This is a genomic window from Achromobacter pestifer (genome assembly GCF_013267355.1).
Taxonomy (GTDB): domain Bacteria; phylum Pseudomonadota; class Gammaproteobacteria; order Burkholderiales; family Burkholderiaceae_B; genus Achromobacter; species Achromobacter pestifer_A.
Genome location: NZ_CP053985.1, coordinates 5858741 through 5970546, shown reverse-complemented (window position 1 = coordinate 5970546; position 111806 = coordinate 5858741). Strand labels below are relative to the sequence as shown.

The 111806-nt window shown below is 65.8% G+C and carries 108 protein-coding genes and 1 pseudogene (2 of these 109 running past the window's edge); 47 read left to right on the top strand and 62 right to left on the bottom strand.

The genetic code is table 11. The annotated features are described in order from the left end of the window. A protein-coding gene (locus tag FOC84_RS28200) for a monovalent cation/H+ antiporter subunit A (protein WP_173148091.1) crosses the window boundary here: on the bottom strand, positions 1-2682 show its 5' portion. Its footprint begins 234 nt before the window's first position; 2682 of the gene's 2916 nt are visible here — the first part of the coding sequence; its start codon is at positions 2680-2682; the stop codon falls past the left edge of the window. 560 nt (positions 2683-3242) lie between these two features. On the opposite strand from FOC84_RS28200, the gene FOC84_RS28195 reads away from it, so the two are divergent. Further along, positions 3243-4223, top strand: a complete 981-nt coding sequence (locus FOC84_RS28195; RefSeq protein WP_173150464.1) for a Bug family tripartite tricarboxylate transporter substrate binding protein — start codon at positions 3243-3245, stop codon at positions 4221-4223. Positions 4224-4686: 463 nt separating this feature from the next. Further along, positions 4687-5568, top strand: a complete 882-nt coding sequence (locus FOC84_RS28190; RefSeq protein ID WP_173148089.1) for a hypothetical protein — start codon at positions 4687-4689, stop codon at positions 5566-5568. Positions 5569-5602: 34 nt separating this feature from the next. Here the strand turns inward: FOC84_RS28190 and FOC84_RS28185 are convergent, their stop codons facing one another. From FOC84_RS28185 to FOC84_RS28135, 11 genes are all read right to left on the bottom strand, one after another. Beyond that, positions 5603-6568: a Bug family tripartite tricarboxylate transporter substrate binding protein gene (locus tag FOC84_RS28185; protein ID WP_173148087.1), complete on the bottom strand. Its 966-nt coding sequence runs from the start codon at positions 6566-6568 to the stop codon at positions 5603-5605. 40 nt (positions 6569-6608) lie between these two features. Continuing rightward, positions 6609-7751: a CaiB/BaiF CoA transferase family protein gene (locus FOC84_RS28180; protein ID WP_173148085.1), complete on the bottom strand. Its 1143-nt coding sequence runs from the start codon at positions 7749-7751 to the stop codon at positions 6609-6611. 24 nt (positions 7752-7775) lie between these two features. After that, entirely contained in the window at positions 7776-8831 is a 1056-nt protein-coding gene (locus FOC84_RS28175) for a hypothetical protein (protein ID WP_173148083.1), read from the bottom strand. Beyond that, a complete protein-coding gene (locus FOC84_RS28170) occupies positions 8824-9507 on the bottom strand; it encodes a TetR/AcrR family transcriptional regulator (protein ID WP_173148081.1) in 684 nt (227 codons plus the stop codon). Before FOC84_RS28170 ends, FOC84_RS28175 begins: the two co-directional genes overlap by 8 nt. 7 nt (positions 9508-9514) lie before the next feature. Continuing rightward, a complete protein-coding gene (locus FOC84_RS28165) occupies positions 9515-10684 on the bottom strand; it encodes an acyl-CoA dehydrogenase family protein (RefSeq protein ID WP_173148079.1) in 1170 nt (389 codons plus the stop codon). A gap of 153 nt (positions 10685-10837) precedes the next feature. Next, positions 10838-11713, bottom strand: coding sequence for a DMT family transporter (locus FOC84_RS28160; RefSeq protein WP_173148077.1), 876 nt, complete (start codon positions 11711-11713; stop codon positions 10838-10840). 377 nt (positions 11714-12090) lie between these two features. Next, positions 12091-14715, bottom strand: a complete 2625-nt coding sequence (locus tag FOC84_RS28155) for an AAA family ATPase (RefSeq protein ID WP_173148074.1) — start codon at positions 14713-14715, stop codon at positions 12091-12093. Beyond that, complete coding sequence (locus FOC84_RS28150) at positions 14712-15839, bottom strand: metallophosphoesterase family protein (protein ID WP_173148072.1); 1128 nt, start codon at positions 15837-15839, stop codon at positions 14712-14714. Before FOC84_RS28150 ends, FOC84_RS28155 begins: the two co-directional genes overlap by 4 nt. 47 nt (positions 15840-15886) lie before the next feature. Then, a complete protein-coding gene (locus tag FOC84_RS28145) occupies positions 15887-17680 on the bottom strand; it encodes an acyl-CoA dehydrogenase family protein (protein ID WP_173148070.1) in 1794 nt (597 codons plus the stop codon). Between the two features lie 72 nt (positions 17681-17752). Then, positions 17753-18979, bottom strand: coding sequence for a CaiB/BaiF CoA transferase family protein (locus FOC84_RS28140; protein WP_173148068.1), 1227 nt, complete (start codon positions 18977-18979; stop codon positions 17753-17755). A 32-nt stretch (positions 18980-19011) separates the two neighbouring features. Continuing rightward, the gene (locus tag FOC84_RS28135) at positions 19012-19980 is read right to left on the bottom strand and encodes a Bug family tripartite tricarboxylate transporter substrate binding protein (RefSeq protein WP_254241804.1); all 969 of its coding nucleotides are present in this window, start codon (positions 19978-19980) and stop codon (positions 19012-19014) included. A 195-nt stretch (positions 19981-20175) separates the two neighbouring features. Here FOC84_RS28135 and FOC84_RS28130 point away from each other — a divergent pair, with 195 nt between their 5' ends. Continuing rightward, positions 20176-21057 (top strand): LysR family transcriptional regulator, encoded by an 882-nt coding sequence (locus FOC84_RS28130; RefSeq protein WP_173148066.1) that lies wholly within the window; start codon positions 20176-20178, stop codon positions 21055-21057. A gap of 97 nt (positions 21058-21154) precedes the next feature. On the opposite strand, the gene FOC84_RS28125 is transcribed toward FOC84_RS28130, so the two are convergent. Further along, positions 21155-22456 (bottom strand): D-amino acid dehydrogenase, encoded by a 1302-nt coding sequence (locus FOC84_RS28125; RefSeq protein WP_173148064.1) that lies wholly within the window; start codon positions 22454-22456, stop codon positions 21155-21157. 135 nt (positions 22457-22591) lie between these two features. Here FOC84_RS28125 and FOC84_RS28120 point away from each other — a divergent pair, with 135 nt between their 5' ends. From FOC84_RS28120 to FOC84_RS28100, 5 genes are all read left to right on the top strand, one after another. Beyond that, on the top strand, positions 22592-23059 hold the full coding sequence (locus FOC84_RS28120) for a winged helix-turn-helix transcriptional regulator (protein WP_042793761.1): 468 nt from the start codon (positions 22592-22594) through the stop codon (positions 23057-23059). A 127-nt stretch (positions 23060-23186) separates the two neighbouring features. After that, positions 23187-23846, top strand: a complete 660-nt coding sequence (locus tag FOC84_RS28115) for a DUF502 domain-containing protein (RefSeq protein WP_173148062.1) — start codon at positions 23187-23189, stop codon at positions 23844-23846. A 33-nt stretch (positions 23847-23879) separates the two neighbouring features. Beyond that, positions 23880-24125 carry an RNA-binding S4 domain-containing protein gene (locus tag FOC84_RS28110; protein ID WP_059380049.1) on the top strand — a complete coding sequence of 82 codons (246 nt, stop codon included), beginning with the start codon at positions 23880-23882 and terminating at the stop codon, positions 24123-24125. A 33-nt stretch (positions 24126-24158) separates the two neighbouring features. Further along, entirely contained in the window at positions 24159-24734 is a 576-nt protein-coding gene (locus FOC84_RS28105) for a restriction endonuclease (protein ID WP_173148060.1), read from the top strand. Positions 24735-24747: 13 nt separating this feature from the next. Next, positions 24748-25119 carry a DUF2784 domain-containing protein gene (locus tag FOC84_RS28100; protein WP_173148057.1) on the top strand — a complete coding sequence of 124 codons (372 nt, stop codon included), beginning with the start codon at positions 24748-24750 and terminating at the stop codon, positions 25117-25119. Between the two features lie 9 nt (positions 25120-25128). On the opposite strand, the gene FOC84_RS28095 is transcribed toward FOC84_RS28100, so the two are convergent. After that, positions 25129-26256: an acyl-CoA dehydrogenase family protein gene (locus tag FOC84_RS28095; RefSeq protein ID WP_173148055.1), complete on the bottom strand. Its 1128-nt coding sequence runs from the start codon at positions 26254-26256 to the stop codon at positions 25129-25131. Between the two features lie 204 nt (positions 26257-26460). On the opposite strand from FOC84_RS28095, the gene FOC84_RS28090 reads away from it, so the two are divergent. Then, positions 26461-27543: a sensor domain-containing diguanylate cyclase gene (locus FOC84_RS28090; protein ID WP_173148053.1), complete on the top strand. Its 1083-nt coding sequence runs from the start codon at positions 26461-26463 to the stop codon at positions 27541-27543. A gap of 20 nt (positions 27544-27563) precedes the next feature. Here FOC84_RS28090 and FOC84_RS28085 read toward each other — a convergent pair whose 3' ends face one another. Genes FOC84_RS28085 through FOC84_RS28065 form a run of 5 tightly spaced genes read right to left on the bottom strand, consistent with a single transcriptional unit; the run spans position 27564 to position 32198 of the window. After that, positions 27564-28298, bottom strand: coding sequence for a transporter substrate-binding domain-containing protein (locus tag FOC84_RS28085; RefSeq protein WP_173148051.1), 735 nt, complete (start codon positions 28296-28298; stop codon positions 27564-27566). Positions 28299-28320: 22 nt separating this feature from the next. Beyond that, on the bottom strand, positions 28321-29088 hold the full coding sequence (locus tag FOC84_RS28080) for an MBL fold metallo-hydrolase (protein WP_173148049.1): 768 nt from the start codon (positions 29086-29088) through the stop codon (positions 28321-28323). A gap of 3 nt (positions 29089-29091) precedes the next feature. Further along, complete coding sequence (locus FOC84_RS28075; protein WP_173148046.1) at positions 29092-30072, bottom strand: Bug family tripartite tricarboxylate transporter substrate binding protein; 981 nt, start codon at positions 30070-30072, stop codon at positions 29092-29094. Positions 30073-30104: 32 nt separating this feature from the next. Beyond that, positions 30105-31157: an Ldh family oxidoreductase gene (locus FOC84_RS28070; RefSeq protein ID WP_173148044.1), complete on the bottom strand. Its 1053-nt coding sequence runs from the start codon at positions 31155-31157 to the stop codon at positions 30105-30107. A gap of 42 nt (positions 31158-31199) precedes the next feature. Further along, positions 31200-32198, bottom strand: a complete 999-nt coding sequence (locus FOC84_RS28065; RefSeq protein WP_173148042.1) for a Bug family tripartite tricarboxylate transporter substrate binding protein — start codon at positions 32196-32198, stop codon at positions 31200-31202. Between the two features lie 109 nt (positions 32199-32307). On the opposite strand from FOC84_RS28065, the gene FOC84_RS28060 reads away from it, so the two are divergent. Next, complete coding sequence (locus FOC84_RS28060) at positions 32308-33210, top strand: LysR family transcriptional regulator (protein WP_173148040.1); 903 nt, start codon at positions 32308-32310, stop codon at positions 33208-33210. 103 nt (positions 33211-33313) lie between these two features. Here FOC84_RS28060 and FOC84_RS28055 read toward each other — a convergent pair whose 3' ends face one another. The 6 genes from FOC84_RS28055 to FOC84_RS28030 form a co-directional block, all read right to left on the bottom strand. After that, complete coding sequence (locus FOC84_RS28055) at positions 33314-35044, bottom strand: ABC transporter substrate-binding protein (protein ID WP_173148038.1); 1731 nt, start codon at positions 35042-35044, stop codon at positions 33314-33316. A gap of 116 nt (positions 35045-35160) precedes the next feature. Beyond that, positions 35161-35469 (bottom strand): DUF2160 domain-containing protein, encoded by a 309-nt coding sequence (locus FOC84_RS28050; protein ID WP_173148036.1) that lies wholly within the window; start codon positions 35467-35469, stop codon positions 35161-35163. A gap of 28 nt (positions 35470-35497) precedes the next feature. Continuing rightward, the gene (locus tag FOC84_RS28045) at positions 35498-36310 is read right to left on the bottom strand and encodes a carbohydrate ABC transporter permease (protein ID WP_173148034.1); all 813 of its coding nucleotides are present in this window, start codon (positions 36308-36310) and stop codon (positions 35498-35500) included. Beyond that, on the bottom strand, positions 36303-37193 hold the full coding sequence (locus FOC84_RS28040) for a carbohydrate ABC transporter permease (protein WP_088140849.1): 891 nt from the start codon (positions 37191-37193) through the stop codon (positions 36303-36305). The genes FOC84_RS28045 and FOC84_RS28040 overlap by 8 nt, the downstream gene beginning before the upstream one ends. Beyond that, complete coding sequence (locus tag FOC84_RS28035) at positions 37190-38278, bottom strand: ABC transporter ATP-binding protein (protein WP_173148032.1); 1089 nt, start codon at positions 38276-38278, stop codon at positions 37190-37192. The genes FOC84_RS28040 and FOC84_RS28035 overlap by 4 nt, the downstream gene beginning before the upstream one ends. Further along, complete coding sequence (locus FOC84_RS28030) at positions 38278-39363, bottom strand: ABC transporter ATP-binding protein (protein WP_173148030.1); 1086 nt, start codon at positions 39361-39363, stop codon at positions 38278-38280. The genes FOC84_RS28035 and FOC84_RS28030 overlap by 1 nt, the downstream gene beginning before the upstream one ends. A gap of 209 nt (positions 39364-39572) precedes the next feature. Here FOC84_RS28030 and FOC84_RS28025 point away from each other — a divergent pair, with 209 nt between their 5' ends. Continuing rightward, the gene (locus FOC84_RS28025) at positions 39573-40364 is read left to right on the top strand and encodes a DeoR/GlpR family DNA-binding transcription regulator (RefSeq protein WP_254241803.1); all 792 of its coding nucleotides are present in this window, start codon (positions 39573-39575) and stop codon (positions 40362-40364) included. 5 nt (positions 40365-40369) lie between these two features. Continuing rightward, positions 40370-41968: a glycerol-3-phosphate dehydrogenase/oxidase gene (locus FOC84_RS28020; protein ID WP_173148026.1), complete on the top strand. Its 1599-nt coding sequence runs from the start codon at positions 40370-40372 to the stop codon at positions 41966-41968. 6 nt (positions 41969-41974) lie between these two features. Here the strand turns inward: FOC84_RS28020 and FOC84_RS28015 are convergent, their stop codons facing one another. The 3 genes from FOC84_RS28015 to FOC84_RS28005 all read right to left on the bottom strand — a co-directional run bounded on the left by FOC84_RS28015 (position 41975) and on the right by FOC84_RS28005 (position 44465). Next, on the bottom strand, positions 41975-42574 hold the full coding sequence (locus tag FOC84_RS28015) for an HD-GYP domain-containing protein (protein ID WP_173148024.1): 600 nt from the start codon (positions 42572-42574) through the stop codon (positions 41975-41977). A 164-nt stretch (positions 42575-42738) separates the two neighbouring features. Next, the gene (locus FOC84_RS28010) at positions 42739-43419 is read right to left on the bottom strand and encodes a type 1 glutamine amidotransferase domain-containing protein (protein ID WP_173148022.1); all 681 of its coding nucleotides are present in this window, start codon (positions 43417-43419) and stop codon (positions 42739-42741) included. Beyond that, entirely contained in the window at positions 43416-44465 is a 1050-nt protein-coding gene (locus FOC84_RS28005) for an NADP-dependent oxidoreductase (RefSeq protein WP_173148020.1), read from the bottom strand. Before FOC84_RS28005 ends, FOC84_RS28010 begins: the two co-directional genes overlap by 4 nt. Before the next feature lie 166 nt (positions 44466-44631). Between FOC84_RS28005 and FOC84_RS28000 the strand changes: the two genes are divergently transcribed. The 10 genes from FOC84_RS28000 (at position 44632) to FOC84_RS27955 (ending at position 54724) form a co-directional block, all read left to right on the top strand. Beyond that, the gene (locus FOC84_RS28000) at positions 44632-45360 is read left to right on the top strand and encodes a TetR/AcrR family transcriptional regulator (protein WP_173148018.1); all 729 of its coding nucleotides are present in this window, start codon (positions 44632-44634) and stop codon (positions 45358-45360) included. A 2-nt stretch (positions 45361-45362) separates the two neighbouring features. After that, positions 45363-46331: an HlyD family secretion protein gene (locus FOC84_RS27995; RefSeq protein WP_173148016.1), complete on the top strand. Its 969-nt coding sequence runs from the start codon at positions 45363-45365 to the stop codon at positions 46329-46331. Continuing rightward, on the top strand, positions 46328-47290 hold the full coding sequence (locus tag FOC84_RS27990; RefSeq protein ID WP_173148015.1) for an ABC transporter ATP-binding protein: 963 nt from the start codon (positions 46328-46330) through the stop codon (positions 47288-47290). Before FOC84_RS27995 ends, FOC84_RS27990 begins: the two co-directional genes overlap by 4 nt. Continuing rightward, a complete protein-coding gene (locus FOC84_RS27985; RefSeq protein ID WP_173148014.1) occupies positions 47287-48432 on the top strand; it encodes an ABC transporter permease in 1146 nt (381 codons plus the stop codon). Before FOC84_RS27990 ends, FOC84_RS27985 begins: the two co-directional genes overlap by 4 nt. A gap of 6 nt (positions 48433-48438) precedes the next feature. Then, a complete protein-coding gene (locus FOC84_RS27980) occupies positions 48439-49920 on the top strand; it encodes an efflux transporter outer membrane subunit (protein WP_254241802.1) in 1482 nt (493 codons plus the stop codon). Positions 49921-50052: 132 nt separating this feature from the next. Next, positions 50053-50772, top strand: coding sequence for a response regulator transcription factor (locus tag FOC84_RS27975; RefSeq protein ID WP_173148013.1), 720 nt, complete (start codon positions 50053-50055; stop codon positions 50770-50772). Between the two features lie 117 nt (positions 50773-50889). Next, positions 50890-51372, top strand: a complete 483-nt coding sequence (locus FOC84_RS27970) for a YbaK/prolyl-tRNA synthetase associated domain-containing protein (protein ID WP_173148012.1) — start codon at positions 50890-50892, stop codon at positions 51370-51372. Positions 51373-51398: 26 nt separating this feature from the next. After that, the gene (locus tag FOC84_RS27965) at positions 51399-53378 is read left to right on the top strand and encodes an FUSC family protein (RefSeq protein WP_254241801.1); all 1980 of its coding nucleotides are present in this window, start codon (positions 51399-51401) and stop codon (positions 53376-53378) included. Positions 53379-53381: 3 nt separating this feature from the next. Continuing rightward, positions 53382-54170: an NRDE family protein gene (locus tag FOC84_RS27960; protein WP_173148011.1), complete on the top strand. Its 789-nt coding sequence runs from the start codon at positions 53382-53384 to the stop codon at positions 54168-54170. Between the two features lie 119 nt (positions 54171-54289). Further along, complete coding sequence (locus tag FOC84_RS27955) at positions 54290-54724, top strand: carboxypeptidase-like regulatory domain-containing protein (RefSeq protein ID WP_173148010.1); 435 nt, start codon at positions 54290-54292, stop codon at positions 54722-54724. A 28-nt stretch (positions 54725-54752) separates the two neighbouring features. On the opposite strand, the gene FOC84_RS27950 is transcribed toward FOC84_RS27955, so the two are convergent. After that, a complete protein-coding gene (locus FOC84_RS27950; RefSeq protein WP_173148008.1) occupies positions 54753-55127 on the bottom strand; it encodes an MAPEG family protein in 375 nt (124 codons plus the stop codon). A 194-nt stretch (positions 55128-55321) separates the two neighbouring features. On the opposite strand from FOC84_RS27950, the gene FOC84_RS27945 reads away from it, so the two are divergent. After that, positions 55322-56125 (top strand): CPBP family intramembrane glutamic endopeptidase, encoded by an 804-nt coding sequence (locus FOC84_RS27945; protein WP_173150457.1) that lies wholly within the window; start codon positions 55322-55324, stop codon positions 56123-56125. Between the two features lie 16 nt (positions 56126-56141). Here the strand turns inward: FOC84_RS27945 and FOC84_RS27940 are convergent, their stop codons facing one another. The 4 genes from FOC84_RS27940 to FOC84_RS27925 all read right to left on the bottom strand — a co-directional run bounded on the left by FOC84_RS27940 (position 56142) and on the right by FOC84_RS27925 (position 60133). Further along, positions 56142-57194, bottom strand: coding sequence for an alkene reductase (locus FOC84_RS27940; RefSeq protein ID WP_173148006.1), 1053 nt, complete (start codon positions 57192-57194; stop codon positions 56142-56144). Between the two features lie 48 nt (positions 57195-57242). Beyond that, positions 57243-57590 (bottom strand): ArsR/SmtB family transcription factor, encoded by a 348-nt coding sequence (locus tag FOC84_RS27935; protein ID WP_088140830.1) that lies wholly within the window; start codon positions 57588-57590, stop codon positions 57243-57245. Positions 57591-57709: 119 nt separating this feature from the next. Beyond that, the gene (locus FOC84_RS27930; protein ID WP_173148004.1) at positions 57710-59119 is read right to left on the bottom strand and encodes an amidase family protein; all 1410 of its coding nucleotides are present in this window, start codon (positions 59117-59119) and stop codon (positions 57710-57712) included. Positions 59120-59146: 27 nt separating this feature from the next. Next, positions 59147-60133, bottom strand: a complete 987-nt coding sequence (locus tag FOC84_RS27925) for a Bug family tripartite tricarboxylate transporter substrate binding protein (RefSeq protein ID WP_173148002.1) — start codon at positions 60131-60133, stop codon at positions 59147-59149. A 125-nt stretch (positions 60134-60258) separates the two neighbouring features. On the opposite strand from FOC84_RS27925, the gene FOC84_RS27920 reads away from it, so the two are divergent. Further along, positions 60259-61200, top strand: a complete 942-nt coding sequence (locus FOC84_RS27920) for a LysR substrate-binding domain-containing protein (RefSeq protein ID WP_173148000.1) — start codon at positions 60259-60261, stop codon at positions 61198-61200. Here FOC84_RS27920 and FOC84_RS27915 read toward each other — a convergent pair. Both FOC84_RS27915 and arfB read right to left on the bottom strand, forming a co-directional pair. After that, entirely contained in the window at positions 61172-61855 is a 684-nt protein-coding gene (locus FOC84_RS27915) for a DUF2238 domain-containing protein (RefSeq protein ID WP_173147998.1), read from the bottom strand. The genes FOC84_RS27920 and FOC84_RS27915 overlap by 29 nt on opposite strands. 2 nt (positions 61856-61857) lie before the next feature. Beyond that, entirely contained in the window at positions 61858-62274 is a 417-nt protein-coding gene (gene arfB / locus FOC84_RS27910; RefSeq protein ID WP_173147996.1) for an alternative ribosome rescue aminoacyl-tRNA hydrolase ArfB, read from the bottom strand. Between the two features lie 93 nt (positions 62275-62367). Between arfB and queE the strand changes: the two genes are divergently transcribed. The 7 genes from queE to FOC84_RS27875 all read left to right on the top strand — a co-directional run bounded on the left by queE (position 62368) and on the right by FOC84_RS27875 (position 68785). Beyond that, the gene (gene queE, locus FOC84_RS27905; RefSeq protein WP_173147994.1) at positions 62368-63000 is read left to right on the top strand and encodes a 7-carboxy-7-deazaguanine synthase; all 633 of its coding nucleotides are present in this window, start codon (positions 62368-62370) and stop codon (positions 62998-63000) included. 28 nt (positions 63001-63028) lie between these two features. After that, entirely contained in the window at positions 63029-63472 is a 444-nt protein-coding gene (queD, locus tag FOC84_RS27900; protein WP_164793776.1) for a 6-carboxytetrahydropterin synthase QueD, read from the top strand. Between the two features lie 175 nt (positions 63473-63647). Continuing rightward, complete coding sequence (locus FOC84_RS27895) at positions 63648-64124, top strand: MarR family winged helix-turn-helix transcriptional regulator (RefSeq protein WP_173147992.1); 477 nt, start codon at positions 63648-63650, stop codon at positions 64122-64124. After that, a complete protein-coding gene (locus tag FOC84_RS27890) occupies positions 64121-66172 on the top strand; it encodes an FUSC family protein (RefSeq protein WP_173147990.1) in 2052 nt (683 codons plus the stop codon). Before FOC84_RS27895 ends, FOC84_RS27890 begins: the two co-directional genes overlap by 4 nt. Then, the gene (locus FOC84_RS27885) at positions 66169-66381 is read left to right on the top strand and encodes a DUF1656 domain-containing protein (protein ID WP_173147988.1); all 213 of its coding nucleotides are present in this window, start codon (positions 66169-66171) and stop codon (positions 66379-66381) included. Before FOC84_RS27890 ends, FOC84_RS27885 begins: the two co-directional genes overlap by 4 nt. Before the next feature lie 2 nt (positions 66382-66383). Continuing rightward, positions 66384-67298: an efflux RND transporter periplasmic adaptor subunit gene (locus FOC84_RS27880; RefSeq protein ID WP_173147985.1), complete on the top strand. Its 915-nt coding sequence runs from the start codon at positions 66384-66386 to the stop codon at positions 67296-67298. A 65-nt stretch (positions 67299-67363) separates the two neighbouring features. After that, positions 67364-68785 (top strand): efflux transporter outer membrane subunit, encoded by a 1422-nt coding sequence (locus tag FOC84_RS27875; RefSeq protein WP_173147983.1) that lies wholly within the window; start codon positions 67364-67366, stop codon positions 68783-68785. Here FOC84_RS27875 and ypfH read toward each other — a convergent pair whose 3' ends face one another. Continuing rightward, on the bottom strand, positions 68786-69490 hold the full coding sequence (gene ypfH / locus FOC84_RS27870) for an esterase (protein ID WP_173147981.1): 705 nt from the start codon (positions 69488-69490) through the stop codon (positions 68786-68788). Positions 69491-69675: 185 nt separating this feature from the next. On the opposite strand from ypfH, the gene FOC84_RS27865 reads away from it, so the two are divergent. The 4 genes from FOC84_RS27865 (at position 69676) to FOC84_RS27850 (ending at position 76763) form a co-directional block, all read left to right on the top strand. Further along, on the top strand, positions 69676-71211 hold the full coding sequence (locus FOC84_RS27865; protein ID WP_254241800.1) for an amino acid permease: 1536 nt from the start codon (positions 69676-69678) through the stop codon (positions 71209-71211). 217 nt (positions 71212-71428) lie between these two features. After that, complete coding sequence (gene imuA / locus FOC84_RS27860; protein ID WP_173147979.1) at positions 71429-72133, top strand: translesion DNA synthesis-associated protein ImuA; 705 nt, start codon at positions 71429-71431, stop codon at positions 72131-72133. Continuing rightward, complete coding sequence (locus FOC84_RS27855) at positions 72063-73532, top strand: Y-family DNA polymerase (RefSeq protein WP_173147977.1); 1470 nt, start codon at positions 72063-72065, stop codon at positions 73530-73532. Before imuA ends, FOC84_RS27855 begins: the two co-directional genes overlap by 71 nt. A 6-nt stretch (positions 73533-73538) precedes the next feature. Beyond that, on the top strand, positions 73539-76763 hold the full coding sequence (locus FOC84_RS27850) for an error-prone DNA polymerase (protein WP_173147975.1): 3225 nt from the start codon (positions 73539-73541) through the stop codon (positions 76761-76763). A 16-nt stretch (positions 76764-76779) separates the two neighbouring features. On the opposite strand, the gene FOC84_RS27845 is transcribed toward FOC84_RS27850, so the two are convergent. Continuing rightward, positions 76780-78066: an SGNH/GDSL hydrolase family protein gene (locus tag FOC84_RS27845; RefSeq protein WP_173147973.1), complete on the bottom strand. Its 1287-nt coding sequence runs from the start codon at positions 78064-78066 to the stop codon at positions 76780-76782. Positions 78067-78167: 101 nt separating this feature from the next. Here FOC84_RS27845 and FOC84_RS27840 point away from each other — a divergent pair, with 101 nt between their 5' ends. After that, positions 78168-79073 (top strand): LysR family transcriptional regulator, encoded by a 906-nt coding sequence (locus tag FOC84_RS27840; protein ID WP_173147971.1) that lies wholly within the window; start codon positions 78168-78170, stop codon positions 79071-79073. Here the strand turns inward: FOC84_RS27840 and FOC84_RS27835 are convergent. The 6 genes from FOC84_RS27835 to FOC84_RS27810 form a co-directional block, all read right to left on the bottom strand. After that, entirely contained in the window at positions 79070-80212 is a 1143-nt protein-coding gene (locus FOC84_RS27835; RefSeq protein ID WP_173147969.1) for a YgeY family selenium metabolism-linked hydrolase, read from the bottom strand. The two genes, FOC84_RS27840 and FOC84_RS27835, sit on opposite strands and share 4 nt — an antisense overlap. Positions 80213-80272: 60 nt before the next feature. Beyond that, the gene (locus FOC84_RS27830; protein WP_173147967.1) at positions 80273-81604 is read right to left on the bottom strand and encodes an MFS transporter; all 1332 of its coding nucleotides are present in this window, start codon (positions 81602-81604) and stop codon (positions 80273-80275) included. Positions 81605-81751: 147 nt separating this feature from the next. Then, entirely contained in the window at positions 81752-82705 is a 954-nt protein-coding gene (locus tag FOC84_RS27825; RefSeq protein ID WP_173147965.1) for an N-carbamoyl-D-amino-acid hydrolase, read from the bottom strand. A gap of 18 nt (positions 82706-82723) precedes the next feature. Beyond that, entirely contained in the window at positions 82724-83980 is a 1257-nt protein-coding gene (locus FOC84_RS27820) for a M20 family metallo-hydrolase (protein ID WP_173147963.1), read from the bottom strand. Further along, entirely contained in the window at positions 83977-85224 is a 1248-nt protein-coding gene (locus tag FOC84_RS27815; RefSeq protein ID WP_173147961.1) for a diaminopropionate ammonia-lyase, read from the bottom strand. Before FOC84_RS27815 ends, FOC84_RS27820 begins: the two co-directional genes overlap by 4 nt. Before the next feature lie 19 nt (positions 85225-85243). Then, a complete protein-coding gene (locus tag FOC84_RS27810) occupies positions 85244-86092 on the bottom strand; it encodes a MurR/RpiR family transcriptional regulator (protein WP_082400960.1) in 849 nt (282 codons plus the stop codon). 188 nt (positions 86093-86280) lie between these two features. Between FOC84_RS27810 and FOC84_RS27805 the strand changes: the two genes are divergently transcribed. Further along, positions 86281-86667, top strand: a complete 387-nt coding sequence (locus tag FOC84_RS27805; RefSeq protein WP_173147959.1) for an I78 family peptidase inhibitor — start codon at positions 86281-86283, stop codon at positions 86665-86667. 114 nt (positions 86668-86781) lie between these two features. Then, a complete protein-coding gene (locus FOC84_RS27800; protein WP_173147957.1) occupies positions 86782-87072 on the top strand; it encodes a hypothetical protein in 291 nt (96 codons plus the stop codon). A 159-nt stretch (positions 87073-87231) separates the two neighbouring features. Here the strand turns inward: FOC84_RS27800 and cysS are convergent, their stop codons facing one another. After that, positions 87232-88635 (bottom strand): cysteine--tRNA ligase, encoded by a 1404-nt coding sequence (gene cysS / locus FOC84_RS27795; RefSeq protein ID WP_173147956.1) that lies wholly within the window; start codon positions 88633-88635, stop codon positions 87232-87234. A 521-nt stretch (positions 88636-89156) separates the two neighbouring features. On the opposite strand from cysS, the gene FOC84_RS27790 reads away from it, so the two are divergent. Then, positions 89157-90344: a DUF262 domain-containing protein gene (locus FOC84_RS27790; RefSeq protein WP_173147953.1), complete on the top strand. Its 1188-nt coding sequence runs from the start codon at positions 89157-89159 to the stop codon at positions 90342-90344. Further along, positions 90344-91411 carry an MAE_28990/MAE_18760 family HEPN-like nuclease gene (locus tag FOC84_RS27785; protein WP_173147951.1) on the top strand — a complete coding sequence of 356 codons (1068 nt, stop codon included), beginning with the start codon at positions 90344-90346 and terminating at the stop codon, positions 91409-91411. Before FOC84_RS27790 ends, FOC84_RS27785 begins: the two co-directional genes overlap by 1 nt. Positions 91412-91660: 249 nt before the next feature. Here FOC84_RS27785 and FOC84_RS27780 read toward each other — a convergent pair whose 3' ends face one another. The 3 genes from FOC84_RS27780 to FOC84_RS27770 all read right to left on the bottom strand — a co-directional run bounded on the left by FOC84_RS27780 (position 91661) and on the right by FOC84_RS27770 (position 94104). After that, positions 91661-92287: a tyrosine-type recombinase/integrase gene (locus tag FOC84_RS27780; protein WP_173147950.1), complete on the bottom strand. Its 627-nt coding sequence runs from the start codon at positions 92285-92287 to the stop codon at positions 91661-91663. A gap of 174 nt (positions 92288-92461) precedes the next feature. Next, the gene (locus FOC84_RS27775; RefSeq protein WP_173147948.1) at positions 92462-92752 is read right to left on the bottom strand and encodes a hypothetical protein; all 291 of its coding nucleotides are present in this window, start codon (positions 92750-92752) and stop codon (positions 92462-92464) included. Between the two features lie 737 nt (positions 92753-93489). After that, positions 93490-94104, bottom strand: a complete 615-nt coding sequence (locus tag FOC84_RS27770) for a hypothetical protein (protein ID WP_173147946.1) — start codon at positions 94102-94104, stop codon at positions 93490-93492. 310 nt (positions 94105-94414) lie between these two features. Between FOC84_RS27770 and FOC84_RS27765 the strand changes: the two are divergent. Further along, positions 94415-95471 (top strand): annotated as a pseudogene (locus FOC84_RS27765) (RNA methyltransferase). 73 nt (positions 95472-95544) lie between these two features. Here the strand turns inward: FOC84_RS27765 and FOC84_RS27760 are convergent. The 4 genes from FOC84_RS27760 to FOC84_RS27745 form a co-directional block, all read right to left on the bottom strand. Then, positions 95545-96318, bottom strand: a complete 774-nt coding sequence (locus FOC84_RS27760; RefSeq protein WP_173147942.1) for a M15 family metallopeptidase — start codon at positions 96316-96318, stop codon at positions 95545-95547. Positions 96319-96531: 213 nt separating this feature from the next. Further along, positions 96532-97173 (bottom strand): ABC transporter substrate-binding protein, encoded by a 642-nt coding sequence (locus FOC84_RS27755; protein WP_173147940.1) that lies wholly within the window; start codon positions 97171-97173, stop codon positions 96532-96534. An 85-nt stretch (positions 97174-97258) separates the two neighbouring features. Then, the gene (locus FOC84_RS27750) at positions 97259-97858 is read right to left on the bottom strand and encodes a hypothetical protein (RefSeq protein WP_173147938.1); all 600 of its coding nucleotides are present in this window, start codon (positions 97856-97858) and stop codon (positions 97259-97261) included. 231 nt (positions 97859-98089) lie between these two features. Then, positions 98090-99025 (bottom strand): LysR family transcriptional regulator, encoded by a 936-nt coding sequence (locus FOC84_RS27745; RefSeq protein WP_173147936.1) that lies wholly within the window; start codon positions 99023-99025, stop codon positions 98090-98092. A 158-nt stretch (positions 99026-99183) separates the two neighbouring features. Here FOC84_RS27745 and FOC84_RS27740 point away from each other — a divergent pair, with 158 nt between their 5' ends. From FOC84_RS27740 to FOC84_RS27730, 3 genes are all read left to right on the top strand, one after another. Next, the gene (locus FOC84_RS27740; protein WP_173147934.1) at positions 99184-100104 is read left to right on the top strand and encodes an alpha/beta hydrolase; all 921 of its coding nucleotides are present in this window, start codon (positions 99184-99186) and stop codon (positions 100102-100104) included. A 101-nt stretch (positions 100105-100205) separates the two neighbouring features. Next, on the top strand, positions 100206-100841 hold the full coding sequence (locus tag FOC84_RS27735) for an SDR family oxidoreductase (protein ID WP_173147932.1): 636 nt from the start codon (positions 100206-100208) through the stop codon (positions 100839-100841). A 157-nt stretch (positions 100842-100998) separates the two neighbouring features. Next, complete coding sequence (locus FOC84_RS27730; protein WP_173147930.1) at positions 100999-101334, top strand: hypothetical protein; 336 nt, start codon at positions 100999-101001, stop codon at positions 101332-101334. A gap of 176 nt (positions 101335-101510) precedes the next feature. On the opposite strand, the gene FOC84_RS27725 is transcribed toward FOC84_RS27730, so the two are convergent. From FOC84_RS27725 to FOC84_RS27695, 8 genes are all read right to left on the bottom strand, one after another. Further along, positions 101511-101918, bottom strand: a complete 408-nt coding sequence (locus tag FOC84_RS27725; protein ID WP_173147928.1) for an SMI1/KNR4 family protein — start codon at positions 101916-101918, stop codon at positions 101511-101513. A 20-nt stretch (positions 101919-101938) separates the two neighbouring features. Next, positions 101939-102211 (bottom strand): DUF6881 domain-containing protein, encoded by a 273-nt coding sequence (locus FOC84_RS33565; RefSeq protein ID WP_367949479.1) that lies wholly within the window; start codon positions 102209-102211, stop codon positions 101939-101941. Between the two features lie 143 nt (positions 102212-102354). Continuing rightward, a complete protein-coding gene (locus FOC84_RS27720) occupies positions 102355-102807 on the bottom strand; it encodes a hypothetical protein (RefSeq protein ID WP_173147926.1) in 453 nt (150 codons plus the stop codon). A gap of 370 nt (positions 102808-103177) precedes the next feature. Then, a complete protein-coding gene (locus tag FOC84_RS27715; protein WP_173147924.1) occupies positions 103178-103477 on the bottom strand; it encodes a hypothetical protein in 300 nt (99 codons plus the stop codon). Between the two features lie 240 nt (positions 103478-103717). Beyond that, positions 103718-104557, bottom strand: coding sequence for a hypothetical protein (locus FOC84_RS27710; protein ID WP_173150453.1), 840 nt, complete (start codon positions 104555-104557; stop codon positions 103718-103720). Positions 104558-104617: 60 nt separating this feature from the next. Continuing rightward, entirely contained in the window at positions 104618-105229 is a 612-nt protein-coding gene (locus tag FOC84_RS27705) for an LON peptidase substrate-binding domain-containing protein (RefSeq protein WP_173147922.1), read from the bottom strand. Between the two features lie 9 nt (positions 105230-105238). Beyond that, on the bottom strand, positions 105239-105646 hold the full coding sequence (locus FOC84_RS27700) for a carboxymuconolactone decarboxylase family protein (protein ID WP_173147920.1): 408 nt from the start codon (positions 105644-105646) through the stop codon (positions 105239-105241). A gap of 106 nt (positions 105647-105752) precedes the next feature. Beyond that, a complete protein-coding gene (locus tag FOC84_RS27695) occupies positions 105753-106097 on the bottom strand; it encodes a GFA family protein (RefSeq protein ID WP_173147918.1) in 345 nt (114 codons plus the stop codon). 92 nt (positions 106098-106189) lie between these two features. Here FOC84_RS27695 and FOC84_RS27690 point away from each other — a divergent pair, with 92 nt between their 5' ends. Together FOC84_RS27690 and FOC84_RS27685 are read left to right on the top strand one after the other, a co-directional pair. After that, positions 106190-106618, top strand: coding sequence for a VOC family protein (locus FOC84_RS27690; protein WP_173147917.1), 429 nt, complete (start codon positions 106190-106192; stop codon positions 106616-106618). Positions 106619-106666: 48 nt separating this feature from the next. Next, positions 106667-108106 (top strand): MFS transporter, encoded by a 1440-nt coding sequence (locus FOC84_RS27685; protein ID WP_173147915.1) that lies wholly within the window; start codon positions 106667-106669, stop codon positions 108104-108106. Positions 108107-108157: 51 nt separating this feature from the next. Here the strand turns inward: FOC84_RS27685 and FOC84_RS27680 are convergent, their stop codons facing one another. Further along, complete coding sequence (locus FOC84_RS27680) at positions 108158-109348, bottom strand: M20 aminoacylase family protein (protein WP_173147913.1); 1191 nt, start codon at positions 109346-109348, stop codon at positions 108158-108160. 57 nt (positions 109349-109405) lie between these two features. Next, positions 109406-110464, bottom strand: a complete 1059-nt coding sequence (locus FOC84_RS27675; protein WP_254241799.1) for a Bug family tripartite tricarboxylate transporter substrate binding protein — start codon at positions 110462-110464, stop codon at positions 109406-109408. Positions 110465-110601: 137 nt separating this feature from the next. Here FOC84_RS27675 and FOC84_RS27670 point away from each other — a divergent pair, with 137 nt between their 5' ends. Then, positions 110602-111315, top strand: a complete 714-nt coding sequence (locus FOC84_RS27670) for a GntR family transcriptional regulator (RefSeq protein WP_173147911.1) — start codon at positions 110602-110604, stop codon at positions 111313-111315. Between the two features lie 19 nt (positions 111316-111334). Here FOC84_RS27670 and FOC84_RS27665 read toward each other — a convergent pair whose 3' ends face one another. Next, positions 111335-111806 carry the 3' portion of an IclR family transcriptional regulator gene (locus FOC84_RS27665; RefSeq protein WP_173147909.1) on the bottom strand. Its footprint extends 374 nt past the window's final position, so the window shows 472 of its 846 coding nt (coding positions 375-846); its start codon lies off the right edge, out of view; it ends in the stop codon at positions 111335-111337.

The following is a 111806-nucleotide window of genomic DNA, read 5'->3' as shown; positions in this document are numbered from 1 at the left end:
CACCGCCGCGGTGCCGGCGAACAACAGGCCCAGGCCGATCCAGTTCTGCGGATTGAGGCGGCTGCGCGACTCCACCCAGTACACGCCGCCGACCATGTATTGCAGGATGACGGCGGTGGCGAAGATCAAGCCGCCGACGAAACCGCCGCCCGGCTGGTTGTGGCCGCGCAGCAGGAAGTACACGGAAATCAGCGCGGCGGTGGGCAGCAAGAGGCGCACCAGCACGGTCGGCACCATCATCGAACCGGTGGGTACCAGCGACTTGATGTCCGGCGCGTCGGGCACGCCGCCATCCTGGTCGAGCTGCTGGCGCGGCAGGTCCGCGCTTTCGGCGGCCGGACGGAAGCGGCGCAGCAGCGCGTAGACCGTCAGCGCCACGATGCCCAGCACCGTGATTTCGCCAAAGGTATCAAAACCGCGGAAGTCCACCAGGATCACGTTGACCACATTGGTGCCGCCGCCGTCCGGCAGCGCGCGGTCGACGAAGTACGAGGAAATGGTGTCGCCTTGCGGCCGCACCAGCACCGCATAGGCCAGCGCGGCCATGCCGGTGCCCGCGGCGCCCGCCAGCAGCAAGTCGCGCAGGCGGCGCCCGCGGGCGCGCAGTGTGGCCTTCAGGCCTTCGTCCTCGTCCTGTTCGATGCGCCGCGGCAGCCAGCGCAGGCCCAGCAGCAGCAGCACCAGGGTCACAACCTCGACCGACAACTGGGTCAGCGCCAGGTCGGGCGCCGAGAACCAGACGAAGGTCAGGCAGGTGATCAGCCCCGCGCCCCCCGCCAGCGCCAGCGACGCCAGGCGGTGGTACTTGGCCTGGAAGGCGGCGGCCAGCGCGCAGCCCGCGCCCACCAGCCACAGCAGCGCGAAGGCCGGATCGATCGGGGTCATGCGGCCCGCGCCGTCCAGCCAGCCGCCCGCGCGCAGCGGCAGCCAGGCCACGAACAGCGTGCCCAGCACGATCAGCAGCATCTGCACCTGCAGGCGCGAGGACGCCAGCCAGCGCAGCAGCCAGGCCGCGGCCACGCTGGAGCCGTCCAGCAGCGCCTCGAAGCTGCGGCGGCCGTCCAGGCGGTAGATGAACGGCACCCGGCCCGGGTTGGCGCGCTGATGCGCGCGCAAGGCCAGATAGAGCAGGATGCCGGCGGTGGTCGCGACCAGGCTCATGACCAGCGGCAGGTTCACGCCGTGCCAGACGGCCAGGCTGTACTCAGGCATGTCCTGGCCCAGGATGCTCTGGGCGGCGGTCGCCAGGAACGGACCGACGGTCAGGCCGGGCACCACGCCCACCAGCAGGCAGATCGCCACCAGCAGCGCGCTGGGGAACAGCATCCAGCGCGGCGGCTCATGAGGCGCGCGCGGCAGGTCGGTGGCCGGCGGGCCAAAGAACACTTGAAGAATGAAGCGCAGCGAATAGGCCACGCTGAACGCGCCCGCGATGGTGGCCACCAGCGGCAGGCCGATCTCGGTGATGCGGTCGCCGCTGACGAAGGTGGTCTCGGCGAAGAACATTTCCTTGGACAGAAAGCCGTTGAGCAACGGCACCCCCGCCATGGACGCGGCCGCCACCATGGCCAGCGTGGCGGTGATGGGCATGGCCTTGTAGAGGCCGGACAATCGGCTCAGGTCGCGCGTGCCGGTTTCGTGATCCACGATGCCCGCCGCCATGAACAGCGAAGCCTTGAAGGTGGCGTGGTTGATCATGTGGAAGATGGCGGCCACCAGCGCCAGCGTGCTGTTCAAGCCCAGCAGCAGCGTGATCAGCCCCAGATGGCTGATGGTGGAATACGCCAGCACGCCTTTCATGTCCTGCTGGAAGATGGCGGCATAGGCGCCCAGCACCAACGTGATCAGCCCCGCCCCGCCGATGATCCAGAACCATTCGTCGGTGCCCGACAGCACCGGCCAGAAGCGCGCCAGCAGGAACACCCCCGCCTTCACCATGGTGGCCGAATGCAGGTAGGCGGATACCGGCGTGGGCGCCGCCATGGCGTTGGGCAGCCAGAAGTGGAACGGGAACTGGGCGCTCTTGGTCAGCGCGCCCAGCGCCACCAGGATCAGGACGGCCGGATACCAGGGGTCGGCGCGCACCAGGTCGCCCGCGGCCAGCACCCGGTCCAGGTCGTAGCTGCCGACGATATGGCCGAGGATGAGCACCCCGGCCAAGAGGCACAGCCCGCCCCCGCCCGTGACCGTCAGCGCCATGCGGGCGCCGCGGCGGGCGTCCAGGCGGTGATGCCAGTAGGCGATCAGCATGAAGGACGCCAGGCTGGTCATTTCCCAGAACATGACCAGCTGGATCAGGTTGCCTGACAGCACCACGCCCAGCATGGCGGCCATGAAAGCCTGGAAGAACGAGAAAAAGCGCGGCACCGGGTCTTCCGGCGACATGTAGTAGCGCGCATACAGCACCACCAGCGCGCCCATGCCGGACACGATCAGTGCGAACAGCCAGGCGTAGCCGTCCATGCGCAGGGTGAACTGCAGGCCCAGGGCGGGCGCCCAGGGCATGTCGAAGCGGACCACGCCGCCGTTGGCGACCTCGGGATAGAGGCTGATGACCAGGATCGCACAGACCAGGGCGATGAGGCCCGCCAGCCAGGCCTCGGCATTGCGGGCGTTGGATGGCAGAAGCGCGGCGCACAGGCTGCCGGCGAACGGCAGAGCGAGGATCAGGATCAGCGACATGGCGTTCCGAGAGTGTCCGGGCCCCCTCCCGCCAGCGCAAGGCAGCGAAAGACGAACAGACCGGGGATTGAAAAACGGACGGAACCCTGGCCCGGTGCGTCGCTGCACTACACGTTGCCCCGCGGGGGACATCAACCAACGCCATTGAACGGCGCAGACAGAAACAAACGCAATAGCTTTCTTGCAAGACCGGCCAAGAATCTCATACGAAAAATATCAGATTCTTGTAAGTTATGCAGAGATTTATGTGTGTACCCCGTGGATGACGACACGATAGATGCGCAATCCTTGCGCAATTGGAATATTCCGTAAGCTGTTCATGTCATTGTCAGCATTGGTTTTTTTGGTCTATTGCCGTCTTCTTCGGGCAACGGCGCCATAAAAAAATAACCCTGGGCAAGCCAGGGTCTATCCGGGTTGACCAGCGGAAATTTACTGTGTGGAATGGCGCCCACGGGGCATCCGCCACGCCAACATCCGGGCGCGGCAAGCTTCACCGACGCCGGCCCAAGAAGCCGGCCGGGTCGGAAATTCAAATAATCTGGAGAAGACTCTTGACCATGCTGTCCCAAGCCAAGGCCGTCCTGGCCGCCGCCATCGCCGGCCTCTGCCTCAGCACCGCCGCGCAGGCCGCCGACCCCTACCCCAACAAGCCCATCCGCCTGATCGTTCCCTTCGCCGCGGGCGGCACCACCGACATCGTGGCGCGCATCGTCGCCGAGGGCCTGGGCCGTGAGCTCGGCCAGGCCGTGGTGGTCGAGAACCGCGGCGGCGGCGGCGGCTCGATCGGCGCCGATGCCGTGGCGCGCTCCACGCCTGACGGCTACACCCTGGGCGTCGCCACCGTCAGCACCATGGCCACCAACCCGGCCACCAACCCCAAGAACCCGTACAACCCGTTGAAGGACTTCGTTCCCATCACCAATATGGTGAACGTCCCCAACGTGCTGACGGTGAACCCGGCGGTGCCAGCCAAGAACCTGGCCGAGTTCATCGCCCTGCTCAAGGCCAACCCCGGCAAGTACGCTTACGCGTCCTCGGGCGCGGGCGGCATCGGCCACCTGGACGGCGAACTGTTCAAGTCGCTGACCAAGACCGACATGGTGCACGTGCCCTACCGCGGTTCGGGCCCGGCGCTCAACGACGTGATCGCCGGCCAGGTCAACGCCCAGTTCGACAACCTGCCCTCGTCCATGCCCCACATCCAGGCCGGCAAGCTGCGCGCCCTGGCCGTGGCCGCGCCCAAGCGCCTGCCCGCGCTGCCGGACGTGCCGACCTTCTCCGAAGGCGGCCTGCCGGAAATGGACAACATGGCCTGGTACGGCCTGGTCGCGCCTGCCGGCACGCCGCAGGCCGTGATCGACCGCATCCATGACGCCACCGTCAAGGCGCTCAAGGATCCCAAGATCGTGCAGCGCCTGGCCGACGGCGGCTCGCTGGTGGACGGCAACACGCCCGCCGAGTACGCCGCCCAGATCAAGCGCGAGCTGGAACTGCGCCAGCGCATCGCCAAGGAACGCAACATCCAGTCGACCAACTGATCGTCCGCGGACAGCGCGCCGGCCCAGCCCGGCGCCACCCCGAAAGCCGGCCTGTTCCCCAGGCCGGCTTTTTTTGACCCCGCCTTGCGCCGCCGCCGTTCCGAGGGCCGCGCTTGACTGCAATCGCCCCAGTGGTAGCATGTGCGACCGTGCGATCCCATCTTTTCTCCCTTCCCTGCGCCGCCTGCGCGCTTTGCGCCCTGCGCTCGACCCTGTTGAGCTCGCAGGAAGTCGCCGCGCGCTCCGCCTACGCGCGCTCCAAGCCCGGCTAATCGCCCGCTTTCCCCCTTTCTGATTCTTGTACCGGCCCGCCGCCGGCTGCCTGCGCACATCCGCGCATTGCGCAGCCTTGCCGCCGGCCGGCGGACGCCCTGCCGCGTGGCCGGGCTCCGCGTCTCGTCCCGTTATCCGCACGCCGCCGCAGGCTTGCAGCCAGGCCACGCACCGACCTATTCCAAGCGCCATGCAACTCACCAAGAACTTCGTCAAAGCCAAGAACCCCTGCGCGGGCGGCTACAAATGGTTCATCCGCGACCACAACGGCCAGGGCGACTACCAGGCCGTGCTTGACGCCTTGGTCGCCGACGGGCGTGTCAGCGACGCCTGCTGGCTGCTGGACCAGTTCGGCCCCACCGACGCCGTGCTGCGGCTGGATTCGGTCGACGCCAACGCCATCGTCTTTGCCGGCACGCTGGAGGTGCGCATGGGCATCAACGTGGACAGCGTGGTGCGCGCCGGGCGCAGCATCGTCACCGGCGGCGGCATCCGCGCCGGCGAAACCATCCAGGCGGGCGAGAACATCACCGCCGGCGCCACCATCGCCAGCGGCGGCAACCTGCGCGCGGGCGGCGACGTCAGCGCCGACTGGGGCATCGAAACCGCCACGCGCCTGGATTGCGGCGGCAACGCGCGCGCCAAATGGGACATCTGCGCCGGCCAGGACCTGGCCGTGACCGGCCACCTGCATGCCGGACAGGACATCCAGACGCAGGGCGCCATCAAATGCGGCCAGGGCATCAAGGCCGGCGGCGAGGTGCGCGCCGAAAAGGGAATAGACGCGGCTTGCGGCATCCAGGCCGGAGGCTCCATCCAGTGCGGCGAGCACCTCGCTTCGGGCTGGGGCCTGATCGCCGGCGAGGACATCCGCGCCGAAGGCTCGATCCGTGCGGGTGAAGGCGTGCAGGCCGAAGGCGTGATCGAGGCTGGCGCCGGCCACGGCATCTACGCCGGCCTGAGCGTCCGGCTAGACGCCTGGGCCGCCTGCGCGCGGGTGGTGGCGCAGAGCCGGCCCGAGCAATTGGTCAGCGGACACTGGCACGGCCAGGACAGCGCCGCCTACGCATAGCGTCCGCTACGACGCGATCGGAACGGAACGGCGCCTACTCCGGCTTGATGTTGGCTTCCTGCATGCGGCGGCCCCAGGTGCCCAATTGCGCCTCCACGAACGCCTGCTGCTGCGCCTGCGTGTTCGGCGCGGCCGTCATGCCCAGGGTGGCGAACTTCTGCTGCACCTCGGGACGCGCCAGCGCCTCGTTCACCGCCTTGTTCAAGCGTTCCAGTATCGGCTGGGGTATGCCGGCGGGACCGGCCAACCCCACCCACACCACCAGGTCGAAATCCTGGTAGCCGGTCTCGGCGAACGTGGGCACATCGGGCAGGTCCGGCAGCCGGCGCTCGGTGCTGATGGCCAGCGCGCGCAGCTTGCCGCCGCGCAATAGCGGCGTCGCGACCGACAAGTCCGCCATCACGTAATCGACCTGCCCGCCTGCCAGGTCCGTGAGCGCCGGGGGCTGGCTCTTGTACGGCACGCCTTCCGCGCGCACGCCGGCGATGCGGTTGAAGGCGGCCGCGCCGACCTGTCCGCCGGGCGAGCCGTAGCCGTAGTTCAAGGACCCCGAGGCGGCCTGCTTCACGAACGAGGCCAGGTCCTTGTACGGACCATCCGCGCGCACCAGCAGCAGCATGGGCATGGTGGTCAAACGCGACACGTGGCTGAAGTCCTTCTGCGCATCGTAGGGCAGCTTCTTGAACAGCCCCGGATTGATGGAGTTCAGCGAACTGCTGGAGATCGTCAGGGTATAGCCATCGCCCGGCGAACGCACCGCGTATTCGGTGCCGATCAGGCCTTGGGCGCCAGGCTTGTTTTCGACGATCACGTTGGCATTCAGATCGCGGCGCAGTTCTTCCGCGATGATGCGGGCGCTGGTGTCGGTGGCGCTTCCTGGCGAAAAAGCCGCGACGATCTTGATGGGCTTGTCGCCGGGATAGGGTTCTGCCTGCGCCTCAACCTGCGCGGACAGGCTCAGCGCCGCGCACGCCAACAGCGCGAATCGTATCGTTTTCATGATGTTGTCTCCTGGTTTTATGGGTACTGCCTGGTTTGCCTTACCGCTCTGACGGCGGTGTTGCGGCATTCATTTCGCCCAAGCGCGGCGGGCCCCGGCGTATGGCCGCCGGCGTGCCTGACAGCTTTATCGGTATGCCCGGGCCGTGATAATCGTCGCGCCGGACCACCATCTGGCGATGTTCGGTATGGGCGGCCGCGGCCACCGATGCCATGTCCAGGATCGGCGCGGCGGGCACGTTCTGCGCCAGCAACTGCTTGCCGAACGCCTCCCCGTCCACCTGCGCGAACGCCTGGGCCAGCGCCGCGTCCACGGCCTCGCGGTTGACCACCCGTTGCCCGTTGGACTTGTAGCGCTCGTCCTGCGCCATCCCGGCAATGCCCAACTGAGCGCATAGCTTGGTGAACAGACGGTCATTGGCGACCGCGATGAACAAGGGGCAGGTCCGGGTCTGGTAGACGTTGTAGGGCACGATATTGGGATGCCCGTTGCCGCTGGGGCGCGGCGTATTGCCCGACGCCAGGTAATTGGCCAGGAACGGATGCGCCACGGACACGGCGGAATCGTAGAGGCACACGTCGGCCATCTGCCCGCGCCCGGTGCGGTGCCGCGCCTGCAGCGCCAGCAGCACGGCGATCGCTGCGTTCATGCCGGTGGTCAGGTCGACCACCGGCACGCCCAGCCGCAAGGGTTCTCCGCCTGCCTCGCCGTTGATGCTGAGCAGGCCGGCCATGGATTGCACCGCGGCGTCGTAGCCCGGCAATTCGCCCAACGGGCCGTCATCGCCGAAACCCGTGATGCGGCAATGGACCAGCCGCGGAAAGCGCTCGGTGATGGCGGCCGGTTCGGCCACGCCCCAGGTACGCAGCGTGCTGGCCTTAAAGTTCTCGATCAGCACGTCGGCGGTTTCCAGCAATTGCCAGAACGTCTCGCGTCCGGCCTCGCTGTTCAAGTCCAGCACCATGCTGCGCTTGTTGCGGTTCACGGCGCGGAAATAGGCCGAACTGCCATCCACGAACGGGGGGCCGAAGCCGCGGCATTCATCGCCTTCCGGCGATTCGATCTTGATCACGTCGGCGCCATGGTCGCCCAGCATCTGGCCGCAGAACGGCCCAGCCAGGACGCGCGACGCGTCGATGACACGCAGGCCGGCGAGCGCGCCGCCGGCATCGCTGCTATGCATAGTCTGTCTCCTTCGATTCCAGGCTCAGGCCGAGGCGCGGGCAATCAGCCAGCTGAATTCCCTGCCCTGCCCGCCCGCCTGCGTGCGCATTTGCAGCGCGAGCCGGTGGTTGTGCGCATCCAGCGCGCCTTCCAGCAAGCCGTTCCAGGCTTGCGCCAAGCAAGGATGCGCGTCGGCCACGCCGTCCATCAGGTTCCAGCCGCTTTGCGTCACGCGCACGCCTTGCGGCGTCTCGTTCAACTCGCACGGGTCGCCCTGCGCTTGCGCCAGCGCCACCATGAAACGCCCGAACTGCAGCGCCGAGCCATCCTGCACCACGCCCAGCGCGCCTGCGGTCTCGTGATAGAACTGCATGCCTATCATTCTTCCGGTCAGGCGCAGCAGGCCGCCCGCTTCCTCGGGGCCCCACAGGTTCACGGCCACGGGCAAGGCGCTACGCACGTATTCCATGGCGTAGTTGCGGCTGGCCTTGGCCAGGCGCGTGGCCGGCCAATCCGCGGTGGGCAGCGTGGGCGCGGCCGCGGCATCGAAATCGGGCGCATCCTCATTGCGGCAAAAGCGCAGGCGTTCGTGCGGCTGCAGGTCGCGGTCGTATTCGTAGTAGTAGCCTTCCAGGCCCGATTGGCCGTCGACGGCCTGCTTGGTGCACACGAAGCCCAGCCGCGGATTGTTGAGCGACACGCCGTTCTGCGCGTGCCAGCCCGCCAGCATGGCGCGCGACACCTCCGACGGTATCGCGCACAGCGCGGTGCCCGACCAGATCCAGCGCGGCGCGGAGTAGCGTATCCAGGCCTTGCGGTCGGACTCGTACATGTACTGCACCGCCACGCCGCCGATATGGTTGGACAGGTAGTGGTACTGCGCGGCCGCGACCGCGGGCGGCAGATGCGCGATGCCCAGCTTCTTCAGGCCCGCAACGAAGCGTTCGTTGCGCTGGCGGCAGAAGATCTCGTAGACCAGCTCCGCCGCGCGCGCCGTGCCGCGGCGGGTCACGGCGGACAGGACGATGCCCGTGAAAAAAGCGTGGTACCACTCGGAAACCGCGCGCCAGCCGCGTTCCTCGGATTGCGTTTCATGCATGGCGATTCACTCCGGCGGGCGCCGCCACGGAACCGGGCAGCAGGGATTGCATGGAAGCCACGGCGAAATCCGCGATGTCGCGCGCAATGGCCTCGCGATCCGCTTCGGATTCCCCGGCCCTGGGGCGGTACCACATGGTGGTCCAGTTCAAGGCGCCCAGCAGCGGCTTGACCTGCAAGGCCGGGGGACCCGGCCGGAAGTCGCCCGCCGCCACGCCTGCCTCGATCACGCTGCGGAACAGCGACTCATAGCGGTCGCGCTGCCGCACCAGCTCTTCCAGTTCGGCGCGCTGGCCCGCCGTGGTGCGCCCGGCCAGGTGCAGTTCGACCCCCTGCACCGTGACGCGCTGGTAGGGCAGATGCGCCATCATCAGATGCGTGTGGGCATGGGCCATGTTCCATAGCCGCTGGGGCGGCGACGCGGCAGCGTCCTCCGCCAGCGGCGTCACCGTGTCCAGGTTCAATTGCATGGCGCGCCGGTGCACGGCGAAGAACAGGTCGGTCTTGCTGCGGTAGTAGTAATAGACGCTGCCTTTGGTAACGCCGATCAGGTCGGCGACCGAATCGATCGTGGTGGCCGCGAATCCCATTTCGGTGAAGGCTTGCGCGGCGGCGTCCAGCAACTCCACTTGCCGCAGCGGCATCTCGTCGTAGGGAACAACAGTCTTGGTTTTCATGGCGTTCCTAGCGTTGCGCGGCGGCGCCCGCGCTTTTCTTGATGGCGCGGGCCAGGACCACGCGCTGGATTTCAGAGGTGCCTTCGTAGATTTCGGTGATGCGCTGGTCCCGGTAGCAGCGTTCCACCGCGCTGGGCTTCACATAGCCGCGTCCAGCCAGGATCTGCATCGCGTCGTCTACCACGCTGTGCGAGGTTTCGCTGGCCAGCAGTTTGGCCATCGCGCCCAGCGTGCCGATGTCCTGCCCCGCGTCGTAGGCGCGCGCGGCCTCGTAGGTCATCATCCGCGAAGACGACAGCGCGGTGGCCGCGTCGGCCAGCTTGAAGCCCACGCCCTGGTGGTCGATGATGCTGCGCCCGAAGGTCTGGCGCTGCACCGCGAAGTCCCGCGCCTCGGCATAGCTGCACAGCGCGATGCCGTTGGCCTGGGCCGCCACCACCACGCGGCCGATGCTCAGGGTCGCCAAGGCGAGCTTCAGCCCTTCCCCCAGCGTCCCGACCACGCTTTCCGCGCCGACCCAGGTGTCCAGTTTCAAGTTGGTGGTGGTGGTGCCGCGTATGCCCATCTTGTCTTCGTAGTGGTCCACCACCACGCCGGACGCGTCGCGATCGACCACGAACGCGCTGATGTTGTTGCGCGCGCCCGGCTCGCCCGTGCGGGCGAACACGATGAAATGGCGCGAATGCCCGCCATTGCCCAGCCAGCACTTTTCGCCCCGGATGCGCCACCCTTCGCCTTCGGGCACGGCCGTGGTCAACAGGGCCGCCGCATCCGAGCCCGCGCCACGCTCGCTCAGCGCGAAATTGACCGCGTGACCGTCGCGCGCCAGGCCGCCCAGCAGCACCATCTTCTGTTCGGCGGACCCTCCCAGGATGACCGGAAACGCGCCCAGCGACAGCGCCGCCAGAATGGCGGCCGTGGAAGCGCAGCCCTGCGCCACGGTTTCCACCACCGCCACCAGCGAGGTCAGCGATGCGCCCGCGCCACCGTATTCGGCCGGAATGAAAAGCCCGGAAATCCCGCTTTCCCGCAACGGCTCCAGATGCTCCACGGGATAGCGCTGGTCCCGGTCGATGGCGGCAGCGGCGGGCGCGAACGCGCGCGCGGTCAGGTCGGCGGCCTTGTCCCGCCAGGCGCTTGCTTGCGGGTCGAGCGGGGGATTCCAGATCACGGACATCGTTGTCTCCAGCAACATACTAATCAGTATTTAATAGAATGAACGTGAACATACTACTTGGTATTTTTCTACGATACCTAGGGAAAACCCATGCCCGCGAGCAGATCCCTATCTGCCCGCGGAGCATTTCCATCGACCGGCGAGCGGCCGCCCCTAGGCGGCTTTCGGCCCCGGCGCCGGACTACGCAGCACCAGCAACAACCCCAGCAGGATCCCCGCCATTCCGCCCAGGCTCAGCGCCGACAGCCGGTTGCCCAGGATCAGGTAATCCAGGGCCGCGGTGCCGGCGGGAACCAGGTAGAACAGGCTGGTGACGTTGACGAGGTTGCCGGCCTGGATCATGCGGTAGAACAGCAGGGTCGCGCCCACCGAGATCACCAAGCCCATCCAGATCAGCGGCAGGATGAAGCCCGTCACCCACTCCACGCGGATCGGCTGGAACGGCACGAACAGCAGGCACAGCGCCAGGCTGACCAGATACTGCAGCGGCATGACGTCCATGGGCGCCTGGCGCACGCGCTTCTGCAGCATCGCGCCGCTGGTCATGCAGAGCAGCGCGGCCAGCGCATAGGCCATGCCGGCCGCGGAAAAGCGCGCCATTCCTATGCTCTGGTAGACCACCATCACCAGCCCACACAGGGCGAGGACGAGGCCCGCCAGGCGCGGCAATGAATAACGCCTTTCCATCACCGCCAGCGTCAGGATGGGCTGCGCGCCCAGCAGCGTGGCCAGCACCCCCGGCGTAATGCCGTGGTCCAGCGCCAGCAGGTAGCAGATGGAATAGCCGCCAATGAGCAACAGGCCCGTGGCCGCCACCGTCAGGCGCGTGCCCGGTTGCGGCAGCCAGCGCCGCCGCCACGCGCACATCAACAGCAGCGCGGCCAGCGCCAGGATGAAACGCAGTAGCAGGAAGCCGAAGGCGGAGGCGTGGGACAGCCCCCATTTGGCGAAAATCGCGCCGCCGCTCCACAGCAGCACGAACAAGGAAGTGGAGCCATAGGAGGTCCACGCGTTTCTATCGAAAGACATGAGGTTTCTACCTGTCTGGGTATGAACAGGCTCCAGCCCCACCCGCGCGAACGGGCATGGGCATGCGCTAGACGGATGCAATACGCATCAGTACGTCGGGCGTAGCTTTTTTTTTGAAAAAGGACTGGAGTCGCGTTGCGGACGGCGTCAGCCGACGACGACCGCGCTAGGCGGGTAAGCGCCCGAGACCACGCCGCAAGGCGGCGCGACCGGCGGCGATACCACCGTGGACACGACAGGAGAAAAACCGGGGGAAACCGCGGAACGCCTGGACAACACACGCGCACGCAAACCCGCTGCGCAGGCAGCGGATGCGAAATCGGCGAGGAGCGTGTGGTCAGGCATGGGACGTAGGCTACCGGCTGCACGCGGCGCGGTCAAGCGATGCGCCGCTGCTCCACGCCCATGTCGCGCCACGCTTCGCCATGGCAGGTGAACATCAGGATCTGATGCCGCGTGGCCGCGTCGAACAGCGCACGCTTCATGAAGTCGCGCCGCGCGTCGTCCGTATGGACCAGCGCGTCGTCGAGCAGCAGCAGTGTCGGCCGCCCTGCTTCGCGCAAAAGGTCCGCGTAGGCGAAGCGGGCCAGGATGCCCAATTGCTCGCGCGTGCCGAAGCTGAGCGCGGACAGCAGGTCCTCGCCGCCAGCGCGGCGCAGCGCCGTGGGCAGCAAGGCATCGTCCAACCGCAGGTCGGCCTCGGGGAACAGCAGCGCCAGATAGTGGTTCAGCCGGCGCGCCAGCGGCGCCTGCAAGCGTTGCGTGGCCGCGGCGCGCTTGTCGGCCAGCAGCTGTTGCAAAAGCTCCAGGGCGGCAGCGCGGCGGGCGAAGTCGGCGCGCCGCCGTTCCAGGCGTTCGCAGGCTGCCTCGGCCTCGGACAGCCTTTCACCCAGCCCTTGGGCGCCCGCCTGGTCCAGCTTGCCCTGCAATTGCAGGATTTCACCGTGGCGCTTGTGCTGCGCCTCGCGTTCGATGGCGGCGGACTTCTCGTAGCGCAGCACATCCTGTTCGACCAGCTCGGGACGGTGGCCAGCCAATGCGGCCTGCGCCTCGCGCACGCGGCGCTCCAGCTCATCGTGGCTGCTGCGGACTTCGGCGAGCCTGCCCGCACGGGCCTGCCGCTGCGTTGCGCGCTCGGACGACTGGAGCTCGGCGCTGCGCGCCGCAGCCTGGTTTTCGAGCAATTGGGCGCGCGCGCCGTCGGTATCCATGGCGCGCTGCGCGGCGGCCAGCGCGGTCTCGGCCTGAGCCGAAACCGACTCGGCTTCGCGCAGGGCCTGGAGCGCCGCGGGCAGATCGCCGCCGTCCGCCTGCGGCGCGGGCGGCAGCTTGTCCAGGCGTTCCTGCAATTGCGCGCGGCGCGCCAGCGCGTCATCGCGTTGGCCGCGCAGGACGTCCATGCCCTTGGGTGCATGAATGCCCAGCGCCTTGCGCATGCCGTCCAGTTCGCGCAGCAAGGCGCCGTAGCGGGCGTAGCGCTGCTCGGCCTGCGCCAGACTCTGGACGTCCAGGCGCTGCAGCAAGGCCGCGCTGGCCGCGCCGGCCGCGTCGACTTCGCGCTTGAGCGCGGGCAGGTCCTTGCCGCCCGGTTCGATGCGCAAGCGCCCGACGCCCGGCAGCTCCAGTTCGGCGGCCGCCGTCAGCAGGACCTCGTCGGCGCCTTGCAGGATCCGGCCGTCCAGCCGCGCCTGGGCGCCGGCTTCCAACTGGTAGGACAGGCGCGTGGCGCTGGCCTGTTGTTGCAACTGCAAATTGGCCAGCTCGCGTTCGCTCTTGCGCAGCGCCTCGATGTCGGCGTCGGCGATTTCGATCCGCATGGCCTCGGCCTTGAGGGCCGAGCCCTGCTCGATCAGCGCGGTGGCTTCCTTCAACGCGCCGTCCAGGCGTTCGATCTCCGCGCTTAGCTGCGCCAGCTGATGCTCCAGGTCGCGCCGGTCGGCCACGGCCTGCACCGCGGTGACGCGCTGGCGCGCCGCATCCACGGCAGCGGCATGCGTCTGGCGCTGCTGCTGCGCGCGCGCCAGCGGTTCGCGTGCGGCCTCGACCCGGGTGCGCGCGGCGCGCGCCTCGTCGACCAGGGCCTGGAGTTCGGCCTCGTCCTGCTGGTCGCGCCGCACCTGCTCCTGCAATAGCGCCAGGGTTTGCGCAGCCTGCGTTTGTTCGCGGCGCAGGCCTTCAAATGCCTCACGCTCCTTGGTCAGGGCCGCCAGGCGCGCACGCGCTTCGGCCGCCTTGGCCTCGAAGTCCTTCCAGGGCTCGCCGGCCTGGGCGCGCTCGTGCTCGCGGCGCAGCTCGGCCAGGCGGTCCACGTCGGCGTTCAGCTGCGCCATGGCCTGCGCGCACTCGTCGCGTTCGGCGGCGGCGCGCGCCAACGCATCCTCGGCTTCTTTGTAGGCGCCCTTGGGGCGGCCGTTGCGCGCATCCAGCAGCGCGCCGCGCTCGGCGGCCACGCGCTCGTACAGGCGGTCGCCATCGCCGGAAGCCAGCTCGCCGGACAACTGCGTCAAGGCGTCGCGCAGATGCGCGCCCGCATGGCCGGCCGCTTCCTGCAGGTTCTGGCCGTCGCCCTGCTGGATCCACAACAGGCCAGGTATGCCCGCCAGATCCGGCTTGCTCTGGCCGCGTCCCGCCAATTCAAAACCCAGCAAGGCGGCCAGCGCGTTTTCGGCTTCCTCGCCATCCAGGCGCTGCGCGCCGCCGTCGATCAGCAGCTCGCAGCGGGCGCGCGACAGGAATTGCTTCTTCAGCACATAGCTATGCCCGGCATGCGTGAATTCCAGCTCCACGCTGGGCCGCGCGCCGGATTCGCCGTGCGGCGCCAGGTCGGCGACCTTGCTGGTGCTGTAGCGTTCCAGAAAAGCGGAACGAATGGCGGCGGCCACCGTGCTCTTGCCGGCTTCGTTCGGGCCCACGAACAGATTCAGGCCGTCCTCCAGTCCCTCCAGCGCCATGGGCTGGCGGAACTTGCGGAATTCTTCCAGGGCGATGCGCGAGAGCTTCATTTGGCGGCTCCCGGCGCGGCGCTTTCGCGCTGGAACCGCAGCAGCAGCCGCAAGGCCTCGCCCGCGACCGCGGTTTGATCCGGGTCCGCCTGCAGCGCCTGCAATTGCGTGGCGACTTCGCCCACGTAGCCGCTGGCGCGCAGTTCGGCCAGGTCGGCCTCGTCCGGCTCCAGCAGCAGGCCGGACAGGTCTGGCAGCAGCGCGCGCACCTGGGCCGCGGCCTGAGCAACGGCGCGTTGCAGCGCCTCCCAGGTTTCCAGGTTGACGTGCCCCTGCACCTCCAGCCGCAACACGTCCTCGGCGCGCAACTCGGCCATGCGCGCGGCCAGCGCCTGCGCGTCCGAGGGCAGGCTCAGCGTTTCCGACCAGGCCGACCAGCGGTACCTGCCCGTGGCCAGCCGCTCCACCACCGGCACGGCGCCCGGCGCTTCGATATGCACATGCAGCGCATGGCCGGGCTCATTGCCGCGAAAGCGGTCCTGCTCCGGCGTGCCGGCATACCAGGTGCGCTCATCGATGGACAGGCAGCCATGCCAGTCGCCCAGCGCCAGATAATCCAGCCGGGCGCGCGCCGCGCGATCCGCGGCGATGGGATTGGTGGCATCTATGGTGTCGGGCAGGCGGCCCGCCACGCTGCCGTGCGCCAGGCCCACGCGGATGCGGCCCGGTGCGGTTTCCAGCGCGTCGAAGGCCTGGGTCACGTCGTCATAGGTATGGCGTTGCGTCAAGGGCGCGGCCAGCACGGCGAGATTGACCGCCGCCAGATCGACCACCCCGGTGCGCAGCGGCACATGCACATTGGGCGGGATGCAGCCCAGCTGCATCGCCCGGCTCCAGACGCTGTCGGCCAGCGCCGCGTCATGGTTGCCGGCGATCATGACCCAGGGTCCGCCATAGCCCGCCATGGCGGCGAACAGGCGGCGTATCGTGCGGTCCGACACGCCCTGCGTATCGAACACGTCGCCCGCCACCAGCACGGCATCGACGCCGCGTTCGGCCGCCAACGCGGCGATGCGGGCCACGACGTCGAAGCGGGCCTCGGCCAGCATGGCGGCGTCGTCGGTTTCAAACTGGCCGTATTGTCGGCCGATCTGCCAGTCGGCGGTATGCAGGAAATGGGTCATGCGCGGAATTGTAAGAGCAAGACCCCTGCTTGCGGCACGGCGTCCCTTCAGGCGGGCGCAGCCAGCGCAGGCAGCACCTGCGCCAGCGTCAAGGGCGCCTCTTGCAGCATCAGCGTATCGCCTTGCGTCTCGCCGCCCTCGCCCGCATCGCGCAAGGGATCGGCGGGAAGCAGATAGTGGCGCAGCACGGCATCCGCCAGCAGCAGACGCCTGGCATCCACGCCGGGCTGGCAGCTTTCCCAGGCCATGAAGACCGCCGCCGACGCGTAATAGAGCGCGGACGCCGCGCGGCGCACCTGCGCCTCGTGTTTTTCCTCTGCCCCGACCGCCTGGGCCAGCCCGACTGCCCGGCGCAGGCAAGCCCGCAACGTGGCGCGCCAGGCGGCGGGTACGGCGGCCGCCTCCTCAAGCCTGGTTTCCAGCAACGCGGACAGCGCCTCGTGCGCCCGGTCCTTGCGCACGGCCCGCTGAATCGCGTCGAGCGCATTGATGTTGCTGGTGCCTTCCCAGAGCACGCCGATATGCGCGTCGCGGACCAGCCGGGCATTGACGAAGTCCTCGATGTAGCCGTTGCCGCCGCGTATCTCCATCGCGCCCGTCGCCACGGTGATGTTGTCCCGGCAGGTGCGCAGCTTGAGCAGCGGCGTCAGCAGCCGCAAACCCTGCGCGGCGGCCGAATCGCCTTCCTGGGCGCGCCGCATGATGTCCGCCGCCGCCATGACCATGGACAAGGCCGCTTCCGTCGGCGTCAGCAGTTTCAGCAGTTGGCGGCGCAGCAGCGGATAGGCCATGACATCGCGTCCGAACGCACGCCGATGGCGCGCGGCCAGCATGGCCTCGTTCAGGCAGCGCCGCATCATCGCCGCTGCGCGCACGCCGTGCGACAGGCGCGACAGGTTGACCTGCTCCATCATGTGCTTGAGCCCCTGGTCCGCCTCCCCCACCAGGTATGCCTGGGCGCCTTCCAGGCGGATTTCGCCGCTGGCCATCGAACGCGTGCCCAGCTTGTCCTTCAGCCGGACGATGCGATAGGCGTTGCGGCTGCCGTCTTCCAGGCGGCGCGGCATCGCAAACAGGGCCAAGCCGCGCGTGCCCCCGGGCGCGCCTTCGGGGCGGGCCAGCAGCAAGGCGACGTCCGCGTCGGTGTGCGAGCAGAACCATTTTTCTCCATGCAGGCGCCAGATCCCGTCAGCATGGCGGGCAACGGTTTCCAGGGCTCCCACATCGGATCCGCCGGTCTTCTCCGTCATGAATTGCGTCCCCTTCCAGAGCACGGCAGGGTCGCTGGACAGCATGCGCGGCAGCAGTCTTTCCTGCAGGGCCGGACTGCCGAATTTTCTGATCAGATGAATCGAGGTATCCGATACGCTGATCGGACACATCTGGCCGAACTCGGACTGGACGAACAGGTATTGCAGCGCGTACTTCGCCACGGGCGGCAGCGGCGCGTCGCAGCCCAGCACGCCGGCGCGATGGCTCATGGCGTGGAACTGGAAGTCCGCAAAGGCGATATGTTCCATCTCCTGATAGGCCGGGTGGTACTCGATCCAGTCTTCGTCCTCGCCCCAGCGCGTGCGCGCATGCAGCACGGGTGGATACTTGTCGGCCACGGTCGCCAAGGTATTGAGACGCCCCCCCGCCAATTGCCCCATGCGCTGGAACTGCGGCAACAGCTGCGCATGCGCGCCGGCAGGCAGGTATAGCCTCAGCAGATCCTGCAGGCCCCGATCCAGCGCGTAGAAGTCCAGGCCCGCGCAGTCGGGCGCGAGGAAGTGGGAGCTCTGCGTAGACCGCTCGGGACGCGGGCGTGCGTATTCATCGTATCTGGCTGAAAATGACATGGGCAGCTCCTGAAGGTCGTGGGCCGGCGCCGCGCCTGCAGCGGCGCGGATGCATGCGTCGGCAATGGGAAATCAGATGACGCCGGCAGCGCGCAGTTGCGTCAGCGCGGCGTCCGACAAGCCGAGACGCTGCGTCAGCACGTCCCTGGTGTGCTCGCCCAACACGGGCGGACCCGCGGCATGGTCCAGCGGCGTCGCCGAGAACCGCATGGGGCTGGCGATGCCCGGGCAGGTTCCGCCCGTCGACAAGGGCAAATCCACGCGCAGGCCGCGGTGCACGACCTGCGGGTCGGCGAACGTCTCGGAGTACGTGTTGATGGGTCCGCTGGGCACCCCCGCAAGTTCCAGACGCCGTTGCCACGCCGTGCTGGTGTCCGTCTTCATGATTTCAGCCAGCAGGGGCAGCAGCGTGTCGCGATGGGTCAGACGCCCGCTGACCTTGGCGTAGCGCGGATCCTGCGCCAGGTCCGGCCGCTGGATCTCCTGGCAATAGGCCGCGAACTGGCTGTCGTTGCCCACGGCCACGATCAAGCGTCCGTCCTGCGTATCGAACACCTGGTATGGCACCGCGTTGGCGTGCGCGTTGCCATAGCGCCTGGGCGCCTTGCCGGACACCAGGTAATTGACCGCGGGGTTGCTGCCGAACGCCAGCACGCAGTCCAGCAAGGCCATGTCTATGTGCTGCCCCTGCCCGCTGCGTTCGCGCCAGGCCAAGGCTGCGGCAATCGCCAGGCTGGCGTACATGCCGGTCGTGATGTCCGCCACCGCGACCCCCACTTTCTGCGGGCCTCCTCCCGGCAGCCCATCCGCCTCGCCCGTGACGCTCATGAGGCCGCCCATGCCCTGGAAAATGAAGTCGTAGCCCGGCCGGTGCCGGTAGGGCCCGGTCTGCCCGAATCCCGTGATCGAGCAATAGACCAGCGCGGGATTGTCGGCGCGCAGGTCTTCGTAGCCCAATCCATAGCGCGCCAGCGTGCCAACCTTGTAGTTCTCGACCAGCACATCGGAATCCGCGGCCAGGCGGCGGATGATGTCCTGGCCTTCGGCGGTGGAAATGTCCACGGTCACGGATTTCTTGCCGCGATTGGCCGACGCGTAGTAGCCGGAATCCTCGCGCGGCCGGCCCTCGGCATCGGGCATCCAGGGCGGGCCCCAACCTCGGGTGTCGTCACCCGCGCCGGGGCGCTCGATCTTGGTCACGTCGGCGCCCAGGTCGGCAAGATTCTGGGTGCACCAGGGTCCTGCCAGCACGCGGGTCAGGTCGAGTACGCGGATGTGGGAAAGCGGTTTGATGCTCATGTGTCTGGGGTCTCGATGCCGGTGCGGCGCGGTTAATCGATGCGGATGTTGGCGTCTTTGATGACCTGCCCGTAACGCGCGCTTTCCTCGCGCATGTAGGCGCTGAAGGCGTCGCCGAAGTAACCCACCGGCTCTCCTCCCGAACGCAGCAAGGCATCCCGCACGTCCGCCTGGACCATGATCTGTTCGATCGCGCCGCTCAGCGACTTGACGATGGCGGGCGGCGTGCCCGATGGCGCCAGGATTCCGACCCATGCGGACATCTTCATGTCCGGATAGCCCAGTTCCGCCGTGGTCGACAACTGCGGCAACACCGCGGAGCGCTTGTCGCTCATGACGGCCAGCGCGGTCAGCTTGCCCGCCTGGATCTGCGGCAAGCCCGTGAACGCGGGCTCGAACGTGACGGAGACTTCGCCGCCCATCACCGCCGCCTTGGCCGGCGCGCTGCCCTTGTACGGCACGTGCAGCAGATTGACCTTTGTCCTGGATCTCAGCATCTCGCCGGCCAGGTGCGCCGTCGAACCGGCGCCGTACGAGGCATAGCTGAACTCGCCCGGCTTGGCCTGGGCCAGCTGCACGAACTGTTCCAGCGTCTGCGCGGGGACCTTCGGATTGACGACGATGACGCTGGGCGTGGTGGCGACCAGCGCAATCGGCGCAAAGCTCTTGACCGCGTCATAGGGCAGTTTCGGGTACAGCCAGGGATTGATCGTCAGCGTGGTGTTGGTTGCCGCCAGCAAGGTGTAGCCATCGGGCTTGGCATTGGCCACCATCTCCGCGCCGATGATGGTGGCGGCGCCCGCCCGGTTTTCCACGATCACCGGCTGGCCCAGCCGTTCTCCGAGCTTCTGGCCGATGACGCGCGCGACCACGTCGGTCATTCCGCCCGCCGCGTACGGCACGATGAGACGGATGGGCATGCGGGGATAGTCCTGGGCTTGGGCGGCGGTGGCGGCAAGCAATGCGCTGGCGGCCAGCGCGATGAGGCTAGGGATACGCACAATAGTCTCCTTGGGGGATCGATCGCGGGTCTTTGCCCGGATTCATGGCCGCGTGTGTCCGCGGTGAAACCCATTATTGGCAGCGCGATTTTTCGCGTCCAATATATTTTTTTGTGCTATTCATACCGATGTTGGATCAATCTTTTGCGGTCTGCGCGCGCGATCCAACTCCCTCCCCTCACGCCGCGAGGCCCCATGGATCTGCGTCAACTCCGCTACTTCGTGGCCGTTGCCGAGGAGTTGCATTTCGGCAGGGCCGCCAAGCGCCTGTCCATCAGCCAGCCGCCCCTCAGCTTCAACATCCGCCAGCTGGAAACCTCGCTGGGCATGGAACTGCTGCGGCGCACCACCCGCGAAGTGGCGCTGACCGAGGCCGGCAAGGTGATCTATCGGGAAGCCTTGAAGCTGCTGGCGCTGGCGCGCGACGCCGAGGAACAGGCGCGGCGCGCGGCCAAGGGCGAAAGCGGCGCCGTGCATATCGGCTTCGTGGGTTCGTCGTTCCTGACGCGGCTGGCGTCCGATGTCCGGGCCTATGCGGTGGCGCGTCCGGAAGTCGAAGTGGTCCTGTACGAACTCAACAGCTATGAGCAGATCGACGCGCTGCAACGTGGCCAGATCGACATCGGGATCGTGCATCCCCGGGTGCTGCCGGCGGGCGTCGCGTCGCGCGTGCTGCACCGCGAAGACTTCGTCTGCCTGCTGCCGGCAACGCATCCCCTGGCCGGACTCGAGGCGATCGACGCGCAGCAGTTGCAACACGACGACTTCGTGCTGTTTCCGCGGGATTTCTCGCCCGGCTACTACGACAAGATACTGGCGCTTTGCCTGCAGGCCGGCTTCACGCCGCATATCCGGCACAAGGTGCGGAACATGCTGACGATCGCCACCTTGGTATCGCACGAGTTCGGCGTGTCCCTGGTCCCGGCCTCGCTGGGGAAAGTGCAATTGCCCAACCTGGCCTGCCGCCCGCTGACGCATGCGTCCACCCCGTCGGACCTGCGCGGCATCTGGCGCCACGACGAACGGCAGCCGGCGGTGCTGGCCATGCTGGAGCAATTGGCGGCGCCACAGGCGTGAACGCAGCGCCCATGAACACAGCGGCCCGGCCGGCATGCTGCGCCGGGCGGACCGCTGTGAGCCTGACGTTGGGCCCAGGCCAGGGAAAAGCCAGGAATCAGGCGCTCTTGCCGTCCAGCACCAGCGATTGGCTGGATGCCGCCTTGCGGTCGTAGCGCGACAGGGCCAGGCCGTCCGTGCGGATGGCCGGGCGCTGGCCCATGACCAGATCGGCCACCAGCTTGCCGGAGCCGCAAGCCATGGTCCAGCCCAGCGTGCCGTGGCCGGTGTTCAGGTACAGGTTGCCGTAGCGGGTGGCGCCGACCACGGGCGTGCCGTCCGGCGTCATGGGGCGCAGGCCGGTCCAGAATTCCGCCTGGGCCACGTGGCCGCTGCCGGGGAACAGATCGTTGACGACCAGCTCCAGCGTCTTGCGGCGGGCGTCCTTCAGGCGCAGGTCGAAGCCCGCGATCTCGGCCATGCCGCCCACGCGGATGCGCTGGTCGAAGCGCGTGACGGCGATCTTGTAGGTTTCGTCCAGGATGGTCGAGACCGGCGCGGCCGATTCGTCGGCCATGGGTATGGTGAGCGAGTAGCCCTTGAGCGGATACACCGGCAGGTCCAGGCCCAACGGGCTGAGAAAGTCGCGCGTGTAGCTGCCGAAGGCAGCGACATAACGGTCGGCGGTCAGCACTTCGTTGCCCACGCGCACGCCGGTGATCTGGCCGCCGGCAGTATTCAGGCCCGACACCGTCTGGCCAAAGCGGAATTCCACGCCCAGGGCCTTGGCCATTTCGGCCAGTCGCGTCGTGAACAGCTGGCAGTCGCCGGTCTCGTCATTGGGCAGGCGCAGGCCGCCCGACAGCTTGTGCAGCGAACGCGCCAGGGCGGGCTCGGCCGCCACCAGGCGGCTGCGGTCCAGCAGTTCGTAGGGCACGCCCACTTCTTCCAGCACGGCGATGTCGCGGCGGGCGGCTTCCAGCTGGGCCTCGGTGCGGAACAGCTGCAGCGTGCCGCGAGTGCGCTCTTCGTAGTGGATGCCGGTGGATTGCCGCAGTTCGCGCAGGCAATCGCGGCTGTACTCGGACAGGCGCAGCATGCGCTCCTTATTCACCGAGTAGCGTTCGGCCGAACAATTGGCCAGCATGGACGCCATCCATTTCAGCTGGAACAGGCTGCCGTCCAGGCGGATGGCCAGCGGCGCGTGTTTCTGGAACAGCCATTTGATGGCCTTCAACGGAATCCCGGGCGCGGCCCAGGGCGTGGAATAACCCGGCGAAACCTGCCCGGCGTTGGCGTAGCTGGTCTCCTGCGCCGCCGAGGGCTGGCGGTCCAGCACCGTGACTTTGGCGCCTAGCCGGGCCAGATAATAGGCGGTGGTGGTACCGATGACGCCGCTGCCGAGGACGATGACGTGCATGATTCTTTCCGATGATTGGTTTTGTTCAGGAATTTCGGTAGTCTATGGGCCTCTTAGTAGTGAAAAGCACTGAAGATTTTTCTTTGGCAGTGCTTTTTCCCGGCCCCCTCCTGTTTTTCGATCGCCAAAAGTGAAATGCGCGAGCTAGACCGTATCGACCTGAAAATCCTGGACATCCTGCAGCGGGAAGGCCGCATTTCCGTGACCGAACTGGCCGACCGGATCAGCCTGTCCGCCACCCCCTGCTCCGACCGCATCAAGCGCATGGAGCGCGAAGGCGTCATCACGGGTTACCATGCGCGCGTCAATCCGGCGGCGCTGGGCAAGAACCTGCTCGTCTTCCTGGAGATCAAGCTGTCGGCCAAATCCGGCGACGTCTTCGACAAGGTCAAGAAAGAGCTGCTGTATGTGCCCGAAGTCATGGAATGCCACCTGGTGTCGGGCGACTTCGACTACCTGGTCAAGGCCCGCCTGACTGAAATGAACGAATACCGCCGTCTCCTGGGCGAAATCCTCAAGCGCCTGCCCGCGTCCGCCGAATCGCGCAGCTACGTGGTCATGGAGGAGATCAAGGAGACCCTGTACCTGCCCGTGGACCGCTAGGCGCGCGCCGCCTCGGCGGATTGCACGCCGATTGTTACCGGCCGGGCCCGCGCCGGCTGCTATGCTGGCGGCCCTTCGGCGCGTGCCTTTGCCGCGTAATCCGACCCTAATTTACTTGCCTATGTCTATGAGCCGTCTCTATAAATACTTCTTCCGCGGCCTGATCACGGTCCTGCCGCTGGCCCTGACGATCTACCTGCTGTACATCTTCCTGGCCTGGACCGAAGCCGTGGCGCTGACCTTCCTGCGCCCCTTCATCGGCGGCTTCTACGTGCCGGGCATGGGCCTGGCGCTGGGCATCCTGGGTATCCTGGCCATCGGCTACCTGGTGTCCAAGGAACGCGTGCAGCGCGTGCTGGTGCTGCTGGAAATGCCGTTCACCAACCTGCCGGTGGTCAAGAGCATCTACTCGTCGCTGAAAAGCTTCGCGGACTATTTTTCGCCCAGCTCCAAGAACACCGCCCAGCAGGTCGTGGTCCTGCGCATACCGGGCCAGCAGCTGGAACTGGTCGGCCTGGTCACCCGCCGCAACATGGAAGGCCTGCCCGAAGGCTTCACGCAGGGCGAGCGGGTGGCCGTCTACCTGCCCATGGGCTACATGATCGGCGGCTACACCGTGTTCGTGCCGCAGGAATGGGTCCAGCCCATCCAGATGTCGGTCGAGGAAGCCATGCGCTCGTCCCTGATCGCCTGGATGGCGCGCGCCGAGACCAACAACAACCGTCCCGCCGCGCAAGAGCCGCCCGCCGAAACCCAGGGCGGCCCCAACGGCGGCGGCCAGGCCTGAGCACCCCGCTCTTACTTCTACAACAGACGCGACATGCCCATCATCGAATTCACGCTGGCCGAAGGCAGCCCCTACATTGAAGTGAACCAGCTGCTCAAGGCCACCGGCGTGTGCGACAGCGGCGGCGCGGGCAAGATGCTGGTGGCCGAAGGCCATGTCAGCGTGGGCGGCGTGGTCGAAAGCCGCAAGACGGCCAAGATCCGCGCCGGCCAGATCGTGACCTGCGGCGACGTGCGCATCGTCGTGCGCGGCCCCGACGCCGGCGGCCAGGACGCCTGACGCCCTCCCCACCCAGTCTCACCACGAGCCGCCATGAAATTCAAGATGTCCCAGAACTCCATCTTCGCCGTGCTGCTGCGCTCGCCCTGGTGGATGAGCGCCGGCGTGGCCGTGCTGCTGTCGGCCGCGGGCTTTGCCGCGCTGCCCCTGGAGTACGCCGCGATGGGCGTGTTCGCCGCGGTGCCGTTCGCGGTCATCGCCATCATGGCGGCCTACAAGCAATTGCGCTCGCCCTCGGGCGCGCGGGTGCAGGCCGTGGCCGAAGCCGCCGCCGGCATGTCCTGGGCGGATTTTTCCAAGACCGTCGAAGCGGGCTTTCGCCGCGACGGCTGCGAAGTCGAACGCCTGCAATTGCCCGGCGCCGATTTCGCGCTGACCAAGGACGGCCACGTCGCCCTGGTCAGCGCCAAGCGCTGGAAGGCCGCCCGCGTCGGCGTCGAACCCTTGCGCGAGCTGCAGGCGGCGCGCGAAAAACGCGGCGCGCGCGAAGCCATCTACATCGCGCTCGGCGAGGTCTCCGACAATGCGCTGCAATACGCCAAGTCGCAAGGCGTGTCGCTGATGACGGCGCCTGAACTGGCCAAGCTGCTGCGGGACCTCAAGCCCTGAGGCGGACACGGCCATGAGCTATCGACTGCTCGCCGACCTGGTGCTCATCGTGCATGGCCTCTTCGTGGCCTTCGTGGTGTTCGGCGGGCTGCTGGCGCTATGGAAGCGCTGGATCGCCTACCTGCACCTGCCGGCGCTGGCCTGGGGCGCGCTGGTGATAGGCATGGGCTGGATCTGCCCGCTGACACCGCTGGAGATTTCGCTGCGCCAGCAGGCCGGCCAGCAAGGCTATGGCGGCGGCTTCATCGAACACTATGTGCTGGCGCTGATCTACCCCGAAGGCATCACCCGCGGCACGCAGATCGTGCTGGCGGCGTTGCTGATCGTGGGCAACATCGTCGTCTACGCGCTGTGGGCGCGGCGCGGCCGGCGTCAGCCGGCCTAGCCTTTTGGTTTACAAGGCCCGGGCGATCACCAGGCGCTGGATGTCGCTGGTGCCTTCGTAGATCTGGCACACGCGCACGTCGCGATAAATGCGTTCCACCGGAAAATCCTTCAGATAGCCGTACCCGCCCAAGGTCTGGATGGCAGACGAACACACCTTTTCGGCCATCTCGGAGGCGAACAGCTTGGCCATGGACGCCTCCGTCAGCGCGGGCCTGCCGGCTTCGCGCAGCGCCGCCGCGTGCAGCACCATCTGGCGCGCCGCATGGATCTGCGTCGCCATGTCGGCCAGGCGGAACGCGACCGCCTGATGCTCCATGATGGGTTTGCCGAAGGCCTGGCGGTCGCGCGCATAGTCGCGCGCGCACTCGTAGGCCGCGCGCGCCATGCCCACGGACTGGGAAGCGATGCCGATGCGTCCGCCCTCCAGGTTGGACAGGGCGATCTTGTAGCCCTCGCCCTCCGCGCCCAGCCGGTAGGCGGCCGGGATACGCATGTCCTCGAACGCGATCTGGCAGGTGTCCGAGGCGTGCTGGCCCAGCTTGTCCTCGACCCGCAGCACCTTGTAGCCCGGCGTATCGGTGGGCACGATGAACGCCGAGATGCCGCGCTTGCCGGCCTCGGGGTCGGTCACGGCGAACACGATCACGACCTGGCCGCTGCGCCCGGACGTGATGAATTGCTTGGCGCCATTCAGGATGTAGCCGTCGCCATCGCGCCGCGCCCGCGTGTGCAGGCTGCTGGCGTCCGAACCGGCCTGCGGCTCGGTCAGCGCGAATCCGCCGATATGCTCGCCCGTTGCCAGCGGACGCAGGAACTGCTCTTTCTGCGCGTCGGTGCCGAACTTCAGGATGGGCATGCAGGCAACCGAATTGTGCACGCTCATGATGGTGGAGCAGGCGCCGTTGCCAGCCGCGATTTCCTCCAGCGCGACCGCATACGAGATATAGCCGCTGTCGTTGCCGTCCCAAGCTTCGGGCACCAGCATGCCGAAAAAGCCCAGCTGCGCCATTTCGGCAATGGCGTCGGCCGGATAGTGATGGTCGCGGTCCCAGGCCTCCGAATTGGGAGCCAGGCGCTCCTGCGCGAAGCGGCGCGCCATTTCCTGGACGCTGAGCTGTTCTTCGGTCAATAGCATGGTGGTGTCTCCTGATGCGTGGCGGCCGGACGCCGCCGGCTCTGATCTGCAAAGCCGGCCCCGCTACGCGCGGCCCGGCATGCTTGCCAGAATACACCGTGGCCGCAGGGGCCGCGGCCGGCGGCGCGCGCCTCGCCGGCTTGCATGCATAATGGCAACAGCACCGGCCCGGCCTCCCCTTGGAGCAACGGGCCGGACGTCCATATGCCCACGCTTCCCGGAGACGCCGTGCTGGATCCGATACTTGCAGAACTGTCGACCACCCTGCCAGAGGCCAAGTCCGTCGAACAGCTGACGCGCCCGCTGCTGGACATGTTGGGCGCGGTGACCGGACTGGAGTCCACCTATCTCACGGCCATCGACCTGAAGGCGGATCTCCAGCACATCCGCTACGCGCGCAACGCCGGACAACTGCAAATACCCGAAGGCCTGTCCGTGCCCTGGGACGACACGCTGTGCAAGCGCGCGCTGGACGAAGGACGCATGTGCACCAGCGATGTCTCGAACTGCTGGCCGGATTCCGACGCGGCCCGGCAACTGGGCATACAGACCTATCTGAGCGCCCCGGTGCGCACCGACGACGGCGTGCTGTTCGGCACCCTGTGCGCCGCCAGCGCCACGCGGCACCGGATCGAGCCGCAGGCGGAATCGGTGCTGAAGCTGTTCTCCAGCGTGATCGCCCGCTTCCTGGAACGCGAAATGCTGGTGGAGCAGCTGCACGCCGCCAACGTGCAACTCATGTCTTACGCGCTGACCGATACGCTGACCGGCCTGCCCAACCGCCGCGCGCTCTACGAAGCGCTGGACCGCCTGCAGGCGCGCGCCCTGCGCGAAGGCGGCAGCGTGCTGGTCGGCGTGATCGACCTGGACGGCTTCAAGGGCATCAACGACGTGTACGGCCACCAGCAAGGCGACGTGTTCCTGCAGGAAGTGTCGCGCCGCGTCTCCGCGGCCCTGCGCGGCTCGGATATGCTGGGGCGCATCGGCGGCGATGAGTTCGTGCTGATCGGGCCAGGCCCGGCCCTGGCCTCCGACAGCGGCCCGCATGGCGTGCAAGCGCCGCGCGGCGATGCCGAGGAAGCGGCCCGTTCCCTGGAAGAGCGCGCCACCGCCGCCACCGTGGGGCGCTACCAGCTTGGCGAAGAAACCGTCCCGTACGAAGGCGCCAGCGTCGGCGTGGTGGCGCTGGACCCACGCGGGCTGGACGCGGAAGCCGCCGTGCGCTTGGCCGACGCCCGCATGTATGAAGTCAAGCGCGCGCGCAAGGCGGCGCGCGTCATTCACTAGCGCAAGAAGAGCGCCCCTATTCAGGCTGCCGCGGGCGCTACCGCAGCGCCTTCAATGCCGTGGCGGCGCAGCGCGTTTGCAACGAAGCCGCTGGCCTTCATCTCTTCGACGAACCCCGACAGTACTTCCATGGCTTCGGCGCCGCGGCTCTTGGGCGCGCCCATGGCCTGGCGTATGGTCATGAAGCTGCCGGGCAACAAGCGCAAGCCCTGCAACCGCCTGGCGTCCGCCTCCAGCTGCTGCAGCACGCCCGCGGCCACGTCCGTGCCCTCGGCCAAAAAAGTATCGACCACGGTCGGCGAAGTGGGCGCGCGCGTAATGGCCGCCCGCTTCAGTTCACGGCTCAGGTACAGGTCGTACGCGCTACCCCGCCCGACGGTGACGCGGTGTCCCTCGCGGTCGACCTCGTCCAAAGCGCGTAGCGCAGACTCGTCACGCACCAGGTAAGCGCCCTGGATCAGGACATAGGCGTCGGTAAAGGCAATGCCGGCCGCGCGCAACGGGTCGATGGCAAAGAAACCGATGTCCGCATCTTCCCGCGTGACGGTTTCCACGGAAGCGCCCGCGCTATCCAGCACGACCAGGTCCAGCGGCACGCCCAGCCTTTCGGCGAAGGCACGCGCCAGATCCACGGACACGCCGGCCGACGCGCCGGCGGCGTCGCGCCCCGCCAGGATGGGATTGCCCAGGTTGATGGATGCCCGCAGCCGGCCGGTTGGCGCGAAGGCGGAAATAATCTTCGTGTTCAGATTCATAGGTTTGTGCAGGTTGGGGAAATCATGAACCATGGTGGCTGAAGCCGCCGCAGCAGAGGTCGATGCGCGTCGGTTCCAGCGTGTCGCCGAACCAGGCGTTCAGCGCCGCGCGTCGTTCGCCGACATAGGCCGGCTGCCCGTCCGTGCCGAGCTTCATGCCCAGGTCATGGCCCGGCACCAGCAGCGTCCCGGGCGTCTTGCGCCACAGCTCCCAGATGCGGGCCAGCGTGGCGCGGCTGGCGTCCATGTCGGCGGTATCGTTGACCGTGCCCGACAGCAGTTCGGCCCGGTTCTTCGCGGCATCGCCAGTGAACAGAACCGTTTGCCGGCCATCGTCGACGTAGAACAGCAAGTGGCCCGGCGTGTGTCCCGGCGACGCAATCGCGCGCAGGTACGGCAGGAATTCGTCGCCATCGCGTATGCGCCGGACGCGCTCAGACGATGCCAGTTCGCGCACGTAGAGCTCCGGCAGCGGATTGAATCCGGGTGGCTGGGCGGCCGCCCAGGCCAGCTCCAGCTCACCGATCCAGACGGTGGCGTTGGGAAACAGCGTGAAGTTGACGGCGTGATCGTAGTGGGCGTGCGTCAACACCACGTCGGTGACGTCGGCCGCGGCTACGCCGCAGCGGCTCAAGTGCTGGCCCAGCAGATGGCGCACACCGAACGCGCCCACGTCCACCAGTATGTTGCGCCCGCCCCCGCGCAACAACGTAGTGGTACTCCAGCCCAGCCCGCCATGGCACAGCGAGCGCCCTGGATAGCCTTGTATCAATACCTCGATGTGGTACATGGCTTACTCCGCCTGCACATGCGCATCCGCGATCAGCTTGCGGTAGCGCTGCAGGTCTTCCTGGATCAGGCGCGCGAATTCCTGCGGCGTGCCCGCGACGATCTCGTTGCCGCCTTCGGTCTGGAGCTTCTGGATCACGTCGGGCTCCCGGGCGGCCTTGACCACCTCTTCATGCAAGCGCGACAGGATCTTGGGATCGGTGCCAGCCGGCGCCAGCAAACCCTGGAACTGCGTGACCACGAAATCCTTGTAGCCCAGTTCTTCCATCGTCGGGATATCGGGCAGGCCTTGTGCGCGGTTCGGTCCCGACACCGCATACCCGCGCAGCTTGCCGGAGCGCAGATGCGGCGTGGCCGTCACCACCGTGTCGAACGTGAAGCTGAGCTGGCCGCCTAGCACGTCGGTCAAGGCCTGGGCATTGCCCTTATAGGGAATATGTGTGAGCTGGGTCTGCGTCATGACCGCCAGCAGTTCGCCCGCCAGGTGTCCGCCCGCCCCCACGCCCGCGGAGCCGTAGCTTGTCTGGCCCGGCTTGGCCCGCGCCGCCGCGATCAGGTCATCCACGCTGTGTATCAGCGACTGCCGCGGCACAACCAGCACGTACTGGTAGCTGGTGATCTGGCTGATCGGGGCCAGGTCGGCCACCGGATCGTAGGGCGTCTTCTTGTACAGCGAGGGGTTCACCACCAGCGGCCCGCTCGCATCCAGCAGCAAGGTGTAGCCGTCGGGCGCGGCCTTGGCGACAAAATCGGTGCCTATCATGCCGTTGGCGCCGGGCTTGTTCTCCACGACGAAGGTTGCGCCCATGCTGACCGACAGCTTTTGCGCGATTACGCGGGCGGTAATGTCCGCCGCGCCACCGGCGACGTAGGGCACGATCACGCGCACCGGCTTGCTGGGATAGTCCGAGGCCAGCGCTGCGCCAGCCGCCATCATACCCAGCACGCCCGCCATCATTGCCATGGCCATGGCTTTGTACTTCATGTCCGTCTCCAAAATACCGCTGCCCGTCCGCCTCAGGCGGGCAGGGAATCCGCATGGCGGCGCAACAACGCCAGCACGTCCGCGTCCAGTGCAATGCCCTGCTTCTTCTGGCGCGCCATCTTGGCCAGTTCGATCTCGCCGGGCTGGATCACCGGCCGCGCGGGATCGGCCGGCACGCTGCCGTGCAGGATCTGCGCAAAGTCGGCCATACGCTGGGCCAGCCACTGCGTCGAACCCAACTTGCGGGTGTCGATCAGCAGGAAAAAATGGCCGAGGTTCTGCGGCTGGTCGGGCGCATCCACCCATGACTTCACATGCGTCAGATAGGCCGCGTTCGACAGCAGCCCGGCGAACAGGTCGACCATCAGGGCCAGGCCGTAGCCCTTGTGCCCGCCGATGGGAAGCAGAAAACCGTCAAGCGCATCCTTGGGACTGGTCGTCGGCCGCCCGGCCGCGTCCGTGGCCCAGGTGTCGGGAATCTCCTGCCCGGCTTTCAGGGCGTTGCGGATCTTGGCACGCGCCACCACGCTCATCGCCATGTCCAGCAGAAAGTGCGCGCCCTCCGGATTGGGCACGGCGAAGCCGATCGGACTGTTGCCGACCCGGGCGTCGGTGCCGCCCCACGGCGCGATGGTGGTGGTGGCGTTGCTGCCGATGATGCTGGCATAGCCGGCTTGCGCCGCGATCAGGCCATAGGGCGAAATGGGGCCGAAATGGTTGCTCTGGCGGGCGAACGCCATGCCCACCCCGCACTCGCTGGCGGCCTTCATGGCGGCGCGCAGGGCGTGCATGCCGACCAGCGGCCCGACGCCGTTGTCGCCGTCGACCAGGCACAGGCCAGGCGCGGGGCGCTCGACCTGAATCCGGGCGCGCGGATTGATGCCGCCCACCTGCAAGCGCTCGCCGTACGATTCGATGCGGCTCAGGCCATGGGTGGACAGGCCGAACAAGTCCGCCAACACCAGTACCTGGACGACATCGGCGGCGTCCCGGGCAGGCAGCCCCAGGCTTTCGAACGCGCGTACGCCGAGCTGGGTCAGTTCCTCTTCGGCGATAAGAATCGGGTCTTGCTTTTGGCTACTCATGGCAGTGCATCTCGGATTGGAATGGAGCTACGTGAAAATGGATCATTCGGCGGACAGGCGGGCGCTGCGCACCACCTGCCCCCAGCGCTTCTCTTCGGCGTCGATGAAGGCGGCAAATTCGGCCGGTCCCGCGCCGGACGCCTCGCTCGCGTCGTGGGCCAGGCGTTCGCGCACGGAATCGGTCTGCAGCGCCTTGAGCGCGGCCTGGTGCAGACGCTCGATGACGGGGGCCGGCGTGCCCGCGGGCGCCAGCAGGCCGAACCACTGCGAGCTTTCAAAGCCCGGATAGCCCTGCTCCGCCACCGTGGGCACATCGGGGAGCACGGGCAGGCGCCGTTCCGACCCCACCGCCACGATGCGGATCTTGCCGGCCTGGGCGTGCGGCAACAGTCCGGGCGTGCCGGCCGCCGCGGCGTCGATGTTGCCCGCCAGCAGATCGGTCACCTGCGCGCCCGTACCCTTGTAGGGCACGTGCACCACGTCGATACCGGTTGCCGTCTTGAGCATCTCGAACGCCAGATGGCCCGCGCTGCCGTTGCCGGCCGACCCGTAGTTCAAGGCGCCCGGCCGGGCCCGCGCCAATGCCACGAACTCGGGCAGCGTCGACGCCTGGACCTTGCCGCCCACGGCAAACACCATGGGCAGCTTCGCCAGTAGCACGATGGGCGCGAAGTCGCGACGCGGGTCATACGGCAGCTTGGCCACCATGGACGGATTCACGGCCAGCGTGCCCACATGGCCCAGGATGAGGGTGTAGCCGTCGGGAGCGGCGCGCGCCGCTTCCACCGTGGCGATCATCCCCTGCCCGCCGCCCTTGTTTTCCACGATGACCTGCTTGCCCAGGTCGCGCGACATCTCCACGGCCACCGCTCGCGCCACCACGTCCGAACTGCCGCCGGGACCGTAGGGCACCAGCAGGCGGATCGGACGTTGCGGCCAGTCCCCGCTATCGGCGCGGGAGACCGGCGCCAGAAACGCCATCAAGGGCACGCAGGCCAGTGCAAGGGCGAATTGCCGGCGTAGGCAGCGGACGCGAATCATGAGGTTGTCTCCTGGTATGTGCCGCGCTCGGGGCGGCTTGGGAGACATGATGCGCAGCACGCACAATAGAGTAAAGTGCAAAAATTAGATCAATTCTTGACGAAAACGCATGAAATTCGATTTGGCCGATTTGCGCGCCTTCCTTGCGGTCGCCGACCTGGGCAGTTTCCGCGCCGCCTCTGAAGCCCTGCATCTTTCTCAATCCGCCCTGTCACGACGCGCGGACAAGCTGGAAGCTGCGCTAGGCGTGCAGTTGCTGACGCGTACCACCCGCAAGGTCGAACTGACGACCATAGGCCGCGGCTTCGTGCCGCGCGCGCGCAATGTGCTCAACGAACTGGAAAGCGCCCTGGTCGGCATACAGGACGTGGCCGAACGCCTATCCGGCCTGGTCACCATTGCTTGCGTGCCTTCCGCGGTCGCCTACTTCCTGCCCGGCGTGATCCGCAGCTACCACGAACAATACCCGCGCATACGCATCCGGATCATCGATGAATCCTCGTCGCAGATATTGACCGCGGTCGCGCGCGGCGATGCCGATTTCGGCCTGACCTACATAGGCGCGAACGACGCGGACATCGAATTCAAGCCCTTGCTCGAAGAGCCCTTCGTGGCCGCGGTCAGCCGCCAGCATCCTTTCGCAAAAAAAGATTCGGTCACCTGGGCAGACCTGGACACCCATCCCTACATCAGCCTGGCCCAGGGCAGCGGCAACCGCTTCCTGATAGATCAGGCACTTGCGCACAGCGGCGTTCGGCCCCGCCATTTCTGCGAAGTCCAGCACGTGCCGGCGCTGGTCAGCATGGTCGAGGCCGGCCTAGGCGTGGGCGTCGTGCCGCGGCTGGCCATGCCGGCTGGCGAACACGCCGACCTGGTGAGCGTGCCTCTGCGCGAGCCGGCCGTCACGCGGACCATCGGATTGATTCATAGCCGGGGCAAGGCGATCAATCCGGTTGCCAAGCTGTTCTATGACCTGCTGGCGGCGCAGGTCGGTGCGCGGCAGGATGCCTGAACGGACGCCGAATAACGATCCAGCCGACTGTTCGTGAAAGGTACACCTGGAATGAAAAAAGCGCCGCGGGAAAGCGGCGCTTTGTCCGGGAAGTGCCGCCCGCTTACCTCACCTTGCCTTGCTTCCACGCATCCAGCAGCTTCTCATAGGCGATCGTCTCGCCCTTGGGCTTTTCGTTGGCCAGCTTCTTCCACGGTGCGTGCTGGTCCGACAGCCACTTGCTGGGGTCGCTCTTGGGGTTGAGCTTGGGCGCGCACTGCGCCATCCCGGCCCGTTCCAGGCGCGCCATGACCTGGTCCATTTCATTGGCCAGGTTGTCCATGGCCGCCTGCGGGGTCTTTTCGCCCGTGACCGCGGTGGCGACGTTCTTCCACCACAGCTGCGCCAGCTTGGGATAGTCAGGCACGTTGGTGCCGGTGGGCGTCCACGCCACGCGCGCCGGGCTGCGGTAGAACTCGATCAGGCCGCCATAGTTGGCCGCGTTCTTGGTGAAGAACTCGCTGTTGATGTCGCTGTCGCGGATGAAGGTCAGCCCGGTGATGGACTTCTTCAGCGACACCGACTTGGAGGTGACGAACTGCGCGTACAGCCAGGCCGCGGCCATCTTGTCCGGGTTGGTGGACTTGAAGAAAGTCCATGAGCCCACGTCCTGGTAGCCGTTCTGCATGCCGTCCTTCCAGTACGGCCCGTAGGGCGACGGGGCCATGCGCCACTTCGGCGTGCCATCATCGTTGACGACCGGCAGGCCCTTCTTGGTCATGTCGGCGGTAAAGGCCGTGTACCAGAAGATCTGCTGGGCGATCTGGCCCTGGGCGGGTACCGGACCGGATTCCGAGAAAGTCATGCCCATGGCCTGCTGCGGCGCGTACTTCTTCATCCAGTCCACGTACTTGGTCAGGGCGTAGACGGCGGCCGGGCTGTTGGTGGCGCCGCCGCGCGAGACCGACGCGCCCACCGGCGTGCACTTGTCGTCGGCCACGCGGATGCCCCACTCGTCCACCGGCATGCCGTTGGGCAACCCCTTGTCAGCAGCGCCGGCCATGGACAGCCACGCATCGGTGAAGCGCCAGCCCAGCGACGGGTCCTTCTTGCCGTAGTCCATGTGGCCGTAGACCTTCTTGCCGTCCAGTTCCTTGACGTCGTTGGAGAAGAAGTCGGCAATGTCCTCGTAGGCGGACCAGTTGGTGGGCACGCCCAGCTCGTAGCCGTACTTGGCCTTGAATTTGTCCTTCAGGTCCTGGCGCGCGAACCAGTCGGCCCGGAACCAGTAGACGTTGGCGAACTGCTGGTCGGGCAGTTGATAGAGCTTGCCGTCGGGCGCGGTGGTGAACTTGGTGCCGATGAAATCCTTGATGTCCAGGTTGGGGTTGGTCCATTCCTTGCCGGCACCGGCCATGTAGTCGGACAACGGCAGGATGGCGCCGTAGCGGTAGTGCGTGCCGATCAGGTCGGAATCCGAAATCCAGCCGTCGTAGATGGACTTGCCGGACTGCATCGAGGTCTGCAGCTTCTCGACCACGTCGCCTTCCTGGATCAGGTCATGGTTGACCTTGATGCCGGTGATCTCGGCAAAGGCCCGGGCCAGCGTCTTGGACTCGTACTCGTGCGTGGTGATGGTTTCGGACACCACGCTGATTTCGTTCACCCCTTTGGCTTTGAGCTTGGCGGCGGCGTCGATGAACCATTTCATCTCGGCCATCTGCTGGTCCTTGGACAGCGATGAAGGCTGGAACTCCGAATCGACCCACTTCTTCGCTTCCGGTTCGCCGGCCCAGGCCGCCGAAGTCCCGATCAGGGCGATGGCGGCTGCCATGGCGTGCATGCGCAATTTCATGACCTGTCTCCTCGATAAATCTTCCCCATCGTTTGCTGCGGACCGCTGGCCGGGGAAGACGCTGGCCGATAGTCCTTACCAACCGCTTGAATACACGAGGGGTCTGGCGCCCCTCTTCAACCTTTCCTCATGACGAATGCCAGCAGCAGCATGGACGCAATGAAGCTGATCCACACCGAGGGCGGCGCGTCCAGTGAAAACCATTCCACCGCCTTCTGGCCGAATCCCAGGAACGCCAGGTTGAGCCAGGCGGCGGCCATCAGGCCGATGAAGAGGCGGTCGCCGCGGGTGGTGCGCAGGGGCAGGAAGCCCTTGCGTTCCGCCGTGGGCGATTTCAGTTCCCATACCGTCATGCCGACCAGCATCAGGACGATGCAGGAAAAGAACACGGCGACGGGAGTGGTCCATACCATCCAGCTGAACATGAGCGCGCTCTCCTGGTATCCCTTGCCTCTACACCCGGCCCATCGCGAAGCCCTTCGCGATGTAGTGCCGCACGAACCAGATGACAATGCCGCCCGGCACGATGGTCAGCACGCCCGCCGCGGCCAGCACGCCCCAGTCCATGCCGGAAGCCGACACGGTGCGGGTCATGGTGGCGACGATGGGCTTGGCGTTGACCGAGGTCAGCGTGCGCGCCAGCAGCAGCTCCACCCAGCTGAACATGAAGCAGAAGAACGCCGCCACGCCCACGCCCGATTTGATCAGCGGCAGGAAGATGGTCAGGAAAAATCGCGGGAAGGAATAGCCGTCGACATAGGCGGTCTCGTCGATCTCGCGCGGCACGCCGGACATGAAGCCCTCCAGGATCCAGACCGCCAGCGGTACGTTGAACACCAGGTGCGCCAGGGCGACGGCCAGGTGCGTGTCCATCAGGCCGAAGGAGCTGTAGAGCTGGAAGAACGGCAGCAGGAACACCGCGGGCGGCGTCATGCGGTTGGTCAGCAGCCAGAAGAACACATGCTTGTCGCCGATGAAGCGGTAGCGCGAAAAGGCGTAGGCCGCCGGCAGCGCCACGGCCAGCGAGATCACCGTGTTGATGACCACGTAGATCAGCGAATTGATGTAGCCCGAGTACCAGGCCGGGTCGGTGAAGATGGTGCGGTAGTGTTCGAAGGTGAAGTCGCGCGGCCACAGCGTCAAGGTGCTGACGATCTCGGTATTCGTCTTGAACGACATGTTCAGCATCCAGTACAGCGGCAGGATGGCGAAGATCAGGTACAGGGTCAAGAAGACGCTGCGCCAGCGGGAATTTTTCTCACGCATTTGCACGCTCCTCGTCGAAGCCGCCGGTGGTGCCGGCGCGTTGCATCCAGTTGTAGAGGATGAAGCATAAGAGCAGGATGATGAGGAAATAGATGATGGAGAACGCCGCCGCCGGCCCCAGGTCGAACTGGCCCACCGCCTTCTGCGTCAGGTACTGCGACAGGAAGGTGGTGGCGTTGCCCGGCCCGCCGCCCGTCAGCACGAAGGGCTCGGTGTAGATCATGAAGCTGTCCATGAAGCGCAGCAGCACCGCGATCATGAGCACGCCGCGCATCTTGGGCAGCTGGATATAGCGGAACACCGCCAGGCGCGAAGCGCCATCGATACGGGCGGCCTGGTAGTAGGCGTCGGGGATGGCGCGCAGGCCCGCGTAGCACAGCAGCGCCACCAGCGGCGTCCAGTGCCAGACGTCCATGACCAGCACCGTGACCCAGGCGTCGACATCGTTGCCGGTGTAGTTGTAATCCACCCCCAGCCAGGACAGCGTCGCGCCCAGCAAGCCGATGTCGGTGCGCCCGAACACCTGCCAGATGGTGCCCACCACGTTCCACGGGATCAGCAGCGACAGCGCGATGATCACCAGCACCGCGGACGCGCGCCAGCCGCTGGCCGGCATGGACAGGGCCAGCAGGATGCCCAGCGGGATCTCGATGGCCAGCACGGCCAGCGAAAAGCCGATCTGGCGGAACAGCGCGCCATGCAGCTCTTCGTCCTGCAGCACGGCGGCGTACCACTCGGTGCCGACGAAGACGCGGCGCTCGGGCGAAATGATGTCCTGCACCGAGTAGTTGACGATGGTCATCAGCGGCAGGATGGCGGAAAACGCCACGCACAGCACCACGGGCAGGACCAGGAACCAGGCCCGGTGATCGATGGGTTTCATGGGATCAGCTCCTCGTCGCGGTAAAAGCAGGTGTGCGGATTCAGCACCGACAGCCAGACCGTGCCGCCCGCGGCGGCCGGGACGATGTTGCTGCCCAGCCGGGCCCGCACCGGCGTGCCCTCGAAGTCCGCCACCAGCAGCGTGTACGTGCCCACGTCCTGCACCCGCTCCACGCGCATGGCCACGGCGCCGGGCGCGCCCGCTTCGGTGATGCGCAAGTATTCCGGCCGCACGCCCAGCTTCACGGGACCCGCGCCCTCCAGCTTTGCCGCCATCTCCGCCGGCAAGCCGACGACACGGCTCTGGCCCACTTCCAGCCCGCCGTCGCGCCATTGCGCCGGCAGGAAGTTCATGCCCGGCGAGCCGATGAAATGGCCCACGAAGGTATGCGCCGGCCGCTGGAACAGGTCGTCCGCGCTGCCGACCTGCACGGCCCGGCCGCGCGCCATCACCATGACTTCGTCGGCGAAGGTCAGCGCCTCGGTCTGATCGTGCGTCACGTAGATCAGCGTCAGCTTGAACTCGTGGTGGATTTCCTTGAGCTTGCGGCGCAACTCCCATTTGAGCTGCGGGTCGATGACGGTCAGTGGCTCGTCGAACAGGATGGCCGACACGTCGCTGCGCACCAGTCCCCGCCCCAGCGAAATCTTCTGCTTGGCGTCGGCCGTCAAGCCGCTGGCGCGCCGGTCCAGCACATTCGACATTTCCAGCATCTCCGCGATGCGGCCGACACGCTCGCGGATCTGGCCGGACGCCATGCCGCGGTTGCGCAGCGGAAACGCCAGATTTTCGGCCACGGTCATGGTGTCGTAGACCACGGGGAACTGGAACACCTGGGCGATGTTGCGCGCCTGCGGCGTCTTGTCCGTGACGTCCTGGCCGTCGAACAGGATGCGCCCGTGCGACGGCCGCAGCAGGCCCGACACGCAATTGAGCAGCGTGGTCTTGCCGCAGCCGGACGGCCCCAGCAAGGCGTAGGCCCCGCCGTCCTTGAAGGTGAAGGCCAGCGGCAGCAGCGCGTAGTCCTCGTCGGTCTTGGGGTCCGCCACGTAGGAATGGGACAGGTCCAGCTCGATCTGCGCCATCAGGCCGTCTCCCCCGCGCCTGCCGGCTGCCCTGGCGCCGCCAGCAGCGCGCCGCCCGCGCCGAAGGCATAGGTCTGCGCCGGGTCGAAATAGAACTGCACGCGGTGGTCCAGCGTATAGCGATGGACGCCTGGCAATTGCGCCACCACGTCGCCCGCCGCCGTCCGCGCGTGCACGAAGGTGTCGGACCCGGATATCTCGGCCAGCTTCACCACCCCGGGCAGGACCACATGGCCCGGCCGCGGTTCCACGTCCAGGGCCCCGGCGCGCAGGCCGGCGGTAATGTCGGTATCGGCGCCTTGCGGCAGCGCCCGCTCCACCGCCAGATCCCCCTGCAGCACGAAGCCGGACGCCGTGCGGCGCGCGGCAAACAGGTTCATGGGCGGATCGCTGAAGGCGCGGGCCACGCGTATGGAGTTGGGGCGGTGGAAGACCTCGGCCGTGGGCCCGTATTGCAGCAGTTCGCCCGCGTCCAGCACCGCGGTGTGGCCGCCCAGCAACAGGGCCTCGCCCGGTTCGGTGGTGGCGTAGACCACCGTGGAGCGCCCTTCGGCGAACAATTCGGAAAGTTCGTCGCGCAATTCCTCGCGCAACTTGTAGTCCAGGTTGACCAGGGGTTCGTCCAGCAGGATGAGCGGCGCCTCCTTGGCCAGGGCCCGGGCCAGCGCCACCCGCTGCTGCTGTCCGCCGGACAGCTCCGAGGGATAGCGCTCCAGCAGATGGTCGATGTGCAGCCGCGCCGCCATGGCGCGGACTTTTACGCCGATGTCCGCCGCGCCGCGCAGCTTGAGCGGCGAGGCGATATTGTCGTAGACCGACATGGAGGGGTAGTTGATGAACTGCTGGTAGACCATGGCGACGTTGCGCTGGCGCACCGGCACGCCGGTCACGTCGGCGCCGTCGACCAGCACGCGGCCTTCGGTGGGCCGGTCCAGCCCGGCCATGATGCGCATCAGCGAGGTCTTGCCCGCCAGGGTGGCCCCCAGCAATACCGTCATGGCGCCCTCGACCGGGGCCAGGCTCATGGGATACAGGTGCGTCTGCGAGCCGGCCCGCAAACCTACCCTGTCCAAGTTCAGCTGCATCTGGTCTCCTCTACCTACTTATATGTCCCTGTTTTTACGGCGGACTTCGGTATTCGGTACAGCGGCTCGGCCTGCATTCAAGCGAACAACAGGATGAGCATACTCTTTCAGATAGCTTTCGTTTTTTGTGCGTTTTACCCAAGAAGCGAACAAAAAACAATCTTGCAGCGCGGCAATATTTTTCGCTTTTGTTGTTTTACTATACGAACATGACACTGAACCCCAGACAGAGCGCCCTGATCGAAATGGTGCGAGCCCAAGGCTCGGCTTCGATCGAGGAACTCGCCAAACGCTTTGACGTCACGCTGCAGACTGTGCGGCGCGACGTCAACATCCTTTCGGAAGCGGGATTGCTGTCGCGCTTTCATGGCGGCGTGCGCATCGAAGCGTCGACCATCGAGAACATCGCCTACCGCAAGCGCCAAGGCCTGCATGCCGCCGGCAAGCAGCGCATCGCCGAGGCCGTGGCGCGCGCCGTGCCCGACGGCTGTTCGCTGATCCTGAACATCGGCACCACCACCGAAGCGATCGCGCGCGCCCTGCTGCGCCACCGCGGCCTGCGTGTCATCACCAACAACCTGCACGTCGCCGACATCCTGTCGGACAACCCGGATTGCGAGGTCATCGTGGCCGGCGGCGTGGTGCGTTCGCGCGACCGCGGCATCGTCGGCGAAGCCACCATGGACTTCATCCGCCAGTTCAAGGTCGACATCGGCCTGATCGGCATTTCCGGCATCGAGGCCGACGGCACGCTGCGCGACTACGACTTCCGTGAAGTGCGCGTGGCGCGGACCATCATCGAACAGTCCCGCGAAGTCTGGCTTGCCGCCGACAGCAGCAAATTCAAGCGCCAGGCCATGGTGGAACTGGCGCACATCTCGCAAATCGACCGCTTCTTCACCGATGCGCATCCGCAAGAGCCGTTGGCCCAGGTCCTGCTGGACGCCGGCGTGCGCTGCGACGTGGCGGCCGCCCCGAATACCTTGAAGCAAACATCTTGAATCCCATGAACCAACCGCTAGCCTCCGTCGCCCCGCCCGACCGCAATCGTCTCCTGAACACGCTGGACAACACGCACTCCTGGGACGTGATCGTCATCGGCGGCGGCGCCACCGGCCTGGGCACGGCCGTCGATGCCGCCTCGCGCGGCTATCGCACCCTGCTGATCGAAGGCGCGGACTTCGCCAAGGGCACCTCCAGCAAGGCCACCAAGCTGGTGCACGGCGGCGTGCGCTATCTGGCGCAGGGCAACGTCAGCCTGGTGCGCGAAGCGCTGCATGAGCGCGGCCTGCTCAACCGCAACGCGCCGCACCTGGTGTGGCCGCTGGGCTTCGTGGTGCCGGCCTACAACCTGTTCGACCAGCCCTTCTACGGCATCGGCCTGAAGATGTACGACATGCTGGCCGGCAAGCTGAACCTGGCCCCCAGCCGCTGGTTGTCGCGCCGCGACACGCTGGCCAATGCGCCGACGCTGGCCGAAAACGTACAGGGCAAGAACCTCAAAGGCGGCGTGCTGTATTACGACGGCCAATTCGACGACGCGCGCCTGGCGATGAGCCTGATGCGCACGCTGTTCGACCTGGGCGGCACGGCGGTGAACTACATGCGCGCCACCGGCCTGACCATGACCGGCGGCAAGGTCGACGGCGTGACGGTGCAGGACGCGATAGGCGGCGCCAGCTTCACGCTGCGCGCGCGCTGCGTGGTCAACGCCACCGGCGTGTGGGTGGACGCGGTGCGCCGCATGGAAGACAAGAACGCGCAGACCATGGTCGCGCCCAGCCAGGGCGTGCACCTGACCTTGCCGCAGGATTTCCTGCCGGGCAAGCGCGCCATCCTGATCCCCAAGACCGACGACGGACGCGTGCTGTTCGTGGTGCCATGGAACGGCCACACCATCGTCGGCACCACCGATACGCCGCGCGACGACCTGCCGCTGGATCCGCAGGCCGGCGCCCAGGACGTGGATTTCATCCTCAGCACCGCGGCGCGCTACCTCAGCCGCAAGCCCACGCGCGACGACGTCACCAGCGTCTGGGCCGGGCTGCGTCCGCTGGTCAAGGCCACGGGCGAAGCTTCGACCAAGTCCTTGTCGCGCGAGCACACCATCCTGGTGTCCAAGGCCGGACTGGTGACCGTCACCGGCGGCAAGTGGACCACCTACCGCCGCATGGCGCAGGACGTGGTGGACACGGCCATCCAGCATCAGCTGCTGACGCAGGCCACCTGCCGCACGGAATCGCTGCCGCTGCACGGCGCGGCGGGCCTGGCGCCGTCGCAGGAGCATGCCGGCACGCCGGACAGCTACTACGGCAGCGACCTGCCCGCCTTGAAGGCCCTGCCCGGCGCGGAACGCATGCTGGTGCGCGCCAGCGGCCTGTCGGAAGCGCATGTGCGTTTTGCCGCGCGCTACGAACTGGCGCGCAGCGCCGAAGACGTGCTGGCGCGGCGCAACCGCGCGCTTTTCCTGGACAGCGAAGCCGCGATGCTGGCCGCGCCTGAAGTGGCGCGCATCCTGGCTGAAGAGCTGGGCCATGACGCCGCGTGGCAGCAGCGTACGCTGCAGGACCTGGCAACGGTGGCTGCTAACTACCGCTTGAAGTAACCGATCCTACGGAACCTTCAGCGGGCTTTGCTGGATCATTGCCTCGAACGTGCGCAGCAGCGCCGGATCGCATTTCGAGCCGGCCTCCTGGTGCAGGATGCGCATGATCTCCGCGTGCGTGCGGGCGGGATGATAGGGCCGCGCGTCGCCCAGGGCGTCGTAGGAATCGGCCAGCGAAATGATGCGCGAATGCAGCGGGATATCCTCGCCGGACATGCCGGCGGGATAGCCCGAGCCGTCGAAATGTTCGTGGTGGTGGCGCACCGCGTGCGCGATCAGATCGCGCTGCGGGATGTCGCTGTGCATGATGATGTCGGCGCCGACCGCGGCGTGCGATTTCATGATTTCCCAATCGTCCTTGTCCAGGCGCTTGGGGGAATACAGCACCCGGTCCGGCGTGCCTATCTTGCCAATGTCATGCAGGCGGGCGGCAACGGCGACCGCCTCCTGGTCCGATTCCGGCAGGCCGCAGGCCCTGGCCAGCGCCACGCTCAGCGCAACAACTCGTTCGGAATGGCGGCCGGTGGCCGGGTCACGCGCCCGCATGGCGGCAAACAAAGCCGCCACGCAGGAGCCAGCGGGGTATTCGGGTACGTCTGGAGGCATCGGTCATCGCGCGCAAGTCGGCCAGGCCGCCATGCGCTGTAGCAAAAGGTCGCGATTCTGACACATTGCGCAGCAATCCTTGGCGATCAGATGCCGCGCCCCAGTGCAAAGCAGAGCCCGGCCGTGCGCAAACATGTTGCGACACGGGACCTGGGCGCCAGCTCTCACCCCTTCAATCTCTCCAACAGCGCATTCGCCACGCCCACGGAAGATGCCGGATTCTGGCCCGTGACCAGCAGGCCATCGCTGATCACATGCGGCTGCCAGTCTGGACCGCTGCTGTAAAGCCCGCCCAGCTGCTTCAGTTCGTCTTCCACCAGGAACGGCACCACATCGCTCAGTTGCACCGCCGCCTCTTCCGCATTGGAGAATCCGGTGACCTGCCGGCCCTGCACCAGCGGCTTGCCGTCGGCCGTCTTGGCGTGGCGCAGCACCCCGGGCGCATGGCACACGGCCGCGACCGGCTTGCCCGCAGCCAGCATGGTTTCGATCAGCGAGACCGATTTCGGATCTTCCGCCAAGTCCCACAACGGGCCGTGGCCACCCGGGTAGAACACGGCGTCGTAGTCCGCGGCCTGCACCTGCGCCAGCGGCAAGGTGGCCGCCAGTTGCCGCTGTGCGTCCTGATCCTGGCGAAAGCGCCGCGTGTCGTCGGTCTGGGCGTCGGGGTCGTCGCTCTTGGGGTCCAGCGGCGGCTGCCCGCCCGCGGGCGAAGCCAGCGTGATCCTGGCGCCCGCATCGACGAAGGCGTAATAGGGAGCCGCGAATTCCTCCAGCCAGAATCCGGTCTTGCGGCCGGTGTTGCCCAGCGTGTCGTGGGACGTCAGCACGATCAGGATGTTCATGCGGCGCTCCTTTCGTCCGGGCCGACGCGCACGATGCGCTTGCCGGCGTTCTCGCCCTTGAGCAGCCCGATCAGGCCGCGCGGCGCATTCTCCAGCCCATCGACCACGTCTTCGCGGTACTTGATGCGGCCTTGCTTGATCAGGCCTTCCATCGCCTCGCGAAATTCACCGTAGCGGTGCGCGTATTCGTTGAAGATGATGAAGCCCTGCACCTTGAGACGCTTGGTGAGGATATTGCGCATCAGCACACCCAGGCGGTCCGGGCCCTGGGGCTGGCAGGTGGCGTTGTAGGCCGAGATCAGGCCGCAGACCGGCACCCGCGCGCGCGGATTCAACAACGGCAACACCGCGTCGAAGACCGCGCCGCCCACATTCTCGAAGTACACGTCGATACCCTGCGGCACGGCCCGCGCCAGGCGGCCCGGCAGATCGGGCGCCTTGTGGTCCAGGCAGTCGTCAAAGCCCAGCTCCTGCACCGCATAGCGGCATTTGTCCGCGCCGCCGGCGATGCCCACCACCTTGCAGCCGTGGATCTTGGCGATCTGCCCGACCACCGCTCCCACCGCGCCGCTGGCGGCGGCCACCACCACGGTCTCGCCGGCCTTGGGCTGGCCGATGTCCAAGAGGCCCATGTAACCAGTGAAACCGGGCATGCCCAGCACGCCCAGCGAATAGGACGGATGCTCGGGATCCGACCCCAGGCGCAGCAGGCCGCTGCCGTCCGACAAGGCATAGTCCTGCCAACCGGATTGCGCCAGCACCCATTCGCCCGGGCGGTAGTCGGGGTGGTTGGAGGCCTCTACCCGCGTGACCGTGCCGCCCACCATGGGCGCGCCGACCTGCACCGGTTCGGCATAGGACGGCGCGTCGCTCATGCGGCCGCGCATATAGGGGTCGAGCGACAAGTACACGGTGCGCAGCAGCACCTGGCCGGGGCCGGGCTGGGGAATTTCGCCGGTTTCCAGGCGGAAATCGCTGTCCGCCGGCTCGCCCTGCGGGCGGGCGGCGAGCACGATGCGGCGGTTGATGGAAGACGATTGCGGCATGACGGTCCAGCCTCCAGCAAGGAAGCCGCCCGGGCCTTGCGGGAACGGCCCGGGTGGCGGGGATGGGGTACCGGGCCATTACACCATCGATGCCGTCCCGGCCGATGTGTAACCCTGGCCGCAGCCCCTCTTTTAATTAATTAATAATTTAATTAACCTACGCCACATGTGCCCTGAACGCCGCTCCGAACCCTCCACGCCCGCCCGCCGGCCCGGCCGGCCGCCGCGCCCCGACAACGCCGCCGCCCGCGCCAATCTGCTGGACGTCGCCACCGGCCTGTTCGCGGCCCAGGGCGTCGCGGCCACCACCCTCACGCATATCGCGCAGCGCGCCGGCGTCACCTCGGCGATGGTCCATTACTACTTCAAGAGCCGCGATCAATTGATAGACGCGGTGGTGCTGGAGCGGATCGTGCCGGTGATCGGCTTTGTCTGGTCCCCGCTTGCGCAGGCGCAGGATCCGGCGGCCGATCCGCCCGCCGCCGTGCGCGCCTTCATCGCCGAAGTCGTCGGCCGCCTGGTGCAGAGCGCCGCCGAGCGGCCCTGGCTGCCGGCCCTATGGCTGCATGAGGTCGTCAACGAAGGCGGCCAGCTGCGCGACCGCGTGCTGCGCCATCTGCCGGCCGACCGCCTGCAAGCCTTCTCAAGCCTGATCGCCGAAAGCCAGCGCATGGGCGCCATCACGCCGGGCGTGGAACCGCGCCTGGTGTTCCTGTCCATCCTGGGCCTGACCCTGCTGCCGCTGGCCACCTCCAGCCTGTGGCGGCGCGTGCTGCAGGACGACGCCCAGGCGCAAGCCATCGACACCCGCGCGATCGCGACCCACGCCATCGCCATGCTCACGGGCGGCCTGTTCTCGCCGCCCGCCCCGATTTCCGCCCCCCCAGGACGCTGACCATGCGCATCCATCCCGTCTTGCGCCGCCCCCTGCCCGCCTGCTCGCTGGCGCTGCTCGCCCTGGGCGGCTGCGGCAAGGACAACGGCACGTTCTTCCAGGGCTACGCCGAAGGCGAATACGTCTACGTGGCGTCCTCCGAGCCCGGGCGGCTGGCCGAACTGCCGGTGCGGCGGGGCCAGCAGGTCGAGGCCGACGCGCCGCTCTTCGCGCTCGAAGCCACGCGCGAAATCGCGGCGCGCGACCAGGCCAGCGCGCAGTTGGCCGCCGCCGTGGCGCAGCAGGAAGACATCGCCACCGGCAAACGCCCGGCGGAAGTCGACGTCAGCCGCGCCCAGCTGGCCCAGGCCGAAGCCGCCAGCCGCCGCTCGGCGGCGCAACTGCGGCGTGATACCGACCAGTTCCGCATCGGCGGCATCGCCCGCGCCCAGCTGGACGACAGCCGCGAACAGGCGCAATCGGACGCGGCGCGGGTGCGCGAACTGCAGGCCCAGCTGGAAGTCGCGCGCCTGCCCGGCCGCGACGAACAGCGCCGCGCCCAGGCCGCCGAGGTGGAGGCGGCCAAGGCAGCCCTGGCCCAGGCGGAATGGACGCTGGCGCAAAAGCGCCTGGCCGCGCCGGCCGCGGGGCTGGTGTTCGACACCTTGTACCGCGTGGGCGAATGGGTGCCTGCTGGCAGCCCGGTGGTGAGCCTGCTGCCGCCCGGCAACATCAAGGTGCGGTTCTTCGTGCCGGAAGAGGCGCTGGGCGGACTGAAGATCGGGCAGCAGGCGACGGTGCGCTGCGATGCCTGCGGCGATCCCATCCCCGTGCGCATCGACTACATCTCGACCCAGGCCGAGTACACGCCGCCCGTGATCTACAGCCGCGAAAGCCGCAGCAAGCTGGTCTACATGGTGCAGGCCCGGCCCGCGCCCGAGGCCGCCGTGCGGCTGCATCCCGGCCAGCCGATGGAGGTCACGCCGCAATGAACGCGCCCGCCGCCACGCCAGCGCCCGCCTCGGACTACGTCATCGACGTGCACGGCCTGAACAAGCGCTTCGGCGACAAGCACGTCGTCAACGACGTGTCGCTGCAGGTGCGCAAAGGCGAGATCTTCGGCTTCCTGGGCCCCAACGGCAGCGGCAAGACCACCTGCATCCGCCTGATGTGCGGATTGCTGACGCCGGATTCGGGCAGCGGCACCTGCCTGGGCTACGACATCGTCCGGGACAGCGCGCAGATCAAGCGCCACGTCGGCTACATGACACAGAAGTTCTCGTACTGGGACGACCTGACCATCCGCGAGAACCTGGATTTCGTGGCGCGCATGTACGGCATGCCCGAGCGCAAGGAGACGGTGGAACGCGCGCTGGAAGACCTGGGCCTGCAAAGCCGCGCCAAGCAGTTGACGGGATCCTTGTCCGGCGGCTGGAAGCAGCGCCTGGCATTGGCGGCCTGCCTGCTGCATCAGCCCAAGCTGCTGCTGCTGGACGAACCCACCGCCGGCGTGGACCCGACCGCGCGGCGCGACTTCTGGGAGCAGCTGCATGAGCTGGCGGCGCGCGGCATCTCGGTGCTGGTCAGCACGCATTACATGGACGAAGCCGAACGCTGCCACAAGCTGGCCTACATCTCGTACGGCCGGCTGCTGACGCAGGGCACGGCCGAGGACGTCATCGCCGAGCAGGGCCTGACCACCTGGGCCATCCACGGCCACAACCTGGTGCCGTTGGCGCAGCGCCTGCGCGGCGCGCCGGGCGTGGACCAGACCGTGGCCTTCGGCTCCGCGCTGCACATCAGCGGCCGCGACGCGGCGCTGCTGGAACGCACGCTGACGGACGCCATCGCCGGTCAGGACCTGAGCCTGGAGCGCATCGACACCAGCCTGGAGGATGTCTTCATCTATCTGATGAAACGCTCCACCGACAATTTCGCGAGCCCGCCATGATGCGCCATCTGCAAGGCTTTTCGTGGTCGCGCTGGTGGAGCATGGTGCTCAAGGAGTTCCTGCAGCTGCGCCGCGACCGCATCACCTTCGGCATGATCGTGGGCCTGCCCATCATGCAGCTGGCGCTGTTCGGCTACGCCATCAATACGAACCCCAAGCAGATGCCGACGGCGGTCATCGTCGCCGACCACAGCCCGTTCACGCGCAGCTTCGTCGCGGCGATGAAATCGTCGGACTACTTCCACATCGTCGAGGAACTGGACACCGAAGCCGCTGGACGCACGGCGCTGGCCCAGGGCCGCGTGCTGTTCGTGCTGACCATACCGCCGGACTTCAGCCGCAAGCTGCTGCGCGGCGAGCGTCCCGCGCTGCTGATCGAGGCCGACGCGACCGACCCCATGGCGACCGGGTTGGCCTTGGGGTCGGCCACGCAGTTGGCGCAGGCCGTGGCGCAGAAGGACCTGACCGGTCCGCTGGCCGGCCTCGCAGGCGGCCAGCCGCCGTTCGACGTGCTGGTGCACCAGCTCTACAACGAAGAGCAGATCTCGCAGTACAACACCGTGCCGGGCCTGATGGGCGTGATCCTGACCATGACGCTGGTGATGATGACCGGCCTGGCCATGACGCGCGAGCGCGAACGCGGCACGATGGAAAACCTGCTGGCGATGCCGGTGCGGCCGATCGAGGTGATGACGGGCAAGATCGTGCCCTACATCGCCATCGGCCTGATCCAGTCCAGCATCATCCTGCTGGCCGCGCACTTCGTGTTCCACGTGCCGTTCCAGGGATCGCTGCTGGCCGTGTACCTGTCGGCCCTGGTGTTCGTGGCCGCCAACCTGACCGTGGGCATCACCCTGTCGTCGCTGGCGCAGAACCAGCTGCAGGCCATGCAGCTGACCATGTTCTATTTCCTGCCCAACATGCTGCTGTCCGGTTTCATGTTCCCGTTCCAGGGCATGCCAATGTGGGCGCAATACCTGGGCAACCTGCTGCCGCTGACCCACTTCAACCGGCTGATCCGCGGCATCCTGCTCAAGGGCAACGGCTGGTGGGACCTGTGGCCCAGCATCTGGCCGCTGCTGCTGTTTACCGTGGTCGTCATGACCGCCGCCGTGAAGTTCTACCGCCGCACCCTGGATTGAACCGCCATGTCCCGCCCCACGCCCCTGCCCTTTCCGTCCGCCGCCGCGCACAGGCTGGCCGCGCCCGTCCTGTGCGCGCTGCTCGCGGGCTGCGCGGTCGGGCCGGACTTCGAGCGGCCCGCCGCGCCTCGGGTCGACGCCTACACCGCGCCGCGCGCATCCGCCCCGGCCGCCGGCGCGCAGCACCTGCAGGCCGGCGCCGACATCCCCGCACAATGGTGGCAGCTGTTCCGCTCCGAGGCGCTGGACCAGTTGGTGCGCCAGGCGCTGCAGGCCAGCCCCACGCTGGAGCAGGCCCGCGCCCGCTTGCGCCAGGCCAGCGAAGACCTCAACGCCGAAACCGGCGGCCGCATGCTGCCCAAGGTGGATGGCAATCTGTCGGCGACGCGGCAGAAGGTGGACCCCGCGGCCTTCGGCGTGCCGGTGGCCGAACAGCCCCCGCCCTTCACGCTCTACAACGCGTCCATCGACGTGTCCTACACGCTGGACGTGTTTGGCGGCAACCGCCGCGCGCTGGAAGGATCGAGCGCGCAGGTGGACTATCAGGCGCATGAACTGCAAGCCGCGCGCATGGCGTTGGCCGCCAATGTGGTCACCGCCGCCATCCGCCAGGCCGACCTGAACGAACGCCTGGCCGACACGCGGGCGCTGCTGGCGGCACAGGAGCGGCAACAGGACATCATGCGCCAGCGCCAGCAGGCAGGCGGCGTGTCCGAGGCCGATCTGCGCAACCAGGAATTGCTGGTCGCGCAGACCCGGGCCACGCTGCCGCCGCTGGAGTACCAGCTGGCGCAGGCCACGCACCAGCTGGCCGCCTACCTGGGCCTGGCGCCGGCCGAGCTGCGGTCCGCACCCTTGCAGTTGGCCGACCTGACGCTGCCCGCCGATGTGCCCACCGGCGTGCCCTCGGCCCTGACCCGCCAGCGCCCCGACATCCTGGCTGCCGAAGCGCTCTGGCGCCAGGCCTCGGCCAATGTCGGCGTGGCCGTCGCCAACCAGTATCCGCAGTTCACCCTGACCGCCAGTTTCGGCTCGCAACGCACTCGCGTGGGCGACCTGTCCAATGGCCTGAACGTCTGGAGCCTGGGCCTGGGACTGGTCCAGCCGCTGTTCCACGGCGGCGAACTGCGCGCGCGCACGCGCTCGGCCGAGGCCGCCTACGATGCCGCCGCGGCCGGTTACCGTCAAACAGTGTTAGAGGGCTTCCGGCAGGTCGCCGACGCCTTGCGCGCGGTGCAGACCGACGGCGACGCCTACCAGGCCAGTGACGAGGCCTGGCGCCGCGCCGACGAGGCCGAACGCATCGCGCAGGGCCGCTACCAGGCCGGCGGCATCAGCCACCTCAGCCTGCTGGACAGCCAACGCCAACTGTTGCAGACACGCATCGCACGCACCGCGGCGGACGCGGCGCGCCACGCCGACACCGCCGCCCTGCTGCAGGCCTTGGGCGGCGGCTGGTGGAACGAAACGCCCGCCGACGCACCATAAAGGTGCCGTCTGCGCGCCCCGCGTAACCATGTCCGAGAATTCGGGTAAAAAAGTGGCGTTGTGCGAGGTTTAGGAAATCGCTGTATCCGATGCATCATGCATGCGCTCATGCTGCACAGATCACAACGATTCATGAATGACCTACTAGACCTGATCGTCTTCTCTCCCAACCCCGAAGTACGCGCGCACCGCGGCGCAGCGCTGGCGGAAATGGGCTTCTCACCCCGGCTGTGCGAAGACTCCAACAGCCTGTTCCGCCTGTTCCAGGCCCGCCGCACCCCTTTGCTGGTGATGGAAGCCGAGCTGTCCGATCTCTGCATGGCCGTGGCCGGCCTGCGCGCCATGGACACCACCGCGGGCATCGTCGCCATCTCCACCTTCGACTCCCCCGAGAACCGCATCCTCGGCCTGCATTGCGGCGCCGACGCGTGCCTGCCGCCCGACGCGGGCTCCGCGGAAATCGCGGCCGCGCTGCAGGCGCTATTGCGGCGCATACCCGCGCCTGCCCGGCGCGCCTCGGACGCCGAGCCGCGCCCGGCGCCTCCGACGCCCAGCGAAGCGGCCGGCAAATGGCAATTCCAGGACGCGGCCTGGACCCTGGTCAGTCCGCAAGGCGCGCGCCTGGCCTTGACCCTGGCCGAGCGCGAGTTCCTGCTCAAGCTGACGGCCTCCGCCGACAAGCGCCTGCCGCGCGCCGACGCGGTCAGCACCGACACGCACGGCGGCCACGAATCGATGCGCCGCACCGACGTGCTGGTCAGCCGCCTGCGGCGCAAGGCCCAGGACCTGAATCTGGAGCTGCCGATCCGCACTGTCTGGGGCTGGGGGTACGCCTTTACCGGAGAAATCTGAGACGGCCGACCAGGATAGGCGGGCACACCCGCCGCGGCGCTGCGCGGCGGGCGTATCATGCGGCGTACGAGGCCGACTCCCGGCCTGCGTCCGCCACATCCCGATCTTCGCCCCGACATGGAAGTCTTCGAACGCCTGCAAGCCCTGCTTGCCCGAAACCAGGCCCGCTACCGCCTGATTGAACACGCCGCGGCCGGCCGCTCCGTCGAAGTCGCCGCGATCCGCGGCACCGAGGTCAGCCAGGGCGCCAAGGCGCTGGTCTGCCGCGTCAAGATATCCTCCAACCAGCGCAGGAACGTGCTGGCGGTGTTCCCGGCCGACAAACAGGCCGACCTGGACGCCATCGCCCGCGCGGCGGGCGGCAAGAAAGCCTCGCTGGCTTCGCAGGACCTGGCGCGCGAACTCACCGGCTGCGAGATCGGCGCCATCCCGCCCTTCACGTTCAATCCCGACCTGCACCTGCTGGTGGATCCCAGCCTGCGCGAGCGCCACGGCGAAATCGTGTTCAATGCCGGCCGCCTGGACGCCTCCATCCTCCTGAACACGGAAGACTACTTCCGGCTGGCCGCGCCCGACGAGGCGCCGCTGATCAAGGCCTGATCCCCAGGCCGCGCCACGAGGCCGCCGTGTTCCGTTCCTCGCTGAAACATGCCGCGCGCAGCGCCAACATGCGTTGGCTCATGAGCCTGGCGCACATGGAGCCTTCGCCCGTCAGCCGCTGGGTGGCGCTGCGCGCCGCGCTGGCCATCGGCCTGCCTTCGGCGGTCGGGCTGGCGCTGGACCAGAGCGCGGCGGCCGCCTTGGTCGCGCTGGGCGCGCTGCCCGCCATCACCGGCGACAACGGCGGCCCTTACCGCAACCGCGCGCTATCGATCGGCGCCACCGTGTTCGGCGGCGCGCTGGGGTATTTCCTCGGCACCTTGATTTCGGGACACGGGCTGTGGACCTCCGCCGCCATGACGCTGCTGGTGCTGGCGGCCAGCCTGGTCGGCACCTTCAACAACATCGCCGCGGTCGCCACGCTGCAGTTCGCCGCCTACGTCATCGTCGGCGCCAGCCTGACGTCCACCCTGCCGCCCTGGCTCCCTTCGGTCCTGGTGGGGGCCGGCGGCCTGTTCGGCCTGGCGCTGACCTTGACGGGCTGGGTGGTCAACCCGATAGCGCCCGAGCGCGCCGCGGTCGCCATGGCCTACCGCAAGCTGGCGGCCATGTTCGCCGCCATCGGCACCTCGCGCACCATGAGCGCGCGGCGCGACATGGAAGCGGCCATGACGACCGCCTACGACACCGTGCTGGCCGCCCGCCGCAGCGCGGCCGGCCCCTCGCCGCGTCTTGCACGGCTGGCGGCCCAGCTGCAAGCCTGCACGCCGCTGACCAACACCGCCCTGGAGCTGGCCCGCGCCGGACGGGCGCTGCCGCGCGATGGCGCGCGCGTCATGAACCGGCTGGCCGACCGCGTGGAAAACGACGCGACGCCGGATCCTCGGGACGACATCGCCGCCCTGCGCCAGGCCGGCATGGCCTCGCTGGCCGACGCGCTGGCCCAGGTGCAGCCTCTGCTGGACGGCGGCGCGCTATCCGAGGCCGACGCCTTCGCCGGCCTGCCCCCGGCGCGGCCGCGCACGCCCTGGCGCGTGCTGGCGCGCACCTATCGGCCGGGGCCGACCACGCTGCGCTACCTGGTGCGGCTGGGCCTGTGCCTGATCGCCGCCGAGGCCGTGGCGCTGGCGGCCTCGCTGCCGCGCTCCTACTGGGTGCCGCTGATCGTGGTGGTGGTGTTCAAACCCAACTTCGGCTCGGTATTCGCGCGGGCGCTGCAAAGCTGCGCGGGCAGCGTGGTGGGCGTGGCGATCAGCGCAACCGTGCTGGCGCTGGACCGCAACGGCATCGTCAGCCTGCTCACGGTGGCAGGGCTGGCGTCCCTGCTGCCCTGGTCGGTGCGGCGCAACTACGGCTTGTTTTCGGCCATCCTGCTGCCCATCCTGATGCTGCTGATCGGCGCGTTGCAACCGGGCAGTTGGCCCATCGCGCTGGCGCGCCTGATCGACGTGGCCGTGGCCGCGGGCATCGTCCTGCTGGTGGGCTACCTGCCGTGGATACGGATAGAACGCGGCAACCTGGACAACGCGGTCGCCGCCGCCATGGACACGCTGGCCGCCTACCTGAACACGGTATTCCAGGCCAATCCCACCAGCCGCCACGACCTGCGCGCCAGCGCCTACGCGCGCCTGTCCGACCTGCGCATCGCCTTGCAACGCGGGCTGTCCGAACCGCGCCTGGTCAGCCGCCGCGCGCTGGCCTGGTGGCCGGTGGAAGTCGCGCTGGAGCGCGTCGCCAACGCCATCTCCGACACTGCCTGGTCGCTGCCCGCCGACCAGGCCGCGCCCAGCGCCGCGGAACTGGCGCAGCTGGCGGCCAGCCTGCACCAGATGAGCGCCGCTGTTGCGCAAGGCGCGGCCATGCCAGCCGCCGCCATCGCCTCGCCCGCACCCGCGCTGCGCGACGTGGCGGCCCAGATCGAAGCCTTGCGCGCCGCGCTGGCCGGCCCGGATTTCGCGGCCGCGCCAGGCAAAGCCCTCCCCGACAAACCCGCCAACCAGGTCTGAATCATGTGTCTTGCCGTACTGGCCCTGCATGCCCTGCCGGGCATCCCCGTCCTGATCGCCGCCAACCGCGACGAATTCCATCAACGCCCCACCTTGCCCGCCGCGCAATGGCCCGATGCGCCCGAGGTCTACGCGGGCCGCGACGGCCTGGCCGGCGGCAGCTGGATGGGTGCGACGACCAGCGGACGCCATGCGCTGGTGACCAACTTCCGCGAACCGGGCAGGATGATCGAGCACGCGCCTTCGCGCGGCGCGCTGGTCGAAGACTATCTGCGCGGCACGGCCTCCCCCGCCGACTACCTGGCGCAGGTGCATGCCGCCGGCCAGGCCTACAACGGCTTCAACCTGATCGTGGGCGATGCGAGCGAAGCCTGGTATCTCAGCAACCGCGACGGCGGCCCGCGGCGCCTGGCTCCAGGCGTCTATGCCCTGTCCAACCATCTGCTGGACACGCCCTGGCCCAAGCTGGCCCGCACCAAGGCGGCTTTCGAGGCCGTGCTGCGCGACGGGCCGCAGCCCGACCTGCCCGCATTGATGGCCGCGCTGGCCGACCGCCAGCCCGCCGAGGGCGCCGACCTGCCCGCCACCGGCCTGCCGCTGGATCGCGAAAGGCTATTGAGCAGCCCGTTCATCGTCAGCCCGAACTATGGCACCCGCAGTTCCAGCGTGCTGGCCTTGCGGGACGATGGCGCCGGACAGCTGGATGAAAGGCGCTTTGCCCCGGACGGCGCGGTCAGCGGCGAAAGCCGGCTGACATTTTCCTGGCGCGCGACTAGCGGTACGCTTACCTAGGCGGCGGAAACAATCGGTTGATATCGGAGACCCGCAGGCGCGAACTCCGCGCCGGCAGGCGAGTCGAAATGTTCATGCGCGCACAAACCCGCGCAGATCGTCCTATCCAGGAGAGTCTCATGAACAAGCGTATAGAACGCTGCACCATGGCCGCCGCAATGGCGCTGGGCAGCATGGCCTTTGCCGGCATCCTGTCCACCGCCCAGGCCGGCCTGCCGCCGGTGCAGCAGCAAGGGTCGGTGCAGTACGTCAGCGGCGGCATCGGGCTGGACGAATCCGAAGCCATGAAGGCCGCGGCAAAGGACTATCCGCTGGCGCTGACGTTCGCGGCGCAACGCGACGGCAAGGCGGACTACGTCGCCAATGTCGCCGTCACCATCAGCGATGCGCACGGCAAGTCCGTCCTGCAAGCCACGGCCGAAGGTCCCTACATGCTGGTCAAGCTGCCTGCCGGCAACTACAGGATTTCGGCCACCTACAACGGCCAGGCGCAGCAGCGCGAGGTCTCGGTGCAGAACACCGGCACCGCACGCGCCGTGTTCGAATGGAAGTAGCGGGCGACACGCGGCCGCCCGCCACTACTTAAACGCCCGCGAACAGGATCGCGATGATGAAGCCCACGCTGATCGCCCACACCAGCGAACGCAGTGCGCCCCAGCCCGCCAGGTACATGGCCAGATAGCCCAGCCGCACGCCCAGCCAGCAGGCCATCAGCGTGGCCACGTGCGCGGGCGGCGCCTGGGTGTACAGCGCGAACAGCACCGCCGCGAAGAAGAACGGCAGCGATTCAAAGGTATTGGTCTGCGCCGCGTTGGCGCGCGCCCGCCAGCCTTCCTGCCGCGCCAGCCAGGCGCGCGGATCATTGTTGTCGAACTTATTTCCGCCCGCCTTGGCGACGATCGCCGACACGAAAGGCAGCACCGCCGCCGCCAACATCAACCACGCGATCAATTTCATAGTCTGGCTCCCAGGTATCCGGCAGGCGCCAGGATACCTGTGTTCGCGGCGCGGCGTCAGCACGGCGGCATGCAGGCTAGCCCGCATGCCGCGCGGCTGGCGCGAAGCCGCACGTTTACACTCAGCGCTTTCGACGCCCATCCACGTCCGTGCCCCTGCTCAGCCCCTGGTCCGCCCTGTTCATTGCCGCCGCCATGCTGTGGCCGCCCGCCACGCGCCGCTGGGCGCTGGCGCCGCTGGCCGCCGCCTACGCCTGGGCCTGGACCGAAGGCACGATAGAACCGGTGGCGCTGGCCTGGCCTGCGTTGCTGATCCTGGCGGCCGCGCTGGTCCAGCCGGCATCGGGCGCGACGGCGCGCGCCGCCGGCCATGCGCTCTTCATCACGCTGGCCGCGCTGCTGTTCCTGCACCTGCTGCCGGGCTTTCACAACCCGCAGGTCATCGCGCCCGCGCCGCTGAGTCCGGACGCCGTGCCCTTCGGCATGTACCTGAACCTGGACAAGCCACTGGTGGCGTTCTGGGTGGTGCTGGCGCTGGCGCCGCCGATGGCGGGGCCGAATCCGCGCGCCACGTGGTCGGCGGCGTTGCTGGCCTGCGCGGGCGCGGTGGCCATCTGCCTGGGCTGCGCGCTGGCGTTGGGCGTGGTCGGCTGGGCGCCCAAGTGGCCGCAATCGGGCTGGATCTGGTTGGTCAACAACGCCTTGCTGGTGACCTTGGCCGAGGAAGCGCTGTTCCGCGGCTACCTGCAGCAGCGGCTGACGGACTTATGGCGCGGCCGCGCCTGGGGTTCCTGGGCGGCGTTGATCATCGCAGCCGTGCTGTTCGGCGTGGCGCATTACGCGGGCGGCTGGCAATGGATGCTGCTGGCCAGCCTGGCGGGCGCGGCCTACGGCCTGGCCTATAAATACGGCGGCCTGGCCGCGGCGGTGCTGGCGCACCTGGGCCTGAACGCGGCGCACTTCGGCCTGTTCACCTATCCGATGCGCGCCGTGCTCTGAAGGCCGGACCGGCCCCTCAGGCCAGGGCCGGATAATCGGTATAGCCGCCCGGGCCCGGCGCATAGAACGTGGCCGGGTTGGGCCGATTCAGCGGCGCCTTGAGTTCGAAGCGGCGCGCCAGGTCCGGATTGGCGATGTACTGCACGCCGAAGGCGACGGCATCGGCCCGGCCCGCGGCAATGGCGGCCTCGGCGGACTCGCGGCCGAACCCTTCATTGGCGATGTACGTGCCGCCGAATTCGGCCTTGAGCATCGGACCCAGGCTGTCGGCGGCTTCGTACTCGCGCACGCACAGGAAGGCGATGCCGCGCTTGCCCAGTTCGCGCGCCACGTAGCCGAAGGTGGCGGCCGGGTTGGAATCGCCCATGGTGTGGATTTCCCCGCGCGGCGAAAGATGCACGCCGACGCGGCCCGCGCCCCACACCGACACACAGGCGTCCACGGCTTCCAGCAGCAGCCGCGCGCGGTTCTCCAGCGAACCGCCATAGGCGTCGCTGCGATGGTTGGTGCTGTCCTGCAGGAACTGGTCCAGCAGATAACCGTTGGCGGCATGCACTTCCACACCGTCGAAACCGGCCTCCATGGCCATCTTCGCTCCGTGGCGGTAAGCCTCGACCACGCCGGGAATCTCGGCGGTTTCCAGCGCGCGCGGCGTGACGTAGGCGCGCTGCGGACGCACGTGGCTGACGTGGCCGCGGGCGGCAATGGCGCTGGGCGCCACCGGCAGTTCGCCGTCCAGGAACATGGGATCGGAGATCCGGCCCACGTGCCAGAGCTGCGCCACGATCAGGCCGCCGGCCCGGTGCACCGCGGACGTGACCTTGCGCCAGCCCTGGACCTGTTCGGGGGTCCACAGACCCGGCGTATCGGCATAGCCCACGCCTTGCGGGGTGACGGCCGTGGCTTCGGTCAGGATCATGCCGGCGCCGGCGCGCTGGCTGTAGTACTCGACCATCAGGTCGTTGGGCACGCGGCCCGGACTGGCGTGCATGCGCGTCAAGGGCGCCATGACGATGCGGTTGCGCAGCGTCAGATCACCTGCGCGCAGGGGTTCGAAAAGTTGGCTCATGCGTAAATCCTTGGCCCCGGTTCAGGGGCCGCTGGCGGCGTAGCGGGGCTACATATCCTGGTTCAATTGCCGCAGGAACGCGGCAATGGCGGCTTCGTTGCGACGGTAGAAAATCCACTGCCCCACCTTGGTCGCCGAGATCAGGCCTGCGCGTTGCAGAACGGCCAGGTGCGAGGACACGGTGGACTGGGACAGTCCGCAGCGTTCATCGATGTGGCCCGCGCATACGCCATGCTCGAAGGTATGGCCCGGGCGTTCCTCGAAGTACGCATGCGGCGTCTTCAGCCAGGCTAGGATGTCGCGCCGCACCGGATTGGCCAGCGCCTTGAGGATGGCGTCGGCGTCGATGGCAGGTAGCGAAGCGGCAGGATCGGGGCTGGAAGTGGAGACCGTCATATTGAAGTATCGCAATTTATCGAATCTTATATCGGAACTATTCGATATATAGTCATGCCCCTGCGGCGCTCAGGGCTATCCGCCCCGGCGCCGCCCCCCCTCCTTGCCGCGCGCGCCGCTCAGACGGGGCAGCTATCGAGCACCGACCACGCCGCGCGCGCCTCGATGGCCTCGCCCGCGGCCAGGCACCGGTCTTCCCGGAATCGCCCCGCCACCAGTTGGACGCCCATCGGCACGCCGTCCGCCAGGCCGACAGGGACTGACAGGCCGGGCAAGCCCAGTATGGCGGTCGAGACCAGCGGGCTCTGGGCGCGCAGGATGTCGCCCATGGCCGCGTCGCCCAGCTGATCAAGGTCGATCGGGAACGGGCGCTCGAACGACACCGGCATGAGCAGGAGGGGATAGCGGTCGAAGAACCTGCCCCACTCGCGCAATATCGTCGTGCGCAGCGCCAGCGCCTGAACGAAGGCGTCCTTGTCCAGCGGCGAGGTATGCGCCAGCATGCCGCGGTAGGCGCGCTGTATCGCCGCGTCGCCGGCACGCTCGATTTCGCGGCCCATGGAGCCGGACGCCTCGTTCATCAGTACATTGCGCCATAGCTCGGCCGCTTCATCGAACCTGGGCGGCGCCGCGGTTTCGACGATGTATCCCGCGTCTTCCAGGTGCTTTGCGGCGCGCAGCAAGGCGTCCAGCACGGCGGGATCGGGCTTGAAGGCCGAGGTGCCGCAGAACAGCGCAACCCGCCGGCTGTCCCCAGGCAGGCGCAGGTCCAGCGGCGCGGGCACCCACCACGGATCGCGCGAATCGCCTGCCGACATGGCCTCCAGCCCCAGCCTCAGGTCGGCTATGTTCCGCCCCAAGGGACCTTGGGTCGCGGCCAGTTGGGAAGCAACCGGGCGCTCCGATTTCTGGCTGGCGTTGTAGGCCGGCACCCGGCCCTGGGACGGCCGCAGTCCCACGACGCCGCAGGCGTAGGCCGGGTATCGGATCGATCCGCCCTGGTCGCTGCCGTGCGCCAGCGGCCCCATGCCCAGGGCAGCGGCGACGGCCGCGCCGCCGCTGGAACCGCCCGGCGTGCGCGCGGCGTCGAACGGGTTGACCGTACGGCCATGCAGGTCGTTGTCCGAAAACCAGCGCCACGAAAATGCCGGAACGTTGCTGCGGCCGATCACGACCGCGCCGGCCTTGAGCCAGTTGTCGACGGCGGGATTGTTCTCGCTTGCGATGAGGTCCCGATACGCGACGACGCCATTGGTCGTGGCCGACCCGGCCAGATCGGCATTGGCCTTGATCGTCACCGGCACGCCGTGCAGGATGCCTAGCGGCGCGCCTGCGCGCACCGCGGCGTCGGCGGCATCCGCCGCCTTCAGGGCCTGATCGGCGCAGATCTCCGTAAGCGGGTTGAAGACGGGGTTGAGCTGTTGCGCCCGCTGCAGGCAGCTCTGCACGGCTTCCCGGCTGGAAACTTCCCGCTTGCGGATGGCCTGGGCCAGGTCGACGGCGCTCCAGCGCCAGAGTTCGTTCGTCATGATGGTTCCCTATGGTGTTGAACGCGGTCAGTCGGCCGATGCGCCGGAGCGCTTGACCATTTCGCCCCAACGCGGGATCTCGCTGGCGATGAGACTGGCAAACTGTTCGGGCGTGGAAGGCGTGGCGTCGACGGACAGGGTTTCGTTCAACTTGAGGACCGCGGGGTCCTGCAGCGCCTTGGCGATGGCGCCATTGAGCTTGTCGATGATGGGCTTGGGCGTGCCGGCTGGCGCGACGATGCCGCCCCAGGACACCACTTCAAATCCCTTCAAGCCGGATTCGTCGACGGTAGGCACGGCCGGCAGGACCGGCACCCGCGCGAGGCTGGTCGCCCCCAGCACCTTGACCTGGCCGGAGCGGATGAAGGGCAGCACGCCGGCGACGTTGTCGATCATCACGTCGAGCTGCCCGCCCACGATGTCGCCCACCGCCTGCTGGCCGCTCTTGTAGGGCACATGCAGCATGGTCGTGCCGGTCTCGCTCTTGAGCATTTCTCCGGCCAGGTGGGCGCTCGATCCCACCCCCAGCGAGCCGACGCTGACCTTGCCCGGATGCTGCCTGGCATAGCTGACCAGGTCCTGCACATTGCTTGCCGGAAAGTCGTTGCGGGCGATCAGCACCAAGGCATTGCTGATGGCAAGGCTGATGGGCGCGAGGCTGCGTTGCGGGTCATAAGGCAGCTTCGAATACATGCTCTTGTTGATCGCCAGCGTCACCAGATTGCCGAAGCCTATCGTGTAGCCATCCGGCGCCGCCGCGGCCAGGGCCTGGGTGCCGACGATGCCGCCCGCCCCTCCCCGGTTGTCGACGATCACCGGCTGCCCCAGCTCGCGCCCCAGGGCGTCCGCGATCGGGCGCAGCACCACGTCGGGACCGGACCCCGCCACATAGGGCACGATGAGTTTGACTGGCCGTTCTGGCCAATCGGCCTGGGCCGCGCCGGAGCCAGCCGCTCCCAGCAAGGCAAAACACAATGAAAGGGCCTGGCGTACACGGCGGGGAAAGATCTGCATGGCTTGCTCCTGAAGTACGGGACTGCATGGTCTTGTCGTCGTGAAGCTTAGAGACCGCCCGCGCTGCGCATAAGGCTATTTCTTTGTTAAGGTGACAACCATGAGTTGTCGTTATCGAGAGGCACATGAAGGACCACCATCTCCGGGCCTGGCTGAAGGTCGCCGAGTTGCGCAGCATCCGGGCCGCGGCGCGCAGCCTGCACCTGAGCCAGGCCGCCGTGACCAAGGCCATCAAGGAACTGGAAACGGAACTCGAAGCGCCGCTGCTCACGCGCAGCCCGCAGGGCATCGAGGTCACCGAATGCGGCGAGCACCTGACGGTGCGGGCGCAACTGGCCCAGGCCCAGCTGTCGTTGGCGCGCCAGGACATCCGCCAACTGCTCAGCGGCGCCCAGGCGCGGGTGGCGGTGGGCGTGACGCCCATGGTGATGCTGAGCGTGCTGCCCGACGTGCTGAACGATTTCAGGCAGAGCATGCCCGCGGCCAAACTCAAGGTCTCGGAAGGCTTGCTGGCGGCGGTCTTGCCGGCGCTGCGCAACGGCACGCTGGATTTCGCGCTGGCCTCCGGCATGATGGGGAGCTACAGCGGGCAGGAATTCGACTTCGAAGCGCTGCGGCCGCTGGAATTCATGATTGCCTGCCGGCGCGGCCATCCGCTGGCGCAGGCCACGCGCTGGTCGGACATCGTGGACTGCGAATGGCTGCTCAACGTCTCGGGCGGCAGCCACACCGACGCCTTTCTGCAAGGCCTGCACGCAAACGGCCTGAAAGCGCCCGAACGCGTCATCGACTGCGACACCTTCGGCGTGATGTGGAACCTGATGGTCCGCAGCGACGCGCTGATCATCTGCCCGTCCGGCATGCTCGAGGTCCAGCCCTATGGCGGCGAGGCCAGCCAGATCCTGGCGGACGTGCCCATGCCGGTCGCCAGCATCGGCATCATGACGTTGCGGGGAACGCCGCTGTCGCTGGCGGCGTCCACCATGGCCGATCTGTTCCGGCGCCGCATACAGCGCCACGCCCAGGCGGGCGCCATGGCTACCCGCCAGCCTCGCGGCGCGGCTTGAGGCTGTCGGCCCAGTCGCGCGCCAGGTCACGGCGGGCGCGCCGGTTGACCAGCGCGGTGATGGCCATGGCGATCACCGCGCCGCCGGCTGCCAGCGCCATGTCCTTCTGCGCGTCCCAGATATCGCCCTGCGTGCCCAGGTAGGCCGCGCCCAGTTCGCTGCCCACGGTGGCGGCGGCGCCCCATTCCAGCAGTTCGTAGAGCGCCGAGGTCGACAGCGTGACGTCCATGGGCAGGAAGTACGCCCAGAAGCCGCGCACCTCGACCACGCGCAGGAAGATCTCGCGGATGGGATAGGCCAGCAGCAGGCCGTAGGAAAAATGCACCACGCGGTCGAAATTGTTGCGCTCCCAGCCGACCATGCTGTTGAAGCCGTGGCCCGTCAGCGCCCGCCACCAGTCGTCGTAAGGCACCAGCGAATAGGTGTAGTGCGCGCCGACGGCATGCAGGCACAGGTAAAGGAAGATCAGCGTGTACGAGGTGCGCGAGAACACGAACCAGCGCCGCGTGAAGAGCAGCGCCGCGCCGAAGGCCAGCACCAGCGCGTTCTCCAGGGCCCAGTCCGCGCGGTCATGCGGCGCAATGGCCAGCGCCGTCCAGATCACGGCGAACAGCGCGCCCAGCGTGTACAGGTAGCGCCGGCGCGCGTCGGCCATGCTCAGTCTCCCTGGACCCGGCCGCGCAGCCGCTTGACTTCGCCGTGCAGCACCTTGCGCTGCACGCGCCGGCGTTGCGAGGCGCGGGTGGGCTTGGTCGGGCGGCGCGGTTTGTCGGTGCGCGCCGCCGCGCGCACCATGGAGATCAGGCGTTCGATGGCTTCGGCGCGGTTCTTTTCCTGGCTGCGGAACGCCTGCGACTTGATCACGATGACCCCGTCCTTGGAGACCCGGTGGTCGCTCAGCGCGCACAGCGCTTCTTTGATGTCCTCGGGCAGGCTGGAGGCGCGCACGTCGAAACGCAGGTGTACGGCGCTGGACACCTTGTTGACATTCTGGCCGCCGGCGCCCTGGGCGCGGATCATGGTGAACGCCAGGTCGCGTTCATCCAGGTAGAGGGAATCTTGGACGTGAAACATAGCCCGCAAGTATAGATGCGCCGCGCAAAGTAAAATAATGCGCTTTTGCCTGATTTATCCGGGGTTCGGCCTTATCCGGCCGCCGGCACCACCATGACTTATTCCGCCAAAGAAATCTTCAAGACGCTGCAGGGCGAAGGCGCCCACGCAGGCCGCGCGGCGGTCTTCTGCCGCTTTGCCGGCTGCAATCTCTGGACCGGCCGCGAAAGCGACCGCGCCAGCGCCGCCTGCACCTTCTGCGACACCGACTTCATCGGCACCGACGGCGACGGCGGCGGCAAGTTCGCCACGCCCGAGCTGCTGGCCGACGCCATCGCCGCGGCCTGGGGCCCCGGCGCCAATGACCGCTACGTGGTCTTCACCGGCGGCGAACCGCTGCTGCAGCTGGACGCGCCCCTGCTCACCGCCATCCACGCGCGCGGCTTCACCGTGGCCATCGAAACCAACGGCACCATCAAGCCGCCCGCCGGTATCGACTGGATCTGCGTCAGCCCCAAGGGCACGGCGCCCGTGGTCCTGGAGCGCGGCGACGAGCTCAAGCTGGTCTATCCACAGGCCAACGCGCGGCCCGAAACCTTTGCGCACCTGGACTTCGACCACTTCTTCCTGCAACCCATGGACGGCCCCGCGCGCGCGGCCAATACCGAGCAAGCCGTCCAGTACTGTATGCAGCATCCGCAATGGCGGCTCAGCCTGCAGACCCACAAATACATAGGCATTCCATGATTTACCCTAGCCCCCTGCGGAGCGCGCCATGATTTCCGTGACCCGCAGGCTGGAGTTCGACGCCGGCCACCGCATTCCCGACCACCGCAGCCAGTGCCGCAACCTGCACGGCCACCGCTACGTGCTGGAAATCACCCTGACCGGCGACGTGGTGCAGGCGCCCGGCGAGTCCGACAACGGCATGCTGATGGATTTCTCCGAGATCAAGCACATTGCCAAGACCCACATCGTGGATGTCTGGGACCATGCCTTCCTGGTCTATGAGGGCGACGCCGCCGTGCGCGGCTTCCTGGACAGCCTGCCCGGCCACAAGACCGTGGTGCTGGATCGCATCCCCACGGCCGAAAACCTGGCCGCCATCGTCTTCGAGACCCTGGCGCCGCACTATCACGGCCACTATGGCGCCGAACTGCGCCTGACCCGCGTGCGCCTGTACGAAACGCCCAACTGCTGGGCGGACTGCAACGGCTGAACGCCGGGGCGCGGCCGCCGCTGCCGCGCCCGTGTTTCCCGCGACACGGGAACCTTAGCTCTCGGTTTTCCATAGGCGGGAAGCCCGCCCCCTATTTTCCCGATTGAGAAAATCCATGGAGATAATCGCCATTTTCAATTATTAGTAAGCTAATAGATAGGATACAATCTATTCCATGAACACGCCCACCGACTCCCAGCTCATGGCCACCACCTCCGCCCTGATGGTCCTGTCGCGCGCCTATCGCGGCGCCGCCGACAAGGCCTTGGCCGACTACGGCCTGTCCCAGGCCACCGCCTGGCCCGTGATCCTGGCCGGCCGCCTGGGAGACGGCGTGCGCCAGGGCGCGCTGGCCGAAGCGCTGGGCGTGGAAGGCCCTTCGCTGGTGCGGGTGCTGGACCAGCTGGTCGCCGCCGGCCTGATGGAACGGCGCGAAGACCCGCACGACCGCCGCGCCAAGACCCTGCACCTGACCGACGCCGGCCAAGCGCTGCGCGCCAAGGTCGAGGACGTCCTGGTCGATCTGCGCCGCAACCTGTTCCGGGGCGTGAGCGAAGCGGACCTGCAAGCCTGCCTGCGGGTCTTCGACAGCCTGAAAGTCACCCTGGGCCGCGGCGGCGCCGGCACCCAGCCGCAGGACGAACAAGCGTGAAACTCCCCAACGTCCGCGAAACCATCTTCTCGCTCAAGAGCTACCTGAGCGCCATCATGGCGCTCTACCTGGCCTACAGCATGGGTTTGCCGCGTCCGTTCTGGGCCATGACCACGGCCTACATCGTGGCCCAGCCCTGGTCGGGCGCGGTGCGCTCCAAGGCGCTGTACCGCCTGATCGGCACGTTCGCCGGATCGGCCATGACGGTCTATATGGTGCCGCGCCTGTCGAACTCGCCCGTGGTCATGACCGCCGCCATGGTGCTGTGGGTGGGCGCCTGTCTGTACATGTCGGTGCTGGACCGCACCCCGCGCTCCTACCTCTTCATGTTGGCGGGCTACACCGCCGCCATGATCGGTTTTCCCAGCGTGACGGCCCCTGCCCAGGTATTCGACACCGCGCTCGCCCGCGTCGAGGAAATCACCCTGGGCATCGTCTGCGCCACCCTGATCCACAGCATCGTGCTGCCGCGCGGCCTGGCCCCGGCCCTGACGCTGATGCTGGACAAGGCCGTGCGCGACGCCCGCAACTGGATGCACGACACGCTCAGCGGCCAGGCCACCGAACAAAAGGACCGCGACCGCCGCGTGCTGGCCAACGACATCACGCAGCTGCGCCTGATGTCCACCCACGTGCCCTTCGACACCAGCAACCTGCGCTGGACCTCGGGCGCGGTGCGCGCCATGCAGGACCAGATCGCGTCCCTGACGCCCACCGTGTCCGCCGTGGAAGACCGCATGCGCGCCTTGCAGGCCGGCGGCCAGCCGCTGCCGGAGCCGGTCACGGCCTTGCTCGCCGACATCTCCGAATGGATCAACGCGGGCGCCCAGGCCACGCATGAAAGCGCGGTGCACTTGCGCGCCGCCGCTACCCGGCTCACGCCCACGATCGACAGCCGCTCCAGCTGGCGCGACGTGCTGCTGGCCAGCCTGATGACGCGCTTGCGCGAACTGGTCGACACCTATGACGAATGCCTGGCGCTGCGCCGCGAAATCCGCGCGGGCCTGGCGGGCGCGGCGCCGCGCGCACCGCGCGCCAACCGCGCGCCGAATGCCGCGCTGCATCGCGACCACGGCATGGCGCTGCTGTCGGCGCTGGCCGCCGGCGTGGCCATTTCGGTCTGCTGCGCCTTCTGGATCGGCACGGCCTGGAGCAACGGCGCCACCGCCGCGCTCATGGCCGCCATCTTCAGCTGCTTCTTCGCGTCGCAAGACAATCCGGTCCCCGGCATCATGCAGTTCCTGACCTACACGGTGTATTCGATCCCGCTGTCGGCGCTGTATCTGCTGGGCATCATGCCCGCCCTGCACTCGTTCGAGATGCTGGCCCTGGCCATGCTGCCCACGACCTTCGTGCTAGGCATCTTCATCGCCCGGCCCGCCACGGCCGGCAAGGCCATGGCGATGCTGTTCGGCTTTCTGGGCACGATGGCGCTGCAAGACACCAACACCGCCGACGTCGTGTCCTTCATCGATACGCAGGTGGCGCAGTGCATGGGCGTGGCCACGGCCGCCATCATCGCCGCCATCTTCCGCACCGTCAGCGCCGACTGGAGCGCGCGCCGCATCCAGGCCGCCAACTGGAAGGAGCTGGAAACGTTGGCGAGCTCGCCGCGCGCGCCTTCGCGCCATACCTACGCCGCCCGCATGCTGGACCGCATCGGCCTGCTGCAGCCGCGCCTGGCGCTGGCCCAGCGCCCGGACGACCTCGTCGCCGCCGACGCGCTGAAGGACCTGCGCGTGGGCCGCGACATTACCGAACTGCAACGCGCCCGGCGCCATCTGCCCATGGCCGAACCGGCCATCCAGCCGGTGCTGGACGGGCTGGCGAAATTCTTCCACGCCCGCTCGGCCTGGCAGATCGGCGAGAAGACACCCGAGTTCCTGGCGCAGATCGACCGCGCGCTGGCCAGCGTGGCCTCCACGCCCCCGGGCGCCGCCGCCCGCGACCGCGCCGTGGTCGCCCTGGTGGGCCTGCGCCGCGCCTTCTTCCCCGACGCGCCCGACTACAAACCCGCCCATCCGACCCTGGAGGGCCAAACATCATGATCGGCGAATTCAATCTCTATGGCGTCTATTTCCCCTGGCTGCTGGTGCTGGGCGTGGTGACCCTGGGCGTGGCCTGGGCGGTGCGCCGCGTGCTGGCCCGCGCCGGGCTGTACCGCCTGGTGTGGCACCCCGCGCTGTTCGACCTGGCGCTGTTCGTGGTGCTGCTGTACGGCGTATCCCTCATTTCCCCCTATTTTCTCCAGAGATAAGCATGAAACTCCCCAATGCCCTGCGCCCCGCAGCCATCGGCAAGTTCGCGGTGACCGCCGTCGTCGTCGCCGCGGCCGCCTACGCCGGCTGGCAGCTCTGGGTGCACTATGAAGTCGAACCCTGGACCCGCGACGGCCGCGTCAAGGCCTACGTGGTGCAGGTCGCGCCCGATGTCTCCGGCCTGGTGACCAGCGTGCCGGTGCACGACAACCAGGACGTGAAGGCCGGCGACGTGCTGTTCGAAATCGACCGCGCGCGCTTCCAGCTGGCCTACGACCAGGCCCAGGCCTCGGTGCGTTCCGCGCAAGTGGCGCGCGACCAGGCGGTGCGCGACGCCAAGCGCAACCGCTCGCTGGGCCAATTGGTGGCCGCCGAAGCGCTGGAGCAAAGCCAGACCAAGCTGCAGCAGACCGAAGCCGCGCTGGCCCAGGCCGAAGTGCAGCTCGATACCGCGCGCCTGAACCTGGAGCGCAGCCGGGTGCTGGCCGTCAACGACGGCCGTATCACCAACCTGGACCTGCGCGCCGGCTCCTATGCCACCGCCGGCCGCGGCGTGATGGCGCTGGTGGACTCCAGCTCGTTCTACGTCGAAGGCTACTTCGAGGAAACCAAGCTGCCCGGCATCCATGAAGGCGATCCCGTCACCGTGACGCTGATGGGCGACTCGCACCCTATCCGCGGCCACGTCGAAAGCATCGCCATGGGCATCGCCGACCGCGACCGCAGCACCGGCGCCAACCTGCTGCCCAACGTCAATCCCACGTTCAACTGGGTCCGCCTGGCGCAGCGCATCCCGGTGCGCGTGAAGATCGACGACGTGCCCGAAGGCGTGCGCCTGGTGGCCGGCCAGACCGCCACCGTGTCGGTGGATTCGGGTCCGGCCCACGCGCTGGCCGAGACGCACCAGCCGTCCTGACCGGCCGTCCTGATCGTTCCTTTTTTCCAACCCTGCTTTCTTATCGACGCACAGCCGTAATTGCCATGAACACCAGATACCTCCTGCCTCTTACGCTGGCCCTTGTGCTGGCCGGATGCACCACCGTCGGCCCGGACTACCAGGTGCCCGCCGGATCGGTGGCCGAGCGGCAGAGCGCGCAGACGCCATTCACGGAAGCGCGCGACGCCGTGTTCCGGCAGGATGCGGTGCCCGGCCACTGGTGGCGCCTGTACGACGACCCGGTCCTGGACGGGCTGGTGGAAAAAGCCCTGGCTGCCAACACCGACCTGCGCGTAGCCAGCGCCAACCTGGAACGCGCCCAGGCCGCGGTGAAGGAAACCCAGGCGCAGCAACAGCCCACGATCGGCGTCAATGCCACGCCCAGCTTCGGCCATGTATCCGGCTTGCAGGAGCTGCAACCCGGCATCGATCCACCCAACCGCTGGTCCTACTCCATGGGCGCCAGCGTGTCGTATCAGCTGGACCTGTTCGGCCAGATCCGCCGCGCCGTGGAAGCCGCCAGCGGCGACGAGCAGGCGGCGCAGGCCGCCTACGACGCCACCCGCGTCACCGTGGCCGCCGAGACCGCCCGCGCCTACGCCAATATGTGCGCGGCCGGCATGCAGCTGGCCTCCGCCCAGCATTCGGTGCAGGTGCAGCAGCAATCCCTGGACGCGGTCGACCGCCTGCAGCGCGCCGGCCGCGGCACGGCGCTGGACGTGACCCGCGCCCGCAGCCAGCTGCAACAATTGCAGGCCAACCTGCCGCCGTTCCAGGCCCAGCAGCGCACCGCGCTGTACCGCTTGGCGGCGCTGACCAGCCAGACGCCCGGCGAGATCTCGCCCGCGCTGCTGCAATGCGCCCAGGCCCCCCGCCTGACCGAGACCATCCCCGTGGGCGACGGCGCCGAGCTGCTGCGCCGCCGTCCTGACATCCGCCAAGCCGAACGCACGCTGGCCGCGGCCACCGCCCGCATCGGCGTGGCCACGGCGGACCTGTATCCGAAGATCGCGCTGGGCCTGTCGGCCGCCTCGGGCGGCCCGGCCGCCATGTTCGGCGACCGCGGCACCTTCAGCTGGAGCGTCGGTCCGCTGATCTCTTGGACGATCCCCAACACCGGCGCGGCGCAGGCCCGCATCGCCGAAGCCCAGGCCAGCACCAAGGCCGCGGCGGCGCGCTTTGACGCCAGCGTGCTCAATGCCCTGCGGGAAACGGAAAGCGCGCTGGTGGTCTACGCGCGCCAGCTGGACCGCGACGCCGCCCTGCGCGCCGCGCGCGACCAGAGCGCCGAGGCCGCCTCGCAAGCGAGCCGCCTGTTCCAGTACGGCAAGACCGACTACCTGACGGTGCTGGACGCCGAGCGCACGCTGGCCAGCAATGAAAGCGCGCTGGCCGCCTCGCAGGCGGATCTCAGCAACGACCAGATCGCGCTGTTCCTGGCGCTGGGCGGCGGCTGGGAAAAGTGATCAATGCACCGACGTGCCGTCCGGCGGCGTCTGGTTCAGGCCCAACGCGGCCTCCCAGCTGCGCAGCGGCACGCAGGTCTTCAGGCGCACGATGGCACGTTCGATCAGCGCCGGATGCAGCGCGTGTCCCACATTGCTGGCGATGTCGATGGTCGAATCCCCGTGCAGTTCGCTCAGGCGCGCCTGGGCGGCCTGGATGTGCGCCACGCTCATGATGGGATCGGCCTCGCCATGCAGCAGGTGCAGCGTGGTGTACTGCGGCGCGGTCTTGGGCAGCTGGGCATAGCGGCCTGAAAACGCGATGACGCGGCCGGCCATGCCGTCGTGCGCCTGCACCAGTTCCAGCGCCATGATGGCGCCCTGCGAAAAGCCCGCCAGCGCCGTGTCCGATTGCAGCAGGCCGAAACGCGCCTGCGCCTCGCGCATATAGGCTTCCAGGGGCGGCAGCGCCCGCGCCACGCGCTCGGGCCGGTTTTCCTCGGTCACGCCGCGCACCGAGAACCATTGCCGGCCCTCGCCGCCGCCGTCGAAGGGCTCGAAACCCTGGGGCACCAGCACCGCCGCGCTCGGGAACGCCGCGCGCACGGCTTTTGCCAGCGGCTCCATGTCGTCGGGGGTGCCGCCCACGCCGTGCAGCAAGATGAACAGCTGGCGCACGTCGACGCCGGCATCGGGAAGGAATTCGATAGAAGTGGAAGACGCCATGAAACCGCTCCGTGCTGGCTGGGGCCGCCAAACGGCCCCGGAATAGCTGCATTGTAAAATGCGCGCCTTGAAGCAACCTTTGCCGCACCGCCACGGACCGGCTGGCTTGCGCGGCGTTGCCCGGCGGGCAGGCCCGCATGCCCGTGCCTGATGGTCCGCCGCCGCGGCAACCTCCTACCCCAGCAATGCAAACTCCGACAACAGAATCCGGCGCCACGCCTGCCGGCCAGAACCAGCTGCATCGCGTGCTCAAGGCGCGCCACCTCACGATGATAGCGTTGGGCGGAGCCATCGGCACCGGCCTGTTCGTGGCCTCCGGCGCCGCCATCGCCCAGGCCGGACCGGGCGGCGCGCTGATGGTCTACCTGGCCATCGGCCTGATGGTCTACTTCATCATGACCAGCCTGGGCGAACTGGCTACCTTCATGCCGGTATCGGGTTCCTTCTGCACCTATGCCTCGCGCTATGTGGATGGGGGCTTCGGCTTCGCGCTGGGCTGGAACTTCTGGATCAGCTGGGCCACGGTGGTGGCGGTGGACGTGGTGGCCGCGCAACTGGTCATGGCGTACTGGTTCCCCGACACGCCGGGCTGGATATGGAGCGTGCTCTTCCTGGCCCTGACCTTCGGCCTGAACGCCTTTTCCGCGCGCAGCTTCGGCGAGGCCGAATACTGGTTCGCCATCATCAAGGTCGTCGCCGTGCTGTGCTTCATCGGCGTCGGGCTGGCGATGCTGGTCGGCATCATCCACAGCGGCACGCCCGTGGGCCTGGTCAACTGGTCGGTCGGCGATGCGCCCTTCGTGGGCAATGCGGCCACCTGGGTGGGCGTGGCGATGGTGGTGGCCTATTCGTTCCAGGGCACGGAACTGGTGGCCGTGGCCGCCGGCGAATCCGAGAATCCCCGCCGCAACGTGCCGCGCGCGATCAACCACGTATTCTGGCGCATCCTGCTGTTCTACGTGCTGGCCATCCTGATCATCGGCCTGCTGCTGCCCTATACCGACCCGCAACTGCTGCGCAACGAAGTGGAAGACATCGCCGTCAGCCCCTTCACGCTGGTGTTCCAGCACGCCGGGCTACTGTCGGCGGCCACCGTGATGAACGCCGTGATCCTGACCTCGGTGCTGTCGGCCGGCAATTCCGGCATGTACGCGGCAACGCGGATGCTGTTCAACATGGCGGCGGAAGGCCAGGCGCCCGCCGTGTTCCGGCGCGTGACCCGCAGCGGCGTGCCGCTGTACGCGCTGATGGCCACCGCGCTGCTGGCCTGCCTGTGCCTGTTCAGCCTGGTGTATAGCCCCAAGGCCGTCTACATCTGGCTGCTGAACTTCGCCGGCATGACCGAGTTCATCGTGTGGCTGAGCATCGCGGTCAGCCATTACCGCTTCCGCCAGGGCTATGTGAAGCACGGCTACGACACCGCCGACCTGCCCTACAAGGCCGGCCTGTTCCCCTTCGGCCCGCTGCTCGCCTTTGTGCTGTGCCTGCTGGTCACGCTGGGCCAGAACTACCAGGCCTTCCTGCAAGACCGCATCGACTGGATCGGCGTGATCTCCACCTACCTGGCGATCCCGCTGTTCCTGGCTTTGTGGATCGGCCACCGGCTGGTGCGAAAGTCGCACTGGATCCGGTATGAGGATATGCGGTTTTATGGGCTGGATCTGGATCGCGCGGCGGGTGTGCAACCCTCGGTATCTACGGTAGAAAGCGCGCGGGTTTAGTCTTGATCCGTATGCCCGGACACGACTAGAATCGTATCCAACACGGCCCACCCCTCTGCATCGAAAGGTGTACGGGTGGGTTTTCTTTTGGGCTACCGCGTTACCGGCGCAAAACTATTCGCGGCGCGCTCCGCCCCTTTTAACTACTGTATATACATACAGCTATAATGACGCATCGGCCACTACCCCGGTTCCTGCCATCCAGGAACCGATTGCCATGCAGTCCCCAGAACGTATCCATCCCGCGTTGTGGCGCGCCACCCAGTTGGCCCAAGGCGCCGCCCGCACCCTGCCCACCGGGCATGCCGCGCTGTCCGCCGAGCTGCCGGACGGCGGCTGGCCGCTGGGTTCCCTGAACGAATTGCTGGTCCCGCACCCCGGCATCGGAGAAATCCGCCTGCTGCGTCCGGCGCTGGCCCAACTGGAAACACGCCGCGCCATTGCGCTGGTGCAGCCGCCGCACGCGCCCCACATCGCCAGCTGGATGAGCTGGCGGCTGGATCCGCGCCAATTGCTCTGGGTGGCGCCTGAAAAACCCGTGGACGCGCTCTGGGCCGCCGAACAGATCCTGAAGAACGGCAGCTGCGGCGCGCTGATCTGCTGGCTGCCCCATGTGCGCCCCGAATCCCTGCGCCGCCTGCACCTGGCCGCCCAGGCCAGCGACCTGCTGTTCATCGCCGTGCGCCCCAGCAGCGCGGCGCAGAACGCCACGCCCGCGCCCTTGCGGCTGGCGCTCGCGCCGGCTGCGGGCGGCCTGTCCGTCCACATCCTCAAGCGCCGCGGGCCTGCCTGCGACACGCCGCTGTACGTGGGCCTGGACACCGGCGTCACCACTCCTGTTACTCCCCGCCATGCGCCTCTGGATCGCCGCCTTCCTGCGCTGCCTGCCGCTGGACGCACTGCGCCCGCACTGGCCGCTTGAGGGGCAGGCGTTCGCGGTCCTGGAACAGGAACGCGTCGCCGCCCTGACGCCCGCCGCCCGCCGGGCCGGCGTCAAGCCGGGCATGCGCCGCGCCGGCGCGGCCGCCATCGCCCCCGGGGTCGAACTGCTGCCCCGCGATGTCCAGGCCGAGGCCGAAGCCTTGCAGGGCGCGGCGCTGGCGCTGCTGCAATACACCCCCGAAGTCGCCCTGGCCGACGGCGACACCCTGCTCCTGAACGTGGGCGCCAGCCTGATGTTCTTCCGCGGCCCCAAAGCCCTGCACCGTCGGGTGGCCGCCACGCTGCGGGCGCTGGACCTGCGCGTCTCGCTCGGCATGGCGCCGACCGCCGCCGGCGCCTGGCTGCTGGCGCGCAGCCCCGGCCGGCGCGCGCCCCGGCGCACCCTGACGCTGCCCACGTTGACCCGGCGGCTGGACGCCCTGCCGCTCTCCTTGCTGCCGCAGGCGCAGGCCCGCCGCGACTGGCTCGACGACATCGGCTGCCATACCCTGGCGGACCTGCGCGCCCTGCCGCGCGCGGGCCTGCAGCGGCGCAGCGCGCCTGAACTGCTGCAGGCCCTGGACGCCGCCTACGGCCTGGCGCCCGAACTGCATCGCTGGATCGAGCCGCCGCACCAGTTCTCGCGGCGCATCGAACTCACCGACTACGTCGAACACACCGACGCGGTGCTGGCGGTGGCGCGCCGGCTGGCCGAACAATTGGGCGGCTGGCTCAGCGCCCGGCAACTGGCCGTGCGCCGCGTGGTGCTCAGCATGGAACACGAACGCGGCCGCCACGCCCGGCCGCCCACCGAACTGGAGCTGGCCCTGGCCCAGCCAGTCTGGCAGGCGCCGCAGATCCTCCACTTGCTGCGGGAAAAGCTGGCCCGTTTCACCCTGGAAGCGCCCGTGATCGCCGTGGCGCTGCTGGCGCCCGACACGGTCGAGCAGCCCGCCGCCAGCACCACCCTGTTCCCCGAGCCCGGCGGCACGCCCGCCGACCATGCCCGGCTGCTGGACCTGCTGGTGGCGCGGCTGGGCCGCGATCAGGTGCGCCATGCCCACCCGGTGCCCGACCACCGCCCCGAGGCCGCCAACGCCTGGGGCGACGCGCTGTCTCCGCCCCAGCGCCCCGCGCCCCTGCCCGCCCTGCTGGACCGGCCCTTCTGGCTGCTGGACCCGCCGCTCCCCTTGAAGCTGTCCGGCCACCGGCCGCAGTACGGCGGCCAGGCGCTGCGGCTGATGCGCGGCCCGGAACGCATCGAAAGCGGCTGGTGGGACCCGGCCCTGACCGTGCGCGACTATTTCGTCGCCGAGGACGCCGCCGCCGCGCGCTACTGGATCTACCGCGAGCGCGACGACGAACACGCCCGCTGGTTCCTGCATGGGCTCTACGCCTGAAGCGGCATGCGCATGGACGACGACGACACCCCCGGCATCCTGGCCCAGCTGCCCGGCTATGCCGAGCTGCAATGCCAGTCCAATTTCTCTTTCCTGCAGGGCGCTTCGCACCCCGAGGAACTGATCGACCGCGCCGCTGAACTTGGCTACGCCGCGCTCGCCATCACCGACGAATGCTCGCTGGCAGGCGTGGTCCGCGCCCACGTGGAGGCCCGCGCCCGCAAGCTGCCGCTCCTCATCGGCGCCACCTTCGAACTGCGCGCCGCGCCCGACGCCGCGCCGCTGGGCCTGACCCTGCTGGCGCAGACGCGCGAGGGCTACGGCAACCTGTCCGAACTGATCACCCTGGCCCGCACCCGCGCGCCCAAGGGCGAATACCGACTGGCGCCCGAAGACCTCACCGACCCGCCCTCGGGCTACGCCCATCTGCAACACCTGCCCGAATGCCTGGCCATCCTGAGTCCCGCCTACGGCACCGACGCCGACCGCATGTCCGAGCAGGCGCGCTGGCTGGCGCGCGTCTTCCCCCATCGCGCCTGGGTGGGGCTGACCCTGCTGCACCGCTCGCGCGACGACCTGCACCGCGCCGCGGTCGAACACGCCGCGCAGGCCGCGGACCTGCCCATCGTGGCGCTGGGCCAGGTGCAGATGCACCTGCGTTCGCGCAAGCCGCTGCACGACACGCTGACCGGCATCCGCACCCGCCAGCCGGTGTCGCAATGCGGCTACGAACTGTCCGGCAACGCCGAACAGCACCTGCGCACGCGCATGCGGCTGGCCAACCTGTATCCCCCGCAGGCGCTGGCCCAGACGCTGGCCGTGGCCCGCCGCTGCGCCTTCTCATTGGACGAGCTGCGCTACGAATACCCGGACGAAATCATTCCGCGAGGCCACACGCCGGCGACCTATCTGCGCCAGGAAACCCTGGCCGGGGCCGCCCGCCGCTTTCCGTCCGGCACGCCGGACAGCGTCACCACGCAGATCGAAAAAGAGCTGGCCCTGATCACGGACCTGCACTACGAAGCCTATTTCCTCACGGTCTACGACATCGTCCAGTACGCCCGCGGGGCAGGCATCCTGTGCCAGGGCCGCGGCTCCGCCGCCAACTCCGCGGTCTGCTACTGCCTGGGCATCACCGAAGTGGATCCGGTGCGCGGCAACAACCTGTTCGAACGCTTCATCAGCAAGGAACGCAACGAGCCGCCCGACATCGACGTGGACTTCGAGCATCAGCGCCGCGAAGAAGTCATCCAGTACATCTACCGCAAATACGGCCGCGACCGCGCCGCGCTCACCGCCGTGGTCATCTCCTACCGCCCGCGCAGCGTGCTGCGCGATACCGGCAGCGCGCTGGGCGTGGACGCAGGCGTCATCGACGCCGTGGCCCGCGCCCACCAATGGTGGGACGGCAAGAAGGAAATGCTGCGCACGCTGGGCGCCTGCGGCCTGGATCCCGAATCGCAGGTGGCGCGCCAATGGGCGGCGCTGGCGCAGACCCTGATGGGCTTTCCGCGCCACCTGTCGCAGCACCCCGGCGGCTTCGTGATTTCACGCGGCAAGCTGTCGCGCCTGGTGCCCATCGAGAACGCCGCCATGGCAGACCGCAGCGTCGTGCAATGGGACAAGGACGACCTGGACGCGCTGGGCCTGCTGAAAGTGGACGTGCTGGCGCTGGGCATGCTGTCAGCGCTGCGCCGCACGCTGGAGCTGGCCGGCCAGCGCCGCGGCCAACCCTTGCGGCTGCAGGACATACCCCCCAGCGACACGCCCACCTACGACATGATCTGCGACGCCGACACCATAGGCGTGTTCCAGATCGAATCCCGCGCCCAGATGACCATGCTGCCGCGCCTGCGCCCCCGCCAATACTACGACCTGGTGGTGCAAGTGGCCATCGTGCGGCCCGGCCCGATCCAGGGCGGCATGGTCCATCCCTACCTGCGCCGCCGCCAGGGCAAAGAGCCCGAAACCTATCCCAGCGAAAAAGTGCGCGAGGTGCTCAGCCGCACCATGGGCGTGCCCATCTTCCAGGAACAGGTCATGCAGATCGCCGTGGTGGCCGCCGGCTTCACGCCCGGTGAATCCGACCAGTTGCGCCGCTCCATGGCGGCCTGGAAGCGCAAGGGCGGCGTGGACAAGTACCGCGCCAAGCTGGTGGGCGGGCTGCTGGCCCATGGCTACGCGCTGGATTTCGCCGAAGCGCTGTTCCGGCAGATCGAAGGCTTTGGCGAATACGGTTTCCCCGAAAGCCACGCCGCCAGCTTCGCGCTGCTGGCCTATGCCAGCTCGTGGCTCAAGCGGCACGAGCCCGAAGCCTTCCTGGCCGCCCTGCTCAACTCTCAGCCCATGGGCTTTTACGCTCCCGCCCAACTGGTGCAGGACGCTCGCCGCCATGGCGTCTGCGTGCTGCCGCCGGATGTGACGATCAGCGGCTGGGACTCGGCGCTGGAGACCCTGCCCGATGGCCACCCGGGTGCCCGCCGGACCGCGCATCTCCACGCGCCCCCGGCCGATGGCGTACGCCCCGCCGTCAGGCTGGGCCTGAGCCTGATCCAGGGCGCCCGCGAGGACGCCGCCCGGCGCATCGAAGCCGCGCGCGCCGCCGCCCCCTTTGCCGACACCGGCGACCTGGCCCGCCGCGCCGCGCTCACCCGCCACGACCTGAACGCCCTGGCCGCCGGCGACGCCCTGCGCACATTGGCGGGCCACCGCCGCCAGGCCAGCTGGGAAGCCGCCGCCAGCGTGCAAAGCCGCGACCTGCTGCGCGATGCCGCCATCCAGGAAACCCAGGCGCCGCAGTTGTCCGCTCCGTCCGAGGGCCAGACCGTGGCGGCCGACTACCGCAGCGTGGGGCTGACCCTGCACAGCCACCCGGTGGCGCTGCTGCGCGCCCAATTGGCGGCGCGCAATTTCCAGCCCGCTTCGGTGCTCAACGGCTACCCCGACAAGCGCGTGGCGCGCGCCTGCGGCATCGTCACCGTGCGCCAGCGTCCGCAAACCGCCAAGGGGGTGATCTTCGTCACGCTGGAAGACGAGACCGGCCCCGTCAACGTGGTCGTGCGTACGGAACTCATAGAACGCCAACGCCGCGAACTGCTGGGGGCCGCGCTGCTGGGCGTCTATGGGTCCTGGCAAAGCGTGGACGGGGTGCGCCACCTGATCGCGCAGCGGCTGGTGGACCTGTCCGAGCTGCTGGGCGACTTGAACACCCAGAGCCGCAATTTCCACTAAGCGCTCCGGCCGCCGTTCAATCGCCGAACAGCGTGGCCAGGTCCAAGGCCTGCGCCATGGCCTGGTAGCCGGCATCGTTGGGATGCAGGTTGTCGCCCGAGTCATACGCGGGCAGCAGCCGCGCCGGATGCGCCGGATCGCGCAGCACCGCGTCAAAATCCACCACTGCGTCGAACACGCCGCTTTCGCGGATCCAGCGATTCACCTCCCGACGCACCGCGTCCTTCGCCGGGTTGTAGTGGCCCGACAGCGGCGTGCCATGCAGCGAACCTTCATACGGCGCGATGGTGCCGCCCACGATGCGCACGCCGCGCAGGCGCGCGGCCTCCGCCAACTGCCGGTAGCCCTCGGTCAACCTGGCCGCCGTCATGGGCGCGTCGTCCGGCGCGAAGCCGCTGTCCGGCCAACCGATGTCATTGATGCCCATCATCATCACCACCGTGCGCACGCCCGGCTGCGACAGCACGTCGGCATCAAAGCGCGCCATCGCGTTCACGCCCATCTTGTCGCCCCAGACCCGCGCGCCTGAAATGCCCGCGTTCGCCACGCCCATGCCCTGCGGCGCCAGCCGGCGGGCCAGGAAATCCGGCCAGCGGCGATTGGCGCCCGGCGTCGAGCCATTGCCATCGGTCAAGGAATCCCCAAACGCCACCACCACCGGCGCGCGCGACGGGCTCTCCACCCAGACCCCGGCCAGGAAAGCCCGGCCTTGCAGCGCCTGCGCATCAGGCAGCTCCGCCGCCGCCGTCGCATCGCCCCGCACCAGGGCGCCGGTCTGCTGTGCGCCCCAGTGGAAGGTCGTGACCGGCGTCGCCTGCGGAAAGTAAAGACTGACGGCCAGTTCGGCCAGCGCGGACACCGGCAGGTCCACCGGATCGCTGACCGCCTGCGCCCCTGGCGCCACCGTCACGCTTGGCCGACCGCCAAAGGCCAGCCCGCGGCGGGACGCCGGACGGATCGCCGCAGGGCCCGAGGCCAACGCCACGCTGGCCGCGCCGATCTCCAGCGGCTGCGTGCCATAGCGGTTGGACAGCACCACCCGCAAGCGCGGTCCGCCCACGCTGAGCATCAAGGTCTGGCGCAAGGTCTGTTCACGCAATTCGGCCGGCATCTCCGTGGGCAGCACGAACGCATCCTCCCACAGCGGTTGCGGGCTGGCGAACCAGGAGCTGACCCAACCGGCACGCGCAGAATCGGCCGGAGTGGACGGCTGCGCCGCGATGGTGGCGGACGGGGCCAGGACCGAAAGGCCACCGGCCAAGGCAACGGCCGAAACCAGGGAATGAAGATTGAAGCGATTCATGACGACTCCAGAAAAAGAGAAAGTGACGTCACGATAGGTTCTTCCCAATTCCACCGGTAGAACCCTAAACTGCATACCGCTTCTTCCAATAAGGAATGACCATGGACACGCTGCGCGCCATGCGGGCCTTCGTCCGCGCCGTGGAGCTGGGCACCCTGTCGGCCGTCGCCCGCGAACAAGCGCTGAGCCAGCCGGCCCTGAGCAAGATTGTCGCCGCGCTGGAAAAGGACCTGAACGTGCGGCTGCTGGAACGCAGCACCACGCGCGTCGTGCCCACCGAACAAGGCAAGCGCTTCTACGAACGCGCCACCCGCGTCCTGGAGGAATACTCGGAGGCCGTGGCCGACGCCCGCGGCCAGACCGAAAAGCCCGCCGGCTTCCTGCGCATCAACGCGCCCGTGGCGCTAGGCCAGTTCCGGCTGAACGCGCTGATACGGGAATTCCTGGACGACCATCCCGACATCCAGGTCGAACTGATCCTGAACGACCGCTACGTGGACCTGGTGGAAGAAGGCGTGGACGTGGCGCTGCGACTGGGCGGCAACCTGCCGCCCAACGCCATCGCGCGCAAGGCGGCCATGTCGCCGCGCTATCTGGTCGCCGCCCCCTCCTACCTGGCGCAGCACGGCAAGCCCCGCGCGCCCCGCGATCTGGCCGCTCACGAGTACGTGCGCTTTGCCTGGCTGGCTGCCGGCGACACCCTGGAACTGCACCAGGGCGCCACGCTCGCCACGGTCCAGACCCAGGGGCGTTTCCGCGTCAACAACGCCCTGGCCATCCGCGAAAGCCTGGCCATGGGAGCCGGCATCGGATTGTGCCCCGCGTGGCTGGTGCAGGACCTGATCGCCAGCGGCGAACTGCTGCGCGTCCTGCCCAAATGGAGCGCCACGCCGCAAGAAGCCTTCCTCATCTATCCATCGCGCCGCTACCAGTCGCTGCGGGCGCGGCTGCTGATCGACTTCCTGAATGACCGGCTGGCCCGCCTGCCCGGCATGCAGGTGCCTTAACCGCAGACGGCGCGCACCAGGTTCCGATAGATGCCGCGGGCGCCTTCCAGCTGCTCCAGCGCAATGGATTCGTCGATCGTATGGGCATCCTCTTCATTGCCCGGTCCCAGGCCTATCGTCGGAATGCCGCGGCGCCCGGCCGATTCCGACCCGTTGGTGCAGAATGCCCAACTGCCGACCACCGGATCCCGGCCGCTGCCGCTGACCGCCGCGCGTGCAGCCTGCAACAGCCCGGCCTCTTCGTCGCAACGCCAACCCGGCAGCCAGCGCGGCGGCGTCGCGTGCTGCCCGGTATAGGTCGCCACCCGATCCTCGCTGACCTGCAAGGTGAAATCAGACAGGCCATGTGCCGTCAGATGCCCGCGGATCTGCGCCAACACGTCCTCCAGGCTTTCGCCCGACACGGTGCGCCGGTCGAAGCGTATCGTCGTCGAGATCGGAATCATGGAGATCGACGGGTAAGGATGCGACACGATGTCCGTCGGCACCAGCAGCGCCTGGCCTAGCACCTCGTCGCGCGGCAGCGGCAGGCTTTCCAGCACGGCCAGTGCCCGCGCCGCCGCATGCAGGGGATTGACGCCAATATGCGGCGTCGCCGCGTGCGCCGGCTTGCCGTGGAAAGTCAGCAGCAGCTCCACCCGTCCCTTCTGCCCCGCCTTGATCTGCAATTTCGAAGGCTCGCAGATGACCACCGCCTGCGGCGCGCAGGCGTCCAGCACCGAAGCCAGCGCATGCCCTTCGATGATTTCCTCCAGCACGCTGGCCGACACCGCCACGCGGCGCTTCAAGCCCTCCCGCGCCGCCTCCGCCACGCCGCAGATCGCCGCGGCGATGCCGCCCTTCATGTCGGTGCTGCCACGCCCGTACAGCCGGCCATCCCGGATCTCGGCGCCGAACGGATCAAAGCGCCAGTCGCCCGCCACCGGCACCACATCCATGTGCCCGTCGAACAGCAAGGCCACGTCCGCATCCGCCGGGCCGATCAGGCCCAGCACCGAGCCATTGCCATCGGTCGTGACCGAGCTGAAGCCCGCCTCGCGCAGGGTCGCGGCCATCAGCGCCGCCATCTCGCCTTCCTTGCCCGAAAGGCTGGGAATGCGCACCATTGCCTGCGTCAACGCAACTACGTCCAGAGTCATCATCATTCCTGTCTGAGAATGACGGGCGCGACGCGCCCGCCTGTGAATGGAGGGCGGCGCCTACCGGTTGACCAGGCTCTTCGGCACGCGGTAGACCAGCACCGCCCCGATCAGCGCGAAGCTGGCAAGGAAATACATGCCCCAGTCGGTCGACCCGGTCAGGTCCTTGATCCAGCCGATGGCATAGGGGCTGACAAAAGCCGCCAGCCCGGCGAACGAATTGATCCCGGCAATGCCCGCCGCCGCGCTCTTGCCTTCCAGGAACGAGGTCGGCAGGCTCCAGAACAACGGCGAGCACACCATGCAGCCGGCGGCCGCCACCGACAGCATGGCCACGGCCAGAACCGGGTTATGGCTGAACAGCGTGCTGAGCGCCAAGCCCGTCCCGCCCACCAGGAAAGGCACGATCATGTGCCAGCGGCGTTCCCGCGTCGCGTCCGAATGGCGGCACACCAGCACCATCGAGATCACCGCGCACACGTTCGGCACCGCCGTCAGCAGGCCAATGTCCAGCAGCGACACCACGCCGGTGGAACGGATCACTGAAGGAATCCAGAACGCCAGGCCCGACAGGCTGGACACCGTGCAATAGCAGATCAGCGCCATATGCACGACGCGCCGGTCCTTGAGCAGCGTCAGCATCGACACATGCTCCGTCTTGGCGGTCTTCTCGCTCTGCAGGTTCTGACCCAGCCGCGACTTCTCCGCCGGCAAGAGCCAGCGCGCATCGTCGATGCGGTCATCCAAGTACCAGAACACCGCCAGGCCCAGCAGCACCGAGGGAATCGCCTCGATGATGAACATCCACTGCCAGCCGGCCATGCCGTGCGTGTCATGGAAAGCCTCCATCACCCACCCCGACAGCGGCCCGCCCAGGATGCCGGCGAACGGCACCGCCGTCATGAACACCGCCACGATCTGGCCGCGCCGGTTCGACGGAAACCAATAGGTCAGGTACAGGATGATCCCGGGATAGAAGCCGGCCTCGGCCGCCCCCAGCAGGAAGCGCAGGATGTAGAACTGGGTCGGCGTCTGCGTCAGCGCCATGGCGGCCGAGATGATGCCCCACAAGATCATGATGCGCGCCAGCGTCTTCTTCGCGCCGATGCGGTGCATCAGCACGTTGCTCGGCACCTCGAACAGGAAATAGCCGATGAAGAAAATGCCCGCGCCCAGGCCGTACACCGTTTCGCTGAACTTCAGATCGTCCAGCATCTGCAACTTGGCAAAGCCGACGTTCACCCGGTCCAGGAACGCCGCGATGTAGCACACCATCAAAAACGGCAGCAGCCTCCACGCCACCTTCCGATACAGCGCATCATCCCGCGCCGCCAGGGGATCCTTGTCTGCGGCAACGGGAGGCGCCGCAATGCTCTCTACTGACTGGTCCATATTTTCACCTTGGGGTCTGTATTTTTTTAGGCCGAACGCTCCCCTGCAGGCGCTCGGGGCGCCCGCATGCTGTTTTTTATGGGAAGGGAACGTCCGGGCCGGTTATGCGGCCAGCCTAACGGCCGGCCGCGCTGGCCGCGCCGCAGGTCAGGCGGTGATCGCCGCCTCCGGCGCAGGTTCCACCGCGCCTCTGCGTTCCGTGATCAGGCCGTAAGCCTCGGGACGCCGGTGCCGCTCGAAATTGAACGTGGTGTTCTTGTACGACAGGCACAGGTCCAGGTCGCAGCGCGCGATCGCCAGCTCATCGCCCTTGGTCGAGCAGGCGGCCACGATCTCGCCCGACGGCGCGATGATGCAGCTGCCGCCTATCATCTCGCAGCCCTCTTCCTTGCCGGCTTTGGCCACGCCCACCACCCAGGTGCCGTTCTGATAGGCGCCGGCCTGCATCACCAGATGATTGTGGAACATGGACAGGTCGTCATGCTCGGGCGCCGGCGGGTTGTGCACTGGCGTGTTGTAGCCGAGCAGGATCATTTCGGCCCCTTGCAACCCCATCACGCGATAGGTCTCGGACCAGCGGCGGTCATTGCACAGCGCCATACCCATTACGCCGCCAAAGCCGCGCCAGACATCGAACGATTCGCCCGGCTCGAAGTAGTGCTTCTCCAGATGCTGGAAAGCGCGCCAGGGCTCGTTCTCGGCGTGCCCAGGCAGGTGCACCTTGCGGTACTTGCCGATGATTTCGCCGTTCTGGTTCACCAGGATCGACGTGTTGAAGCGGCGCTTGACGCCCTGCTCCACCGCCAGTTCCGCATAGCCCAGGTAAAAACCGATGCCCAGCTTGCGCGCGGTCTCGAACAGCACCCGGGTTTCCGGACCGGGCATCTCGCTTTCATAGAACGCGTCGATCTCGGCCGGATCTTCCATGTACCAGCGCGGGAAGAAAGTCGTCAGCGCCAGCTCCGGAAATACCACCAGCTGGCAGCCCATGGCATGGGCCTGGCGCAGATGCGCGAGCAGGCGCTCGACGACGTCGCGACGCGTGTCGCTGCGCTGGATCGGCCCAAGCTGCGCGGCCGCGACATTGATGATGCGTGACATGTTCAGTCTCCTACGGTTTCATTGTTCTGCGAGTTCGAGCATCAGTTCCAGCAACACGCCGGCGCCCGCCTCGATATCTTGGTCATGCGTGAATTCGGCGACGTTGTGCGACAGCCCGCCCACGCTGGGCACGAACACCATGCCCGTCGGGCACATGCGCGCCAGCATCTGGGCATCGTGTCCGGCGCCGCTGGGCAGCCGCCGCACGCGGTGTCCGCGGCTGCGGGCGATTTCCTCGACCCGGCCGACGATGGCCTCGTCAAACGCCACCGGCGCAAAATCGGCCAGTACCCGATGGCTCAGTTCCACGCCTTCAGCCGCCGCAGCCTGCGCCGCGTACGCCATGCAGCGTGCAATCGCCTCCTGCAAGGCCGCGCCGTCGGTGTTGCGCAGGTCCAGCGTGAAGGTCGCGCGGTTGGGAATGACGTTGATCAGGTTGGGAAACAGATTCACCTGCCCCACAGTCGCCAGCTGGCCCGCCCCCAACTCGACGGTCAAATCCCGGGCAAAGCACGCGATGCGCGCCGCCACGATGCCGGCGTCGTGGCGCAATGCCATCGGCGTGGTGCCGGCATGGTTGGACACGCCGCGCACGGTGAACTCGATCCAGTGGATGCCCTGCACGCCGGTCACCGCGCCGATGGTGTAGTCCTCGTGCTCCAGCACCGGCCCCTGTTCCACGTGCAATTCGACGAAGGCATGCACCTCGTTATTGCCAACCGGGGCGGTCCCGGCATAGCCGATGCGGGCCAGGTCCTCGCCCACCGAGGTGCCGTCTATGCCGACCGTGGCCAGCGCATCCGCCAGTGACAGATCGCCTTGAAACACCAGGCTGCCCATCATGTCCGGCGCAAAGCGCGCGCCTTCCTCGTTGGTGAAGAACGCCACCGCTATCGGTCTCTCGGTGACCACGCCTGCGTCATTCAATGCCGCGATCACTTCCAGCCCAGCCAGTACCCCCAGGTTGCCGTCATAGCGGCCACCGGTGCGCACCGTGTCGATGTGCGAACCCGTCATCACGGGCGGACCGGCCTTGCGCCCAGCCCGCAAGCCGACCACATTGCCGATGCCGTCCACCGTCACGGCCAGGCCCAGTTCGCGCATCCATTGCACCACCAGATCGCGTCCCTGCCGGTCCGCGTCGGTCAGCGCCAGGCGGCAAACGCCGCCACCCTCGATGGCGCCGACCTGCGCCAGGTCGGCGATGCGGCGCAACAGCCGGGCGCCGTCCATCCGCACGGCCTCACGGCCGGCCTCAAGCGTGGCGCCAGTCATGCCACGGCCTCGGCTTCGACCTCGGCGGCGCTCTTGCCGACGATGCGTTGATACAGTTCCGGATCGGTCGCCCCTTCGCTGCCGAACACCAGCACGCGGCTGTCGGCATCCAGGCCCAGCGCATCGCGCACCGCCGGATCGGCCAGCGCCGCCAGGCAACCGGTCAGCCCCGCCACGGCCGATTCGCCCGCGACGATGGGCGCATCGCCATACTTGCCGCTTGCCAGCAAACGCACCGTCTCCAGCGCGGCCTCGTCGTCAACCGTCAGGAAAGCCTGCGCGCCGGGATGCAGCACCTCCCACGCCAGCAGCGACACTTCCCCGCAGGCCAACCCGGCCATCACGGTATCCAGATCGCCATGCACCGCCACCGGCTTGCCGGCGCGGGCGCTCTCGTACAGGCAGGCCGCCTTGTCCGGCTCCACCACGATGAAGCGCGGACGGCGCTCGCCCAACTGCTCCCAGAAATGCGCGCAGACCGCGGCAGCCAGCCCGCCCACGCCGCCTTGCAGGAACACGTGCGTCGGCAACTCGCCATCGCCCGCCTCGCGCAGCTGGCGCAATGCCTCGTCGGCCATCACGGCGTACCCCTGCATCACGTCCTTGGGCACCTCCATATAGCCAGGATAAGACGTATCCGAGACCACATAACGCCCAAGCCGCGCCGCGTCTTGCGCCGCCTGGCGCACCGAGTCGTCGTAGTTCCCCGGCGTACGTACGACCTGCGCGCCGTATTGCTCGATCGCTCGCTTGCGCCCTTCGCTGACCGTCGCGTGGATGTAGATCACGCATTGGCAACCGAAGCGCTGCGCGCCCCAGGCCACCGAACGGCCGTGGTTGCCGTCCGTCGCGCAGGTCACCGTCATGGCCTGCGTCAGCTCCCGGTAGCGGCCGGACAGCAAATCATCCACAGACAGATCGTCGCGCCCCAACCGCGCCGCCAGCTCCCGCAGCAACTGCCGGCTGACCGCGTACGCGCCGCCCAGGGCCTTGAAGCTGCCCAGCCCGAAACGGCCGCCCTCGTCCTTGTACCGGATGCCCGCCACGCCCACGGCGCGCGCCAGGCCCGACAGGTCGCGCAGCGGCGTAGGCTGATAGCCCGGCCAGCGGCGGATCTGCGCCTCGGCCTGCGCATAGGCCTGGCCGCCCAGCACGTCCAGCTGCCGTTGGCCATAAGACGCGGCGGGTTCGAAGGCCGGATTGGGCGCGTACTGCAGCCGGATGTTCGGAATGGGATGGTTCAAGTCAGTCTCCTCTTGGAATTCAGCGATGCAAGTCGCCGTAGTGTTCGTGCAGGCGTTCTATGTTCTGCAGACGTTCGCGCGCGGCCGCCCCGAGTTTCCGGGCCAGGGCCGAGCACAGATGATTGATGACGCTGGTGGCCGCGACGTAGGAATCGAACACGGCCGCGCCGCTGTTCACGCAGCGCAGCACCAAGTCCGAGCGCGCGGGCAATTCGGTGGCGGTGGGATCGGTCAGCACCACGACCTTCGCGCCCACCCGGTTCGCATGTTCGACGATGGGCTTGAGCAGCGTGACGCGACGCCGGAAATCCATCACCAGCAACACGTCGTCAGGCCCCAGATCCGCCAGATCCTCGGCCAGGTTCAAACCCGCGCCCGGCACCAGCGCAACGCCGTCGCGCAGCTGCGTCAGCAAAGCCCAGGCGTACTGCGCCAGCACCCGCCCATTGCGAAAGCCCGCAATGCAGATGCGGCGCGCACCGGCGAACAGCTCGATGGCTCGTTCCACGTCGCGGCTATCCAGGCGCTCGAAAGTCTGCGCCAGATTCTGCAAGTCGGTGGCCAGATGCTCCGCCAGCGCATCGCCCGTCGCGTCCGGCGGACGCACGCCCGCCATCTCGTACAGCGGCGACCCACGATCGGCCTCATCGCGCGCCTGCGCCCGCACTTCGTTGAAGTTCTCGTAGCCCAGACGCCGGAAGAACCGCCCCGCCGTCGCCTTGGACACGCCCGCCTTCTGCGCCAGCTCAGCCCCCGAATAGGCCGCGATATTGCCCAGGCACTCCAGGGTCACGCTGGCCAACCGCTGCTCGCTGTCCGTGAAGCTGTCCTGCAGCGCGAGGATGCGCTCCTGCAACACCGAAGTCATGATGATCCCGCCTATGAAACTATAGTTTCAGAAATATATTCTCATGAAACTTTAGTGTCAATGCAAAATTTGGATCATCGAAGCCAAGGTAAGGAATGCCGCTTGCGGCCCTGCCAGGCCCAGGTCACAGCGCGCCCGCGCTGGTCTATCATGGCTTTTTTCAGACGTGTTGTTGTAAGGAGCGTTACATGATCCGAAAGCTGATCCCTTTCCTGCTGGTCGCCAGCCTGACCGCGTGCGCCAACACCGGCGCCCCGCGCTCACCCAGCGCGCCAACAGCCTCCAGCTCCTCAAGCCCCTCGTCTACTGCTGACGCCGGAACCAGCTATGGCGGGTCGTCCTACGGCTCGTCGTCGTCCATGGGCGGCGGCAAAACCTGCGACGCCGCTGCCCTGCAATCCCAAATCGGCCAAAAGGCCACCCCGTCCGTCATGGAAGACCTGCGCAGCCGCAGCGGGAGCAGCACCGCACGCATGCTGCGTCCGGGGCAATTGGTCACGATGGAGTACAACGCTACGCGCTTGAATTTGATCGTGGATGATAAGGACGTTATGACTGCGATTCGCTGCGGTTGATCGCAGGCCTGGCCGGCGCAAAGCCGGCCAGAGGTTATGCTTTCGGGAGGCATCGTGGCGACTGACACTGAGCAACGTAAAATGCCAGGCTTCGATCCTCCATATGCTTCCTTTATGAACCTTGAACGACTGCGCCGCGAATTTCCCGACTTCGACATAGCAACCCTGCCGCCCCTACCCGAAGGGTATTTCGACACATCGAGCTACATCGATGCAGCTCCTTCATTCGAGAACGAGGCGCGCGGCTTGAAAGTGTATGTCGACTACGCCAACTATGCCGACCGCGAATCCGGCAGGAGCCAGCGCTTCTGCGTTTCGCGCTACGACGAGGAAGCTGGCGACTACGAGGACGTCGCCTTGTCGACTAACGATTGGGCCGAAGTCTTGCGCTTCCTGACCGCCTGAACGCCCTCGCCGGGGGTGATCGGTTTCCGCTCCGATCGTCGGATGATCGCCCCCGCGACCTCTTGCGCTCTCTTGGTCTTTCTTGATTTCGACGGCTGCTGCCGAACCTCGATGAGAATTGTCGTCTGACACCTTTTTACGGCGCCCATGCAGTTATCACTAGCTTCCGATATCTGTGAGGGGCGTGGCGATTTCAGTCAGGCGTTGCCCGTCGTTGCCATCCTCGACTCTCCAGCCTCGGGTGTTTAACATCTTCCGTATCTCATCGGCTTTATCCCAGTTCTTTGCCTCTCGGGCTTGAGCGCGTTCACCGAGCAGCACCCGGATACTTTCCGGAATATCAGACGCAACTGGGTTCCAATCGCGTAACCCGAGGCCCAGTACAAGATCAAAGCTGTCCACAGTCGCTTTCAAGGTCGCAGGTGGGAGCTCGCTCTTGACGAGTTCCCATAGCACGGCCAATGCCCGCGGCAGATTCAGGTCATCATTCAATTCGGCATTGAAGCGCGCGGCGAAATCCGGATCGATGCGGCCACCGTCCGACCAACCGGAATAGAGATGCCGCAGCCGGTTCAAGGCTGTCTGCGCGGCACCAAGAGACACCCAACTGAAATGCAGCTTGCTCCGGTAATGAGCTGTCATGCACAGGTAACGGTAGGCAAGCGGATCGATGTTCCGACTGCGCAAGGTCTGCAAGCGAACAAAATCCCCACTCGACTTCGACATTTTGCTGTCGGCATTGAGTGTTAGAAAATGTCCGTGTATCCAGAAGTTCGCAAGACGAGTGCCGTGGGCCGCTTGTGTTTGCGCAATTTCGTTGCTGTGATGCACGGCGATATGGTCTTCTCCGCCACAGTGGATGTCGAACCAGATGCCGAGGTGTTTCGCCGACATGGCCGAGCACTCAATATGCCAGCCCGGAAATCCACGCCCCCATGGGCTATCCCATTCCATCTGCCGCGCTACGCCCTCCGGACTGAACTTCCATAGCGCAAAATCCGTGATGTTCTGCTTCGCGCCAAGTGCTACGCGCTTGCCCGCCTGCAGGCCGGCACGGTCGAGCCGGGCCAGAAAGCCGTAGTCATCCTGTTTGCTTGTGTCGAAATAGAGACCGTCGTTGGTCCTGTACACGTAGCCGGACCGGTCCAACTCGCCGATAAACGCGATCTGTTCGGCGATGTGATCGGTCGCGCGGCACCATACCGTCGGCTCCAGCAAGTTGAGGGCATGCCAATCCGCGACGAAGGCCTCGGTGTAGCGCTGAGCAATGGCATATGCGGACTCCCCGGTCCGTCTGCTACCTTTTTCCATCTTGTCTTCGCCTTCGTCCGCATCCGAAGTCAGATGACCGACGTCGGTGATATTAACGACGTGACGGACCTCATAGCCGTTCCGAACGAGTACCCGGCGCAGAATGTCTTCAAACACATACGTTCTTAGATTGCCAATATGCGCATGGTCGTAGACGGTGGGTCCGCAGCAATACATGCCGACATGGCCAGCGTGGATTGGCGTGAACGAGCGCACGGTACGCGACCAGGTGTCATACAACGCAAGTGGCATCAACTCTCTCCGTATCGAAAGGCGCAGGCAAAACAAAAAAGCCGCCGGTTTTGCAACGGGCGGCCAGAGGCGATTGATTCAACGTGTAGCTATTGCTAGACGCAGTTTCCCCCCGGCATGTTCTGACAACATGCGCGGACCAGCGAAAAGAGGGATTTGGAGCTAATAGTCATGCCTGCAATCCTAGCGGCTCTTGGCTGTGCAGGTCAATATAGGCGAATGACCGGTTTCCGCGATGTCTTCCGAATGACCATTCGTAGCCGGCAGCCGTCATTGTTGACCGACCGATTCCGACCCTGAAGAGACAGTCGCGGAAGCGCTAATCGGACGCTGTCACCACGCCCCATAGGCTGCAGTCGACCCGCAGTCGTCCACCGGCACGGAAAGGGCGCAGCGACTGCCCCCAAGGCGAAACGGACACTAGGCGTAACCAAAGCCGCGTTATGATGTGACGCATCAGGTGGAGTTGAACGCCGCCGCTCATCGCTCGCTGCGCCGACGATTATTGAAAGGATTTTGCTATGAATCTCTCTCCAACAGAGTCAAACATGTGGAGTGGCAATCATGAGGACAAGCCAGAGCGCCTGGATGATCGTGCTATCAACGAGCGATACGTACGAGGTGAGGGGCGCATCGTCATAGAGACGAATAGGGAGAAGCTGCCGGGATTTGTCAATCAACTTCAAGATCCTGGCTACATGGACTTGCGCCCTTTCTACCAGAGACGTCCTAGATGGGATGCGAGGCAACAGAGCTTGCTTATCGAGTCTTTCATTATGAACATACCGGTTCCACCGGTCTTTCTATATGAAAGAGACTTCAATTCGTATGAGGTTATGGATGGCCAGCAAAGAATTACTGCAATTAGAGATTTTTATTCCAACAGTTTCAAGTTGAAGGGCCTTCAAATGTGGCCAGAGCTCAACGGCCGCAGCTATAAGACGTTGCCCGAGAAGATCAAGGCTGGTATTGATCGGCGCTCGATCACGTCAATTGTGTTGATGAAAGAGTCTACCGAAAACGAGGAGGAGGCTTCTTTCCTTCGCGAGACGGTATTCGAAAGATTGAACACAGGTGGCATCAGGTTAGAGCGGCAAGAAATTCGAAACGCTCTATATCGCGGTAAATTTAACGATCTCCTAGACGAAATTACTCGATGGGATAAGTTTCGTGACGTATGGGGATTGCCGCGTTGGGTCGACAATGAAATCGAAACAAACACGGAGCTTTTGGATAACCCGATGTATGCAAAAATGGGCGATTCTGAGATCGTGCTTCGTTTTTTCGCGTTGCGCCATGCATCCCATTACCGCAATGGCATGCAGGGATTTCTAGACCTCTATATGCGCAGGGCCAGTTTCTTCGGGGACGATGACGTGGCTTTTCTTCGTGATCTTTATGATCAAACATTAGATCTTGCAAAGGATATCTATCAGGACAAGGTCTTTCGACCTTATAACTCAGGCAATGAAAAGTGGGAGCCCAAACCGCACAAAGCCTTTTATGACGCGGTCATGGTAGCCCTGTCGTCGCGGTTGCACGAAGGGGGCACTCTAAGGAAGCGCTCGGCAGATGTAATCGAAGCGACCAAGCAGATGTTCGCGGCGCATGAAGATGGGACGTTTACCGGCCGCGGAAATACTAAACAGGATATCCTCGGACGAATAAGCCTCTATGACAAAATGTTGGGTTCCTTGCTAGGCCAGTGATGTACAACGCGTTTTTAGAGCAAACGCAGAAGCGCATCGACGCACTGAGAAAATACATCTCGGTGTCAGACGTCATCCGGAGCACTATCCATGAGAAAACGTTTCTTTGCAAAGCCGATGCAAAATGCTTTGACCAATCTCTTCTCTCCACAGAGAAGGCGCCCGACAGGGTGGAGTGGCGATTAATAGAGCACTGCACTACGGTTACACGTATCTATGCTATTTATGAGCAGTTCTCTCATGAGATGCTTCGCGAGCACATCGGTCTGCTGCAGAAGAATTTACCTTTTTCTGCCTTTCCTGAAGAGGTAAGGCAGGCGTATAGGCGTGGGATTTCCGCTATCCTTGAAAAGAAGGACGGGCCACGTTATGCGCACCTTGATCTGCGATCTTTGGTTGAGCAGTATGGAAAGGCACTCACAGGTCAACCATATATTCTCGAGCCACTTGCGCTGTTGGTTCAGGAGCAGAACCTCAGAATCCAGGAGTTGACTCGCTTGTTCTCGGGTTGCGGTATCGAGAACATCGCGTCGTGGATCGATCAGCACCCAAGCGTTGTTGATTTTTTTGCGGCCGGTGGTCGACTGGGCGCTTCAGCCGATCATGAAATGCGAGAACTAATAAAATATCGAAATGACGCTGCACATGGAAGTATAGATATCGACGAGCTTCCAGGTATCGATTATCTATTTGAGTTTTGCGACTTCATTAGTGCCATCTGCGAAGCGGTTTCGGAGCGGGTCCAGCTCGTTGGGTTGCAGAAACTGATCGATGCCGGCATCGCTTCGAAACGAGGAAAAATCGATGAATGCCTAAAAAATAGGGAAGTTATTATCGGGAAACTAACCGGAAAATTTCGCGTGGGAGATATCATATATCTCCACGGATCCGATTACTGTGTCGCGCGTGAAATCAGGAGTATTCAAATCGATGGTGCCGATCAAAGAGAGGTAACACTGACCTCCCCGACAGAGCTAGGGTTAGCGATAAATGGACCGGGGCGCAAGCGAGCCACTGTTACCGCACTCGACTCTTCCGTGCCAAGAAGCGAACAGAACGGCAATTAAAATGAGTGAAGCAATGAGATCGCGGCGCCTTTCGATATGCACGGGAGCCATCGCCGCCTCCGAACTCCCGCATCCGCGATACCGACCCGCGGCTGAGGACGTGGAGTCGTAGCCAGGGAGTGCTCCGTTCGGATGTGCTGGAGCGCACATTGGTGATGTTTGATTTGACCTGGGCTCGTTGATGATATGGACGTCGCCATCGACTGTCCGGAAGTGGCCGGCAAGCGACCTCTCGCCGGCCAGGACGCATCAAACCTCGGTTTGTTCAGCCATCTCAAGAGCATCGTCGACCTCGATGCCCAGATAGCGAACTGTGCTTTCCAGCTTCGTATGCCCGAGCAGCAGCTGTACCGCCCGAAGATTCTTCGTCCGGCGGTAGATCAACGAGGCTTTTGTACGGCGCATCGTGTGGGTGCCATATGCGGTATCGTCGAGGCCAATCGATGCGACCCAGCGATGCACAATCCGGGCGTACTGCCGCGTCGACAGATGCGGCGACGTATGCAAGCGGCTCGGAAAAAGAAAATCTGCCGACTTTAGCCCTCGTGCATCGATCCATGCTTCAACGCTCTCACGGGTTTGCTCCGTGATCTCGAATTGGACCGGACGCTGGATCTTTTGTTGCAGGACGGTGGCTCTCACGGCCACGTGGCTCCCATGGCGGATGTCCTGCACCTGCAAGCGCGTGAGATCGCACGCTCGAAGCTTGCTATCGATTGCGAGATTGAACATCGCGAGTTCCCGGATGTTCGAAGCCATCTGAAGTCTTACTCGGATTGCCCAAATTTCTCGGAGCTTTAGGGGCGGCTTCTGCCCGGTGAGCTTTCCCTTGTTCCATGGCACACGACGGTCAACGGTGGCGTTCGCGGATTCCATGACAATCTCCTTTCGAGTAAAGGGAGATTCAGTGTGCGCCTACGGAGGGGCGCTATCCGACCCTAGCTGCCGTTCGAGTTTCCATGGCTAATGTTCGCTTTGCGCAAGCGGTCATTTTATCGAAGCTGCGTCTAAAGATTTATGCAATCGACGCCAGAGCACGAATATCGACCGTTAGCTCTGAGAAAGGGGCGCGTCGTACATCTTCTTCAACAACGGCTCCATCAACTTGTCCGTTTGCTCCCACTCATCCTCGGTAAGCATGCTGTATCTCTCTGTCAGCGTCATCTCGTGGTCGAACTTGAGGTCGATAGGTGTTTCCAAGCCAACGATAAGTTGCATGCCGGCGGGCAAGTCCTTCGCGATGAAACTCAGGACGGCAGGAAGGTTAAAGTCGTCTTGCGCTTGCTGGTTTGGCGAATCGATGACTACCGGGACGTCGTACGTGCCTTCATTGCTTTGCACGGTGCGCCAGATGGAGGGCGAAGTAGCGCCGGCCGTCTACTGAGAACTCGAGTAGCGACGCAGCGTTTTCGTCCCATTGTTCGAGCTTTCCCTGTGGCGTCGCGCCTAGCGTCTCAAACAAGCTGCGAATCAGCGTCGTCTTGCCCGTGTGGTTCCTCCCCACTAGCAGGTTCCTGCTCGGATGAACACCTTGGCCACAACCTCAATAAGCTGTACCGAGAATACCGACGCCTTTACCCAGAACTTCGGTACCATTTCGAGGTGCCGCGCCAGTTTTTGGTGTCCCTGAACGAGGAGCTGTTTCCTGAAGATACCGACGCATTCCATGGTGTATTGGACCAGCGCCATCGGTACGCGACAGATAGAAAGGGTGCTTCGTTCGCTATTCCGGAGACTTTCGACCCGGTGACAATGAAAGAAACGCTTAGCGAACTTCGCCGCGTATCCCAAGTTATCGAGTGGGTCGAGTTACGGCCTTATCTAAAGGCAGTGCTCGGGAAGGGCGGGAGTTGACGCACGACTTCAGGTGCCTGTGCCCCAAGATATGGGTAGACAAATGCCCGGTTCTCGCCTGACGCGGTCGTTCGCGGGGATTAATTAAAAGGCTGCTCCCTGGCCGGAAGCAGGCGATTGCGGTAGTCCGCTTCCGACCCAAAGCGATAATTGAGAAAAGCAGGACGTTCAAAATACCGTGAAGTCGCCAGGCACGATGCAGGCTTGTCGGAGTAACGCTAGAGTTAAGGCGCAAAACCTTTTATCTCCGCTTGATTGAGCAATGTGCGGACTGCTCGTTTATACCGGAATACATCCTCAAAGTTAACCTCGACGCGGTCTCCATTTTTGGCGACAAGATTTTTAACAAGCGGCGCAATGTCCTTTAGTCCACGATCACTCCACTTTCCATCATTGTGAACAATGCAGTTTCGGATTACGTTTAACTCTAGGACACCTCGGCGTGCCCACTCCTGTTCAGGAGCGCACGTCACATTCCTGGTTTTGTTGCGCAGGTACGGATATGTCTCCGGGTTCTTACCCTTCGCCTGCATAATTGACGAAAGCAATTCGTCGGTCAGGGCGGCTAAGTCAACAAGGAGAAGGCTTAAGAGGTTGGCTTTAAGATTTAAAACCACCGCCGATACGTCTCCATCATTAAGGCGAAAATCGTCTTCCTTGTAGGGACGATGCTCGACGTTTGAGTCAAATTGGTCTTGCCTAGGAAGCCAACCAAACGCGTCGGTAATGCTACTGCCTATTCGGTTGATGTTTCCCAAATCAATCTTGCTGCTGATAGTGACCGAGTGCACCAAGCCGTACGCAGTCTGGCTCCATCTGGTCAATGCCTTTATCCACATGTCATGTCCTCGCCGTTATTAAACGGACCTACCGCATCCGAATTTTGATTGATAAATATTAGAATTATGGCAGAGGGATTAACCCTCTGAACAAGGAAGTTACCTCGCCCAGAGGGTCTGCTTGTCGAATCCCTAATGCGGCTCCCAGGGTAACGCTTGGAATGTCCACCTCCAGGGAAAACGTCAACGGCTGGTCATGGCCGACAAGAGACCATGCGGCAGTTATCGACCTTCGAATCCCGGCAGTAGTCGCCAACGAGACCATCTACCCTCCGACTGCCCGTTCCGGCGGCAGGGTAAACCCCCCCCCATGCGCTACTCCGACTTCAACCAACGCCTCGCCGCTCTCGGCGCCCTGCCCGTCCATCGTGGCCGGGTCATGCGCGTCTGGCTGCAAGGGCAAGCGCTCGACACCGGCACGCGACGGCGGAGCGCCGAGCACTTTCTGCCTCTCGCGCTGCGCGATGCCGTGCCCGCCTTGACCGCAGAGCTGGACGCCCTCGCCCGCGTCCGCTCCGAACACGCCGGCAACGACGGCTCGCGCTTGCTGGTCGAACTCGCCGACGGGCAGATGGTGGAAAGCGTGCAGTTGCCGCGCGATGGACTTTGCGTCTCGACCCAAGTCGGCTGCGCGGTCGGCTGCCGCTTCTGCATGACCGGCAAGAGCGGCCTGATCCGCCAGGTCACGAGCATGGAAATCCTAGCCCAAGTCGTGCTGGCGCGGCGTCTGCGCGCGGTAAAGAAAGTGGTCTTCATGGGCATGGGTGAACCGGCGCACAACCTCGACAACGTGCTCGAAGCCATCGACCTGCTCGGCACCGAAGGCAATATCGGCCATAAGAATCTCGTGTTCTCCACCGTGGGCGACCTGCGCGTGTTCGAAGCCCTGCCGCAACAACGCGTCAAGCCCGCGCTGGCGCTGTCACTGCACACGACCAAGGCCGAACTGCGCGCACACCTGCTGCCACGCGCACCGAAAATCACGCCAGAAGAACTGATCGAACTTGGCGAGAGATACGCTCGCGACACCGACTACCCGATCCAGTATCAATGGACGCTGCTCAAGGGCATCAACGACGGCGACGACGAACTCGATGCCGTCGTGCGTCTGCTCAAGGGCAAATACGGCGTCCTCAACGTCATTCCCTTCAATAGTCTCGAAGGTGACGACTACCAGCGCCCCGATACCGAGCGCATCCGCGAGATCGTCGGCTCCCTGCAAAGCCGTGGCGTGCTGACCAAGGTGAGGAATAGCGCCGGGCAGGACGTGGATGGAGGCTGTGGGCAGTTGCGCGCTCGGGGTTGTTGGCGCGGAGCAGGTGGTCGAACTACGGCGCATGCGCATGGCAAAGCTGGAAGCTGCCTAGGGCGGGACCGCCCGTAGTCTGAACCTTTTCTCTGCTTACGGATTCACAAGCAGTTCCACAGAGATTCGCCCTGTCAGTCATTCACAGCTGGAATCTTGTAGGTCCCATTTTGAACCGCCTGCTCAGCGCGTATGGGATCGTATTCCCAATGCCATGGCTCACGGCTGACGGTGCGAACGAATCCAAACTTGGTCGCGTTCTGTTTTAGCCACTCATAAACCTCGTTGCCGTCCGCGCCGGCGACAGCGATATCGATGGCGATCCCGTTCTGGTGGTTCGAGTTGCCCGGCTTCGCGGCCAAATTGAAGCCGGGAAGCCGCTTGTCATACCCATCCCACAGCATCTTCTGCTCCGGATAGGATCGGAATCCACTATTGATGGCGAGGGCCACTCTCGACGACTTCGCCTTACCGACCATTTCCAGATATGGTGAAACGGTATCCGTAGAAAGGCGCTCAATCTCCATTGTCGAGTCGACTATTTCGACTAGGTCAATCTGGCCTATATAAGCACCACGCGACCACGCGGCATTAGAACCGAACTTTCCACTTCCAGCCCCGGGCTTGAGCAGATCGAGTGTCTCATTGATAAACTCGCCGTCGAAGTTCCTTGTCGAGGTCCAGCCAAGTGGCACGCCATCTTCTCGGACGGCATGCGCAAACAGTGCGACCTTCTTTGCTCCAGTCTGCAAGCGCTGAATCGCATCAACACGTACGACAATTCCTTTCGGTATTATTCGGATTTTTCCATTGGCCGTTTCGAAAGCCATGAGATTGTTTGCTTGCCTCAACCGCGCGTCGGGATCCGAGACGGTGAAACTGTTGCTGAGATAGCTACGTTCAAGCATAGGTCCTCCATTTAGGCGATTGCCTGAAATCAGATCGGAACACTACGACACACCTAGCTGTGCAAATAATAAAATAGATGCCGGGCTAAAGTTTCCACAGCATTCAGATAGAGAAACTGTAGTTCGACTACCGTTTCCTAAGCGCAGATCATTCGGCCAGCAGCAGACCGGACGGCTTTCGAATTTGGCCACATGGCCGGCGTTGCGGCCAGATCAGCTATCGACCCGCGCGCGAAGCTTTTCCAGAAATTTTTCGACCGAACTGGACTTGATAATGGAGCTGAAACTTGAATGATAGGTCTGCTGAACGGACAGCCCGCTCGTATAAATTTCGACCACCCGCCATCTACCATCAATGTAAAGACGTTGAAACTCCATGGTGAACTCGCGGGCCTTCGATTTCGCCGAATAATAAATACAGTCCGCCATCTTCAGCGCCAGGCAGGTGATCTGGATCACAGCAATCGAGCTGGGCTTACTTCGGAACATCTCCCCAGACTCCAACGCAAACTGCGAGGGCAACGGGCCTTCGAAGGCGCCGTGGAGGGTCCTCATCAGGAACCGGCCATAAAGTTCAACGGCTTCTGCCTGCCTTGACGGTGACATTGTTCTCCACGCCGGTCCAAGCACAACTCGCGTCATGGTCTCGGTTGCTACCAGGCGCTTGAAGCTAGGACCAACACGCTGAGCGAACGCTTGCTTGGTCTCTTTCTGCGGGCTCGCTATAGCTAGAAGCGCAGTTGCAACCCTCTTGGCATCGGCATTTGTTTTTTCAGAAGGCTGCGCGGTTGCACTTCCAGGGGATCCCATCAAAAGAATGCCCAGCAGCAGAAGTTTCGGAAGCACGTTTTGCATCTTTTTTCATCCATCAGCCGTGAAGAATGAACGCGTCCTACGCAGGACGCCTGAACTCGATGAGCAAACTGCGGGTCGCGAGACGCTACTGTTTAGCGCTCGCGGCATCCCGGCCAGGCTTTGCAGCGTTGCTGCCAGCCTTTAACTTCGCGCGCTCCACGTTGCAGTCAAGTTCCAGGACCACTTTCCCCGTGTCCTTTTCCGTGACCTTCGATGCCAGCTTCAGGTCTTTCGGGTTGCCCCGATCCTTGCATGCTTCATATGCATAGCCTTTTGCGGAAGCGAGTAGCAACCCAGGATGGCGCGGAGCGGTAACCGCCGCTTTCCACTGGCCGGATTGTTCCTGCCAGTACGCCTGATACATCGTCGTGTCCTGCGGCGGGTTGGTTGCTGCCTGGCGTTCCTTGGTTTTAGCTCGCTCCGCGTTGCAGTCCAGTTCCAGTACGACCTTCCCAGTAGCCTTCTCCGTCACTTTCGCTACGCGGTTCCAAAGCTTGGGAATACCGCGATCCAAGCAGGCCCGATGCGCTGCCCCTTCCGCAAAATTCAGATCGGTCCCTGGTTGGTTTGCCGCAGGCCCCTTCCACACTCCGGCAGGATCCTGCCAGGTGGCGATGTATTGCGCGGCAGCCGGACCAGCCAGCAGCATGCCTATCACGCCCGCACCGCATAGCCAATTCTTCATGATCGCCCCCCCACTCATTTTTTGAACAAGTAGGGTATTCGCTATCGCGATGTATGTATCTAGCCCGGAAGGAGCAATCCAATCCTTCTAGGCGATACGAACCTTCCCCAGATCGAGGAAATAAAGATGCCTGACTGCAATTCCGCAGCATAGGTAGCGAATTTCTTTAGCCTAACTGCCTTGGTCTTCGGCTAACAGTCGGCGTGATCAAACCACTCGATGCCCCCGCTCCTACCTAAGAAGGGACTTTCGCAGACCTGTCATGCCCTCGCGCTTCTCAACCAAGAAATCAATCAACGCGCGTACCTTGGCAGGCATCTGCGCCCGAGTCGGCGCATAAATATAGAACCCCGCGAAAGGCTTGCACCAGTTGTGCAGCACACGCACCAGCGCGCCGGACTCCAGGTGTTGCCGGACAGCAATGTCGATATGCTGCATGAGCCCAGCGCCTTGCAATGCGGCACGGATCATTCCATCGTCGTCGTTGGTGATGATGCGACCCTGAGGCTCCACGGTGAAGGTGTGCCCGCCTGCCTCGGGCGAGGTGAATTCCCATGGATGGATCGCACCTCGGGTCTGCCTGAAACGCAGGCAGTTGTGCCGGGACAGGTCTGCCGGCGTGGCGGGCGAACCATGTTGCTCGAAGTATGCGGGCGTGGCCACTACCGCCATTTCCAGCGCAGGCGTGATCGGCACCGCCACCATGTGTTCGGCCAGGCTCTCGCCTATGCGTATGCCCGCATCACAGCCTTCGGCCACGATGTTGGCCAGCGCATCGTCCATGACCAGTTCCAGTTGGAGCCTGGGGTAGCGCGTACAAAACTCCTGCAAATGGGGTTCCAGCAGCGTTTTGGCCGCTACGCGCGAGGTGTTCACCCGCACCAATCCTGAGGGCTCGTCACGCATGTCGTGCATGGTGCGTACCGCGCGCTCCACGGCGATCAATGCCGGATACCACACGTCATAGAGACGCTGGCCTTCTTCGGTGAGCGACATGTCCCGCGTCGTGCGGTACAGCAGCTTGACGTTCAAGCGGCGCTCCAGTGCCTTCACATTCTGCGACAGATTGGCCCGGGAGACCCCCATTTCAGCTGCGGCTTTGGTGAAGCTGCGATGGTGCGCCACATGGGCGAACCAGGCCAGGGACGGAAGCAGTGACGGGTCCATGCAGCGCTCATTGTCAATTTAGAAATACTACTGTAGTTCGGATTGAGGTCTATGGCTAACCAAACGCTCGGCGTACAGTGCATCCATCGGGCTCGGGTTTGAGCCTTCAGAGAAAAGTGGCCCGGCAATTCCTATTCAGCGCCTACCAGGAGCGCGTCATGCAAAGCGTCAAGATCAAGCACACCTACTGGGACATTGCGGCGGACCTGCACTTCCCGCCGGATTTCGACAAAACCAGGAAGTACCCGGCGATCATCAGTGCGCACCCCATAGGAAGCTGCAAGGAGCAGACCTCGGGCAATGTCTACGGCGAGGCCCTGGCCAAGGCAGGTTTCGTCGTTATCGTCTTCGATGCCAGCTTCCAGGGCGTCAGTGGCGGCGAACCGCGTTTCACCGAAGACCCCACGCTGCGCGTCGAGGACTTCCGGGTGGTGTGCGACTACCTGGTAACGCTGCCCTATGTGGACGAAGAACGCATCGGCGTGCTGGGCATTTGCGGAGGCGGCGGGTACTCCATCAACGCCGCCATGACCGAGCGCCGGATCAAGGCCGTGGGCACCGTCACGGGCGCCAACTATGGCCGTCTGATGCGCGAAGGCTTCAGCGGCTTTGATCCGATCGGCGCGTTGGAGGCCATGGCCAAACAGCGCACGGCAGAGGCCCGGGGGGCCGCGCTGCGCGTGGACGACCTGCTGCCGCCTTCGCCCGAAGCTGCCAAGGAAGCGGGCATCAAGGAAATTGACGTGCTGGGCGCCACCGAGTACTACCGCAGTGACCGTGGCCGCGCGCCCAATGGCCTGAACCGTGCGCTGTTCTCGCACCAGTCCGCGGCCATAGGCTGGGATGCTTTTCACCTTTGCGAGACCTTGTTGACGCAGCCCCTGATGGTGGTGGTCGGCGATCAGGTCGGGGCTTTTGGCGCTTACCGCGACGGCTGCGAGATCATCGGCCGCGCCGCCTCGAAGAAGAAGGAATTGGTAGTGGTCGAAGGCTGGTCGCATTACGACCTGTACGACAAGCCCGAGCCGGTCGGCCAGGCGTTGGCCAAGCTGATCCCCTTCTATCAGGAAAACCTGTAAACGCGGGCAGAGCGCGAGCCTGCGGCTCCGCGGCTGTCTGCGAGAACAAGCCATCGGCCTTGCCGGAGACGGCTGGGCCGATTCATTTGGAGAGGAACAACATGACCAAGGTATTGATCCTGGGCGCGAGCGGCCAGATTGCCCGCTGGGTCGTACGGATGCTGGGCGAACGCCAGAATATCGAACAGACCCTGCTGGTGCGCGATCCCAAGAAGCTCACCGGCGCGGAACCCAGCAACGCCAGGATCGCCATCGGCGACGTGATGGACAAGAAGCTGCTGCCCCAGTTGATGGAGGGGCAGGATGTGGTCTATGCCAATCTCGCGGGGGACGTGGACAAACAGACTGCGCACATCCTGGCGGTGATGAGGTCCAAGGGCGTCAAGCGCCTGATCATCGTGAACTCGCTGGGCATCTATGACGAAGTGCCTGGTCAGTTCGGCGAATGGAACCGCCACGAGATCGGTCAGTATCTGACGCCTTACCGCAAGTCGGCGGATCTGATCGAGGCATCCGATACCGACTACACCATCTTGCGCGCTGCCTGGCTGCAGGACGAGGACGAAGTGGACTACGAGATCACCGGCCGGGACGAGCCATTCAGGGGCACCGAAGTATCGCGCAAGAGCGTGGCAGCGTTGGTGACGGAACTGGTGAGGCACCCTGAACGGCTGATGCGGGCCAACGTGGGGGTGAACAAGCCCAATAGCGATGGCGACAAGCCCGCTTTCGCTTGATTTGAAGCGTCTCTAGACAGACGGGAAATTAATGCCGTCGAGTATGCTCTCCCGGAGGAAAGAAGCATGATGGGAAAAAAATGGCTGCCAGACAACAAATTGCGATAAAAATGATAGCCGGATATCTTGACCAAACATTGGGGTCTGGAGAGAATTTATGACTATTGAAGACGTAGCAGCAGATTTGCGGAGTAGTGGAGCAGAATTTGTCATGGCGCTGCAAACTACCAAAGAGATCAAGCGGCAGGCATTCGAGCGTCTGGATAAAGCATCCAGAGAGCTGGCGAGGCTACTGAGGGGAGCTGAGCAGTTGCCGCGAAATATCATCAACGACCTCTACATCACAGCCAAGATCCTTGAGAACGAAGCCCCGTACTCGCAAGATAGTGCCCTTGTCAGTCAGATGGCGGGCACGCTTTATATGACCTTCGATTTAATCCTCCTGGGCGAGTCTCACGAGGACCGTCTCCCAGGCATACCAAGAGTGCGTTAGATGTAAAACTACGACCAGCGTGTATTCTTTGGCATTCTTCGGTCTACAGCTAGTGCCGCAATACAAGCCCCGGCCGCATATTCGAGCAGGGGCTTTTTTTATCTGCGCAAGAACATTCCGGATCGCACTTTTTCAGAATTGAAATTCGTTACCTTTTTTCCACAATAACGCGGATTTCAACTCTGGCGTCCTAGCAACTCACTGAATTTTTCCCAGTTCAGCGCAATCACCTCGGCACTATCCACACCTGCGATCATATCAACGTAGATAATCGCGAACGGCGCAGGATTTCTTAAATCGAAGCCGATGAGTTCACCCGCACCGTTTCCACCTATTGGGAAGAAACCCTCAGTGACCCACTCTTGATGCCACCTGTCGGACACCTCGCGCAGCATCATCCCAACGTTATCCAAGCACGCGTTATAGGGTGCAACCGGTAGAGGCCCTTCGCCTCCGTCGCTCACAGCGAGGAATTCGTAGTAACCACTGGGGATTTCTGCATGTGCCAATTTCTGCAATTGGCTTAGGGCTGAAGCCGAGGCGCCGACGCCCCCCGTCCAATCTTTCTTGTCAAGGGAATCCATTTACCCTCCTCTTGAACACCTTAGATTTTTTTCGACCATATTTTATTAAAATCGTCTCTCGATATCTCCTTCAATTCAAATTGCTTATCACTAGAGATTTCATCATTGCTCGGAAGCGGCTCTTTACTTAGCCCGCACCCTCCCTCGCTACAACCTCCATCGGCGAAGTGCATTCGTCCATCTCGCAGCACATCCACCTTCCTCACCTCGAATCCATCAACGTCTATCTCGCTATAGATCAATAAAGGCTCGTCCAAATACTCGTGAATCCACCTCACCTTTAAATATCGCATCGTGTCAGTGCGCCGCTCTTCATTGCTCTTCCTTCCAAGCTCAACACCATCTTACTAAGAACTACACAAGCAATTTTGTCCGCGACGGTCTTACACATTGATTCCGTTTCAATTTTTTAAAATTTCGCCAACCATTAATATTCTCAATCTATACGAGCATAAAAATTCTGTTCACGAATATCTCTCTGCAGTTTCCCCCTGCCGTACAATCCTGCCAAAAAATCCTCCTCCGCCCATCCTTGTGGAACGATCAGGTCTTCACCGGGGAATTTCAGCTCGTCCATTCTGGTTTTTATTTCTTCGATATTTTCCGACAGCTCCCCTCTTCCGACAAAAACTCCTATTGCTCCGTGCAAGGCTACTAAAAAATTCCCGTCGGAGATGTGCTTGACCCTAAAATCGGTCAAATACTTAGCCTCGCTCAATGCCAAACATGCATTTTTGCAATCATCGTCAGATTTCTTAATAAAAAGAAGAGTTCCATTTTTCATAATAGAAACCCCTCCCCTATTGAAAACCAGAGGGCCGATCGCTTTTTCGATATCCCGCAACGGAACCGTATTTACGGGCTCCCACTTGATCGAAATTTCTTCCACTTTTGCCTCGCGAATTTAATATATGATATATTAAGATATTTCCGCAAATCTCGGGGAAAATCACTCTTAATCAATGGTTTTCTGTAAAGGACGAGCCTGGCTTTTGATTGATAGGTCATCAGCGCGTGCTTAGCTCCAGTCTTATCCCTTGGAGAGGATTTCAAACTACAATTTCTCAGCTCTGAACTAGTGAAATTTTAGGTTGACACCCTTTTTAGCAAGTGTTTGGTGAATAGCCCGCAATAAGCACGACGACTGCTTTCGACCCTGGCAGCCCTTCGCGTTTGCCAGAAGCGACATGCCCTTGCTGCCTGTATTGCTGCGCCATTTCCGTTTCTCTGTCCGCTATACAGAAAGACGAATCTCAAAACTAGGGCAAGGGTCTTTTCTTTTGCCACCGCCTCGCCATGGCGAATGCTTGATGCCTGAGGCGCTGAGGGAAAACACGCTGGCGAGAGACCGCCAGGAGCAGAGCGGCTATCTCCTCATCAATGGAAAGTCCTTCTTCAAGCCAGGCCAATGCCAACTGAGGCCAATATTCCGTTGGCCACTTTAGACCAGCGATCACAATTTCTCTGGCTGAAGGGCCGTCGAGGGGCAACTGATCCATAGGTCGTTCGAGATGGATCACCAGCTCGGATGGATTGATCGGTAGGTCGGTATTTGTCATTTTCTCGAGAACAGGAAAAGGTAGGTTGCTTGAGGCTGAAACCTGCATCAGATTGACGGCGGGCGCCGCCTCCGACCGTGGTAATCAAGGAAGTGGCGCATTTCATCAGTCAGACTCTCTTCAGTCACGATAACTACCACAATGCGACTATCCGCTGGAACCTTCCTCCGTGCTGACTAATGCCCCGGTCCAAAGCTTGTGCTTGGCAATCAGTTCCCGCCCCCTACGCCACCCAAGCCGTCAATCATCCCCTCCCCCCGACGCGTTCCTCGCCTCAGCCAGCGCCACCGTCAAATGCATCACCTTCTTCTTAAGCTGATCCCTTTCGTCCGTCAGCCGGGTCAGCAACTCCCGTAACCGCGCCACCTCCGCCGGCAAATCAGCAATATTCTCGATAGGAATATCCGGCACTGCCTCCCGCGGCGGCGGAGCCTTGGCCTGACGGACTTCGCGGGCGGCCTGCTGTAACTCCTTCCGGCCGCCAGCCACGGCCGCAGCCTGCCGCTCGGGCGGCAACGTCGCCACCGCTGCCGCAGCGTTGATGGAGATAGCCCCATCCTTCACCGCCCGCACCAATTCCGGCGCCGCAGCCTTCTGGATCTTCTCGATCTGCCCCAAGGTATTGCTGCTGATACGCGCAGCCCGAGCCAGCGCCTGCCGGCTCAGCGCCTGCGACACGACTGCGGCCGGCAGCGGCGGCGGTTCGCCGGAATCTTCGTCCCAGGGCGGATCGTCAGGCGCGGGCGCCGAGGCGGTGCGCGCTTGCAGGATTTCCTTCTTGCGCAGCGCCAGCACCCCGCGCTGGAAATCCGACACGCTGCGCCGGCCCAGGTGGTTCTCGATCATCCAGAGATGCACGTCCTCCACGGATTTGAACGAGGTGTTCTGCCGTGTCTCGAAAGGGATGCCGTGCTTCATGCAGAGCGCATGGCGGTTGTGGCCGTCGACCAGCAAGTCGCCCCACAGCACCAGGGCATCGCGACAGCCTTCGGCCAGCAGGCTGCGCTCCAGCGCCTCGCGTTCGTCGTCGGTCAAGGGGTCTATATAGGCGCGCAGGCCCTCGTCTATCCTGATTTCCATGGTGTCCAAATACGGTTACGTCCTGGCCCCGTACGCAATACGAGGCCCCTTGCATCTGCCCTAAGCCAGCCCCTGTCCCCGCAGCACGTCCTGAATGGCCGCCAGCCGCGCCACCGGGTCCGTCATGCCCAGCAAGGTGACCTTGTCGTCCGGCGGCAGCGGCAGCAGTTCGCACCAGCGATCCGCGACCCAGCCGCTGTCGTCCAGCCGGAATGGCGGGCCCAGGGGCATTCTTTCAGGAGACACGCCGTCTTGCTGCCATTGGGCCACCAAGCGTCCCAGCGCGTCGGCGCTGGGCTGCATGGCGGCCGGCACGGGCGCGGGCGGGTCGTCGGGGATGGGCTCGGCCTGGCCCATCCAAAGGCCGTATTTTGCCACCTCGCTGGAAAGCAGCCGGAAGCGGCTGGTGCCGACGCAGCGCAGTTCCAGCAGGGCCGGCATGGGTGCGTCCCAGGCGTCGATGCGCGCCATGGTGCCCACGGGGGCCAGGGTCTCCGTGCCTTCGGGGGTGCGGACCTCCTGGCCCGACAACAGGCCGACCACGCCGAATTCGCTGCCGTCCGCGATGCAGCGGCGGATCATGTCCAGGTAGCGCACCTCGAAGATGCGCAGGTGCAGCACGCCGGCGGGAAACAGCGCGTTGGATAGCGGAAACAGCGGGATCAGAGACATGGCGGCCTCCTATTTCACGATGAATGCCTCGTCGACGGGCACCTGCATGGCGGTGACCATGGCGTTGGTCTGCGCGGCCATGCCGATCACGCCCAGCAGTTCGGCATGCTGGCCGTCGGTCATGCCCTTGGCGCGGGCGGCGGCGGTGTGGGAATGGATGCAGTAGGTGCAGCCGTTGGCGGTGGACACGGCGATATAGATCATTTCGCGCACCAGCGGCGAGAGTTCGCCGTCCGCCATCATGACTAGCTTGAGCTGGCCCCAGACCCGCTCCAGCTGCGGCGGATCGTTGGCCAGGACGCGCCAGAAGTTGTTGACGAAGTCCGACTTGCGCGTGGCGCGGATGTCCTCGAACACGGCCCAGGCTTGCGGATTTTTGCGGACGTCGTCGTCGGACAGCAGTTTTACGGTGCTCATGCGGCGCTTCCCTGAAAACTAGTTCAATTCGATGAAAAGACATGTCACGCGCTCGCCATATCGCGCGGCACGCGCTTGCCCTATGATGTAGCGCGGTTCGCGGCGCTCAGATGCTGCGGCCGTCGTACGGAATGCGGGGCCAGGCGTTCAGATCCACGTTTTCCAGGCAGCGCACGTTCACCGCCGCTGTCTCTTCGCCCTTGGGACCCACGCCGAAGCCGAATGGCGCGCAGCCGCAATTGGCGCAGAAGTGGTGTGAAATCACGTGCTTGTTGAACCGGTAGGTCGACATGCCGCTGGCGGGCGTGGTGAGACGCACGCTGGCGCGGGGCACGAACCACAGCAGATAGCCTTTGCGGCTGCAGTGCGAGCAATTGCATTCCAGTACCTGGGACGGTTCGCCATCGACTTCGAACGCGATCTGTCCGCAATGGCAGCTTCCTTTCAGCATGGCCGGGCTCCTTCGTTAACGTCGGGTCGGGCTTCCATCATAGAGCGGCGCCGGCCGTCATGGCGCGGTCCGCTCGTCACTCTGGAGACATCATGCCCCAACTATCCGCCTACCTCAGCTTTGACGGCAATTGCGCCGAGGCCATGCACTTCTACGAGCGCGTGCTGGGCGGGCGGATGGAGGCCATGATCCGCTACGCGGACGCGCCGCCCGACGCCGCCATGCCGGCCCTGTCCGAGGAAGACGCGGGGCGCATCATGCACGCCCGCCTGGGCCTGGACGAGCAGACGCTGATGGGCAGCGACGCCACTGCCGGCCATCCCTACCCAGGCAAGCAGGGCGTGGCGCTGTCTTTGGCCTATCCCACGGTCTCGGACGCGCAGCGCGTCTTCGACCTGCTGGCGGATGGCGGCAGCATCACCATGCCGCTGCAGAAGACCTTCTGGGCCGAGGCCCATGGCTCGCTGATAGACCGCTACGGCACGCGCTGGATGATCAGCGGCGGGCGCGTCTCCCACTAAGAAAAAGCCAGGCGGCGGATCGAGCCGCCATCCAAGGAGCAAGAACTGATGACGCATGGAATACACGGCCAGCAACGCTGGTGGGCGCTGATGGTGCTTTGCCTGGGCGTGTTGATGATCGTGCTGGACACCACCATCGTGAACGTCGCCCTGCCCTCCATCCGCGAAGACCTGCATTTCACGGAAACCTCGCTGGTCTGGGTGGTGAATGCCTACATGCTGACCTTCGGCGGCTTCCTGCTGCTGGGCGGGCGGCTGGGCGATCTGCTGGGACATCGCCGCATGTTTCTGGTGGGCCTGGTGGTCTTCACCGTGGCCTCGCTGGCCTGTGGCCTGGCGCAGAACCAGGCCCTGCTGATCGGCGCGCGCGCGGCGCAGGGACTGGGCGGCGCGGTGGTGTCGGCGGTGGCGCTGTCGCTCATCATGAATCTGTTCACCGAAACCGGGGAACGGGCGCGCGCCATGGGCGTGTATGGCTTTGTCTGCGCGGGCGGCGGCAGCATCGGCGTGCTGCTGGGCGGGCTGCTGACCAGCGCGCTGTCCTGGCATTGGATCTTCCTGGTGAACCTGCCTATCGGCGTGGTGGTCTATGCGCTGTGCCTGCGGCTGATTCCGGCCGCGCCGCCCGCCGCCGCGGGCGCCCGGTTGGACGTGGCCGGGGCGCTCAGCGTCACCGCCTCGCTGATGCTGGCGGTGTATGCGGTGGTCAACGGCAACGAGGCCGGCTGGACGTCGGCGCAATCGCTGACCCTGCTGGGCGCGGCGGCCGCGCTGATGGTGCTGTTCCTGACCATCGAGGCGCGCGTCGAATCGCCGTTGATGCCGCTGGGGCTGTTCCGCCTGCGCAACGTGGCCACGGCCAACGTTGTCGGCGTACTGTGGGCCGCGGCCATGTTCGCGTGGTTCTTCGTATCGGCGTTGTACATGCAGCTGGTGCTGGGCTACAGCCCCATGGAGGTCGGGCTGGCCTTTTTGCCGGCCAACCTCATCATGGCGGCATTCTCGCTGGGCCTGTCGGCCAAGCTGGTGATGCGCTTTGGCATCCGCGGGCCGCTGGCCACGGGCCTGTTCATTGCCGCGCTGGGGCTGGCGCTGTTCGCGCGCGCGCCGGCGGACGGCAGCTTCGCCGTCGACGTTCTGCCGGCCATGCTGCTGCTGGGCCTGGGCGCGGGCGTGGCCTTCAATCCGATGCTGCTGGCCGCGATGAGCGACGTGGAACCCAGCCAGTCCGGCCTGGCCTCGGGCGTGGTCAACACGGCTTTCATGATGGGCGGCGCACTGGGGCTGGCGGTGCTGGCCAGCCTGGCCGCAGCTCGCAGCGCGGGATTGGCGGCGGCTGGCGCGGCGCCGGCCTTGGCGCTGAATGGCGGCTATCAGCTGACCTTCCTGGCGGGGGCCTTGATCGCAGGGCTGGCCGCTGCGCTCAGCGCGCTGCTGGTGCGCACACGCAACCACGAACTATCGGTCCAGGCCGGTTCCAGCCACTGAGGCTGATGGCCGCGTGGCCCCGGCGCGACCGCCACCGGGGCTGTCGCGCCGCTACTTGCGCGGCATCCAGTTCTCAGCCAGCTTCACGAAGGCGCTGGCGCCGATGGGCAGCAGCGCGTCGTTGAAGTCGTAGCTGGTGTTGTGGACCAGGCACGGACCTTCGCCATGGCCGGGCTCGCGGTGATCGCCTTCGCCGTTGCCGATGAAGCAATAGCTGCCGGGCACCTCTTCCAGCATGAAGGAAAAGTCCTCGGCCGCCATGATGGGCGCCTGCGCCAGCACGCGCTCTTGGCCCACCACCTCGGTCAGCGCAGTGCGCATGAAGGCGGTCTCGGCTTCGTGGTTGATGGTCGAGGGGTAATGCCGCGTAAAGACGAAGTCGCACTGGGCGCCGAACATGCCGGCCACGTGCTGCGCGACCTCGCCCATGCGGCGCTCGATCAGGTCCAGGGTTTCGCGGGTATAGGCGCGCACCGTGCCGCGCAGTTCGCAGGTGTCGGGGATGACGTTGACCACCCCGCCCGCCTGTACCGTCGTCACCGAGATGACGGCCGTCTCCAGCGGTTTCTTGTTGCGGCTGATGATGGTCTGGAAGGCCTCGATCATCTGGGCCGCCGCAGGAATGGGATCAATGGCCAGATGCGGCATGGCCGCGTGGCCGCCCTTGCCGCGGATGGTCACGTGGAACTCGCTGTTGGACGCCAGCACCGGCCCCGCCGACGAGGCGAAGCAGCCGACCGGGATGCCGGGCATGTTGTGCATGCCGAACACCGCCTCCATGGGGAATTTCTCGAACAGGCCATCGCGCATCATTTCGCGCGCGCCGCCGCCGCGCTCTTCGGCGGGCTGGAAGATCAGGTAGACGGTGCCGTCGAAGTTGCGATGGTGCGCCAGGTGCTGGGCCGCGCCCAGCAGCATGGCGGTATGACCGTCGTGGCCGCAGGCGTGCATGACGCCGGGATGCTTGCTGGCGTGGCTGAACTGGTTGACCTCGTGCATGGGCAGCGCGTCCATGTCGGCGCGCAGGCCCAGCGTGCGCCCGGAGTCGCCGTTGCGGATCACGCCCACCAGGCCGGTCTTGCCGAAGCCGCGATGCACCGGGATGCCCCAGCTTTCCAGCAACTGGGCCACCAGGTCGGAGGTGCGGTTCTCTTCGAACGCCAGTTCCGGATGCGCATGGATGTCCCTGCGGATGTCGCGGATGGACGGGGAGTTTTCAACAATCTCTTCGATCAGGTTCATAAGCTGCTGCGGGCTCCGCAAGCGGAGCCCGGGATACTAGGGTTGGAAGAAGGGAGTTCAATCGGGCTTGATGCCCAGCTTGCGCAGCACGGGACCGGAAGTGTCCCGCTCGGCTGCGACGCGCTGGGCGAAGGCCGCCGCCGCCAGATGGTACGGCAAGGAGCCGTGGCTGGCGTACATCTGCTTGAGCGCGCCGTCCTGCTGCGCGCGGCCGATTTCTTCGTTGAGCCGTTGCACGATGGCGTCCGGCGTGCCGGCGCGCGCGGCCACGCCCAGCCACACCGCGCCCTCGAAGCCCGTGAAATGGCTGGCGGCCAGCGTCGGCGCCTTGCCGAAGGCCGCGTCGGGCACGGTTTCGCTCATGGCCAGCACGCGCAGGCGTCCTTCCTTGACCATGGGTTCCACCAGGGCGGTGCCGGCGAAGTAGATTTCCGTGTCGCCCGCCAGCACCGAATTCAGCGCGCCGGTGCCGGTCTTGAACGGGACGTGCATGATGTCGACGCCGGCCTGTTCGCGCAGCATCTCGAACAGCACGTGAGGCGGGCTGCCGTTGCCCGAGGACGCGTAGTTCAGCCGGCCGGGCTTCTGGCGCGCCAGCGCCAGCAACTGGTCCAGGGACTTGGCCTGGAGCTTGTCGTTGACCGTCAGCGCCATGGGGATGACCGCCAGCGGACTGACGGGCTGCAGGTCGCGCGCCGGATCGTAGGTCAGGGCCGGAAAAATGTAGGGGTTCCACACCAGGTGGGCGTTGGTGACCAGGGCCAGCGTGTGGCCGTCGGCCGGCGCGGATTTCAGCTGCTGCATCGCCAGCATGCCGCCTGCGCCCGGCTTGTTTTCAACCACCACGGGCTGGCCCAGGGCGTGGTGCAGGCGTTCGGCCAGAGGCCGGGCAAACAGGTCCGGCAGGCTGCCGGGGCCGCCGTTGACCAGGATGGTCACGGGCCGCGACGGCCAGTTGTCGGCGCTGGCCACGGGGCTGGCGGCCAACGCGGCCAAGGCGGCGGCGCAGGCCGCAATATGTCGCACCACCAATCGCAGCAAAGGCCGGCCGGCGGGCGTTTCGGACAGATTGCGGGTGCGCAGCCGGGCATGCCGGACGTCGTGTAGCCGTGTCACTGCTAGTCTCCTGGCGCGTCTGCCGCCGGCTGAGTGCCGGTCGTGATCGCGACGCCTTTTTTCTACGATAAGCAGCATAAATCTCGGCGTCAATAATTTTTATCGAGATTTTTTTATCACAGTGATAAAGTAGCCTCATGTCAGACGGCGCCACCCTCCCCCCGCTTGCCCATTCCGCCTCGGCCAACACCCTGGTTGGCTCGGCCTACGTCAACCTGCGCCGCGACATCATCCAGGGCGTGCACCCGCCGGGCTCGCGGCTGCGGGTCGAGCATCTGAAGGACGATTACGGCGTGGGCGCGGGTACGCTGCGCGAAGCGCTGGCGCTGCTGGTGTCCGATGCGCTGGTCATCGCGCAAGGTCAGCGCGGCTTCCACGTCACGCCGATCTCGCTGGAAGATTTCCGCGACATCACCGAGAACCGCGTGCTGCTCGAAACCCAGGCGTTGCGCCAGTCCATTGCGCTAGGCGACGACGACTGGGAAAGCGCGGTGCTCGCCGCCTTTCACCGCCTGAGCAAAGCCGAGCAGCGCCTGGCCGCCGACCCCGACACCCGCTTTGAAGAGTGGGAGCAGCGCAACCGCGAGTTCCACCGCGAACTGATCCGCGCCTGTCCCTCGCGCTGGCTGCATCACTTCCTGGGCATCCTGTACCAGCAGGCCGAGCGCTACCGCCGCCTCACCGTCACGCGCAAGCCCATCGCGCGCGACCTGGACGACGAACACAAAGGCATCCTGGACGCCACGCTGGCCCGCGACGCGGACCGCGCCTGTGCACTGCTGGCCGCCCACATCCGCCTGACCTACGACGCCGTGGCCCGCCTGCCGCCGGACCTGTTCACGCGCGATTGAAAACCCGCAGGCCGGGCCGTTATGTCGCGCCGGTTCGGTGCTGCGCCAGCACGTCGTGCATGGCCCGCGCAGCGCGTTCCAGCACCGGCACGGCACGCAGCAAATCGTCGAGCATGACGCGCGCCGTCGGCGCATGGCAGGCCACCGCCGCCACCACGCGGTCGTCCGCGTCGCGCACCGGCACGGCCACGGCGCTCATGCCGCGCACGAATTCCTCATTGTCGATGCCGATGCCGCGCGCCGCCAGCCGTTCTAATTCTTCTTCCAGCCTGGCCGGGTCCGTCAGCGTGCGCGGCGTGTTGCGCGTGAGCGGCAGGCGCGCCAGCACCCGTCCGCGCTCCAGACGGTTCATGGACGCGAGGAACAGCTTGCCGCTGGCGGTGCAATGCATGGGCACGTGGCTGCCCACCGCAAAGAACAGGCGCAGCGGCTCCGCCGTTTCCACCCGTTCCATATAGATCACGCGGTCACCGTCAGGCGCGGTCAGGTTG

Bases quoted from the DNA above. Each gene is read 5' to 3' on its own strand.
- FOC84_RS28195 (WP_173150464.1), top strand. From the start codon at position 3,243: ATGCTGTCCCAAGCCAAGGCCGTCCTGGCCGCCGCCATCGCCGGCCTC.
- FOC84_RS28190 (WP_173148089.1), top strand. From the start codon at position 4,687: ATGCAACTCACCAAGAACTTCGTCAAAGCCAAGAACCCCTGCGCGGGC.
- FOC84_RS28185 (WP_173148087.1), bottom strand. From the start codon at position 6,568: ATGAAAACGATACGATTCGCGCTGTTGGCGTGCGCGGCGCTGAGCCTG.
- FOC84_RS28180 (WP_173148085.1), bottom strand. From the start codon at position 7,751: ATGCATAGCAGCGATGCCGGCGGCGCGCTCGCCGGCCTGCGTGTCATC.
- FOC84_RS28175 (WP_173148083.1), bottom strand. From the start codon at position 8,831: ATGCATGAAACGCAATCCGAGGAACGCGGCTGGCGCGCGGTTTCCGAG.
- FOC84_RS28170 (WP_173148081.1), bottom strand. From the start codon at position 9,507: ATGAAAACCAAGACTGTTGTTCCCTACGACGAGATGCCGCTGCGGCAA.
- FOC84_RS28165 (WP_173148079.1), bottom strand. From the start codon at position 10,684: ATGTCCGTGATCTGGAATCCCCCGCTCGACCCGCAAGCAAGCGCCTGG.
- FOC84_RS28160 (WP_173148077.1), bottom strand. From the start codon at position 11,713: ATGTCTTTCGATAGAAACGCGTGGACCTCCTATGGCTCCACTTCCTTG.
- FOC84_RS28155 (WP_173148074.1), bottom strand. From the start codon at position 14,715: ATGAAGCTCTCGCGCATCGCCCTGGAAGAATTCCGCAAGTTCCGCCAG.
- FOC84_RS28150 (WP_173148072.1), bottom strand. From the start codon at position 15,839: ATGACCCATTTCCTGCATACCGCCGACTGGCAGATCGGCCGACAATAC.
- FOC84_RS28145 (WP_173148070.1), bottom strand. From the start codon at position 17,680: ATGTCATTTTCAGCCAGATACGATGAATACGCACGCCCGCGTCCCGAG.
- FOC84_RS28140 (WP_173148068.1), bottom strand. From the start codon at position 18,979: ATGAGCATCAAACCGCTTTCCCACATCCGCGTACTCGACCTGACCCGC.
- FOC84_RS28130 (WP_173148066.1), top strand. From the start codon at position 20,176: ATGGATCTGCGTCAACTCCGCTACTTCGTGGCCGTTGCCGAGGAGTTG.
- FOC84_RS28125 (WP_173148064.1), bottom strand. From the start codon at position 22,456: ATGCACGTCATCGTCCTCGGCAGCGGCGTCATCGGTACCACCACCGCC.
- FOC84_RS28120 (WP_042793761.1), top strand. From the start codon at position 22,592: ATGCGCGAGCTAGACCGTATCGACCTGAAAATCCTGGACATCCTGCAG.
- FOC84_RS28115 (WP_173148062.1), top strand. From the start codon at position 23,187: ATGAGCCGTCTCTATAAATACTTCTTCCGCGGCCTGATCACGGTCCTG.
- FOC84_RS28110 (WP_059380049.1), top strand. From the start codon at position 23,880: ATGCCCATCATCGAATTCACGCTGGCCGAAGGCAGCCCCTACATTGAA.
- FOC84_RS28105 (WP_173148060.1), top strand. From the start codon at position 24,159: ATGAAATTCAAGATGTCCCAGAACTCCATCTTCGCCGTGCTGCTGCGC.
- FOC84_RS28100 (WP_173148057.1), top strand. From the start codon at position 24,748: ATGAGCTATCGACTGCTCGCCGACCTGGTGCTCATCGTGCATGGCCTC.
- FOC84_RS28095 (WP_173148055.1), bottom strand. From the start codon at position 26,256: ATGCTATTGACCGAAGAACAGCTCAGCGTCCAGGAAATGGCGCGCCGC.
- FOC84_RS28090 (WP_173148053.1), top strand. From the start codon at position 26,461: ATGCCCACGCTTCCCGGAGACGCCGTGCTGGATCCGATACTTGCAGAA.
- FOC84_RS28085 (WP_173148051.1), bottom strand. From the start codon at position 28,298: ATGAATCTGAACACGAAGATTATTTCCGCCTTCGCGCCAACCGGCCGG.
- FOC84_RS28080 (WP_173148049.1), bottom strand. From the start codon at position 29,088: ATGTACCACATCGAGGTATTGATACAAGGCTATCCAGGGCGCTCGCTG.
- FOC84_RS28075 (WP_173148046.1), bottom strand. From the start codon at position 30,072: ATGAAGTACAAAGCCATGGCCATGGCAATGATGGCGGGCGTGCTGGGT.
- FOC84_RS28070 (WP_173148044.1), bottom strand. From the start codon at position 31,157: ATGAGTAGCCAAAAGCAAGACCCGATTCTTATCGCCGAAGAGGAACTG.
- FOC84_RS28065 (WP_173148042.1), bottom strand. From the start codon at position 32,198: ATGATTCGCGTCCGCTGCCTACGCCGGCAATTCGCCCTTGCACTGGCC.
- FOC84_RS28060 (WP_173148040.1), top strand. From the start codon at position 32,308: ATGAAATTCGATTTGGCCGATTTGCGCGCCTTCCTTGCGGTCGCCGAC.
- FOC84_RS28055 (WP_173148038.1), bottom strand. From the start codon at position 35,044: ATGAAATTGCGCATGCACGCCATGGCAGCCGCCATCGCCCTGATCGGG.
- FOC84_RS28050 (WP_173148036.1), bottom strand. From the start codon at position 35,469: ATGTTCAGCTGGATGGTATGGACCACTCCCGTCGCCGTGTTCTTTTCC.
- FOC84_RS28045 (WP_173148034.1), bottom strand. From the start codon at position 36,310: ATGCGTGAGAAAAATTCCCGCTGGCGCAGCGTCTTCTTGACCCTGTAC.
- FOC84_RS28040 (WP_088140849.1), bottom strand. From the start codon at position 37,193: ATGAAACCCATCGATCACCGGGCCTGGTTCCTGGTCCTGCCCGTGGTG.
- FOC84_RS28035 (WP_173148032.1), bottom strand. From the start codon at position 38,278: ATGGCGCAGATCGAGCTGGACCTGTCCCATTCCTACGTGGCGGACCCC.
- FOC84_RS28030 (WP_173148030.1), bottom strand. From the start codon at position 39,363: ATGCAGCTGAACTTGGACAGGGTAGGTTTGCGGGCCGGCTCGCAGACG.
- FOC84_RS28025 (WP_254241803.1), top strand. From the start codon at position 39,573: ATGACACTGAACCCCAGACAGAGCGCCCTGATCGAAATGGTGCGAGCC.
- FOC84_RS28020 (WP_173148026.1), top strand. From the start codon at position 40,370: ATGAACCAACCGCTAGCCTCCGTCGCCCCGCCCGACCGCAATCGTCTC.
- FOC84_RS28015 (WP_173148024.1), bottom strand. From the start codon at position 42,574: ATGCCTCCAGACGTACCCGAATACCCCGCTGGCTCCTGCGTGGCGGCT.
- FOC84_RS28010 (WP_173148022.1), bottom strand. From the start codon at position 43,419: ATGAACATCCTGATCGTGCTGACGTCCCACGACACGCTGGGCAACACC.
- FOC84_RS28005 (WP_173148020.1), bottom strand. From the start codon at position 44,465: ATGCCGCAATCGTCTTCCATCAACCGCCGCATCGTGCTCGCCGCCCGC.
- FOC84_RS28000 (WP_173148018.1), top strand. From the start codon at position 44,632: ATGTGCCCTGAACGCCGCTCCGAACCCTCCACGCCCGCCCGCCGGCCC.
- FOC84_RS27995 (WP_173148016.1), top strand. From the start codon at position 45,363: ATGCGCATCCATCCCGTCTTGCGCCGCCCCCTGCCCGCCTGCTCGCTG.
- FOC84_RS27990 (WP_173148015.1), top strand. From the start codon at position 46,328: ATGAACGCGCCCGCCGCCACGCCAGCGCCCGCCTCGGACTACGTCATC.
- FOC84_RS27985 (WP_173148014.1), top strand. From the start codon at position 47,287: ATGATGCGCCATCTGCAAGGCTTTTCGTGGTCGCGCTGGTGGAGCATG.
- FOC84_RS27980 (WP_254241802.1), top strand. From the start codon at position 48,439: ATGTCCCGCCCCACGCCCCTGCCCTTTCCGTCCGCCGCCGCGCACAGG.
- FOC84_RS27975 (WP_173148013.1), top strand. From the start codon at position 50,053: ATGAATGACCTACTAGACCTGATCGTCTTCTCTCCCAACCCCGAAGTA.
- FOC84_RS27970 (WP_173148012.1), top strand. From the start codon at position 50,890: ATGGAAGTCTTCGAACGCCTGCAAGCCCTGCTTGCCCGAAACCAGGCC.
- FOC84_RS27960 (WP_173148011.1), top strand. From the start codon at position 53,382: ATGTGTCTTGCCGTACTGGCCCTGCATGCCCTGCCGGGCATCCCCGTC.
- FOC84_RS27955 (WP_173148010.1), top strand. From the start codon at position 54,290: ATGAACAAGCGTATAGAACGCTGCACCATGGCCGCCGCAATGGCGCTG.
- FOC84_RS27950 (WP_173148008.1), bottom strand. From the start codon at position 55,127: ATGAAATTGATCGCGTGGTTGATGTTGGCGGCGGCGGTGCTGCCTTTC.
- FOC84_RS27945 (WP_173150457.1), top strand. From the start codon at position 55,322: ATGCTGTGGCCGCCCGCCACGCGCCGCTGGGCGCTGGCGCCGCTGGCC.
- FOC84_RS27940 (WP_173148006.1), bottom strand. From the start codon at position 57,194: ATGAGCCAACTTTTCGAACCCCTGCGCGCAGGTGATCTGACGCTGCGC.
- FOC84_RS27935 (WP_088140830.1), bottom strand. From the start codon at position 57,590: ATGACGGTCTCCACTTCCAGCCCCGATCCTGCCGCTTCGCTACCTGCC.
- FOC84_RS27930 (WP_173148004.1), bottom strand. From the start codon at position 59,119: ATGACGAACGAACTCTGGCGCTGGAGCGCCGTCGACCTGGCCCAGGCC.
- FOC84_RS27925 (WP_173148002.1), bottom strand. From the start codon at position 60,133: ATGCAGATCTTTCCCCGCCGTGTACGCCAGGCCCTTTCATTGTGTTTT.
- FOC84_RS27920 (WP_173148000.1), top strand. From the start codon at position 60,259: ATGAAGGACCACCATCTCCGGGCCTGGCTGAAGGTCGCCGAGTTGCGC.
- FOC84_RS27915 (WP_173147998.1), bottom strand. From the start codon at position 61,855: ATGGCCGACGCGCGCCGGCGCTACCTGTACACGCTGGGCGCGCTGTTC.
- arfB (WP_173147996.1), bottom strand. From the start codon at position 62,274: ATGTTTCACGTCCAAGATTCCCTCTACCTGGATGAACGCGACCTGGCG.
- queE (WP_173147994.1), top strand. From the start codon at position 62,368: ATGACTTATTCCGCCAAAGAAATCTTCAAGACGCTGCAGGGCGAAGGC.
- queD (WP_164793776.1), top strand. From the start codon at position 63,029: ATGATTTCCGTGACCCGCAGGCTGGAGTTCGACGCCGGCCACCGCATT.
- FOC84_RS27895 (WP_173147992.1), top strand. From the start codon at position 63,648: ATGAACACGCCCACCGACTCCCAGCTCATGGCCACCACCTCCGCCCTG.
- FOC84_RS27885 (WP_173147988.1), top strand. From the start codon at position 66,169: ATGATCGGCGAATTCAATCTCTATGGCGTCTATTTCCCCTGGCTGCTG.
- FOC84_RS27880 (WP_173147985.1), top strand. From the start codon at position 66,384: ATGAAACTCCCCAATGCCCTGCGCCCCGCAGCCATCGGCAAGTTCGCG.
- FOC84_RS27875 (WP_173147983.1), top strand. From the start codon at position 67,364: ATGAACACCAGATACCTCCTGCCTCTTACGCTGGCCCTTGTGCTGGCC.
- ypfH (WP_173147981.1), bottom strand. From the start codon at position 69,490: ATGGCGTCTTCCACTTCTATCGAATTCCTTCCCGATGCCGGCGTCGAC.
- FOC84_RS27865 (WP_254241800.1), top strand. From the start codon at position 69,676: ATGCAAACTCCGACAACAGAATCCGGCGCCACGCCTGCCGGCCAGAAC.
- imuA (WP_173147979.1), top strand. From the start codon at position 71,429: ATGCAGTCCCCAGAACGTATCCATCCCGCGTTGTGGCGCGCCACCCAG.
- FOC84_RS27855 (WP_173147977.1), top strand. From the start codon at position 72,063: ATGCGCCTCTGGATCGCCGCCTTCCTGCGCTGCCTGCCGCTGGACGCA.
- FOC84_RS27850 (WP_173147975.1), top strand. From the start codon at position 73,539: ATGCGCATGGACGACGACGACACCCCCGGCATCCTGGCCCAGCTGCCC.
- FOC84_RS27845 (WP_173147973.1), bottom strand. From the start codon at position 78,066: ATGAATCGCTTCAATCTTCATTCCCTGGTTTCGGCCGTTGCCTTGGCC.
- FOC84_RS27840 (WP_173147971.1), top strand. From the start codon at position 78,168: ATGGACACGCTGCGCGCCATGCGGGCCTTCGTCCGCGCCGTGGAGCTG.
- FOC84_RS27835 (WP_173147969.1), bottom strand. From the start codon at position 80,212: ATGACTCTGGACGTAGTTGCGTTGACGCAGGCAATGGTGCGCATTCCC.
- FOC84_RS27830 (WP_173147967.1), bottom strand. From the start codon at position 81,604: ATGGACCAGTCAGTAGAGAGCATTGCGGCGCCTCCCGTTGCCGCAGAC.
- FOC84_RS27825 (WP_173147965.1), bottom strand. From the start codon at position 82,705: ATGTCACGCATCATCAATGTCGCGGCCGCGCAGCTTGGGCCGATCCAG.
- FOC84_RS27820 (WP_173147963.1), bottom strand. From the start codon at position 83,980: ATGACTGGCGCCACGCTTGAGGCCGGCCGTGAGGCCGTGCGGATGGAC.
- FOC84_RS27810 (WP_082400960.1), bottom strand. From the start codon at position 86,092: ATGACTTCGGTGTTGCAGGAGCGCATCCTCGCGCTGCAGGACAGCTTC.
- FOC84_RS27805 (WP_173147959.1), top strand. From the start codon at position 86,281: ATGATCCGAAAGCTGATCCCTTTCCTGCTGGTCGCCAGCCTGACCGCG.
- FOC84_RS27800 (WP_173147957.1), top strand. From the start codon at position 86,782: ATGAACCTTGAACGACTGCGCCGCGAATTTCCCGACTTCGACATAGCA.
- cysS (WP_173147956.1), bottom strand. From the start codon at position 88,635: ATGCCACTTGCGTTGTATGACACCTGGTCGCGTACCGTGCGCTCGTTC.
- FOC84_RS27790 (WP_173147953.1), top strand. From the start codon at position 89,157: ATGAATCTCTCTCCAACAGAGTCAAACATGTGGAGTGGCAATCATGAG.
- FOC84_RS27785 (WP_173147951.1), top strand. From the start codon at position 90,344: ATGTACAACGCGTTTTTAGAGCAAACGCAGAAGCGCATCGACGCACTG.
- FOC84_RS27780 (WP_173147950.1), bottom strand. From the start codon at position 92,287: ATGGAATCCGCGAACGCCACCGTTGACCGTCGTGTGCCATGGAACAAG.
- FOC84_RS27770 (WP_173147946.1), bottom strand. From the start codon at position 94,104: ATGTGGATAAAGGCATTGACCAGATGGAGCCAGACTGCGTACGGCTTG.
- FOC84_RS27760 (WP_173147942.1), bottom strand. From the start codon at position 96,318: ATGCTTGAACGTAGCTATCTCAGCAACAGTTTCACCGTCTCGGATCCC.
- FOC84_RS27755 (WP_173147940.1), bottom strand. From the start codon at position 97,173: ATGCAAAACGTGCTTCCGAAACTTCTGCTGCTGGGCATTCTTTTGATG.
- FOC84_RS27750 (WP_173147938.1), bottom strand. From the start codon at position 97,858: ATGAAGAATTGGCTATGCGGTGCGGGCGTGATAGGCATGCTGCTGGCT.
- FOC84_RS27745 (WP_173147936.1), bottom strand. From the start codon at position 99,025: ATGGACCCGTCACTGCTTCCGTCCCTGGCCTGGTTCGCCCATGTGGCG.
- FOC84_RS27740 (WP_173147934.1), top strand. From the start codon at position 99,184: ATGCAAAGCGTCAAGATCAAGCACACCTACTGGGACATTGCGGCGGAC.
- FOC84_RS27735 (WP_173147932.1), top strand. From the start codon at position 100,206: ATGACCAAGGTATTGATCCTGGGCGCGAGCGGCCAGATTGCCCGCTGG.
- FOC84_RS27730 (WP_173147930.1), top strand. From the start codon at position 100,999: ATGACTATTGAAGACGTAGCAGCAGATTTGCGGAGTAGTGGAGCAGAA.
- FOC84_RS27725 (WP_173147928.1), bottom strand. From the start codon at position 101,918: ATGGATTCCCTTGACAAGAAAGATTGGACGGGGGGCGTCGGCGCCTCG.
- FOC84_RS33565 (WP_367949479.1), bottom strand. From the start codon at position 102,211: ATGCGATATTTAAAGGTGAGGTGGATTCACGAGTATTTGGACGAGCCT.
- FOC84_RS27715 (WP_173147924.1), bottom strand. From the start codon at position 103,477: ATGACAAATACCGACCTACCGATCAATCCATCCGAGCTGGTGATCCAT.
- FOC84_RS27710 (WP_173150453.1), bottom strand. From the start codon at position 104,557: ATGGAAATCAGGATAGACGAGGGCCTGCGCGCCTATATAGACCCCTTG.
- FOC84_RS27705 (WP_173147922.1), bottom strand. From the start codon at position 105,229: ATGTCTCTGATCCCGCTGTTTCCGCTATCCAACGCGCTGTTTCCCGCC.
- FOC84_RS27700 (WP_173147920.1), bottom strand. From the start codon at position 105,646: ATGAGCACCGTAAAACTGCTGTCCGACGACGACGTCCGCAAAAATCCG.
- FOC84_RS27695 (WP_173147918.1), bottom strand. From the start codon at position 106,097: ATGCTGAAAGGAAGCTGCCATTGCGGACAGATCGCGTTCGAAGTCGAT.
- FOC84_RS27690 (WP_173147917.1), top strand. From the start codon at position 106,190: ATGCCCCAACTATCCGCCTACCTCAGCTTTGACGGCAATTGCGCCGAG.
- FOC84_RS27685 (WP_173147915.1), top strand. From the start codon at position 106,667: ATGACGCATGGAATACACGGCCAGCAACGCTGGTGGGCGCTGATGGTG.
- FOC84_RS27680 (WP_173147913.1), bottom strand. From the start codon at position 109,348: ATGAACCTGATCGAAGAGATTGTTGAAAACTCCCCGTCCATCCGCGAC.
- FOC84_RS27670 (WP_173147911.1), top strand. From the start codon at position 110,602: ATGTCAGACGGCGCCACCCTCCCCCCGCTTGCCCATTCCGCCTCGGCC.